This is a genomic window from Rhizobium sp. N621 (genome assembly GCF_001664325.1).
In the GTDB taxonomy this organism is placed as follows: Bacteria; Pseudomonadota; Alphaproteobacteria; order Rhizobiales; family Rhizobiaceae; genus Rhizobium; species Rhizobium esperanzae.
In genome coordinates this window covers 283,295-396,923 of the sequence record NZ_CP013498.1, presented here as the reverse complement: position 1 = coordinate 396,923, position 113,629 = coordinate 283,295, and the positions used below count along the sequence as shown (strand labels likewise).

109 protein-coding genes, 3 pseudogenes and 1 riboswitch (1 of these 113 only partly in view) are annotated in these 113,629 nt (G+C 61.8%); of the genes and pseudogenes, 55 read left to right on the top strand and 57 right to left on the bottom strand.

From position 1 onward, the window contains the following. Nucleotides 1-233: 233 nt before the first annotated feature. Complete coding sequence (locus AMK00_RS26520; protein WP_064812242.1) at nt 234-1,163, top strand: TauD/TfdA dioxygenase family protein; 930 nt, start codon at nt 234-236, stop codon at nt 1,161-1,163. Nucleotides 1,164-1,245: 82 nt separating this feature from the next. On the opposite strand, the gene aspA is transcribed toward AMK00_RS26520, so the two are convergent. The 4 genes from aspA to AMK00_RS26500 form a co-directional block, all read right to left on the bottom strand. After that, nucleotides 1,246-2,673, bottom strand: a complete 1,428-nt coding sequence (gene aspA / locus AMK00_RS26515; RefSeq protein WP_064812241.1) for an aspartate ammonia-lyase — start codon at nt 2,671-2,673, stop codon at nt 1,246-1,248. Between the two features lie 100 nt (nt 2,674-2,773). Further along, a complete protein-coding gene (locus tag AMK00_RS26510; RefSeq protein WP_064812240.1) occupies nt 2,774-3,877 on the bottom strand; it encodes an asparaginase in 1,104 nt (367 codons plus the stop codon). Between the two features lie 65 nt (nt 3,878-3,942). Then, nucleotides 3,943-5,415, bottom strand: a complete 1,473-nt coding sequence (locus tag AMK00_RS26505; protein ID WP_064812239.1) for an amino acid permease — start codon at nt 5,413-5,415, stop codon at nt 3,943-3,945. Nucleotides 5,416-5,649: 234 nt separating this feature from the next. Continuing rightward, nucleotides 5,650-6,570: an AraC family transcriptional regulator gene (locus AMK00_RS26500; RefSeq protein ID WP_123876255.1), complete on the bottom strand. Its 921-nt coding sequence runs from the start codon at nt 6,568-6,570 to the stop codon at nt 5,650-5,652. 63 nt (nt 6,571-6,633) lie between these two features. On the opposite strand from AMK00_RS26500, the gene AMK00_RS26495 reads away from it, so the two are divergent. Further along, nucleotides 6,634-7,368: an SDR family oxidoreductase gene (locus AMK00_RS26495; protein ID WP_064812238.1), complete on the top strand. Its 735-nt coding sequence runs from the start codon at nt 6,634-6,636 to the stop codon at nt 7,366-7,368. 39 nt (nt 7,369-7,407) lie between these two features. Here AMK00_RS26495 and AMK00_RS26490 read toward each other — a convergent pair whose 3' ends face one another. The 9 genes from AMK00_RS26490 to AMK00_RS26450 form a co-directional block, all read right to left on the bottom strand. Then, a complete protein-coding gene (locus tag AMK00_RS26490) occupies nt 7,408-8,115 on the bottom strand; it encodes a FadR/GntR family transcriptional regulator (RefSeq protein WP_064808645.1) in 708 nt (235 codons plus the stop codon). A gap of 66 nt (nt 8,116-8,181) precedes the next feature. Further along, complete coding sequence (locus tag AMK00_RS26485; RefSeq protein WP_064808644.1) at nt 8,182-8,883, bottom strand: FadR/GntR family transcriptional regulator; 702 nt, start codon at nt 8,881-8,883, stop codon at nt 8,182-8,184. Between the two features lie 96 nt (nt 8,884-8,979). Beyond that, nucleotides 8,980-9,801 carry a bifunctional allantoicase/(S)-ureidoglycine aminohydrolase gene (locus tag AMK00_RS26480; protein WP_064808642.1) on the bottom strand — a complete coding sequence of 274 codons (822 nt, stop codon included), beginning with the start codon at nt 9,799-9,801 and terminating at the stop codon, nt 8,980-8,982. Between the two features lie 55 nt (nt 9,802-9,856). Then, the gene (locus AMK00_RS26475) at nt 9,857-11,713 is read right to left on the bottom strand and encodes an ABC transporter ATP-binding protein (RefSeq protein ID WP_064812237.1); all 1,857 of its coding nucleotides are present in this window, start codon (nt 11,711-11,713) and stop codon (nt 9,857-9,859) included. 34 nt (nt 11,714-11,747) lie between these two features. After that, entirely contained in the window at nt 11,748-12,944 is a 1,197-nt protein-coding gene (locus tag AMK00_RS26470; RefSeq protein ID WP_064812236.1) for an aminotransferase class V-fold PLP-dependent enzyme, read from the bottom strand. A gap of 135 nt (nt 12,945-13,079) precedes the next feature. Further along, nucleotides 13,080-13,592, bottom strand: coding sequence for a RidA family protein (locus tag AMK00_RS26465; RefSeq protein WP_064812235.1), 513 nt, complete (start codon nt 13,590-13,592; stop codon nt 13,080-13,082). Nucleotides 13,593-13,641: 49 nt separating this feature from the next. Continuing rightward, nucleotides 13,642-14,511 (bottom strand): ABC transporter permease, encoded by an 870-nt coding sequence (locus AMK00_RS26460; RefSeq protein ID WP_064812234.1) that lies wholly within the window; start codon nt 14,509-14,511, stop codon nt 13,642-13,644. Further along, nucleotides 14,511-15,452: an ABC transporter permease gene (locus tag AMK00_RS26455; protein WP_064812233.1), complete on the bottom strand. Its 942-nt coding sequence runs from the start codon at nt 15,450-15,452 to the stop codon at nt 14,511-14,513. The genes AMK00_RS26460 and AMK00_RS26455 overlap by 1 nt, the downstream gene beginning before the upstream one ends. Before the next feature lie 83 nt (nt 15,453-15,535). Further along, nucleotides 15,536-17,062, bottom strand: a complete 1,527-nt coding sequence (locus AMK00_RS26450) for an ABC transporter substrate-binding protein (protein ID WP_064812232.1) — start codon at nt 17,060-17,062, stop codon at nt 15,536-15,538. Nucleotides 17,063-17,292: 230 nt separating this feature from the next. On the opposite strand from AMK00_RS26450, the gene AMK00_RS26445 reads away from it, so the two are divergent. From AMK00_RS26445 to AMK00_RS26390, 12 genes are all read left to right on the top strand, one after another. Further along, complete coding sequence (locus tag AMK00_RS26445; RefSeq protein ID WP_064812231.1) at nt 17,293-17,877, top strand: DUF1349 domain-containing protein; 585 nt, start codon at nt 17,293-17,295, stop codon at nt 17,875-17,877. A gap of 95 nt (nt 17,878-17,972) precedes the next feature. Then, nucleotides 17,973-18,069: riboswitch (TPP riboswitch) on the top strand. A gap of 41 nt (nt 18,070-18,110) precedes the next feature. After that, entirely contained in the window at nt 18,111-18,914 is an 804-nt protein-coding gene (gene thiM, locus AMK00_RS26440; RefSeq protein WP_064812230.1) for a hydroxyethylthiazole kinase, read from the top strand. Then, complete coding sequence (thiE, locus tag AMK00_RS26435) at nt 18,911-19,546, top strand: thiamine phosphate synthase (RefSeq protein ID WP_064812229.1); 636 nt, start codon at nt 18,911-18,913, stop codon at nt 19,544-19,546. Before thiM ends, thiE begins: the two co-directional genes overlap by 4 nt. Then, the gene (gene thiD, locus AMK00_RS26430; protein WP_016736701.1) at nt 19,543-20,376 is read left to right on the top strand and encodes a bifunctional hydroxymethylpyrimidine kinase/phosphomethylpyrimidine kinase; all 834 of its coding nucleotides are present in this window, start codon (nt 19,543-19,545) and stop codon (nt 20,374-20,376) included. The genes thiE and thiD overlap by 4 nt, the downstream gene beginning before the upstream one ends. Before the next feature lie 214 nt (nt 20,377-20,590). Beyond that, the gene (locus AMK00_RS26425) at nt 20,591-21,070 is read left to right on the top strand and encodes a GNAT family N-acetyltransferase (protein ID WP_064812228.1); all 480 of its coding nucleotides are present in this window, start codon (nt 20,591-20,593) and stop codon (nt 21,068-21,070) included. 24 nt (nt 21,071-21,094) lie between these two features. Further along, nucleotides 21,095-22,117 carry a glycoside hydrolase family 3 N-terminal domain-containing protein gene (locus tag AMK00_RS26420; protein WP_064812227.1) on the top strand — a complete coding sequence of 341 codons (1,023 nt, stop codon included), beginning with the start codon at nt 21,095-21,097 and terminating at the stop codon, nt 22,115-22,117. Between the two features lie 42 nt (nt 22,118-22,159). Next, nucleotides 22,160-23,806: an ABC transporter substrate-binding protein gene (locus tag AMK00_RS26415; RefSeq protein ID WP_064812226.1), complete on the top strand. Its 1,647-nt coding sequence runs from the start codon at nt 22,160-22,162 to the stop codon at nt 23,804-23,806. A gap of 108 nt (nt 23,807-23,914) precedes the next feature. Continuing rightward, nucleotides 23,915-24,892 (top strand): ABC transporter permease, encoded by a 978-nt coding sequence (locus AMK00_RS26410; RefSeq protein WP_064812225.1) that lies wholly within the window; start codon nt 23,915-23,917, stop codon nt 24,890-24,892. A 1-nt stretch (nt 24,893) separates the two neighbouring features. Next, on the top strand, nt 24,894-25,772 hold the full coding sequence (locus tag AMK00_RS26405) for an ABC transporter permease (protein ID WP_064812224.1): 879 nt from the start codon (nt 24,894-24,896) through the stop codon (nt 25,770-25,772). Further along, nucleotides 25,769-26,572, top strand: coding sequence for an ABC transporter ATP-binding protein (locus AMK00_RS26400; protein ID WP_064812223.1), 804 nt, complete (start codon nt 25,769-25,771; stop codon nt 26,570-26,572). The genes AMK00_RS26405 and AMK00_RS26400 overlap by 4 nt, the downstream gene beginning before the upstream one ends. Further along, nucleotides 26,569-27,468, top strand: coding sequence for an ABC transporter ATP-binding protein (locus AMK00_RS26395; protein ID WP_064812222.1), 900 nt, complete (start codon nt 26,569-26,571; stop codon nt 27,466-27,468). Before AMK00_RS26400 ends, AMK00_RS26395 begins: the two co-directional genes overlap by 4 nt. A gap of 69 nt (nt 27,469-27,537) precedes the next feature. Then, entirely contained in the window at nt 27,538-28,215 is a 678-nt protein-coding gene (locus tag AMK00_RS26390) for a spermidine synthase (RefSeq protein ID WP_064812221.1), read from the top strand. A gap of 6 nt (nt 28,216-28,221) precedes the next feature. Here the strand turns inward: AMK00_RS26390 and AMK00_RS26385 are convergent, their stop codons facing one another. The 3 genes from AMK00_RS26385 to AMK00_RS26375 all read right to left on the bottom strand — a co-directional run bounded on the left by AMK00_RS26385 (nt 28,222) and on the right by AMK00_RS26375 (nt 30,276). Continuing rightward, nucleotides 28,222-29,016 (bottom strand): HpcH/HpaI aldolase family protein, encoded by a 795-nt coding sequence (locus tag AMK00_RS26385; RefSeq protein WP_064812220.1) that lies wholly within the window; start codon nt 29,014-29,016, stop codon nt 28,222-28,224. Between the two features lie 62 nt (nt 29,017-29,078). After that, a complete protein-coding gene (locus AMK00_RS26380; RefSeq protein ID WP_020923173.1) occupies nt 29,079-29,279 on the bottom strand; it encodes a hypothetical protein in 201 nt (66 codons plus the stop codon). 88 nt (nt 29,280-29,367) lie between these two features. Beyond that, nucleotides 29,368-30,276, bottom strand: coding sequence for a choline sulfate utilization transcriptional regulator (locus AMK00_RS26375; RefSeq protein WP_064812219.1), 909 nt, complete (start codon nt 30,274-30,276; stop codon nt 29,368-29,370). Nucleotides 30,277-30,371: 95 nt separating this feature from the next. Between AMK00_RS26375 and betC the strand changes: the two genes are divergently transcribed. Beyond that, nucleotides 30,372-31,886, top strand: a complete 1,515-nt coding sequence (betC, locus tag AMK00_RS26370) for a choline-sulfatase (RefSeq protein WP_064812218.1) — start codon at nt 30,372-30,374, stop codon at nt 31,884-31,886. Nucleotides 31,887-31,890: 4 nt separating this feature from the next. Here the strand turns inward: betC and AMK00_RS26365 are convergent, their stop codons facing one another. Then, nucleotides 31,891-32,751 (bottom strand): sugar phosphate isomerase/epimerase family protein, encoded by an 861-nt coding sequence (locus tag AMK00_RS26365; RefSeq protein ID WP_064812217.1) that lies wholly within the window; start codon nt 32,749-32,751, stop codon nt 31,891-31,893. A 66-nt stretch (nt 32,752-32,817) separates the two neighbouring features. Beyond that, nucleotides 32,818-34,188 (bottom strand): amidase, encoded by a 1,371-nt coding sequence (locus AMK00_RS26360; RefSeq protein WP_064812216.1) that lies wholly within the window; start codon nt 34,186-34,188, stop codon nt 32,818-32,820. Nucleotides 34,189-34,451: 263 nt separating this feature from the next. Between AMK00_RS26360 and AMK00_RS26355 the strand changes: the two genes are divergently transcribed. Together AMK00_RS26355 and AMK00_RS26350 are read left to right on the top strand one after the other, a co-directional pair. Further along, a complete protein-coding gene (locus AMK00_RS26355; RefSeq protein ID WP_189637649.1) occupies nt 34,452-34,727 on the top strand; it encodes a hypothetical protein in 276 nt (91 codons plus the stop codon). Nucleotides 34,728-34,840: 113 nt separating this feature from the next. Continuing rightward, a pseudogene (locus AMK00_RS26350) lies at nt 34,841-35,276 on the top strand (DUF1810 domain-containing protein). 36 nt (nt 35,277-35,312) lie between these two features. Here AMK00_RS26350 and AMK00_RS26345 read toward each other — a convergent pair. Beyond that, nucleotides 35,313-35,819, bottom strand: a complete 507-nt coding sequence (locus AMK00_RS26345; RefSeq protein WP_064812214.1) for a hypothetical protein — start codon at nt 35,817-35,819, stop codon at nt 35,313-35,315. A gap of 257 nt (nt 35,820-36,076) precedes the next feature. Between AMK00_RS26345 and AMK00_RS26340 the strand changes: the two genes are divergently transcribed. After that, nucleotides 36,077-36,595, top strand: a complete 519-nt coding sequence (locus AMK00_RS26340) for a tetratricopeptide repeat protein (protein WP_011428172.1) — start codon at nt 36,077-36,079, stop codon at nt 36,593-36,595. A 117-nt stretch (nt 36,596-36,712) separates the two neighbouring features. Here AMK00_RS26340 and AMK00_RS26335 read toward each other — a convergent pair whose 3' ends face one another. From AMK00_RS26335 to AMK00_RS26270, 14 genes are all read right to left on the bottom strand, one after another. Next, entirely contained in the window at nt 36,713-37,282 is a 570-nt protein-coding gene (locus AMK00_RS26335; RefSeq protein ID WP_064812213.1) for a hypothetical protein, read from the bottom strand. A 67-nt stretch (nt 37,283-37,349) separates the two neighbouring features. Then, complete coding sequence (locus AMK00_RS26330; RefSeq protein WP_064812212.1) at nt 37,350-38,654, bottom strand: hypothetical protein; 1,305 nt, start codon at nt 38,652-38,654, stop codon at nt 37,350-37,352. Nucleotides 38,655-38,669: 15 nt separating this feature from the next. Next, nucleotides 38,670-39,614: a type II secretion system F family protein gene (locus AMK00_RS26325; RefSeq protein WP_064812211.1), complete on the bottom strand. Its 945-nt coding sequence runs from the start codon at nt 39,612-39,614 to the stop codon at nt 38,670-38,672. 7 nt (nt 39,615-39,621) lie between these two features. Beyond that, nucleotides 39,622-40,575, bottom strand: a complete 954-nt coding sequence (locus AMK00_RS26320) for a type II secretion system F family protein (protein ID WP_064808582.1) — start codon at nt 40,573-40,575, stop codon at nt 39,622-39,624. Continuing rightward, the gene (locus tag AMK00_RS26315; protein ID WP_064808580.1) at nt 40,572-42,020 is read right to left on the bottom strand and encodes a CpaF family protein; all 1,449 of its coding nucleotides are present in this window, start codon (nt 42,018-42,020) and stop codon (nt 40,572-40,574) included. The genes AMK00_RS26320 and AMK00_RS26315 overlap by 4 nt, the downstream gene beginning before the upstream one ends. A gap of 15 nt (nt 42,021-42,035) precedes the next feature. Continuing rightward, entirely contained in the window at nt 42,036-42,608 is a 573-nt protein-coding gene (locus AMK00_RS26310) for a L,D-transpeptidase (RefSeq protein WP_064808578.1), read from the bottom strand. Beyond that, nucleotides 42,605-43,747, bottom strand: a complete 1,143-nt coding sequence (locus AMK00_RS26305; RefSeq protein WP_064808576.1) for a response regulator/pilus assembly protein — start codon at nt 43,745-43,747, stop codon at nt 42,605-42,607. The genes AMK00_RS26310 and AMK00_RS26305 overlap by 4 nt, the downstream gene beginning before the upstream one ends. 28 nt (nt 43,748-43,775) lie before the next feature. Then, complete coding sequence (locus AMK00_RS26300) at nt 43,776-44,399, bottom strand: TadE/TadG family type IV pilus assembly protein (RefSeq protein WP_064808575.1); 624 nt, start codon at nt 44,397-44,399, stop codon at nt 43,776-43,778. Beyond that, the gene (locus AMK00_RS26295; RefSeq protein ID WP_064808573.1) at nt 44,393-44,872 is read right to left on the bottom strand and encodes a TadE/TadG family type IV pilus assembly protein; all 480 of its coding nucleotides are present in this window, start codon (nt 44,870-44,872) and stop codon (nt 44,393-44,395) included. The genes AMK00_RS26300 and AMK00_RS26295 overlap by 7 nt, the downstream gene beginning before the upstream one ends. Beyond that, the gene (locus AMK00_RS26290; RefSeq protein ID WP_064808571.1) at nt 44,869-46,473 is read right to left on the bottom strand and encodes a TadE/TadG family type IV pilus assembly protein; all 1,605 of its coding nucleotides are present in this window, start codon (nt 46,471-46,473) and stop codon (nt 44,869-44,871) included. The genes AMK00_RS26295 and AMK00_RS26290 overlap by 4 nt, the downstream gene beginning before the upstream one ends. A 91-nt stretch (nt 46,474-46,564) precedes the next feature. Next, nucleotides 46,565-46,870: a hypothetical protein gene (locus AMK00_RS33320; protein ID WP_064808569.1), complete on the bottom strand. Its 306-nt coding sequence runs from the start codon at nt 46,868-46,870 to the stop codon at nt 46,565-46,567. Beyond that, nucleotides 46,854-48,344, bottom strand: a complete 1,491-nt coding sequence (locus AMK00_RS26280; protein WP_064808567.1) for a type II and III secretion system protein family protein — start codon at nt 48,342-48,344, stop codon at nt 46,854-46,856. The genes AMK00_RS33320 and AMK00_RS26280 overlap by 17 nt, the downstream gene beginning before the upstream one ends. A 55-nt stretch (nt 48,345-48,399) precedes the next feature. Then, complete coding sequence (gene cpaB / locus AMK00_RS26275) at nt 48,400-49,314, bottom strand: Flp pilus assembly protein CpaB (RefSeq protein ID WP_064808564.1); 915 nt, start codon at nt 49,312-49,314, stop codon at nt 48,400-48,402. Nucleotides 49,315-49,413: 99 nt separating this feature from the next. After that, nucleotides 49,414-49,608 carry a Flp family type IVb pilin gene (locus tag AMK00_RS26270; protein WP_064808562.1) on the bottom strand — a complete coding sequence of 65 codons (195 nt, stop codon included), beginning with the start codon at nt 49,606-49,608 and terminating at the stop codon, nt 49,414-49,416. A gap of 261 nt (nt 49,609-49,869) precedes the next feature. Between AMK00_RS26270 and AMK00_RS26265 the strand changes: the two genes are divergently transcribed. Next, nucleotides 49,870-50,400 carry an A24 family peptidase gene (locus AMK00_RS26265; protein ID WP_064812210.1) on the top strand — a complete coding sequence of 177 codons (531 nt, stop codon included), beginning with the start codon at nt 49,870-49,872 and terminating at the stop codon, nt 50,398-50,400. A 36-nt stretch (nt 50,401-50,436) separates the two neighbouring features. On the opposite strand, the gene AMK00_RS26260 is transcribed toward AMK00_RS26265, so the two are convergent. Further along, nucleotides 50,437-50,637, bottom strand: coding sequence for a hypothetical protein (locus tag AMK00_RS26260; RefSeq protein ID WP_064808559.1), 201 nt, complete (start codon nt 50,635-50,637; stop codon nt 50,437-50,439). 63 nt (nt 50,638-50,700) lie between these two features. Further along, entirely contained in the window at nt 50,701-51,324 is a 624-nt protein-coding gene (locus tag AMK00_RS26255) for a TetR/AcrR family transcriptional regulator (RefSeq protein ID WP_064812209.1), read from the bottom strand. Between the two features lie 125 nt (nt 51,325-51,449). Here AMK00_RS26255 and AMK00_RS26250 point away from each other — a divergent pair, with 125 nt between their 5' ends. Next, on the top strand, nt 51,450-51,665 hold the full coding sequence (locus tag AMK00_RS26250) for a hypothetical protein (protein WP_064812208.1): 216 nt from the start codon (nt 51,450-51,452) through the stop codon (nt 51,663-51,665). Nucleotides 51,666-51,718: 53 nt separating this feature from the next. On the opposite strand, the gene AMK00_RS26245 is transcribed toward AMK00_RS26250, so the two are convergent. After that, nucleotides 51,719-52,246: a winged helix DNA-binding protein gene (locus AMK00_RS26245; RefSeq protein ID WP_064812207.1), complete on the bottom strand. Its 528-nt coding sequence runs from the start codon at nt 52,244-52,246 to the stop codon at nt 51,719-51,721. Between the two features lie 85 nt (nt 52,247-52,331). On the opposite strand from AMK00_RS26245, the gene AMK00_RS26240 reads away from it, so the two are divergent. After that, nucleotides 52,332-55,940, top strand: a complete 3,609-nt coding sequence (locus AMK00_RS26240) for a hydantoinase B/oxoprolinase family protein (RefSeq protein ID WP_064812206.1) — start codon at nt 52,332-52,334, stop codon at nt 55,938-55,940. Between the two features lie 96 nt (nt 55,941-56,036). Here the strand turns inward: AMK00_RS26240 and AMK00_RS26235 are convergent, their stop codons facing one another. After that, nucleotides 56,037-56,894, bottom strand: coding sequence for an SDR family oxidoreductase (locus tag AMK00_RS26235; RefSeq protein ID WP_064812205.1), 858 nt, complete (start codon nt 56,892-56,894; stop codon nt 56,037-56,039). Nucleotides 56,895-57,009: 115 nt separating this feature from the next. Here AMK00_RS26235 and AMK00_RS26230 point away from each other — a divergent pair, with 115 nt between their 5' ends. The 5 genes and pseudogenes from AMK00_RS26230 to AMK00_RS26210 all read left to right on the top strand — a co-directional run bounded on the left by AMK00_RS26230 (nt 57,010) and on the right by AMK00_RS26210 (nt 59,286). Beyond that, entirely contained in the window at nt 57,010-57,258 is a 249-nt protein-coding gene (locus AMK00_RS26230; protein WP_064812204.1) for a type II toxin-antitoxin system Phd/YefM family antitoxin, read from the top strand. After that, nucleotides 57,258-57,680 (top strand): type II toxin-antitoxin system VapC family toxin, encoded by a 423-nt coding sequence (locus tag AMK00_RS26225; protein ID WP_064812203.1) that lies wholly within the window; start codon nt 57,258-57,260, stop codon nt 57,678-57,680. Before AMK00_RS26230 ends, AMK00_RS26225 begins: the two co-directional genes overlap by 1 nt. A gap of 153 nt (nt 57,681-57,833) precedes the next feature. Next, nucleotides 57,834-58,673 carry an IclR family transcriptional regulator gene (locus AMK00_RS26220; protein WP_064808530.1) on the top strand — a complete coding sequence of 280 codons (840 nt, stop codon included), beginning with the start codon at nt 57,834-57,836 and terminating at the stop codon, nt 58,671-58,673. Nucleotides 58,674-58,700: 27 nt separating this feature from the next. After that, a pseudogene (locus tag AMK00_RS32280) lies at nt 58,701-58,844 on the top strand (FitA-like ribbon-helix-helix domain-containing protein); the annotation flags it as partial. Then, a pseudogene (locus AMK00_RS26210) lies at nt 58,841-59,286 on the top strand (type II toxin-antitoxin system VapC family toxin). The pseudogenes AMK00_RS32280 and AMK00_RS26210, both read left to right, overlap by 4 nt. 23 nt (nt 59,287-59,309) lie before the next feature. Here the strand turns inward: AMK00_RS26210 and AMK00_RS26205 are convergent. After that, a complete protein-coding gene (locus tag AMK00_RS26205) occupies nt 59,310-60,518 on the bottom strand; it encodes an amidohydrolase/deacetylase family metallohydrolase (RefSeq protein ID WP_064812327.1) in 1,209 nt (402 codons plus the stop codon). Nucleotides 60,519-60,689: 171 nt separating this feature from the next. Beyond that, nucleotides 60,690-61,559 (bottom strand): sigma-70 family RNA polymerase sigma factor, encoded by an 870-nt coding sequence (locus AMK00_RS26200; protein WP_064812201.1) that lies wholly within the window; start codon nt 61,557-61,559, stop codon nt 60,690-60,692. Nucleotides 61,560-61,667: 108 nt separating this feature from the next. On the opposite strand from AMK00_RS26200, the gene AMK00_RS26195 reads away from it, so the two are divergent. Then, the gene (locus tag AMK00_RS26195; RefSeq protein WP_064812200.1) at nt 61,668-62,126 is read left to right on the top strand and encodes a carboxymuconolactone decarboxylase family protein; all 459 of its coding nucleotides are present in this window, start codon (nt 61,668-61,670) and stop codon (nt 62,124-62,126) included. 67 nt (nt 62,127-62,193) lie between these two features. On the opposite strand, the gene rhaI is transcribed toward AMK00_RS26195, so the two are convergent. Both rhaI and AMK00_RS26185 read right to left on the bottom strand, forming a co-directional pair. Then, nucleotides 62,194-63,486 carry an L-rhamnose catabolism isomerase gene (gene rhaI / locus AMK00_RS26190; RefSeq protein ID WP_064812199.1) on the bottom strand — a complete coding sequence of 431 codons (1,293 nt, stop codon included), beginning with the start codon at nt 63,484-63,486 and terminating at the stop codon, nt 62,194-62,196. 171 nt (nt 63,487-63,657) lie between these two features. Continuing rightward, nucleotides 63,658-65,754, bottom strand: coding sequence for a bifunctional rhamnulose-1-phosphate aldolase/short-chain dehydrogenase (locus AMK00_RS26185; RefSeq protein ID WP_064812198.1), 2,097 nt, complete (start codon nt 65,752-65,754; stop codon nt 63,658-63,660). Nucleotides 65,755-65,952: 198 nt separating this feature from the next. Between AMK00_RS26185 and AMK00_RS26180 the strand changes: the two genes are divergently transcribed. From AMK00_RS26180 to AMK00_RS26140, 9 genes are all read left to right on the top strand, one after another. Next, nucleotides 65,953-66,765, top strand: a complete 813-nt coding sequence (locus tag AMK00_RS26180; protein ID WP_064812197.1) for a DeoR/GlpR family DNA-binding transcription regulator — start codon at nt 65,953-65,955, stop codon at nt 66,763-66,765. 47 nt (nt 66,766-66,812) lie between these two features. Next, complete coding sequence (rhaS, locus tag AMK00_RS26175; RefSeq protein WP_064808509.1) at nt 66,813-67,808, top strand: rhamnose ABC transporter substrate-binding protein; 996 nt, start codon at nt 66,813-66,815, stop codon at nt 67,806-67,808. Between the two features lie 72 nt (nt 67,809-67,880). Continuing rightward, entirely contained in the window at nt 67,881-69,416 is a 1,536-nt protein-coding gene (locus AMK00_RS26170) for a sugar ABC transporter ATP-binding protein (protein WP_064812196.1), read from the top strand. A gap of 9 nt (nt 69,417-69,425) precedes the next feature. Next, nucleotides 69,426-70,427: an ABC transporter permease gene (locus tag AMK00_RS26165; RefSeq protein WP_064812195.1), complete on the top strand. Its 1,002-nt coding sequence runs from the start codon at nt 69,426-69,428 to the stop codon at nt 70,425-70,427. Next, the gene (locus AMK00_RS26160) at nt 70,424-71,431 is read left to right on the top strand and encodes an ABC transporter permease (RefSeq protein WP_064812194.1); all 1,008 of its coding nucleotides are present in this window, start codon (nt 70,424-70,426) and stop codon (nt 71,429-71,431) included. Before AMK00_RS26165 ends, AMK00_RS26160 begins: the two co-directional genes overlap by 4 nt. Further along, a complete protein-coding gene (rhaM, locus tag AMK00_RS26155) occupies nt 71,428-71,748 on the top strand; it encodes an L-rhamnose mutarotase (protein ID WP_064812193.1) in 321 nt (106 codons plus the stop codon). Before AMK00_RS26160 ends, rhaM begins: the two co-directional genes overlap by 4 nt. Then, nucleotides 71,745-73,124 (top strand): FGGY-family carbohydrate kinase, encoded by a 1,380-nt coding sequence (locus AMK00_RS26150; protein WP_064812192.1) that lies wholly within the window; start codon nt 71,745-71,747, stop codon nt 73,122-73,124. The genes rhaM and AMK00_RS26150 overlap by 4 nt, the downstream gene beginning before the upstream one ends. Before the next feature lie 86 nt (nt 73,125-73,210). Beyond that, nucleotides 73,211-73,963, top strand: a complete 753-nt coding sequence (locus AMK00_RS26145) for a fumarylacetoacetate hydrolase family protein (RefSeq protein ID WP_064812191.1) — start codon at nt 73,211-73,213, stop codon at nt 73,961-73,963. A gap of 244 nt (nt 73,964-74,207) precedes the next feature. Then, entirely contained in the window at nt 74,208-74,987 is a 780-nt protein-coding gene (locus tag AMK00_RS26140) for an ABC transporter ATP-binding protein (protein ID WP_064812190.1), read from the top strand. Nucleotides 74,988-74,993: 6 nt separating this feature from the next. Here the strand turns inward: AMK00_RS26140 and mmsB are convergent, their stop codons facing one another. From mmsB to AMK00_RS26100, 8 genes are all read right to left on the bottom strand, one after another. Then, nucleotides 74,994-75,875: a 3-hydroxyisobutyrate dehydrogenase gene (gene mmsB / locus AMK00_RS26135; protein ID WP_064812189.1), complete on the bottom strand. Its 882-nt coding sequence runs from the start codon at nt 75,873-75,875 to the stop codon at nt 74,994-74,996. Between the two features lie 9 nt (nt 75,876-75,884). Further along, nucleotides 75,885-77,480 (bottom strand): GMC family oxidoreductase, encoded by a 1,596-nt coding sequence (locus AMK00_RS26130; RefSeq protein ID WP_064808490.1) that lies wholly within the window; start codon nt 77,478-77,480, stop codon nt 75,885-75,887. Nucleotides 77,481-77,557: 77 nt separating this feature from the next. Beyond that, nucleotides 77,558-78,547, bottom strand: coding sequence for a branched-chain amino acid ABC transporter permease (locus AMK00_RS26125; protein WP_064812188.1), 990 nt, complete (start codon nt 78,545-78,547; stop codon nt 77,558-77,560). A 1-nt stretch (nt 78,548) separates the two neighbouring features. Further along, a complete protein-coding gene (locus AMK00_RS26120) occupies nt 78,549-79,436 on the bottom strand; it encodes a branched-chain amino acid ABC transporter permease (RefSeq protein ID WP_064808485.1) in 888 nt (295 codons plus the stop codon). A 4-nt stretch (nt 79,437-79,440) separates the two neighbouring features. Next, complete coding sequence (locus AMK00_RS26115) at nt 79,441-80,142, bottom strand: ABC transporter ATP-binding protein (RefSeq protein WP_064812187.1); 702 nt, start codon at nt 80,140-80,142, stop codon at nt 79,441-79,443. Continuing rightward, complete coding sequence (locus tag AMK00_RS26110) at nt 80,142-80,924, bottom strand: ABC transporter ATP-binding protein (RefSeq protein ID WP_064808481.1); 783 nt, start codon at nt 80,922-80,924, stop codon at nt 80,142-80,144. The genes AMK00_RS26115 and AMK00_RS26110 overlap by 1 nt, the downstream gene beginning before the upstream one ends. A gap of 5 nt (nt 80,925-80,929) precedes the next feature. Further along, nucleotides 80,930-82,135, bottom strand: coding sequence for an ABC transporter substrate-binding protein (locus AMK00_RS26105; protein ID WP_064812186.1), 1,206 nt, complete (start codon nt 82,133-82,135; stop codon nt 80,930-80,932). A 334-nt stretch (nt 82,136-82,469) separates the two neighbouring features. Continuing rightward, nucleotides 82,470-82,709, bottom strand: a complete 240-nt coding sequence (locus AMK00_RS26100) for a hypothetical protein (protein WP_064808478.1) — start codon at nt 82,707-82,709, stop codon at nt 82,470-82,472. A 230-nt stretch (nt 82,710-82,939) separates the two neighbouring features. Between AMK00_RS26100 and AMK00_RS26095 the strand changes: the two genes are divergently transcribed. Next, nucleotides 82,940-83,893 (top strand): LysR family transcriptional regulator, encoded by a 954-nt coding sequence (locus tag AMK00_RS26095; RefSeq protein WP_064812326.1) that lies wholly within the window; start codon nt 82,940-82,942, stop codon nt 83,891-83,893. On the opposite strand, the gene AMK00_RS26090 is transcribed toward AMK00_RS26095, so the two are convergent. Continuing rightward, nucleotides 83,894-84,232, bottom strand: a complete 339-nt coding sequence (locus AMK00_RS26090; RefSeq protein ID WP_064808476.1) for a cupin domain-containing protein — start codon at nt 84,230-84,232, stop codon at nt 83,894-83,896. Nucleotides 84,233-84,400: 168 nt separating this feature from the next. Here AMK00_RS26090 and AMK00_RS26085 point away from each other — a divergent pair, with 168 nt between their 5' ends. The 4 genes from AMK00_RS26085 to AMK00_RS26070 all read left to right on the top strand — a co-directional run bounded on the left by AMK00_RS26085 (nt 84,401) and on the right by AMK00_RS26070 (nt 88,108). Continuing rightward, entirely contained in the window at nt 84,401-85,588 is a 1,188-nt protein-coding gene (locus tag AMK00_RS26085) for an acyl-CoA dehydrogenase (protein ID WP_064808474.1), read from the top strand. Nucleotides 85,589-85,686: 98 nt separating this feature from the next. Next, entirely contained in the window at nt 85,687-86,148 is a 462-nt protein-coding gene (locus tag AMK00_RS26080) for a DUF4126 family protein (protein WP_064808472.1), read from the top strand. Then, nucleotides 86,145-87,506, top strand: coding sequence for an FAD-containing oxidoreductase (locus tag AMK00_RS26075; protein ID WP_064812185.1), 1,362 nt, complete (start codon nt 86,145-86,147; stop codon nt 87,504-87,506). The genes AMK00_RS26080 and AMK00_RS26075 overlap by 4 nt, the downstream gene beginning before the upstream one ends. A gap of 35 nt (nt 87,507-87,541) precedes the next feature. Then, nucleotides 87,542-88,108: a DedA family protein gene (locus AMK00_RS26070; RefSeq protein ID WP_064812184.1), complete on the top strand. Its 567-nt coding sequence runs from the start codon at nt 87,542-87,544 to the stop codon at nt 88,106-88,108. Between the two features lie 14 nt (nt 88,109-88,122). Here the strand turns inward: AMK00_RS26070 and AMK00_RS26065 are convergent, their stop codons facing one another. Then, nucleotides 88,123-89,166, bottom strand: a complete 1,044-nt coding sequence (locus tag AMK00_RS26065) for an NAD(P)-dependent alcohol dehydrogenase (protein ID WP_064812183.1) — start codon at nt 89,164-89,166, stop codon at nt 88,123-88,125. Between the two features lie 495 nt (nt 89,167-89,661). Between AMK00_RS26065 and AMK00_RS26055 the strand changes: the two genes are divergently transcribed. The 8 genes from AMK00_RS26055 (at nt 89,662) to AMK00_RS26020 (ending at nt 99,028) form a co-directional block, all read left to right on the top strand. Next, nucleotides 89,662-90,024 (top strand): copper resistance CopC family protein, encoded by a 363-nt coding sequence (locus AMK00_RS26055; RefSeq protein ID WP_064808466.1) that lies wholly within the window; start codon nt 89,662-89,664, stop codon nt 90,022-90,024. A gap of 327 nt (nt 90,025-90,351) precedes the next feature. Further along, the gene (locus tag AMK00_RS26050; RefSeq protein WP_003547774.1) at nt 90,352-90,441 is read left to right on the top strand and encodes a K(+)-transporting ATPase subunit F; all 90 of its coding nucleotides are present in this window, start codon (nt 90,352-90,354) and stop codon (nt 90,439-90,441) included. 67 nt (nt 90,442-90,508) lie between these two features. Next, nucleotides 90,509-92,212 carry a potassium-transporting ATPase subunit KdpA gene (gene kdpA, locus AMK00_RS26045; protein WP_064812181.1) on the top strand — a complete coding sequence of 568 codons (1,704 nt, stop codon included), beginning with the start codon at nt 90,509-90,511 and terminating at the stop codon, nt 92,210-92,212. A gap of 64 nt (nt 92,213-92,276) precedes the next feature. Continuing rightward, nucleotides 92,277-94,337: a potassium-transporting ATPase subunit KdpB gene (gene kdpB / locus AMK00_RS26040; RefSeq protein WP_064812180.1), complete on the top strand. Its 2,061-nt coding sequence runs from the start codon at nt 92,277-92,279 to the stop codon at nt 94,335-94,337. Between the two features lie 21 nt (nt 94,338-94,358). After that, a complete protein-coding gene (gene kdpC / locus AMK00_RS26035) occupies nt 94,359-94,928 on the top strand; it encodes a potassium-transporting ATPase subunit KdpC (RefSeq protein ID WP_064812179.1) in 570 nt (189 codons plus the stop codon). A gap of 205 nt (nt 94,929-95,133) precedes the next feature. Further along, nucleotides 95,134-97,842 (top strand): sensor histidine kinase, encoded by a 2,709-nt coding sequence (locus tag AMK00_RS26030; protein ID WP_064812178.1) that lies wholly within the window; start codon nt 95,134-95,136, stop codon nt 97,840-97,842. Next, the gene (locus AMK00_RS26025) at nt 97,839-98,531 is read left to right on the top strand and encodes a response regulator transcription factor (RefSeq protein ID WP_064808457.1); all 693 of its coding nucleotides are present in this window, start codon (nt 97,839-97,841) and stop codon (nt 98,529-98,531) included. The genes AMK00_RS26030 and AMK00_RS26025 overlap by 4 nt, the downstream gene beginning before the upstream one ends. Before the next feature lie 41 nt (nt 98,532-98,572). Then, nucleotides 98,573-99,028 (top strand): PTS sugar transporter subunit IIA, encoded by a 456-nt coding sequence (locus tag AMK00_RS26020; RefSeq protein ID WP_064808455.1) that lies wholly within the window; start codon nt 98,573-98,575, stop codon nt 99,026-99,028. 45 nt (nt 99,029-99,073) lie between these two features. Here AMK00_RS26020 and AMK00_RS26015 read toward each other — a convergent pair whose 3' ends face one another. Beyond that, the gene (locus AMK00_RS26015) at nt 99,074-100,090 is read right to left on the bottom strand and encodes a porin (protein ID WP_064808453.1); all 1,017 of its coding nucleotides are present in this window, start codon (nt 100,088-100,090) and stop codon (nt 99,074-99,076) included. A gap of 360 nt (nt 100,091-100,450) precedes the next feature. On the opposite strand from AMK00_RS26015, the gene AMK00_RS26005 reads away from it, so the two are divergent. The 5 genes from AMK00_RS26005 (at nt 100,451) to AMK00_RS25985 (ending at nt 105,319) form a co-directional block, all read left to right on the top strand. Continuing rightward, nucleotides 100,451-101,476, top strand: a complete 1,026-nt coding sequence (locus tag AMK00_RS26005) for a sulfate ABC transporter substrate-binding protein (protein ID WP_064812176.1) — start codon at nt 100,451-100,453, stop codon at nt 101,474-101,476. Nucleotides 101,477-101,484: 8 nt separating this feature from the next. After that, the gene (cysT, locus tag AMK00_RS26000; protein ID WP_064808447.1) at nt 101,485-102,342 is read left to right on the top strand and encodes a sulfate ABC transporter permease subunit CysT; all 858 of its coding nucleotides are present in this window, start codon (nt 101,485-101,487) and stop codon (nt 102,340-102,342) included. Beyond that, the gene (gene cysW, locus AMK00_RS25995; protein WP_064808445.1) at nt 102,332-103,204 is read left to right on the top strand and encodes a sulfate ABC transporter permease subunit CysW; all 873 of its coding nucleotides are present in this window, start codon (nt 102,332-102,334) and stop codon (nt 103,202-103,204) included. The genes cysT and cysW overlap by 11 nt, the downstream gene beginning before the upstream one ends. A 10-nt stretch (nt 103,205-103,214) precedes the next feature. Next, entirely contained in the window at nt 103,215-104,255 is a 1,041-nt protein-coding gene (locus AMK00_RS25990) for a sulfate/molybdate ABC transporter ATP-binding protein (protein WP_064808443.1), read from the top strand. 245 nt (nt 104,256-104,500) lie between these two features. Then, nucleotides 104,501-105,319 carry a cell wall hydrolase gene (locus AMK00_RS25985; protein WP_064808441.1) on the top strand — a complete coding sequence of 273 codons (819 nt, stop codon included), beginning with the start codon at nt 104,501-104,503 and terminating at the stop codon, nt 105,317-105,319. Between the two features lie 31 nt (nt 105,320-105,350). Here the strand turns inward: AMK00_RS25985 and pepT are convergent, their stop codons facing one another. Together pepT and AMK00_RS25975 are read right to left on the bottom strand one after the other, a co-directional pair. After that, nucleotides 105,351-106,583 (bottom strand): peptidase T, encoded by a 1,233-nt coding sequence (gene pepT / locus AMK00_RS25980; protein ID WP_064812175.1) that lies wholly within the window; start codon nt 106,581-106,583, stop codon nt 105,351-105,353. A 306-nt stretch (nt 106,584-106,889) separates the two neighbouring features. After that, the gene (locus tag AMK00_RS25975) at nt 106,890-108,221 is read right to left on the bottom strand and encodes an epoxide hydrolase family protein (protein WP_064808438.1); all 1,332 of its coding nucleotides are present in this window, start codon (nt 108,219-108,221) and stop codon (nt 106,890-106,892) included. Between the two features lie 227 nt (nt 108,222-108,448). On the opposite strand from AMK00_RS25975, the gene ligD (AMK00_RS25970) reads away from it, so the two are divergent. Continuing rightward, complete coding sequence (gene ligD, locus AMK00_RS25970) at nt 108,449-111,097, top strand: DNA ligase D (RefSeq protein WP_064808437.1); 2,649 nt, start codon at nt 108,449-108,451, stop codon at nt 111,095-111,097. A 35-nt stretch (nt 111,098-111,132) separates the two neighbouring features. On the opposite strand, the gene ligD (AMK00_RS25965) is transcribed toward ligD (AMK00_RS25970), so the two are convergent. The 3 genes in view from ligD (AMK00_RS25965) to ku (AMK00_RS25955) are tightly spaced (at most 12 nt apart) and all read right to left on the bottom strand, a layout consistent with a single transcriptional unit that may run on beyond the window. Then, nucleotides 111,133-112,197: a non-homologous end-joining DNA ligase gene (ligD, locus tag AMK00_RS25965; RefSeq protein ID WP_064808435.1), complete on the bottom strand. Its 1,065-nt coding sequence runs from the start codon at nt 112,195-112,197 to the stop codon at nt 111,133-111,135. A 3-nt stretch (nt 112,198-112,200) separates the two neighbouring features. After that, nucleotides 112,201-113,019, bottom strand: coding sequence for a non-homologous end joining protein Ku (gene ku, locus AMK00_RS25960; protein WP_064808434.1), 819 nt, complete (start codon nt 113,017-113,019; stop codon nt 112,201-112,203). 12 nt (nt 113,020-113,031) lie between these two features. Then, nucleotides 113,032-113,629 carry the 3' portion of a non-homologous end joining protein Ku gene (gene ku, locus AMK00_RS25955; protein ID WP_064808432.1) on the bottom strand. Its footprint extends 302 nt past the window's final position, so the window shows 598 of its 900 coding nt (coding positions 303-900); its start codon lies beyond the right edge, outside the window — the gene reads right to left on this strand; it ends in the stop codon at nt 113,032-113,034.

Sequence of the window (113,629 nt, the reverse complement as noted above, 5' to 3'; positions counted from 1 at the left end):
CGGCGGAACATACGAAGAAATGACAACGGCTGCCAGCCTCCCTGCCGGTGAAGATATCGAAGATGGCTGTTTCAGGAAAACAGGCAAAATTAGAAATTATTGTCTACAGATTTAATAGATTATACGGTTCCATAGCCCTGTCGACTTCAGCACTGAGATTTCGAACGCCCAAAGGATGCGTCCTTGGGCGCATATGACCTGCCGACTTCTTCCAATATCAACAGGAGATTTCCATGAGCAATCCGGTTCTCGTCAATCAGATCATTTCCGAGTCCGATGTCGTCCCGCTAACCGGCCGTGTCGGAGCCGAAATCAAGGGTATCCGCCTTGGCGGCGATCTTTCGGATGCAACGGTGGCAGCCATCAACCAGCTTCTGCTGAAACACAAGGTCATCTTCTTCCGCGATCAGGGACATCTTGACGATTCCGAACAGGAAGTCTTCGCACGCAGACTCGGGGATCTTGTGCCTCATCCAACCCAGGGACCGGTCGCCGGCACGGCTTCCATCCTCAATCTCGATTCCAGCCGCGGCGGCGGCAGAGCGGACCAGTGGCACACCGACGTCACCTTCGTCGACGCCTATCCGAAATTCTCCGTCCTTCGCGGCGTCGTCATCCCGGCGGCCGGCGGCGACACGATCTGGTCCAACACCCATGCCGCCTATGAAAGCCTGCCGGCGCCGCTCAAATTGCTGGCGGACAATCTGTGGGCCATTCACAGCAACGCCTATGACTATGCTGCCGTGCGCCCTCGCGCCACCGCCGAAGAGAAGAAGCATTTCGAGGAGGTCTTCACCTCGACCATTTACGAGACCGAGCACCCGGTCGTGCGTGTCCATCCGGAAACCGGCGAAAGATCGCTGCTGCTCGGCAACTTCGTTCAGCGCCTGGTCGGCCTGTCGAAGAGCGACTCCGTAAAACTCTACGAGGTCTTCCAGTCCTACGTCACCGCCCCGGAAAATACCGTGCGCTGGCGCTGGAGAGCGGGGGATGTGGCGATCTGGGACAATCGCGCCACCCAGCACTATGCCGTCAACGATTATGGCGACCAGCACCGCGTCGTGCGCCGCGCCACGGTGGACGGCGATGTCCCCGTCAGCATCGACGGCCGCCGCAGTATTACGCACGTTAAGTCCGCCAAGCCGCAAGCTAAGGCTGCGTGATCGCGCACGTCAGTGTTGCCCGCCCATGAAGCGACAAGAGCTTCATGGGCCGGCCTTCGCAAGGGCAAACGAGCCGCATGCCTTACGAGAAGGAAAGCTTCTCGCTCGGCCGGGTCAGCGTTTCCGGGCGCAGGACCGCATCGAGATGCTCCTTCTGCATCAGACCGCGCTCGAGAAGGATTTCGTAAACCCCCCGCCCCGAATGATGCGCTTCCAGCGCAACTTCCGTGGCATTGCGATAGCCGATATAGGGGTTCAGCGCCGTCACGATGCCGATCGACTGCTCGACCGTCTGGCGCAGCCGATCACGGTTCGCAGTAATGTCCTGGATACAATTGGCTTCGAGCGTCAGGCATGCATTGGTCAGGTGGCTGAGGCTGCGGTAGAGACTGTAGAAAATCACGGGCTCGAAAGCATTCAACTGAAGCTGGCCGGCCTCGGCGGCCATGGTGATCGTCACGTCGTTGCCGATCACCTCGAAAGCGACCTGATTGACGACTTCGGGGATGACCGGGTTGACCTTGCCCGGCATGATCGAGGAACCGGCCTGCCGCGCCGGCAGGTTGATCTCGTTCAATCCGGCGCGCGGCCCCGAAGACAAAAGCCGCAGGTCGTTGCAGGTTTTGGACAGCTTGACCGCTACACGCTTGAGCACGCCCGAAAGCTGCACGAAGGATCCGCAATCCTGCGTCGCCTCCACCAGATCGGGCGACGTCACCAGATCGACGCCGACGATCTCAGACAGGCGCTCGCGCACCAGTGCGGCATAGTGGGGATGGGCGGTGATGCCGGTGCCGATAGCCGTGGCGCCGAGGTTGATCTCACGGATCAGCGAGACGGCTTCGGAGAGTCGCGCCTCGTCTTCCGCAAGCATCAGCGCATAGGTTCCGAATTCCTGCCCGAGCGTCATCGGCACGGCGTCCTGCAATTGGGTGCGGCCCATCTTGAGGACGTCGGCAAACTCGATCGCCTTGGCCTCGAACGCCCGGCGCAGGACGGCCATGGCGTCGACCAGTCGGTGAACGCCGATCCAGGCGGCAAGCTTCAGCGCCGTCGGATAGACGTCATTGGTGGACTGCGAGAGATTGACGTGCTCGTTCGGATGCAGGTGCCGGTAATCGCCCCGGTTATATCCCATGATTTCGAGCGCCCGGTTCGCAATCACCTCATTGGCGTTCATGTTGGTCGAGGTGCCGGCGCCGCCCTGGATCAGATCGACGACGAAGTGGTCGTGCAGCGCACCGTCGCGGATCTCGACACAGGCCGCGATGATGGCGTCGGCGCGTGTCCGATCGAGAAGGCCGAGGCTTGCATTGGCCTGAGCCGCCGCCTGCTTGATCGCAGCGAGCGACGCGATCAGGTCCGCCGATTCACGCAGGGTCTGACCGGTGATGGGAAAATTTTCGACCGCGCGCAGCGTATGCACGCCGTAATAGGCCGAGGCCGGCACGTCGCGGTCGCCGATCAGGTCATGCTCGACGCGGATTTTCGCAATATCGGAGATAGTCATTGCTGAACTTTCGAGAGACGGCGCTGCGGGCCTGAACTGCGGCGGCAGGCCGTAGAGATCATGGGTTAAGACGCGGCGGAAATTGCCGCATCCGAATGTGTCATCGGGTCAAAGCCGCAGGACTGGAATTCTCTCCGTCCGGCTTCGATCCGCGCAGCTTGAACGGAAAGGATACGCCGCCCGTCGTGACACCCATCGTGTTCACGCGCCTGGGATGATGAAACTCCGCAAGCGGATTGCGGCGTTCCGGCGAACCGATGCCAAGCTGCTCGAGGATTTCCGTCACGACGGCGTAGAGGATTTCGATGTTGCCATCCTCGATCTTGACCGAGATGCCGAGCGCTCCATCCGCCCCCAATCGCCTGGTATCATCCGAGGCGCGCAGACCGATTGCGTAGCTGGCGTCGGCGCCGAGCTTGCCGATGATCGCGCCGTCGAATACGCGCATCAAAACCGTGCAGTAACGCCCCTCGCCCGCGACCAGTTCAGGATGGCGCGCCATCGCTTGGAAAATGCGAGCCAACGCTGCGTCTCGCGTCGACAAATCCTCGCGCCCCTCGCCTCCGTCGGCTGCCGAAGCAAGCTTGGCGTAGAGGCGCGCCAGGCGATCCAACGGAAAAGCGGGCGTCGGCAGATTGCACCCGTCGATCCCCCATTCGACGTCCTGCGGGTCCAGATCGCAGAGCTCTGCGACCGTCCGCTTCACGACCAGCTGCATTGGATGACCCGGCAGGTGATAGTCGTCGGCGCCCGCTCCGATGGCCCGGGCACCGGCAATCATTCCGACGTGTTTTCCCGAACAGTTGCTGCAGACCGCCGTCGGCGTATAGTCCTGCTTGATCCAGGTGCGATTCACGCTTTCCGACAAGGACGGATGGCCGCCGCAACGAAGGTCGGCCTCCTCGGCCTGGATCTTCGACAGCATGGTCCGCGTCCGCGCGATATGGCGCTCTTCGCTGCTGTGGGAAGCGCACATCAGCGCGAGATCCGCATCATCGAAGCCGTAGCGCTCGAACCCATTCGTCTCGAGGATGGCAAGCGCCTGAGCCGGCTTCGCGGCAGACCGGGCAAGCGTCAGGCGCGTCGGGTTTCCCAGCGCGTAAAGCAGCCTGCCCCTTCCATCGACGACCGCCGCATGGACGAGGTGACGGTTCTCGACGATGCCGCCACGATCGGTGACGACGAAATCCTCATTCGGGATCATTTCTCTCTCCATTGATGCGGTGCCCCGGCGCCTTCGGCGCGCCGGAGTAAGCCCTGCTGCGTCGGTCAGGCCAGATCGAGACCGCCGCGGTCGTCGCCCTGTTCGGCCGCGATCATGTGGATGCGCTCCCGCATCAGAAGCCAGCCGACCACCAGCGCCGGAATGATCAGCAGCAGAGAAGCGACCGTATAGGTGCCGACAGGATAATCGAGGGCCATCAGGATCACGACGACCGCCAGGAAGCCCAGCGTCAGCACGCCGGTGTAAGGCGCGCCGAACATCCGGAATTCAGGCCGCGCCAGCTTGCCCTGACGTGACAGGTGCCACAGCTTGAGCTGGCAGAGGACAATGACGCCCCATGCAGCGATGATGCCGAGCGCGGCGACATTCAAGCCGATCTCGAAAGCTTCTGCCGGAACGACGGCGTTCAGCACGACGCCGAAAGCTGTCACGACAGCCGTCACCGCAATGCCGCCATAGGGCACGCCAGAGCTGTTCATCTTCGCCAGCGCGGCCGGCGCCGAGCCCGAAATCGCCATGGAATGCAGGATGCGGCCGGTCGAATAGAGACCCGCATTGAGCGACGACAGCACCGCGGTCAGCACGACGAGGTTCATGACGACGTCGGCGCCCTGGACTCCGATCTTGCCGAAGAAGGTAACGAAGGGGCTCTCGCCGCCCTTATAGGCGGTATAGGGCAGCAGCAGCGACAGCAGCAGAACGGAGCCGACATAGAAGACCACCAGGCGCAGCACGACCGTCCGGATCGCGCGGGGCATGACCTTGCGCGCATTTTCGGTTTCGCCTGCGGCGGCGCCGATCAGTTCGATCGAGGCATAGGCGAAAACCACGCCTTGTATCACCACCAGCGCCGGCAGGATCCCGCTCGGAAACATGCCGCCGAAGTCGGTGATCGTATTCAGCCCCGGAACGTGGCCGTCGATCGGCGTGCCGGAGACGACGAAGTAAACTCCGACGATCAGGAAGACGACGAGAGCGAGAACCTTGACGAGGCTGAACCAGAATTCCAGCTCGCCGAAGACCTTCACCGACAGAAGGTTCATGGCGAGAACGAGAACCAGCGCCGTCAGCGCAAATACCCACTGATCGATCATGGCGATCCATGGGACATAGGCCTTGAAGAAATTCATATAGAGAGCCACCGCGGTGACATCGGCGACCGCCGTCATCGCCCAGGTCAGCCAGTACAGCCAGCCGACGGCAAAGGCGAGCTTTTCGCCGTAAAATTCACGGGCATAGGAGACGAACGAGCCCGAAGTCGGGCGATGCACGATCAGTTCGCCGAGAGCTCTCAGAACGAGGAAGGCGAAAAAGCCGCACAAAGCATAGACGAGCACGAGCGCCGGACCGGCCGCGGCAAGCCGACCGCCCGCGCCCAGAAACAGGCCCGTTCCGATGGCTCCGCCGATGGCGATCATTTGGATCTGCCGCGGCTTCAGCGCCTTTTTGTAACCGAGTTCCTCCTCGGCGAAGACCTGGCCGTCGGCCTCGGTTCTGGTGGATTCCATGACTGTCATTTCTCCTCCCTATCCTGGGTTTGGCAACCTCCCGGCCACTCCTCCGCGCAGTCGCGTCAAAGATGTCAATCTGCTATGCGGTCTGACAGGTTTGGATTAAATGAAGAGACGCCGGTCGGTCAAGGGCTTTCGTTCGATGTTGTGCATATAGGGACGCCGGTTGATCCAAAGGCAGCTGGGAGATGCCGGGGTTGATCCGGTACCCCGATCTCGCGGTATGAAAGAACCCGTTGGTCAGCGACCTTGTGACCGGGGAGTGTGACCAAAGGTCCGTTTGAAGGCGTGTCCGAAAGCGCTCTGAGAGAGATACCCGACTTCACTTGCAATGCGTGCGATGTCAGCCTCGGGCTCGCTCAGCCATTGCCTCGCCAAAAGCATTCTCCAATAGGTGAGATACTCTAGCGGCGGTCTGCCCACGCGGCGCGCGAAACGGGCCGAGAACGCCGATCGAGACATGCCAACCCTCGCCGCCAAGGTTGCGACAGTCCACGGGCGCTTTGTTTCACCGTGGATGACACGCAACGCTTCTCCAATCTGACGATCCGCCAGCGCACCGATCCAGCCAACGCAGGCGTCGCCCTGCTCGGCGACATAGGCACGGATTGCCTCGACGAACAGAACCTCCGCCAGCCTTGTCGTGACCAGTGAACCGCCGATGCGGTTCCGTCCGACCTCGCCATCGAGAAGCTCCAATGTCCGGGAAACTGCCGTCGCCGCGCCAGACGCGCCTCCGATAAGCAAGAAACGCGGAAGCGCGTCGAGAACAAAGTTGGCCTCGGCACTTGCGAACGTGATGCTACCGCCCATCAGAACCGTCTCATCACCGCCAAGACGGACGACGTCACGGCCGGATTCCGAGTACAAGGCTGCGCCGTCGATCGGCGTCAACTCCGGGTCGCTCGCCACGACATGGGCTGCGCTGCCGATCAGGAACACGTCGCCTTCGGTCAAATGCTGCGGAGGGTGGTCAGGCAAGAGAATCCAACATTTCCCCCGCAGGACGGCCACGAGCTTCAATCTTTCCTTCTCCGGGAAAGACAGGCTCCAGTCGCCGCTGGCTTCCAGACGGGTTCTTCCCCCGCTGCGTGCACCGAGAGCGGTGAGCACATCAGAAAGCGGATCTGAGCGATTCATGGACGATCGCGACATACTCATGGCCTATCGAGCATAGATCATCCAAGCCAGATTGACTACATCCAATTCAAAAGGAGACCAGCCATGACTATCGAAAACAAAGTTGTCGTCATAACCGGCGCGGGCAGCGGAATGGGACGCGCCACCGCCCTCCACTTGGCCGAACGGGGCGCTCGTGTCGTGTTGGGTGGACGAAGGGAAGATCGGATCGCGTCGGTGGCCGCGGATATCAAGGCCATTGGCGGCGATAGCGCATATCGCAGCACGGATGTCACCAAGCGAGAGGACCTCACCGCGCTCGTTGACCTGGCTTGCAGTGAATTCGGCCGGCTCGACGTCATCGTGAACAACGCCGGCATTGGCCCGTTATCGCGTTTCGATGCCCTGCAGGTAAATGAATGGGAAGAGACGATCGATATCAACGTGAAGGGGGTCCTTTATGGGATCGCCGCGGCGCTGCCGGTGTTCGGCAAGCAGCAGAGCGGCCATGTCATCACTGTCGTTTCGACCGCAGGGCTCCGGGTCCTGCCCAAGATGGGCGTCTATGCTGCCAGCAAGAATGCGGTACGCACGATCATGGAAGCGCTGCGGCAGGAGTCTGGACCAAATATCCGGGTGACGGAGATCTCACCGGGTGCGATCCAGACGGAATTCCTGAAAACGGTGGGGGACGAGGCCGAACAGGCGCGCCTTAGAGCATGGTCGGACAGAATTGCAATTCCTGCCGATTCCATTGCGCGCGCAATCGCCTTCGCCATCGACCAGCCTGATGACGTCGAAATCGGAAGCATCGTGGTTCGGCCAACCGCTCAGGACTAACAGTTGGGATTCAAGCCGTGATCTCTCGACAGACAGGATCTAGCGCGGTTCGCTGCCGATGAGACGGCTGACGGCCGTCTCCACCTTTTTAAGGTGGATTTCCATCGCGGCCCGGGCGTCGACCTCCGAGCCTGCGCGGATGGCTTCGACGATTGCGCGATGCTCATCGTTCGACTCCTGACGCCGCGGCCCGAGGACCGTCAGCAGCCCGGATTGCTGCGCCATGGCCTCGCGAACCTCGTCGACGATATCGCGGAAGACGGCGTTCTTCGACGCCGCCGCGATCAGCCCATGAAACTCCGAATCCAGCCGCACCCAGGCCTCGGTATTTTCTTCCTGCTCCATCTGGTCGCAAAGTCCGAGCAACCGGGATAGTTCGTCACCGCTTCGACGCATCGCCGCCCAGCCGGCGGCCGATACTTCGACGTAAGGCCGCGCCTCCATCAGATCACGCGCCGAATAATCGCCGTAACTAATATTTCCGTCGCCGGCAGCCGCGAGCACATATGTGCCGCTGCCCGTTCGTGTCTCCGTCAGCCCTAAAATCTGCAGCGAGCGCAGCGCTTCTCGGACAATCGGGCGGCTGACGCCGTATTTTGCCGCCAGCTTTGATTCTGACGGCAGCTTCGAACCGGCTGCAAAACGGCCGGAAAGGATGAGGCTGCGCAATTCCTCGAACACAAGTTCCGAGGCGCTTTTGCGACTGAGGGTCGCGGGATCGGACAGCCAGTTTTCTAGATCGTTCATCGCGTGTATTCGATCGGTCGCGCGCGATATCCTGGCGCAAATTTGAAATCATGCCTTCTCGGCCGCTCATCTGTCATCGGCAATCCCGATGATGGAGCGCTTGACCTCCAGCAGGTGCTCCGCCATGGCTGCGCGCGCATGCTGCTCGCTGCCCGCGGCAACCGCCTCCAGGATTCGGCGATGCTCCGCGTTGGACGCTTTGCGCCGGCCGCGAACATGCTCGACCAGTTCGGATTGCGTCGAGAGCGCGCCGCGAACATCAGCGACGACTTTCCGGAAGATCGCATTGCCTGAAGCCTCCGCGATTTCTCCATGAAAGACTGCATCCATCCGCACCCATTTCTGGACATCTTCCTCCTCGTCCATCCGGTCGCACAAGGATGTCAGCCGGGTCAGCTGCTCGTCCGAGCGCCGCAATGCCGCCCAACCGGCAGCCGGAATTTCGATGCAAGGGCGCGCTTCCATCAGATCGCGGGCGGAATAGGCGCCGCCGCCGAGTTGTCGTGCGGGGCTTTCCGAAACGACGAAGGTGCCGCGGCCGGTCCTGGTCTGCGTGAACCCCAGCGTCTGCAGCGAACGCAACGCTTCACGCACGATCGCCCGGCTGATGCCGTAACGTTCGGCGAGCTGCACCTCCGAGGGCAGACGGATCCCGAGCGCCAGTTTCCGATCGACGATGGCCGTGCGGATATCTTCGAAGACCGCTTCGGCAGCGTTTCTTCGGCCTATCTCTTTCTTCTCCGAGAGCCATGAATCCATATCCCGCATCGAAGGACGATGCGGGCAATCCCGAGAGCTGTCAAGCAACCGAACAGGCTGATCGGGAGCGGGCCGCCCGCGTGCGGCACGCGTCGCGGAAAGCGACTACCAGAGCTTCATATGGCGGTTGACGTCCTTGTAGAGCAGGTAGCGGAACCGGCCGGGACCGCCGGCGTAGCAGGCCTGCGGGCAGAAGGCGCGCAGCCACATGAAGTCGCCGGCCTCGACCTCGACCCAATCCTGGTTCAGGCGATAGACCGCCTTGCCCTCCAGCACATAGAGACCATGCTCCATGACATGGGTTTCCATGAAGGGGATCACCGCACCCGGCTCCAGCGTCACGATATTGACGTGCATGTCATAGCGCACATCGGCCGGGTCAATGAAGCGTGTCGTGCCCCAGCGCCCGTCGGTGTCGGGCATGGCGCGGATCGGATGGTCGTCCTCATGCGTGACAATCGCCGGCGGCGGCTCCAGTCCCTCGACTTCCTGAAACGCCTTTCGGACCCAGTGGAAGATGGCAGGGGCCGAACCATCGTTTCTGAGGCGCCAGGCCGAACCCGCCGGAATGTAAACAAAGGAGCCGGCGCGCAGCGCATGACTGACGCCTTCGAGCTCGACCGTCATGCCGCCTTCAACGACAAACAGCACCGCTTCGGCCCGCTTGTCGGGTTCCGGCCGATCGCTTCCGCCGCCCGGCTGAACTTCCATGACATATTGCGAGAAGGTCTCGGAGAAGCCCGAAAGCGGCCGGGAGAGAACCCATGCCCGCGTTCCCGTCCAATGCGGAAGGAGGCTCGTGACAATATCGCTCATGACACCGCGGGGGATGACCGCGTAAGCCGTGGTGAAAACGGCCCGGCCCGAAAGCAGCTGACTCTGCGGCGGCAGACCGCCGAGCGTGGAAAAATACTCTGTCTTGTTCATCGGTGCGGCTTTCCAAGCATTTGTCTCTGCATCTGCTTTATGCGCCGCTGATCCGTTAGGCAACTCCCAGCCCGGAGGAGCGATCGGCCATAACCAGATGGCCCGGCCCGACCTCGCGATAGGAGGCTTTCGGAGGGGCATAGTCGATCGGGCGCATCGGGCTCTTGATCTCGTCGTTCGCCACCATGCGCTTTTCGTGGCGGCGGTCGGGATCGGGCACCGGCACGGCGGCGATGAGTTTCTTCGTATAAGGGTGCTGCGGATTTTCGAAGATGGCGGCGCGCGGGCCGATCTCGACGATCTCGCCGAGATACATCACCGCCACGCGGTGGCTGACACGCTCGACCACCGCCATGTCATGGGAGATGAACAGGAAGGCGAGGTTGAGGCTCTGCTGCAGGTCGAGCATCAGGTTGATGACCTGCGCCTTGATCGAGACGTCGAGCGCCGAAACGCTTTCGTCGGCAACGATGACCTTCGGTTGCAGGGCGAGCGCCCGGGCGATGCAGATGCGCTGGCGCTGGCCGCCGGAAAATTCATGCGGGTAACGCGAAGCCATGTCGGGGGAGAGGCCGACCTTGACAAGCAAGTCCGCCACGACATCCCTCGCCTGTTTCGCATTGCCCATACGGTGCTCGAGATAGGGCTCGGCGATCGCAGCGCCAATCGTCATGCGCGGATTGAGGCTTGCGAAGGGATCCTGGAAGATCATCTGCACGGATTTGCGCATCTCGCGCAGATCCTTCCTGTCGAGGCCGAGCACCTCCCTGCGCTCGACGAGAACGGAGCCGGCCTGCGGCTCGATGAGACGCATGATGGCGCGCCCGGTCGTCGACTTGCCGCAGCCGGATTCACCGACGAGCGACAGGGTTTCTCCGGCATGCAGATCGAAGGAGACGTTTTCGACAGCATGCACGCGGCTGGTCAGCCGGCCGAACAGGCCGGAATGAATGTCGAATCGCTTGGTGAGGTTCCTCACCTGCAAGACCGGCGTTGCGGCGACGGTATCGGCAGCCTCGGCCGGTATGTTCGATTCGCCCGTCGCGGTATTGACCACCGGAAAACGCAGCGGCCGCCGCCGGCCCTGCATCGAGCCGAGTACCGGCACGGCCGAGAGCAGCGCCCTGGTATATGGATGTTTGCCGCGATGGAAGATATCGGCGGTGGGCCCGCTCTCGACCTGTTCGCCGCGATACATCACCACCGTCCTGTCTGCGATCTCGGCGACGACGCCCATGTCATGGGTGATGAAGAGCACCGAGGTCCCCTCCTCTTCCTGCAGCATCTTGATGAGATCGAGGATCTGGCCCTGGATCGTCACGTCGAGCGCCGTTGTCGGCTCGTCGGCGATCAGCAGTTTCGGCCGGCTGGCGAGCGCCATGGCGATCATCACGCGCTGGCGCATACCGCCGGAAAAACGATGCGGATATTCGTCGAAGCGCGAGGCGGCCGAGGGGATGCGGACTTTCTCCAGGAGCCTGATCGTTTCGGCCCTGGCGTCGGCCCGGCTCATATCGGAATGGCAGAGCAGCGCTTCGGAGATCTGATCACCGATGGTGAAGAGCGGATTGAGCGAGGTCATCGGCTCCTGGAAGATCATCGCCACTTCGTTGCCGCGCACCTGCCGCATGGCATGCTCCGGCAGGGAGAGCAGATCGCGGCCGCCGAGCATGACGCGGCCCTCGATGCGGCTCGTCTCCGCCTGCAACAGCCGCATGATCGACAGCGACGTCACGCTCTTGCCGGAGCCGGATTCGCCGACGATCGCCACGGTCTCACCGGGCGCGACGGTGAAGGAGACATCGCGCACGACCGGTTTCCAGGCGCCGTCGACCAGGAAGGACGTGGTCAGCCGGTCGACGGAAAGAACAGGGTTCAATGTCTCGATCGGCTGGGCTTGGGCGTTGGCCATGTCGGCTCCTCTTGCAGCGAATGAGAACGGCGGATCAATCCGGCCAGCGCAGCAATCCGTCGAAGCGGTGCCTGCTGCGGTTTTCGATCGGGGTTGCGATGATCTCGTTGGAGGCACGCGCCTTGTCGAACTCCTCAGCAAGACGGTTTGCGACGATCACCTCCTGGCCCGGATGCAGGTTGCACGGATCGAGATAGAAATAGCGGTGCTCCACTTCGTGGTCGCGCACGATGATCGGCGGATTGCCTCTCGCCAGCGCATCGGCCAGATCCCAGGCGGTGATGTGGGCCTCCTCCGCATCGACGATCAGGCGCAGCCGGTCGAGCGGATTGTTGGTCGGGTCGGGCTCGATCAGCGCAGTGACGCCGGGACGGCCGTCGAGGGTGTTCTTCCAGAGATTGAGATAGCCGGTCTCGCGTTCGCGGATGCCGGCATGGTCGCGGCTTTCCCAGGCTTCCAGCGCCGCCATGACCCCGAAGATACTCTCCTTGCCGACCTTCATGCCGCGGCCGATGCCCATATTCTGCAGGAAGGCATGGCGCACCAGTTCCTTGCTGCCGGCAACGATGCCCGAGGTCGGGCCGCCGAGAAATTTGTGGCCGGAGTAAAGCGCGATGTCGGCCCCCTGCTCCAGGAAAATCCTGAGGTCGTATTCCGAGGCCGCGTCGACGATGACGGGCACGCCCCTGGCATGGGCGATCTCGACGAATTCCTTGAGGTTCAGCAAACCGTAATCGACGACATGATGGGAAACGACATAGACGGCAGCCGCGGTCTTGTCGGTGATGGCGTTTTCCATATGGAAGCGATGAGTCGAAGTCGCCTGTCCCACAAGCACGACCTTGCCGCCGGCAAGTCTGATCGCCTGGTCGACGGGCGCACCGTAGCTCACGACATGGCCCATCTGCACCAGCACTTCGTTCTTCTCGGACACGGCATCCGGCAGTTTCTCGATCGCAAGCAGGTTATCGCCGGTGATTGCTCCGGCGACGGCGAGCGAAATGCCGGCCGAGCAGGAGGCGGTGACGAAGCCCGCCTCGCCACCGGTCAGCCGGGCGATGACGCTGCTCGCCTTGCGCTGCAGGTCGTTGATCTCAACGAAGTGCGGCAGGATCGATGCCATCGCCTCGATCGCCTCCGGCACGACGATCGATGCGCCGAGGCTGGTCATCGTGCCGGACACGTTGATGACGGGGCGAAGGCCGAGCGAAGGTCTGATATCATTGGGCATGAAGATCTCCGGAAGTCTGGGGCGAAGGGCAGAACATGGTGCGATCATCCGGCAGTGTCGAGCCGCCGGAGAATGGCCGCGGGTTAAAATAGAAAAAGCTCATCCGAAGACCACTCCAAAGATGAAAACATCTCGTCAGCCATGCAAGGCGACGATTGCCTCGATCTCGACGGTGATGTTGCCGGGCAGTGAGCCGAAGCCGACAGCCGAGCGGGCATGTTCGCCAGCCGCGCCGAAGACCGCGATCAACAGATCCGAGCAGCCGTTGATGACGCTCGGATGATCCTCGAACTCAGGCACGGCATTGACCATGCCGAGCAGCTTGACCACTCGCTTGACGCGGGAGAGATCGCCGAGCGCATCATGCATGACGGCAAGCAGGTTGATGCCGGTCAGCCGCGCGTGCCGGTAGGCATCCCCGACATTGACGCCGCCGCCGACCTTGCCGGCATGCAGGAAGCCATCGGACTCGCGCGGCCCCTGGCCGGAAAGATAGAGCATGTTGCCTTCCACCACATGGGTGACGAAGTTGGCGATCGGCGGCGGTGGCGGCGGCAGCGTAATGCCGAGGGCGGCTAACCGTTGGTAAGGCGAATTCTCGACCTTGCCGGCGGCGGTTGGAAACTGATTCACGCGAACTCCTGTCATGCGAATTTTCGATTGGCGGATTTGGATTGGCCGGCCGCTGGTCGACGGATTAAAGGTCCTTGCGAAGTCTCGGGTCGAGCATGTCCCTCAGGCCGTCGCCGACCATCTGCAGCGACAGCACCGACAGCACGATCGCCACGCCGGGAAACAGCGTCATCCAGTCGGCCTGGCCGATATATTGCCGGCCGGCGGCGATCATCGTGCCCCAGGTCGGGATTTCCGGGCTGACGCCGAGGCCGAGGAAGGAGAGGCCGGCTTCGGCAAGCATCGCACTGGCAAAGAGGAAGGTGGCCTGCACCAGGATCGGCGACAGCAGATTGCGCAGCACGTGCCGCGTCATGATGTGGAAAGTGGAAATACCGAGCGCCCTCGCCGCCTCGACATAGGGCAGCTCGCGAATGACAAGAGTCGAGGCGCGGACGATACGGGCAAGACGCGGCGCATAGACGATCGACAGCGCGATGATGACGGTCGTCAGCGACGGGCCGAGAGCGGCGACGAGGGCGATCGCCAGCAGAATATCGGGAAAGGCCATCATCGCATCGATCAGCCGGGCGATCGGCGTATCGAGCTTCTGGAAGAAGCCGGCGAGCAGGCCAAGCGTGACGCCGATAGCGGCCGACAGGGCGACGACCGCGGCACCGACCAGCAGCGACAGGCGGCCGGCGAAAATCGTGCGCGAGAAGACGTCGCGGCCGAACTCGTCGGTGCCGAAGAAGAACGTGCCGCTCGGCGGCTTCAGCCGGTTGACGATCGAAAGCTTCGACGGCGAATAGGGCGCGACCACAGGCGCGAAGACCGCCAGCAGCACGAAGACCGTGAGGATCAGCAGGCCGAAGGCCACCGTCTTGCGCTTCAGCAGGCGGCGGAGGAATTTGCTGCCCTCGCTCTCGGCGGGCTTGATTGCGATATCGGCCATCAGTAGCGCACCCTCGGATCGACCAGCAGATAGAGCATGTCGATCGCAAAATTGATCAGCACGTAGAGGGCGTTGATGACGAGCAGCGCCCCCTGGATGACGGGATAGTCGCGGCGCAGCACCGCCGAGACGACGAGATTGCCGACACCCGGCAGGCCGAAGACGGTCTCGGTGACGACGGCGCCCGATATCAGCACCGCCGCCGTCAGGCCGAGGACCGTCAGGATCGGAATCAGCGCATTCTTCAGCGCGTGTTTGAGGATCACCTTGCGCTCGATCAGCCCCTTGGCGCGGGCCGTGCGGATGTAATCATCGCCGAGCACGTCGAGCATCGAGGCGCGGGTGAAACGCAGGATCAGCGCCGAGGAGACGATGCCGAGCGCAAAGGCCGGCAGCGTCAGGTGATACATACGCTCGAGAAAACTCGAGCCGGGGCCGCCATAGCCCGAAACCGGGAAGAGATTGAGCCTGACGGCGAAGAACTGCATCAGGATGAGACCGAGCCAGAAGCTCGGAATGCTGGCGGCGAACATGGCGAGCGTCGTTGCCGCCTGGTCGACGAAGGAGCCGCGCCGATAGGCGGCGTAGATGCCGATCGGCAGCGCGATGACGCTGGCGATGGCAAGCGAAAACAGCGTCAGGAAGAAGGTCGGCTCGGCGCGGTCGATGAGCGCTGACGTCACAGGCATGTTGAGGAAGATCGACTGGCCGAGATCGCCCCGCAGCAGCTGGCCGATATAATAGACATATTGCAGGCCGAGCGACTGATCGAGGCCGAGCTTGGTTCTGAGATCGGCAATATCCTGCGGCGTCGCATCCGGCCCGAGCATGACGGCGGCCGGATCTCCCGGCGTCACGCGCACGATGACGAAGACGATCGTCACGACGAGAAACATCACGACGATCATGCCGAACAGGCGCTGGAGGATGTAGCGGATCATGAATGCTGGCCTTCAAGCCTTTGCGGATACGGCAGAAAGGAAGACCGGCACCGGCCGCAAAGGGCCGGCGCCGGCGGTGATGGTTACTTCTTGATCGAGGCATTCCAGAAATACGGCCACGGAGCCGGATCGACGCCCTCGAGCTTGACCGATTTCGCCGAGACGGCGTTGAAATCGCCGATCTTCATGAAGGGCGCATCGGCATAGACGGCCTTCTGGACATCGGCCCAGAGTGCCACACGCTTCTTCGGATCGACTTCGGAGGTGAAGGCATCGACGGCGGCCTTGCGGGCCGGCGTATCCCACCAGCCGGGCGAGCTGGTCGAGAGCGAGCCGATCAGCGCCGGCTCCGGCAGGAAGGGGCTGTGGGTGATGTAGATATCCCAGAGTTTCGGATCGGTGCGGCGCTGCGTCAGCGTCGCCCAGTCCACCACCTGCATATCGACGGTGAAGCCGGCAAGCTTCAGATATTCGGCGGCGACCTGCGCCATCTTGTAATGGAACTCGTATTGGCGGCTGGTCAGGATGCGGATCGGCTCGCCATTGTAACCCGCTTTCTTGGCGGCAGCCGCCGCCCCTTCCGGATCGGCGACATTATAGGCGCCCTCGACGCCGGCATCCGTCGACCAGGCAAAGCTCTTGGGGTAGATGGCGCCGTCGAGTGCATAAAAATCCTTGCTGCCGAAAGCGGCGGCCAGCATGTCTTCCATGCTGAGCGCCTGGCGGATCGCCTTGCGAACCTCGACATTCCCGGCGACACCTTCCTTCGTGTTGAAGACGAAAACAGGATAGCCGAAGGGCTTCAGCATGACCGGCTGCGAGGCCGTCGAGCCCTTCAGCTTGTCGTAGGATTCGACCGGGATCGAATCGACATAATCATACTGGCCGGAAACGGCGGCCTCGACGCGGGTGTTCGGATCCGGCACCGGCACGAAGCGGATTTCGTCGAGATATTGATGGCGGGCGCCGCCATAACCATTGCTGTCGCCTTCGCGCGACTTGTATCCGTCGAAGCGGACGAGCTGGATATATTGATCGGCCTTGCGCTCCTTCAGCATATAGGGGCCGGTGCCGATGAACTCCTTCATCGGTTCGTCCTGCTTTTCCGACGGGATGATGATCGCCGCCGAATTGTTGAAGGCGAGCAGCGAGGTCAGCGGCGCATAGGGTTGCTTCAGCGTGATGGTCACGGTCGCGGGATCGGCGGCAGCGATCTTGTCGATGAATCCGGCCACCTGCTTGCCGCGCGAGGCGATCTTCATCCAGCGGTTCAGCGAGGCGACGACATCATCCGAGGTCATATCGCTATTGTCGTGGAACTTGATGCCGGTCCGGAGCTTGATCGTATAGGTTTTGCCGTCGGCGCTAATCTCGGGCAGGCTTTCGGCCAGAAGCGGCGTGACGTTCCAGCTCTTGTCGAAGGTGTAGAGCGTTTCGAAAATATGCTGGGTGACGATGCCGACGAGATCGGCCGTCGACGACATCGGATCGAGCGTCGGCGGCTCGCCGATCGTCGCGACATTGATGACGCCGCCCTTTTCCGCAGCAAGCAGGGTCGAAGGCAGGGCGACGAGCGCAGTGCCGAGCAGGAATGCGACAAGCGTTTTCATGTGAGGGCTCCCGAGTTAAGTTCCACAATTATGTAATTCATCTTTTTGTAACAGAATAAGAGATGAAGTAATCGTGTCAAGCGGAAGCCCACGGATTATGTCGTGAGACGAGGGTCGCGACGGCCAACACCGCCGAACCGCGGGTGCGGCTGGCCGCCTTCGCGAAGCTCGCGCATTATGGGGGCGCTAAGAATCGGCTGCGCCCGCGGCTTCAATAAAGCGAGGATGGAATGGACATCGATTTCAACAACGGAAAATGGCTGAACGAACCGACAAGCTGGCACGCCGACGCAACCGGTCTGACGCTGACGACAGGCGAGAAGACCGATTTCTGGCGGGAGACCTATTACGGCTTCACCCGCGACAGCGGCCACTTCCTCGCCTTCCCCACCGCCGATAGCTTCACCGCCCAGATCCGCGTGCAAGGCGAGTTCCGCACCCTCTACGACCAGGCCGGCTTGATGGTGCGCCTCGACGAAAAACGCTGGGTCAAGACGGGCGTCGAATTCACCGACGGCGAAGCCTTCCTCAGTACCGTCGTCACCGACGGCAAGTCCGACTGGTCCGTTTCGCAGCCCTTCAAGGAACTTGAGGATTTCCACATCCGCGTTACCGTCGCAGCCGGCGCGCTACGCATTCAGGCCTCCAGCGACGGCAGCCGCTGGCCGCTGCTGCGGTTAGCGCCCCTCCCGATTGCCGACAGATACGAGGTCGGGCCGACCGCCTGCACGCCGGAACGCAGCGGATTGACAGTGCAGTTTTCGGAGTTTTCGATCGGGGCAGCGATTACGACGGATCTGCATGATTTAAGTTGAGGAACGCTGTGATCCCTTCAACCAGCTTTGTCGGAAGGCAGGCGAAACGTCATTTTCGGGATGACAGCCGCGTGCTTCTCTGCGAAAAAGAGCGCGATGAGAGACAGGGGCGTTCGTCGACAGACGGGCTGAGAAGAACCCTTCGAACCTGAACCGGATAATGCCGGCGGAGGGAGTCGCTCGGGGATCGCCGTAGACGCCGCCCCGCGCCTGCCCCGCCTGAAAGGGGCGCCATGCAGAGCAAGACCACCTCGGGAGCCATGCTGGAGGCGATGCGCGAAAAGCCGCCGCTCGTCCACTGCATCACCAATTACGTCGCCATGAACATCGCGGCCAATGTCCTGCTGGCATCCGGCGCTTCGCCGGCCATGGTGCATGCGGCTGAGGAAGCTGGCGAATTCGCCGGCATCGCGAGCGCGCTGACTGTCAATATCGGCACGCTGTCGACGCAATGGCTCGACGGCATGCGGGCGGCGGCCAAGGCGGCTGCCTCATCCGGCAAACCTTGGGTGCTCGATCCGGTGGCGCATTATGCGACGGCCTTTCGCCGCCAGGCGGTTGCCGATCTGCTGGCGCTCAAGCCCACGATCATCCGCGGCAATGCCTCCGAGATCATCGCGCTTGCTGGCGGGGAGAGCCGCGGTCAGGGCGTCGACAGCCGCGATCCGGTCGAGCAGGCGGAGGATTCGGCCCGTCGGCTCGCGGAGCGGCAGCAGGCAATCGTCGCCGTCACCGGCGCCGTCGATTTCGTGACCGATGGCGCGAGGGCGGTGCGCATCAAGGGCGGATCGGTGCTGATGCCGCAGGTCACCGCACTCGGCTGCTCGCTCACCTGCCTGGTCGGCGCTTTCGCCGCCACCGCGCCGGAGGATCTGTTCGGCACGACGGTCGCAGCGCTCGCAACCTTTGCCGTCGCCGGCGAAGATGCCGCGCTCGGCGCGGCCGGCCCCGGCTCGTTCGCTTGGCGCTTCCTCGATGCGCTGGCCGCGCTCGACGGCGAAGCGCTGGATGCGAGAGCCAGGGTATCGATCGCATGAAGGCTTTCGACCTTTCGCTCTATCTCGTCCTCGATCCGGATCTCTGCGCCCGGATCGGCATGGTCGAGACCGCCCGGCTTGCCGTTGCCGGCGGCGCGACGATGGTGCAGCTGCGCGACAAACAGGCGGGGACAGCACGCATGATCGAGACCGGCCGCGCCTTGAAACAGGCGCTCGGCGGCACCGGCGCCCACCTCATCGTCAACGACGACGTCGAGGCGGCGATCGCCATCGGCGCCGATGGCCTGCATATCGGCCAGGAGGACATGGATGCGCGCACGGCTCGGGGGATGATCGGCCCCGACATGATCCTCGGCCTCTCGGTCGAGACCGAGGCGCTCGCGGCTGCCGTCGATCGCGATCTCGTCGATTATACCGGCGTCGGCCCGGTGTTTGCGACGCCGACCAAGGCCGACCACAAGCAGCCGATCGGCCTTGACGGTCTTGCCAGGCTGGTGCAGGTCTCGCCGGTGCCGTCGGTCGCCATCGGCGGGTTGAAAGCGGAGCATGTGGCCGAAGTCTTTGCCGCCGGCGCCAAGGGGCTTGCCGTCGTCTCCGCCGTGTGCGGCACGCCGGATCCGGCGGCGGCCACCCGCCGCATCGCCGCAGAAATTCGAAAGGTCCCGGCATGATCCGCAACGTCCTCTCCATCGCCGGCTCCGATCCGTCCGGCGGCGCCGGCATCCAGGCCGACCTCAAGGCCTTTTCGGCCCGCGGCGTCTATGGCATGGCGGTGCTGACCGCGCTGACGGCGCAGAACACGCAAGGGGTCACCGGCGTGCATCTGGTGCCGCCGCAATTCGTTGCCGACCAGATCGATGCCGTCTTTGCCGATGTGCGCGTCGATGCCGTGAAGATCGGCATGATTGCCAATGCCGGCATCGCCGAAGCCGTCGCCGCCGCCCTTTCCGCAGCTCTGGCCGCAGCAACCGCCAAAGGACGCAGCATTCCCGTCGTCCTCGATCCGGTGATGATCGCCAAAGGCGGTGCCGCCCTGCTCGCGCCCGAAGCGGTCGACGTGCTGACGCTGCGGCTGCTGCCGCTCGCCACGATGCTGACCCCGAACCTGCCGGAGGCCGCCGCGCTGCTGCACCAGCCGGTCGCGACGAACCGGGTAGAGATGGCAGCGCAGGCCGAACGGCTGCGCGCCCTCGGCCCGGCCGCCGTGCTGGTCAAAGGCGGTCATCTCGACAGCGACGACAGCCCCGACGTGCTCGCCGCCGCCGACGGGCTGCATTGGTTCGAAGCCCAGCGGGTGCCGACGAAGAACACCCACGGCACCGGCTGCACACTCTCCAGCGCGCTGGCGGCCGAGCTTGCCAAGGGCGCTTCGGCGCGGCAGGCAGTCGCCATCGCCAAGGATTATCTTGCCGGCGCGGTCGCGGCGGCCGGACGCCTCACCGTCGGCTCAGGCCATGGCCCGGTGCAGCACTTTCATGCGCTCTGGAAAGACGGCGCATAAGTACTGAAATCGACGAACAGTCTCCATCGAACGGCCTGGTCTCCCCGGGCCGTTTTCGCCTGTGCCGGCCGCCCTGCGTAGCGAGCGCAGCCAGCGCGGCTGAATCACTGGCGCCGATTGAAAAACCCTGTTGACAAGCCCGGCGAGATGGCCAAGTCTATAACATAAGAGGGGTATATATTCCGCAACAACGGAATAGCAGGAGGAATGTCGGGTGCCGGACCTGCTTGTGAGCCTTTACTCCACGCAGCTCGCCGAGCTGAAACAGAGAGCCGACAGCGTCGGCGCCTCCATCCGCCCGGCCCTCCCCCCGGAACTGCATCTCGTCGTCACCTGGGTTCGCGAACGGTTCAGCGAGAACTGGGCAAGCGAGGTCTTGGTCGCTTTCTCCCGCCAGCCAGTCGCCTGCCTGATCGCCATCGAAGGCCGTGAGCTGCTCGGCTTTGCCTGCTACGACACGACGGCGCGCGGCTTCTTCGGGCCGACCGGCGTTGACCCGCAAGTGCGCGGCAAGGGCGTCGGCCTCGCTTTATTTTCCGCCTGCCTTCAGACGATGAAGACGCTCGGCCATGCCTATGCCTTTATCGGCGATGCCGGCCCCGTCGATTTTTACGGCCGAACCGCAGGCGCCATCACCATCCCCGCCCCCGACAAGGGCATTTACGAAGGCATGCTGAGAAGCATGCCGAAATGACCATCTGATACCGGAGCACTAGACTTGTCCTCGACCCCGCTCGCCCTTTTTGTCGGCCTTCCCAATCCCGTACTTTCGGATGACGAATTTGCGTTGTTTCGTGAGACCAATCCGCTCGGCCTCTTCGTCGGCCGGCGCAATCAGCGCGAGCCGGAGCAGACGAAACGGCTGATCGAGCGCTTTCGCGAAGCCGTCGGCCGCGACGACGCCCCCGTCTTCACCGACCAGGAGGGCGGGCGCGTCCAGCACCTAGATGCCGGCCCCTGGCCGCTCTTCCGCAGCTTCGGGCAGTTTGCCGAGCTGGCGCGCCGCGATGTCGAGCTCGGCAAAAAAGCATTGCGTCTTTCCTCCCAGGCCATGGGCGCGATGATGACCGAACTCGGCCTTTCGAGCGGCTGCTCGCCCGTTCTCGACCTCGTCTTCGAGACGACGAGCGCGGTCATCGGCGCCCGCTCCTTCGGCTCCGATCCCGATGTCATCGCCGCCCTCGGCCGCGAGGTGGTCGACGGCCTGCTCGAGACCGGCAACATGCCCGTGATGAAGCATATTCCCGGCCATGGCCGCGCAACGCTCGATTCCCACAAGGAGCGCCCGGTGGTCGATGCCAGCCGCGCGACGCTCGCTGCCACCGATTTCAAGCCGTTCGTCGCGCTGAGGGATACACCCTGGGCCATGGTCGCCCACGTCGTCTACTCGGCCTACGACAGGGAATTGCCCGCCTCCGTTTCGCCAATCATGCACGACGTCATCCGCAACGATCTCGGTTATGACGGCGTGCTGATCTCCGACTGCATCTTCATGGAATCGCTCTCCGGCACCCTGCCGGAACGCGTCAAACAGGTGCTCGACGCCGGCTTCGACATCGCCCTCCACAGCCACGGCGACATTCGGCAAAGCGAAGCAGCCGCCAAGGCGGCGCGCCCGTTGACCGCCGCCGCACTGCAGCGGATCGCCGCCGGCAAGGCCCGCCTCGGCAATCTCAAGATCGACTATCGGGCCGCCCACGCTGAAGTCGAAGACATATTTGCAAGCGCGCTGGTCTCCTGACCGGCGCACCATCTCTCACTTATAAAAGAAGGGGAATAAAACATGAAAAAATATCTTCTTGCCGCCGCCACACTGACACTGCTTTCGGGCTCCGCCGTGGCGCAGACGGTCCTGACGGCCAATATCGAACCGGCGACGACCTGGGTGCGCAACTTCAATCCGTTCAATCAGACATCGGCGCGCCAGTCGACGCTCGATTTCATCTATGAGCCGCTTGTTATTTTCAATCGCTTCGACAGCAACAAGCCGGTCTACCGTCTGGCCGAAAGCTTCAAGCTTTCCGACGACCTGAAGAACATCGATTTCAAGCTGCGCCCCGACCTGAAATGGTCCGACGGCAAACCGCTGACCTCAGCCGACGTCACCTTCACCTATGCCTATCTGAAGAAATTCCCGGCGCTCGATTTCGTCAGCATCTGGAGCTTCGTCACCGATGTCAAAGCTGTCGATGCCCAGACGGTGCGCTTCACGCTCGCCAATCCGAGTTCTCTCGCCGCCGAGCAGATCTCGCAGCTGCCGATCGTTCCGGAACATGTCTGGAAGGACGTCGCCGATCCCGTCACTTTCGCCAACGAGAACCCGGTCGGCAGCGGACCGCTGACCGAGGTCCCGCGTTTCACAGGCCAGACCTACGACCAATGCCGCAACCCGAACTATTGGGACAATGCGCATCTGAAGGTCGATTGCATGCGCTTCCCGCAGCTGGCCGACAACAATCAGATGCTGACGGCAACGGCCGACGGCACGCTCGATTGGGGCGTCTCCTTCATTCCCGACATCGACAATGTCTATGTTTCGAAGGACCCGGCGCATTTCCACTACTGGTATTCGCCGAGCAGCATGGTCGCCTTCCTGTTCAACCTGGAAACAGCGAACGAAAACAACAGGAAGGCCTTCAACGACGTAAAATTCCGCCGCGCCGTCTCGATGGCGCTCGACCGCAAGACGATGATCGACGTCGCCGGCTACGGCTATCCGACGCTGAACGAAGATCCCGGCCTGATGGGCGAGCTTTACAAGAGCTGGTCGGATCCGTCGGTCAAAGCCGACTTCGGCAAGTTCGCGACCTATGACGCCGCCGCCGCCAAGGCGCTGCTCGACGAGGCTGGCTACAAGGACAAGGACGGCGACGGCTTCCGCGACAATCCGGACGGCAGCAAGATCGCCTTCTCGATCATCGTGCCGAATTCCTGGACGGACTGGATCGACACCGTCAACATCGCGGTCGAAGGCATGCAGGCGGTCGGCATCGACGCCAAGATCGAGACGCCTGAGGAGGCCGTCTGGACCGGCAACCTCATCAACGGCAGCTTCGATGCGGCAATCAACAGCCTGCCGGCCTCGGCTTCGCCCTATTATCCCTACAAGCGCGCCTTCAGCTCCTCGGACAAGGGCAAGACCCGCTTCACCGCGCAGCGCTGGTTCAACCCCGATGTCGAGAAGCTCGTTACCGAGTTCACCCAGACCGCCGACCTCGCCACGCAGAAAGAGGTGATGAACAAGGCGCAGCGCATCGTCGCCGAAAACATGCCTGTGATTCCGGTGTTCAACAATCCGAACTGGTATCAGTACAACACCAAGCGCTTCACCGGCTGGTCGACCAAGGAAAATCCCTTCGTCAATCCGTCGATCTCGCGCACCAATCCGGCACGCCTCTTGAACCTGCTCGCGCTCGAGCCGGTCAAGTAAGCGTCATTTCCCGGGAGCGGCGTCAGAGCCTGATGCCGAAAAGCGTAAGCGGTTTCGGGTGAGATCATCCTCATCCGGAAGCGCCGCTCCCGTCACGACGGAGTTCCCATGGCTTTCCTGCTTCGCCGCCTCGTCTTCTACATGGCAGCCTTCATCGCCGCAGCGACGATCAATTTCTTCCTGCCGCGGCTGATGCCGGGCGATCCCGTGCAGATCATGTTTTCGAGCGCCGGCACCGAATTGCCGCCCGAAAGCCTGCAGGCGCTGAAGCTGACCTTCGGCTTCGTCGACGGCCCGCTCTGGCAGCAATATCTCACCTATCTCGGCAGCATCTTCACCGGCGATCTCGGCCGCTCGATCAAATATTTCCCGCTGCCGGTCACCTCGGTGCTCGGCCATGCCCTCGTCTGGACGGTCGCGCTGATGGGAACGGCGACGATCGTCAGCTTCGCGCTCGGCACCTTCCTCGGCATCCTCGCTGCCTGGCGCCGCGGCAGCCGGTTCGATGTCATCGTTTCCGTCGGCGCGATCTTCGCGACCTCGGTGCCCGCCGTCGTCACCTCGCTGATCGTGCTCTTCATCTTCGGCTTCACGCTCGGCTGGTTCCCGAACGGCTATGCCGCCGATCCCTCGCTCGATCCGGCCTTCAGCCTGCAATATATCGGCAGCGTCGCCTATCACGGCATCCTGCCGATGGTCACCCTCTGCACCGTGCTAATCGGCGGCTTTACCGTCACCATGCGCAACAACATGATCAACCTGCTCGGCGAGGATTATATCGTCATGGCCCGCGCCAAGGGCCTGTCCGACCGGCATGTGATGCTCTGGTATGCGGCGCGCAACGCCGTGCTGCCCACCGTTTCCAGCCTTGCCATCGCCATCGGCACCATTCTCGGCGGCTCGCTGGTGACCGAGGCCGTCTATAACTATCCCGGCCTCGGCAACATTCTCTACCAGGCGATCCTCGCCCGCGATTATCCCGTCATCCAGGGCCAGTTGCTCATCATGACCGCGACCATGCTGATCGCCAATTTCATCGTCGACGTCAGCTATGTCCTGCTCGACCCGCGGCTGAAGGGAGCGTGAGATGAAGAGCCTGCTGCGAAACCGCAAGGCGCTCACCGGCCTCGCCATCATCGCCTTCATCGTCTTTGTTGCGGTCGCAGCGCCGCTGCTGACGCAATACGACCCCGCCGCCCGCACCGGGCGGCCGCATCAGCCGCCGTCGCTCGACCATATTCTCGGCACCACCCGCATCGGCCAGGACGTCTTCGCCCGGCTGATCTACGGCGCCCGCACCTCGCTTGCTGTCGGCTTCGGCGCCGGCCTGCTGATCACGCTCGCCGGCACCGCGCTCGGCATCATCGCCGGCTATCGCGGCGGCAAGACCGACGAGGTCATCAGCTTCTTCACCAACATGGTGCTGGTCGTTCCCAACCTGCCGCTGCTGCTGGTGCTCGCCGCCTTCATCGGCCAGGCAAGCCCCGTCGTTATCGCGCTGATCCTCGGCGCCACCTCCTGGGCCTGGGGCGCCCGCGTCACCCGCGCCGAGACTCTTTCCGTCAAGCACAAGGATTTCGTCAAATCGGCCGAGATGATGGGCGAGCCGCAATGGCGAATCATGACCTTCGAGATCTTTCCCAATGTGGTCTCCATCGTCGGCATCAATTTCATCGGCAGCGTCATCTTCGCGATCATCACCGAGGCGACGCTGGAATTTCTCGGCCTCGGGGATCCCCGCGCGATCTCCTGGGGCACGATGCTCTACAACGCGCAGAAGGCCTCGGCCCTCTCGGTCGGCGCCTGGTGGGACATCCTCACCCCCTGCTTCGCGCTCGCCTTCCTCGGCATCGGCATGTCGCTGCTGAATTTCGCCGTCGACGAGATCGCCAATCCGCGGCTGCGCACCGGCAATCATCTGAAGCGCTGGTCGCTGCTCGTTCGTTCCCGGGAGGGCCGCCTGTGACCCAGCCGCTGCTTTCGGTGAGGAACCTTTCGATCGACTATATCGGCGAGGAGAAGGATTTCCGCGCCGTCGACGATGTCAGTTTCGATGTCGCGCCCGGCGAGGTCTTCGGCCTTGCCGGCGAATCCGGCTGCGGCAAGAGCACCATCGCCTTCGCCGTCAGCCGCCTGCACAGGCCGCCGGCGCTGATCCGCAAGGAGAGCCGCATCCTGCTCGACGGCCGCGACGTGCTCGGCCTCGACCAGCAGGCACTTGCCGCCTTCCGTTGGCGCCAGGTCGCCATGGTCTTCCAGAGCGCCATGAATTCGCTGAACCCGGTGCTGCGGATCGAGGCGCAATTCTCAGACGTGTTGCGGACCCACAAGAAGATGAACCGCGCCGAAGCTCGCGAGCGCACCGCCGAGATGCTGCAACTCGTCGACATCGCGCCGGATCGCATGCGCGACTATCCGCACCAGTTTTCCGGCGGCATGCGCCAGCGCATCGTCATCGCCATCTGCATGGCGCTCGACCCGAAACTCGTCATCATGGACGAGCCGACGACGGCGCTTGACGTCGTCGTTCAGCGCGAGATCCTGCAGCGCATCAACGAGCTGCGCCGCCGCTTCGGCTTCTCCGTGCTGTTCATCACCCATGATCTCGGCCTGATGGTGCAGTTCTGCGACCGCATCGGCATCATGCTGTCCGGCAGGCTGGTGGAGCAAAATACCGCCGAAGCGATCTACCGGACGCCGCGGCACAATTATACGAAGAAGCTCTGGGCCTCCTTCCCCTCGCTGCATGGAGGCGTGCTGCTGTGACTGATGCCATTCTCGCACTCGACACGGTGACGAAGACCTTCGGTCATGGCGCGTCCGCCGTTCATGCCGCCCGCTCGATCTCCTTTTCGCTGCACGCTGGCCGAGCGCTGGCGCTGGTCGGCGAATCCGGCAGCGGCAAGACCACCTGCGCCCGCATGGCGATGCGCGAATATCTGCCGACATCGGGCCACATTCTCTACAAAGGCCGGCCGGTCGAGACGGCGAATTCGGCCGAGATCGCCCGCTACCGCCGATCGGTGCAGATGATCTTCCAGGATCCCTTCGCCTCGCTGAACCCCGCCCATACCATCGCGCACCATCTCCGCCGGCCACTGAAATTGCATCGCCCTGACATCAAAGGGGCGGAGATCGACGTTACCATCCGCGAATTGCTGCAGCGCGTCCGGCTCGATCCCGATCTCGTCGCGCCGAAATATCCGCATGAACTCTCCGGCGGCCAGCGCCAGCGCGTCAACATCGCCCGCGCCCTTGCCGTCAAACCGGAGGTGATCGTCGCCGACGAGCCGACCTCGATGCTCGACGTCTCGGTGCGCCTCGGGGTGCTCAACCTGCTGAACGATATGAAGCAGGAGCTGAATCTCGGCCTGCTCTACATCACTCATGATATCGCCACCGCCCGTTATGTCGCCGAGGACATCGCCGTGATGTATGCCGGCCAGATCGTCGAATGGGGCAGCACCGCTAGGGTGATCGACAATCCGCTGCATCCCTATACCAGGCTGCTGCTCTCGGCCGTGCCGGATCCCGACGTCCGTTTCGACGATCCGAAGGCGCGGCTGAGGCCCGACGAGGTCGAGGGTATTCGCCGACGTTCGGCCGCGGCCCAGGACGATGTCGTCGAAGCGGAGCCGGAGCATTTCATGCGGATGATCTGACGCTGGTTTGCTGGTTTCGCTCGCCTGCCTGTGCTAGGTGACGCTTTCTTCAGATGAGGCGAAACTGTCATGCTGCCCTGGATTCAACTCGATTCCGCGACCATTCCCGGCGAAGGCGGCGAACTCAGGCTGAAGCAGCGCGGCAGCGAGTTCTCGATCATGCTCGGCGCCAACGAGCTGATGAACAGCCGCCTCAGCGGCTCGGAGGAAGCGCTCGCCACGCTTTCCTGGGAGCGGATCAACGCGCATCCAAAGCCGAGAATCCTTATCGGCGGCCTCGGCATGGGCTTTACGCTACGCGCCGCTCTCGCCGTCCTTCCCGAAGATGCCGGCGTCACCGTGGCCGAACTCGTGCCCGCCGTCGTCGCCTGGGCGCGCGGGCCGATGGCCGGGGTCTTCAAGGGCTGTCTCGACGATCCCCGCGTCGGCATCCATCAGGGGGACGTCGGCGAGGCGATCCGCGCCGGCAAGAGCGCCTATGACGCGATCCTGCTCGATGTCGACAATGGACCGGATGGGCTGACCCGCAAATCCAACGACCGGCTCTATGATTTCGCCGGCCTGCGCTCCGCGCGCGAGGCGCTTCGCCCCGGCGGCGTGCTCGCCGTCTGGTCATCCGGCCCCGATCCGGATTTCACACGGCGGCTCAAGGACAGCGGCTTTGCCGTCGATGCCGTCAATACCCGCGCCGGTCGCAAACGCGGCGTCCGCCACGTCATCTGGCTTGCGCTTAAACCGACCCGCTGACGAAGATCAGCTGCCGGAAGCGATCCTGCGGGCGGCATTGATGGCGCGGCGGGCGCCGGCGCGCAGCTGTATGGTCTCGGCACCGGCGATGACCAGATCAAAGCCGAACTTCAGCAGCTCGCCGGCCCGCTCTCCATCGCCGGCATAGGCGCAGGCGAATTTGCCGTGGGCGCGGCAGCGCGCAACGGCGTGCTGCATGGCGCTGTCGATCTCGGCCGCATTCGGCGCCACCTGGTCGCCGTTCGACAGCGCAATCGAAAGGTCGGCGGGGCCGACGAAGATGCCGTCGATGCCGGTCACGCCGAGAATGCCGTCGATCGCGTCGAGAGCGGCGCGGGTTTCGACCATGGCAATGGCGACGGTGAGTTCGTTGGCGTTCTTGAGATAGACGTCAGCCGACAGACCGGTATGGTTCAGCGCCAATGACGGTCCCCAGCTGCGCTCGCCGAGGGGCGGATATTTTGTGGTCCTGACCAGAGCGCGCGCGTCCTCGGCCGAATTGATCATCGGTGCGATGATCCCCGAGGCGCCGGCATCGAGCAGCCGCGAAGCGGAGGCGAAATCGCCGACGGGAATGCGCGCGATGGCCGGCTTGCCGGCAAGACGCGTCTGAGCGACGGCGTTTGCCGCCGACTGCATGTCCCACATGCCGTGCTGCATATCCAGCACGACGGCATCGAAAGCTTCCTGCGCCAGATGGTTGACGAGCATGGCGTCGGGGATGCCGACCCAGGCGGAGATCATGCCGCCCTTGTGCTTCCTGATCCGGTCCGCAAAGCTATCGATTTCAGCTGCGCTCATGCCATTCTCCTCATTTCGACAGGCCGTCAACGGCCGGATTGCCGCCAAACGGCAGCAGCAACTTATCCTCTGCGACGCCGCCGCGAGATGATGACGACCACAACGATGCCCGCCGCCGCCAGAATGGCGCCCCAGAGCATCCAGATCGGTTGGGCGATCATGAAACTGGATGCCGGATAGGGAAAATAGCCGCTTCCCTGCCCGATCCAGATCAGGCCAAGCAAGACCATAAGCAGTCCGATGACATATCCGATCATTCGCATCCTTCAGTCACCTTCTTCTTGGATTCGCTCCCACAATGTCGATCGCCATCGCCGATGACAAGGCTTCTCCCGAGGAGAAATACAACCGCTACTCACCATTTCTCGTCACCTCATCCGACAGCCAGGCGCTGAGCCTTTCGCTGTGGACATTTGGAGATCGAGGCGGCACGAGCCAATAACCGCGGTCGGACGCCTCGAGCGGCGGGCCGGCTTCGACAAGCATGTGTGCCGAAAGAAGGGTATCGACGAGCCCCATCCAGCCGATCGCCACACCCTGCTCAGTGAGAGCGGCCTGGATGACCAGCGAATAGGTATTGAAAGTGATATCGCCGCGCCCGGCATCGGTATCGCGCGGAACGGAGAACTCGGCAAGATATGTGCGCCAGTCGAACCAGGGCGATGGCAGCGGCGCGTCGAGATGGATCAGCCTTGCCTTGGCAAGCTGTCTCGGATCATCGAAGGGGCCGTTGCGATCGAGGAACCCGCGCGTGCAAACGGGCACGATGCTCTCCGGCAGCAGAAGTGTACCGACGGCGCCGAATTCGTCGCGCGTACCGAAAACCACCGCGACATCTGCCTCGTCGCGAAATCCGGCTGCAAGCCGCTGCGTCGCGACAATCTGCATATCCGTTTCCGGGTGCAGACGGCGAAAGCCATCCATGCGTGGGATCAGCCAAAGTGCCGAAAAGGCATAATCGGTCCTCAGCCTCACGACTGGTCGTTGGGCCTCGACCCGGAAACTGCGGGCGAGTGCGTCGATGTCGCCGACTGCTTTTGCCGTCACCTCAAGAAGCCGCTCGCCCTCGACAGTCAGTTCGACCCCCCGCTGCCGGCGGCGCAACAGACTGACGCCGAACTGCTCTTCCAGCCGGCGGATCTGATAGCTGACGGCTGGCTGGGTTAGCCGGAGATGTGCTGCAGCCGCAGAAAAGCTCCCAAGCCGCGCCACCTCCAGGAAGAGGCGCATCCATCCGAGCTCAGGCGGTCGTTCTGACATAAAAATCCTTTTTCTCAGCTATCAGAAAAAGCTGTCTTTACAGGCACGATATTAGACGCTTCAATAAAATCTTCAAATAGCAAAAGGCAATTCACATGGCGCGCCCGAACATCCTCATCCTGATGGTGGATCAGCTGAACGGAACCTTCTTTCCCGATGGTCCCGCGGATTTTCTTCACGCGCCCCACCTCAAATCGCTCGCCGAGCGCTCGGTGCGTTTCGCCAATACCTATACGGCGAGCCCGCTCTGTGCGCCGGCGCGGGCCTCCTTCATGTCCGGGCAATTGCCGAGCCGGACGCGCGTCTATGACAACGCAGCCGAATTTGCCTCCGATATCCCGACCTATGCCCACCATCTGCGCGCGGCCGGATACCAGACGGCACTCTCAGGCAAGATGCATTTCGTCGGCCCCGACCAGCTGCACGGCTTCGAGGAACGCCTGACGACGGATATCTATCCGGCCGATTTCGGCTGGACACCCGACTACACCAAGCCCGGCGAGCGCATCGACTGGTGGTACCACAATCTCGGCTCGGTCACCGGCGCCGGCGTGGCCGAAATCACCAACCAGATGGAATATGACGACGAGGTCGCCTATCACGCCACGCGGAAACTCTACGACCTCTCGCGTGGCCATGACGAGCGCCCCTGGTGCCTGACCGTCAGCTTCACCCATCCGCACGACCCCTATGTCGCGCGCCGCAAATTCTGGGATCTCTATGAGGACTGCCCTGCCCTCGACCCGGCGGTTGCGCCGATCGCCTATGAACAGCAGGATCCGCATTCGCAGCGTCTGATGAAAGCCTGCGACCAAGATGCTTTCGACATCAGCGGCGAACATGTCAGGCGGGCAAGACGCGGCTATTTCGCCAATATCTCCTATGTCGACGAGAAGATCGGCGAGATTCTCGATGTGCTGGAACGCAGCCGTATGGCCGATAACACGATCATCCTCTTCGTCTCCGACCATGGCGACATGCTCGGCGATCGCGGCCTCTGGTTCAAGATGAACTTCTTCGAAGGTTCGGCCCGCGTTCCGCTGATGATTGCGGCGCCGGGCTGGAAGCCGAAGCGCATCGACCAGCCCGTCTCCACTCTCGACGTGACACCGACGCTCGCCGGCCTCATCGGGATCGATATCGCCTCGTTGAGGCCATGGACCGAAGGCTGGGATCTCGCAGCGCTTGCCGAGGGCAGCGGCAGCCGTGGTCCCGTGCCGATGGAATATGCCGCGGAAGGGTCCGAGGCGCCGCTCGTCTGCCTCAGGGACGGGCGCTACAAGCTCTCGCTCTGCGAGAAGGACCCGCCGATGCTGTTCGATCTCGAGGCCGATCCGCAAGAACTCGAGAATTTGGCGGTCGACCCGGCGCATGCCGACACTTTGGCGCGGCTGGTCGAACAGACCAGCCGGCGCTGGAATCTTGGCGATTTCGACGCGGCCGTGCGTGAAAGCCAGGCGCGCCGCTGGGTGGTCTACGCCGCGCTGCGCAACGGCGCCTATTATCCCTGGGATTATCAACCGCTGCAGAAAGCCTCTGAGCGCTACATGCGCAACCACATGGATCTGAACGTGCTGGAGGAGAGCCAGAGGTTCCCGCGCCAGGAATAGGCTTTTAAGCCGACCTGCGCGCCGGCGCCTCACGCAGGAAATCCTCGATGAACGCCATTTGCAGCAGAATGCCATCCCATTCGTCGGGGAAGAACGGCGAGTCGTAAATCAGCGTGAAAGGACCGGCGTAACCGGCCGTCTCGCACATCTCCAGGCATTTGCGGTAATCCTCGGCATCGAGACCCACAGCGTTATAGTCCGCCTTGGCGTGGCAGATTTCCGCCCGGCGCATGATATCGGCAAGGCCCGGATATTTTTCCGGCGCCGCCCAGTTGCCAAGATCGCCGTTGAGCCCGACCTTGCCGTCCAGCCGGTCCAGCAGCCAGTTCATCTCGACCGGTGACGGCAGCAGGTCGAACCAGTTCTCGACGACGACACGCACGCCGCTGCCTTCCGCCTTTTCGGCCAGCCAGCCAAGATGGCGGGCGGCACGGGCAAGGTTTTCCTCCGTCGGCTTCTGTTTGCCGGCGATGACGCGCATTCTTTGCGCCCCGAGCGCCGCCGCGATATCGATCCACTCTGCCATCCATCTGACATCGCGTTCGGCCGTTTCGGGATGGCTTGGATCGCCGTCCTCGACGAGCAGCGTCTGGAACAGCACGTTCGAGGCCGCCATCGCGTCGCTGAGTTCAGTTAGATAAGCGGCATCAAGGCTCGGCAGATGGAAGGAACAGACCTCCAGCCGGTAGATGCCGCGCACAGCGAGCGCCGCCGGCATGTCGATCAGCGCCGCACCGCCGGGGCCGTAGGGCTCTTTCGGCGCCGCACTCTTGCCGGGATCGGGGCTATAGCCATAAACGGCGCCGAGCAGCCGATGCAGCGACCAGGTCGAAACCGCGAAGCGTCCGTTCTGCAAAACTTGCACGTGCTTTCCTCCAGGATCTCCTCGTCCATCAATGGCAATAAACACCGGGCGGTTCAATTGCGAATTTCAGACGAAATCGCCGCGGACCGCCGCCTCGGCGGCAAGGGCCGCCCCCAGCAGCGCCCCGTCGCGACTTGCGGTCGCCGAAAGCAGCAGACCGACCGGCATGCCTGCTGCGCCCGTGCCGCAGGGGATGGAAACGCCGCACCAGTCGAGGAAATTGCCGAGCGCGGTGTTGCGCAACGTCTTGTTATTCGCAGCGAAGAAGAGTTCGTCATCCTCTTCCAGCGGCGCGATCGGCGGAGCGACGTGGGCGACGGTGGGAAAGGCCAGCAGACGATTGCCAATGAGACGGTCGGCATCGGCAATCAGGCGGCTGCGCGCCTGCAGCATCGCGATGTAATCGGGCGCCGTCGTCCTGCTTCCCAAGCGGGTGCGCATGACGACGCGATGGTCCATACGGTCTGCGTCCGGTCCCGCCAATCGCTCCTGGTGAAGGGCGAAAGCCTCCGCCGTCACCAGTGGACCATACCTCGTCATCAGATCGAAGATTTGGCTGAAGGCTGGAATGACGGTGCGGGTAACAGAGGCGCCGGCGCTTTGAAGGCGTTCCAAAGCTGCCTGGAACGCGACAGTCACGCCCGGTTCCACGGCATCGAAAACGACATTTTCGGGCACGAGCAATTCCAGCCCCCGCAGCGGACGCTCGACGACATCGGGCGCGGTCAGGCCGCGCATCGCCGCATCGATCCACACCGCATCCCTGACGCTGCGGCAGAGCGGCCCCAGCGAATCCAGGCTCTTTGCCAGCGGATAGACGCCGTCCATCGCATGACGGCCTGATGTCGCCTTGTAGCCGACGATCCCGTTGAAGGCGGCGGGAATGCGCACCGACCCGCCGGTATCCGTGCCCATAGCGACCGGCACCAGCCCGGCTGCGACGGCAACACCGGCGCCGGAGGAGGAGCCGCCGGGGATGCGAGGGAGATCGGTACCGCGCGGATTGACCGGCGTGCCGTAATGCGGATTGATGCCAAGGCCGGAAAAGGCAAATTCGCTCATATTGGTGCGGCCTATGGCGACCATGCCCGCCTGCCTGAGGAGACCGACAACCGCCGCATCGCGAGTGGCGGGCGGATCGGCGGCCAGGACAACGGACCCTGCCGTCGTTGGCAGACCCTCAATGTCGAAAAGATCCTTCCAGGCGATCGGAATGCCATCCAGCAAACCGAGCGAGCGCCCTTCCCGCAAACGTTTGGAGGAGGCGTGCGCCTCCTCCATCGCCCGACCTTCGAGCAGTGTGGTGAAGACCGCCTTGTCGGCATAATTTGCGATGGATTCGAATACCGTTTCGGCCACATCGACCGGATCGGCAGCGCCGCCTTGGATGAGGACGGAAAGTTGGGCGACAGACATCGCACCGAAGGATTTGCTCATGGGACGGTCCTGATGAGAGATGCCGCCAAGGACTAACCCGGATCATTCGAGCGGGCCAGAGCCTCACGATCTTTTGCATTTATTGGTACGAATTTTTGAACACTGAGTTTGCATATTGCCCCTTCAATTACCACGATTGAAGACACACATGCATGCACGCATGGCGAGCCGGCACGAGGGTGAGAGTTACTCTTCGACCGGCCGCATGTGTTGCAGGAGTAATTAAAATGACAGATTGTGAAACTTTAAGCCGTCGCCAGGATATGGTGACCCTCCACGTGAAAGAGGACGAAACTGCCGGTCCGGGCGAGCGCGACTATGTGGAACATGTCAGCGCCCAGAAACTTTCCGGTTTCGAGCGCATCGTCGTGGTCGCAGCGTTGGTTGTCTTGAGCTTTGTCGGTTTTGCCGCATATTCTACCAGCGAGACGGATCCGGTGACGACATCGGCCATTGCCGCCACCCCTGGTGATACGCCGCATCATCAGCCTTATGGCCATTGCCGCGACAGCAGCCCTTACGCTGAACGGGTCTGCTGACAGCAAGCCAACGACCCCGGGCGACATTGTTGTTCGCCCAGGGGAGAAGTTGCTTCGCCAGGCATGGAGACCTCTGGCTTAAGGCTGCGTTGACAGCAAAAGGGGAAAGAACCATGGCCGGCAAGATCGATTACAATCTCGAACGTTTCGTCAATGCCCAAAACGGCGTCTACGAGCAGGCGCTTTCCGAGCTGAAGGCCGGACGGAAAACCTCTCATTGGATGTGGTTCATCTTCCCACAGATCGCTGGTCTCGGCACCTCTGCAATGGCGGAAAAATATGCCATACGCTCGGCCGGGGAAGCCGCCGCCTACCTCGCTGATCCCACTCTCTCAAGCCGGCTGCTGCGCTGCGTCGAGGCGATTTTATCGATCGACGGCCGATCGGCCCATGACATCCTCGGCTCGCCTGATGATCTCAAGCTGCGCTCATCGATGACCTTGTTTGCGGCGATCAGCGATCACGGCTCGCCCTTTCACGGCGATCGAACGTTTTTATCAGGGAAAGTTCGACGAGCGGACGATCGAGATCCTCAGCGCCAAGGACTAAGCGGAGTTGATGAAGGACATGCGCCGCTAGGTTTTTCTACCGGAACGACATTGTACGCTTGATGATTGTTACATGGCAGCAAACGCAAGCCAAAAACACGGATATAAAAAGGACAGTCCCTAGCGGCGAGTAGGATAGCGGCAGGAACGACCAGTCGCCTCGCTGAAGCTGTGGCATCGCAAAGGCGGATAGGTCGGCTTGCGCGACTGCTGCCCGTCCCATGGTCAGACCGGTCGCGATCAGCGCGATATGGGCATGGATGAACCCCGATCGGTAGTGTCTTTGCGGCTGCAGGGCCACTCGAATCCCAAAGATTGAGGCAAGCATCAACAGGACCGTAGCGCTCCAAATTCCGATGCCGGGTACCGCCAAAAGCAGATAAATCGGCTCGCGCATGACAGGAAGAATTGTCATATGCAGCCACCAGACGGAGGCGCTCGAGGGGTAGCTTTCCAAGAGCAGCATGCTGAGGATGAACATCGATGCTATCGCGTAAGCCAGTGATGGCCCAAGTCGCATCAGTGTGAAAATAGCGATCCGCATAGGGCGTCCCATCCTTTGACCTGAGAGCAGGGTAGGCGACGTTGATTAATTTTCTACTCTGAGAATCACCGAACGCATGATACCAACTTCGAATGGTTGGCACTTATCATGCTGACGCGTTAGGGCGTAGACCGCCTCTGTCGCTTTTTTGTGACTAATTGCTCAAATTCTTGAGTTGTTAGCTTTTTTTTACGATGATTTCCGGTGAGCGCATCCGGATCTTTGGTAAGAACGTCTGATGGGGGATCAAATTGCCAATGTTGCAGATCAGAGCTGGAACCAAATGCATCGCGTTTTTGATAGCGGCTGGAGCGATTTTAGCTGGTTGCCAGTCATCCAGCGACGGCCTCGCTGCTTATGGCGATAGTGCAAAGACCCTCGAGGATGACTCGGCCGTCGCCTTCTATAAGAACGACGAGTTGATAACCAACGGGAAATTGCAGTTCCAGGAAAAGAACTACGGAAAATCCTATGCCATCTACAAGCGAGCGGTTGATGTGTTTCCGCAAGATCCGGCCGCCTGGCTCGGTCTCGCGGCCTCGGCCGATATGGTTGCCCGCTTCGACACGTCGGACCGCGCCTACCAGCAGCTCTCCCGAATGATCGGCAACACCCCGGTCTATTACAACAATATCGGATATTCTCACCTGTTACGCGGTGACTTGCGTACTGCCAGGCGGTACTTCCTGAAAGCCTATGAGCTCGATCCCGGGAACGAAGTCACTGCCCGTAATCTCGAATTGATGAAGAACAGCGTGAAGTATGCTCAGCGCTGATAGGCCCCTCAGCGCTCGGCAATCCTGTGTCGAGATGAGAGCGCCCTAGAATGAGCGCGGGACGTCGTCCCTGGCCGCGTCCACCGATTGCCTTGGATTTTTCGGCGAAGTCGGTGTTTACCGTGCCTTTCGAAGGATGAGCTGACCTTGCGGTGAGAGCGTTCGTTCGTAACGCGGCAGGTTATTGACTGGAATGCCGCCGGCTTCGATAGACGCAAGAGTGCTATCCAGCATTTGAGTTTCCGCTGCCATGGTGCGAGGTGCGAAAAACTGCGCCGGCTCCTTGCCGGGCGCGCTCAGGACCAAAGCTGAGCCCATGCGTGCACCGCTTATGTCGTTGCGCATCCCCTCGTTCATCGACAAAATGGACTTTTGCAGGCTATCCATCTCTTGACGGATAAGTGCGAGTTCGTCGGCCTTGGCGTTGCTCGCGATCTTGTCCGACTGCTTTTCCATTTGTCCTCTCAAGCCCTCAATGGACCTTTTAAGCGCTGCGATGCTCTCGCGGCTCTCGCGAACATCCGCTGAGTTTTTGGCAGTATAGATGAGAACGCCAGCATTCAGGGGCAAGAGTATAAGGAGCAGACCGACGATGAGTGGGTTTCTTGAGGCTCTCGGCTCAATCACTCGCATGTTGCTTGGTCTCGCGCCGCCTGCTTCGCCGTCGATGCTCGGGATGCTGGTCATTCGTTTACTCCCCGTAAGTCGTTAACTGGATTGAATCAGGACGCCGCGCGCGGCGCAAGGTCCGCGATCATTCCGACGTGAATACACCTTCCCAGGCGCGGTCCAGCATATCGAGTGACGCGATTCTCTCTATGCCATTGAACTCGCAGTAAGAACCGACAAAATCCAAAAGATATTTCGGATGATAACAAGACGCTAGCACATCGTCGTTGTACTTGCGATCGTAGAACAGGTGCAGGTCTGGATCACGGACGGCCAATCCGGCACCGCTGGCATAGGATTTGAAAATTCTGATGTATTCGTCACGCGAAGGCGTGTTCACATAGATCTTGTATTTGAGGCGCCGCAAGCCCGCCTCGTCGGAGAGGTCCTTCGGTGCGATATTCGTCGAAAAGACGACCAGCTCGTCAAAGGGAACCTTGAACTTCTTGCCGGTGTGCAGCGTCAGGAAGTCGTATCCGCGCTCGAGCGGCACAATCCAGCGATTGATGAGCGCCTGCGGCGCCACTTGCTGACGCCCGAAGTCGTCGATGATGAAAACGCCGCCGGACGCCTTTAAGTGGATGGGCGCCTCATAGACATTTGGTCCCGCGTTGAAGGTGAGATCGAGTTGATCGAGGGTCAATTCCCCGCCCGTCTTGATCACCGGACGGCGGCATTCGATCCATCGTTGATCTGCTTTCGGATGGGATTCCGCGTCAGCCTCCGATACCGGGTGATGCACTGCTTCATCATAGAAACTGATGACATGGCCGCCGACCTCGATGGCATAGGGCACCCAGATGGTTTGGCGAAACAGTTGCGACGTCCGCTCGGCGATGCTCGTCTTTCCGTTGCCGGGCGGTCCGTAAAGCAGGATGGAGCGACCGGAGTTCAGGGCCGGACCGAGCTTTTCGACCAGGGTGTGTGAGAGCACCAGCCCCTCAAGGCTCTCGGTTAGCCGCTCGGGGGTCACGCGCTCGTGATGGATGGACTGCAAAGAGATTTGCCGGCAGAACGCATCCAGCGACACCGGCGCCGGCCCGACATATTGGCTTTGACGCGACGCCGCGTGGGCATATTCGAACCCCTTCATTGACAGCGCATAGCGAATATCAGATCGCACATCCTCACCAGCCAGGCCGCGAGCCTCGAGATAGGCGAGTTTCACGAGTTCCTTGATCAGGATATTGACGATCACTTTCGGCAATTTCATTCGATCGGCCAGATGAGATGCCGTGATTGTATCCTGCTCGGCCGCACATTTTGACGCCAGCCGAAGCAGGAACGACGAATCCAGTCCCGCTTGTTCTATGCTCGCGGGTGCCATCGGCATACGCGGATCGAGGGAAACGATGACCTCGTTACGATTCTGTTCGAGCGAATACTGCATACGACCTCGCTTAGCTCAACCGCCGGGTTTGATGCCGATGAGAAGAGTGATGACACGGATAACAATGGGAACGAGAACGATGATGAGGCTTACCGGAAAAAGGAACGCCCCGAGCGGCAGCAGCATCTTGACCGGCAGGGCGTTTGCCTTTTCCTCTGCGCGAACAATGCGCAGATCGCGCATTTCCTTGCTGTAGACCCGCAGCGTCTGCGTGACGCTGGTCCCGAGCTCCTCCGATTGGCGGAACAGAACGGAAAGGGCCCGGGCCTCGTCGATTCTCAGGCGCGTGGCAAGGTTAGCGAGCGCCTCGCGCAATCGCCGGCCGCCCCGCACTTCCAGCATCATGATCGACAGATGCAGCCCGAAGTCCTGCTGCTTGTCGACGAATTCCCGGGCAACACGGTTCGCCGCTGCCTCGATGCTCATCCCCGCATCGAGGCAGACGATCAGCATATCCATGAAATCGGGAAAGAGGCGGCGGTATTCCCGCTCTTTGGCGGCGCCACGCCGGTCGATATAGATATTGACCAGAATGAAGGTTACGCCCGCAGCAAACATGGCAACGATCAGGGTCGCCATCTGCGACATGTTCGGCGCGAGGCGGTTTAAGGCCCAAACCGCCGCGACGAGCACGCTGATACAGACCACCGCGCGAACCACTTGGAAGGTGGTCACGGCGCCGGCCGCGAAATACCCCGCCCGAATCAGCCGGTTCTGGGTGGAGTTCAAATTCGTGTCACGTCGCGTAATCTCGAAATAACGACGAATCAGGCGGTTTTCCGCCTCGCCGAGATCGGCAATCGTCGTGTCGCCAAGGTGGAACTCGTCGCCGGCCCCTGCCGAGCTCTTCGACACCCGAACCGAGACTTCGCGCTGTCGAAAAAACAGTTCCGAGGCTGCCGCAGTAAAGATCAGCACTGCAAAGAAGACGATGAGGTAGATTCCATACTCACTCGACATGACCGCCTCAGTACTCGAAGTTCACCATCTTGTAGAGAATGACATTCCCGATCGCCATGACGGTGAGCAGCACGCTCACCACGGCGGTTCCGTGGCCACTGTCCCAGACGGGATCGAAGTAGGTCGGCGACAACGCCTTGATCATCGCGTAGAGCAAAAAGGGATAGACCGACATGAAGATCGCGGTGATGCGTCCTTCCGAGGAAATTGCCCTGACCTTTGCCCTGAGCATCGACCGGTCTCGCAACGTCTTCGAAAGGTTCTGCAAGATCTCCACCAGATTTCCGCCGGTTCCTGCCTGCACGCTCAGCGATATCGCAAGCAGGTTCAGATCCTCGACGCCGACCCGGTCGGCCAAATTGACAAGGGCATCGTCCAGCGTCACACCGTAGGTGAGTTCATCCGAGAGAAGGCCGAACTCGGTGCCGATCGGATCAGGCATCTCGCGTGCCACCAAAGCAATCGCCGCCGGCAGCGGGTGACCGGCGGCCAAGCTGCGATTGGCGACATCGAGCGCTTCAGGAAGCTTCAGTTCGAATGTCTTCATGCGGCGCGCGCGGGCGCGCCAGACGACGAGTGCGGGGATGAGGAGGCAGATCACGAGAAAGATCGGCACCCTAAACAAAGTGCTCGGTACGAGGAACTGAACGACCAGCCACGTCAAGAGTGCGCCCGCGATTGCGAAGAGCGCAAATCGCATGGCAGCGAACTTGATTCCCGACTGGGCGTAGAACTGCATCAGCCGCTGCATCACAGGGGTTTGCTGCCAACTGCCGGCAACGCCGCGCTCCTTGAGCATGTCGCCATAGGTCTTGCGATGATCATCGCTGACCTCGAGCAATCTCAGCCGATGGTTCACGGCGCGGTGGCGTTCGGATGTCTTGAAGTAGCCGCGCATGATCGCTTCGACGGCAACAAGAGCCGCGGTGAAAACGGCCGCGTAAAGAAGAATCAGGTTCATTGAACTGGTCCCGTTTGCAGCGGTTTACCCGGATCAAAGATCGCCACCGGGATCTCGATCCCGAGTTCGGCAAACTCCTCGACGAACCGCGGCCGAATACCGGTGGCGCGGAATTCGCCATGGATCCGCCCACCTTCATCGGTACCGAGCTTCTTGAATTTCATGATCTCCTGCATCTGAACGACTTCGCCCTCCATGCCGGTGATCTCGGAAATCGAGACGACCTTGCGGCTGCCGTCGCTCAGGCGCTGGACCTGCACGATGATGGTGATGGCGGACGAGATCTGCGAGCGAATGCTCAACTGCGACATTGGCATCCCGGCCATGCCGACCATCTGCTCAAGCCGACCGACGGCGTCGCGGGGCGTGTTGGCGTGAATCGTCGTCATCGATCCCTCGTGACCGGTATTCATCGCCTGCAGCATGTCGAACGCCTCGTCGCCGCGGACTTCGCCGACGATGATGCGGTCGGGTCGCATGCGCAGGGCGTTTTTCAAAAGCTCGCGTTGCCGGATCTCGTTGCGTCCGTCGAGCGTCGGCGGTCGGGTTTCCAAACGCCCGACATGTGGCTGCTGCAGCTGAAGCTCGGCCGCATCCTCGATGGTGATCAGGCGTTCCTTTGGAGAAATCTGCGACGAGAGAGCATTGAGCAAGGTGGTCTTGCCAGAACCGGTGCCACCTGAAATCACCATGGACACCTTACCCTTGACGGCGGCGCTGAGAAGGATGCGCATCGCATCGGCCATGGCGCCATACTGCACGAGGCGCTCCAATGTCAGCGGTTTGCGGGTGAATTTGCGAATGGATACGAGCGGTCCATCGACCGAGATCGGCCTGATGGCGACGTTGACACGTGAGCCATCCTTGAGGCGGGCGTCAACCATCGGCGTCGATTCGTCGACGCGGCGGCCGACTGCCGAGACGATCTTGTTGATCACCCGAAGGAGATGGTCCTCGTCTTTGAACCGCACGGCAGTGCTCTCGAGCTTGCCGCTCCGCTCGACATAGACGCTGTTATAGCCGTTGATGAGAATATCCGCGATGGTATCGTCGGCCAGCAGCGGCTCGACCGGTCCCAAGCCGAGCATCTCGTCGGTGATATCGCGGATCAGATCATTGATTTCCTTGGCGTTCAGCGGAAAGTTGTTACTGCGGATATAGTCCTTGACCAACGGCCGGATTTCGGTGGCGATCTCCTCGTTGTCGAGTGTGTCGAGGATTCCGAGGTTAATGCGATCGAGCAGGTAGCGGTGCAGATTGACTCGCTCGGAAACCATGTCCGCCCCGACCGAAGCCTCGTCGCCACTCGCCGTGGCGCTGTCAGGGACCGGCTGGGCAGGTATGTTCTGAACAGTGCCGACGAGGGACACCTCGGCCGCCTCCGGATGTTCCCGGCTTTCAGGCTCCTGCCGCTTATAGAAACGCCCCATGATGCCGTTCGCCATGCTTCCACCCCTGAACTATTTTACAATGACCGTGGAACCGACTTTCACTCGCTCATAGAGATCGATGACGTCGGCATTGCTCATGCGAAAACAGCCCGATGACGCGAAACCGCCGACCGTAGACTGCTCGTTCGTTCCATGAATGCGGTACAGCGTGTCGGTTCTGTCCTTGTAGAGATAGATCCCGCGAGCGCCCAATGGATTGAGCGGCCCGGCGGGCACCAGGTCCGGAAGTCCGGCCGCGCGCGCCTTCATCTCGGCAGGCGGGCGCCAGTCAGGCCACTCAGCCTTGCGTCCAACCTTGACGGTGCCGCTCCAGCGGAAGCCGTCTCGTCCGACGCCGATCTTGTAGCGGATCGCGCGTCCTTGGGAGATGACGAGATCCAGCGTGCGGTTCGCGGTGACGATGACGATTGTTCCGGGCGCGTAGTTCTTTTCGATCGCCACCATGGCGCTTGTCGTCGGCCCGAGGCTTCGCGGCACAAGCCCGGCTGCTGTGGCATCCCCGGCGGCGGCCAGAATTGCCAAAACCACAAGGCTGATCTGGGCGGCGCGGGACCTTATTCGCCCGCTGTCGATCGCCTTCATCGCACCAGTGCTCCGAGTTTGCCGACCGCTGCACAGAAGCGCGCCCGGGAATTCACTTGAAATGGCAGCACGCCGCGGTTGGCCGCCTCGCTCAAGGTGTCCCAGTCATCCCCGATGACATGCGTCGGGATGTCCTTGAATATCTTCTCCGTTTGTTGCCGGCGCACGCCGAGGCCGAAAAGCTTGGCACGGTATTTGTTGATGACGATGAATATCTGATCCGAACTGCCTCGCAGCCGTACGAGGTTGGCGAACAAATCCTTGGCTTGAGAGAGCGCGGGAACCGTCATTTCAGTGACGATGCAGATGCTGTTGACCGAAGTGAGCACATCGTATTTCCACGGCGTGTCATAATAGGGAATGTCGATGATCGTGTGATCGCTCTCGAAGGCGGCCACGTCGAGCATACGCAGAACGAGTTCACCACCCTTCGGCGCCAGAAGGACGGATGGCTGCTTGAAGGACAGCAGTGAAAAGCCCCCCGAATGACGCTTTTTCACCAGATCGATGAATTCCAGGTCGACCCGGGAAGGATTGGCGATGACTGGTTTCAAGTCATAGTCGTTGACGAGATTGAGATAATAGCCAAGCGTCCCGGCGCAGAAATCCGTGTCGAACAGGTCAACCCGCGGCTTGGAATTCTTGGTCGGTTGGGCCAGCACATGCGCCAGCGATGAGGCGATCATGCTGGCGCCGGCGCCACCGACGGCCGAGACCACGGCATGCACGCGGCTGTCGCTGGCCCCAGTGCCTGGCGCATGGGTCGAAATCATGTCTATCAGGGCGCGGCGCTCGAGCGGCTTCTTCAGCCAGTCATTGCCGTTCAGGCGGAAGAGCAGCCTCAGCATGTCGTCCGGGAGATCTTCGGAAACGACGATGAGGGGGATATCCCGGTAGCTGGTGCGAAACGCGAAGAGCTCCGGACGCTGCAGCAATTCGCCCCTGTCGACGTCGAGAACGATCAGGTCGAACTGCGTCGGATCGAACTTGCCCTTTTCCCCGAGCGCTTTCAGTGCCAGATGGCGCACATCGTAACGCGAAAGCGACCCGAACGTATCGAGCATGAAGCTCGCTGCCGCCGCGTCGTCGGAGAGAACCAGGATCTTGGTGGATGCGGCAATGTTCATGTGCGCTGTCATTTCGCTTTCCTACGCGTGATAAAAGGAATCAGCAGGTTGAGCAGGTCTTTAGATCTTCTGTCGTGATCGTCACTGGATGGGCCGGGATGGTGATGTCGTTCAGTCCCAACAGTCCGCCGAGGATCGGCAGATCCAAGGGGATGTCGCGCACCTCCAGCCGCATTGTCAGCACGGGCCCGTCCGGCCGGCCCCAATAGCCGAGCCCTGATCGCTGGTAGGTGACCATCAGCTTATCCGGCGTGATGCGCCCGTCGAGGTCGCAAATGCCGGGGTGAGGATCGGTTCCTGCTTGGCAAACGCCGTCGCTTCCCCGGACAATCCGGTTCAATGCCGCCGTACAGTTCGCCAGATACGGTCCACAGGTCGAGGATATCGTCGCATCGTTCGGCGTCGCTTTGCCGTTATTGAGTGGGTCGGCAGCTTCGATCGGGAAAACGGCATTGAAATTCGTCGTCAACGGATCGGATACTGCTGCCAAACGGGCACCATATTGCAGTGCCTTGACGGTCTGATTCCACTGCGACATGGCATAGCCGAACTCGATGAAGGTTGCGAATACCAGCATGACGATCGGAAAGGTCAGCAAGGCTTCGACAAGGCTGACACCACTGCTATCCTGCCAGAATGTCTTGATTGCCCTAGAGGTCACCATCCGATGTATCTCTCTTCATGTGAGGAACTGATCGTGATGGCATCGATTCCGAGAAAGCCGAACACCGGCGAGCTCTTGTAGAGATGAGCAGTCGAAAGGGTGATGTTGCCGTCCGCATCGGGCGCCGTGATGGTGATGTCGGCAGGGTCCTTCCAGTCGGGGACGCGGGGTTCGGCGTCTGCCGCAGGTGTTTGCGTTCCGTAAAAGGCGATCGTCTTCGCAGTCGCCTGATCACATGTCGGCACATAGGTTCCCGACAGTGGTCGGCATCGCGAGAGGTAACGCCCGGCATCGCGCAAGCCTGCGTCGATCTGCATGCGCTGCCAGAAGATGCTGCCGAACTCCAGTATCCCCGCCGCAAAGAGCGTGACAAAGGGGATCGCGAGCAGCGCTTCTGCAAGCACTGCGCCTTCCTCCCGCCGCCAGAAGCCGAGGCAAAGCCGATGCCGGATGAAATTGCGGAGTGCCATCATCTGACCAGTTCCGCTTCTTCCCGCAGGAATTCGTCCAGCGTACCGCGACCACCCTTGCCTGATATGTCGATCATCTCCAGGGACAGGTATCGTTCGCCGGAGTCCTTTATCGCTGGCTTGGTCAGGAACATGCGGGCGAAGGCCACGGCGCGCGTCGCCTTATGACCGTTCAGATGGCCGACCGAGGCTTCATAGCCGCAATTGACAATGGCTGAGAAGATCTCGCGGCGATCACCATATTCGGCCGCCGTATAGTTCGAAAGGTCCGGGCCGGTATAACACTGGCCACCCGTTGCCGGTGTTCCGGTCTCACCATTCGCCGAGGCATGGCTGATGAGAGATGGGTTAGCGAGCTCGTAACGATAAACATCGTAAGCGGAGGGCTGGGTCGGTGTTCCCGTCGCCTGCGGGGGATAGCTGGAGTAGTTGCTGAGGACCGTGCTCACCGAGGGCACAGCCGTTCCCTGCGCGACGTTCCAATAGGTCGAGTAATTCCAATTGTTGCCGCTGCTGATCTTCCCGCCGGCAAGCGAAGTCATACCCGCTCCGTAGCCGAGCGGCAAAGCCTTGGTCGCATCGCCGACAACATCTCCGACCATGACTGGATTATAGGCATCGCAGCCCTTCTTTCCCGTGCCGCTGGTTGACTGAGCGGAGCGCACATTTTGGGCAGGTCGGTAACGATAATCTCCGTTCGCCTTGTTGAACGATGAGGAGTAAAAACCGAAGCGCGTATTCACGCCGTCCTCGACAGGCCCCGCCTTCGCGCCGGTCTCGGTATCGAGGCTGTCCTGTGTATAGCAGGTACCGGGATTGCCGGTGGCAAGAGCCTCCGCCAGCACGGACGCACCATTGCCCAAGGGCGTTCGGAGAAACCCGAAATTGCCGGGACCGGGATTGGACGCCGCGGTGCTGTGAAGTTCGATCTGTCGCCCGTAGAGATTGCCGGCCGCAAAATTGGTGTGCAATGCCGTCGCCGCATCTTCGCTGGCGCTTTCGCTCGTGTTCCCCACCGGCTCGAACGGATTGCAGATAAAGATCGGCGTCACGTCGCAGGCACTGGCGTGGTAGACTGCGACGGCGTCGGCAGCGATGTTGATGGTATCGCGGGTGAAGCCAACCGGGATCGGAAAGATCGTCTGCATCGCCTGCGGCTTAGCGATGACCCAGGCATAGGAGGCTTCGCTGGCCACTGTCGTCTCCATTGACGACGGGATGGCCGTATCGTCACTGGCCGGGATGCTCTTCAGAAAAAGCACTGTGACCGTGCTCCCGGCATCGTTTCCAGCGTCATAGGTCACTGATAAATGCGAGCCGAGCGACATGCCGGTCCCGCCCCCTGAGAAAGCCGCGCTGTTGGCGAGTTTTTCGATCGCCGTCTGCGCCCGGGTAATGGCATCGTCACGGCCATCGAGTTCACGGGCCCCGGCCAGCGCCATCGCATCGACCGCGTTCTGGAGATCCGTATGCAGGTTGCTGCTACGGCCGACATCGATGACCAACAGCGAAAAGCCGAGAAGCATTGGCATGGCGATGAGCGTCAAGGCGATGACATAGCCGCGATGATCGTTCCAGAAGCGTCTGACAACCCTGCTGAGCATTGGCGTCCCCCCATCACGGCGTTATCGCCGTGATGACCCCTTTTCGTGCATTTTCCCCTCCGGCGCTGCCGCCGTTCATGCCTTTCGCCAGCTACTGGCTGGCGGTCGCCCCGTTGGAGGCCCCATTCGCCCCCATGGCCGGCGACGGCTGAACAACGCCCAGCCCGCCGTTCTGATATTGAGTGACCACCCTCCGGATCACCTTCCCGTCGCTTGCGATTTGAGTTCGCTGGGCTTCCGGCGGGAACGGGTCTTGGATATGGATGGCCTTGTTTGCTTCTACGGCGTTCCCGACCCCGAAGGTGATCGTGTCGCGATGGTTCAAGTAGTCGGCGCAGCCGGTAGCGAGGCCGGCGGCTGCAAGGACGAGAAGGACGCGCTTAGCGTTTTGTAGCAACGGCTTGGACTCCCTGGTTCAGGTCGAGACGATGACCGTAAGGCCCGGTCACGCCTACGCCATTGCGAAAGCGTCGGAGCATGTCCTTGTCGACTTCCAGGACACCGAGCGCGAAAAGCTCAACGTCGTTGGACGAACGCGTCTGGTCAAGCGGACTATAGAGGTCCTCACCCGGGCGGGCTGGGCGCACAATGTGTGGCGTCACAACGATGACGAGGTCGGATTCCTTCTTCTGGAAACTCGTCGAACGGAACAGTGCGCCGAGGACCGGTATCTGCCCGAGTCCCGGCAATTGCTGGATGTCTTTGGCATTGATCGACTGCAGCAGGCCGGCCAGCGCAAAGCTCTGGCCGTCGCGGAGCGCGACCGTGGTGCTGGCAGCCCGCGAGATGAACCCCGGATTGCCGTTGACGTTGATCGACGGATCAATCTCGGAAACCTCAGGCTCGATCTCCAGGTTGATGAGGCCATCATCAAGAACCACCGGCTTGAAGGTCAGCCGCACACCGAAGGGGCGATAGTCCGTCTCGGTGGCGACAGTCGTGCCGTTGTTCGTCGTCTTCAGGATCGGCACTTCACCGCCGGCATGGAAGCTGGCGGTCGAGCCGCTCATGGCGATGAGGTTCGGCTGAGCAAGGCGACGCACCAATCCCTTCTGCTCGAGGGCGTTGATGACCACGTCGATGTGGCCGCCCGAGATTTCCAGCACCTTGGCGATCAACTGGCCGAAGGGCAGCGCACCCGTTGCCGCACCCTTGGGGTCAAGGAGGGTACGGGCCAGGTTGCCGCTGTCGTCCACGGTGATCCCCTGGCTGGCCGTGGCCTTGCCGATGCGGTTATTGTTGCCGTATCCGGACCAACCGATCCCGAGGTCACGACCCGTCTGGCGCGAGGCTTCGATGACACGGACCTCCAGCATTACCTGCTGGCTGTCACTGACGCGCAACTGGTTCAGCACCGGCTGGTCGGAATAGGATTGGGCGATTTCCATCACCCGCTGCAGTTCGATGCCGTCACGGACGTAGCCTGTCAGGCGAATGCGATCGTTGGAGTTGATTACCCTGACCCGAGCCGAGGGCGCGGCAGAGCGAATGGCGGAGGCGACTTCGCTGAAATCGCTGGCGACGCGGATGTCAATGACGCCGAGAAGCGACTTGTCTTCGCCATAGACTGAAATATTGGTGGCGCCGGTCTTCTTGCCGCGGATGAACAGCGACTTGTCGGAAAGCGGCACCACGTCGATCATATCGGCACTGCCGATGACGAGATCCCCGAAGGGTTGGCCGGTATTGAGCGTCAGCGTCTCGTTCGGAGGCAAGGTCACATGCTGAACCGATTCGCCGAGCGTGACGGACTTTTCCTGTGCGCTGGCTGAGCCGACAAATCCGGGCCCTAAACACACACAGGCCGAAAACACTGCCGCTAATGCCGCAAGGCTTTTCGTCCTTGCGATTCTTCTCTTGCCGTTCGCCATGCCTGCTTTAGCCCTCTCCTTCGGCCGGCCGCACCTGCGGCATGCCGCATAAACATCACTGGACCAGGCCGACTCGGTGCTCCTCGCGCTTCGTCGTGTTCCAGACACCCACTGTCACCCACTTCGGCTCAACCGGCAACACCGGTTCAACCTTTTGCTCCACAATCTGCACTTGTTTGTCGGGTTCTGGCAACTTCTTTTCCAAATCCTTGCCCAGTTCTGTCGCCATCGCGCCGCCACCGAGGTCGGCGACGGTGATCGGCCGCGTCTGTTCGACAGAGGAAGAAGCAACATTGCGAAGCGCCAGCGAGAGCGTGCCGATACTGGAGCCGAGGGTAAGGCGCTGCGCCTCATCGGTCGTGACCTCAAAGGTCACGGTTTTCACGACGGATGGCTCGTCCTTGCGCTCGTCTGCCGTCTGGTCCACAGCCAGCACCTTCACGCCTTGAAGCAGCACGTCGACGAAGGTCTGGTCATTGCCTGCTGGCCCACGCACGACCCGCGTCAACAGCACGTCGACGCGATCGGAAGGCCTTACGAAGCCGGCAACACCGAGCACGTCGTTGACGCGGATTGAAACCGCCTTCATGCCCTGGTCGAGCGCCGCCGACAGTGTCGCGCGTTCGCCGGTACCGGTGATTTTCGAAGAGAGCACCGGCTCGCCAGGGTCAATTGCCGCCATGGCATAACGCGGCTGGGCATCGTTGCCGACGACCGTCTCGATGCTGACGAAGGAGCCTGCGGGTGTTTCATTGGAGGGCCACGGAATGGCCCTAAGATTTTCGGATCGAATCCGGTCGCCGAAGCGCATTGGCTTGGCGGCGACGACAAGTGTCCGTTCCTCGGTCTTGATGCCGTTCATCGCCAGCAGCCGGGCCTTCTGATCGGACAGATACTCCCGCATCCCGAAAACTGCTGCTGCGGCGAGCACAAATGCAATAACAAGGCTTAAAATTGTTGAAGAACGCATCGCGGTTACTCGCTACACTGGACGGAGCGCATCCATTCATTGATGCTAATTTAGAAGAGAGGGGTTAACAAAAACCCCTCGCTTCTTCGCACGCCGATATCAGGCTGGGACGGCCAGCTCGGTCTTGAACCACCCTGCCCATGCGTTCCAAACCTCAGCCAGATTGTCGCCGGCCAATGTCACCGCCGTGATCACGCCGCCAACCAGCAAGGCAAGCAGAATGAGGTATTCCGTGAGTGCGACGCCATCTTCTTCCCGCGCGAAAGCGCGTACGCTATTTACAAATGCTTTCATCGAGAATTACCTCCCAGGTAAGTTGTGCGCCGTAATTCCCCCGGCACGCTTTGTCGTTGAGACCGCCCCTTCGACTGGAAATATTAATAGTCTGTTAATTCTAATTTAGTCAATTGTTTTATACCCGCTCGAATTGAGAACTATACTTATGGTTAAGACGAAAACCCGAGGACTGGTCATAAAAACCCGAAAAAATATGCCGGCACTGAGTAAAAAACGGACCTACGTGGTAGATTGCCATAGCCCAAAAGGTTGAATCCGATGATTGGAATGATAGTTGTTGTTAATTCGCTTTCGGTATTACTTTTTCTCTATGCCGCCTGGACCGATTTCCGCACGTGGAAGATCCCCAACGCGGTCGTGCTTGCGCTCGTGGCACTTTATGCATTGCGCGCGGTGGCCGCGATGCTTGGCTCCGAGGACGTCGGCGCTGCGCTGTTTGCTTCAAGCGGAATTGGCGGCGACCTCGGAGCTGGCCTGCTGATGTTCATGCTTGGGGTGGCGCTCTGGGCGTTCCGGCTGTTTGGCGCAGGAGACGCCAAGCTTTTCCTGCCGATCGGCCTTTTTGTCGGATGGCACGGAATGCTGCCGTTTGCGGTGTTGCTGCTTGTCCTCGGCATCGTGACGCTGCTGGTCCTGCGGCTGCCGGTGCCGCTGCCCGTCGCGCATCTCGCCTTTTTCATGCGCATCGAGGAAATTCGGGCGAGCCGGAAGATACCTTATGGCGTCATCATGGTTTTCGCGACGCTCCTCACGCTGGCTTTGCCCATGATCCGACAGCAACTGCAGTGAGCTGAATCGTGCAGACGCACTGACAGAAGCTGCAACCTAAGCCGAAAAGGCTCTGGCCGACCTGTTCTCGAGCGCGGCGATCTCCTCGGAGACCTCGCTCAATTGCTGACGCAGGTCGCTGTCGGTGCCGTCATCGACCTCCTCCTCGCCAAAACAATAGCGTGCCTCGTGGAGCTCGAGCTTGGCTTCGAGCTCGGTGCGTCTGGCATAGAGCCGCTTGAGATAGACGTGGTTCATCTCCCGGTCTCCACATCGTCCGGTCATGGAAAAACGGTGTGGAGACGGTAAGGTTCCGGTCTATCAGGTGAAAGAAGCGATCGCTGCTCTGCAGGCCTTGGCGAAATGGCCGCAACAGCCGGCGGCGCCCATCGCCTGGCGACTGACGCGCGCGCCTTCGAGCAGCAGCGTCAGCGTATCGGCAAGAAGCTGAGGTTCGCGCGCACCGGCTGCCGAACAGAGCGCGGCCAGGCGATCGCGCTGCTCGGCCTTGTGCCGTTCGATCATTTCATGGGCGGGATGGCCCTCCCCCTTGAGCTCGATGGCGGCGTTGGCGAGATCGCAGCCGGCCGGCTCGCCGTTCAGACACTGCGCCCGCATCTCCACCCAGGCGTCGAGCTGGGCGCGGGAATCGCCGGGATGAGCGGCCTCCAGATCGCGCCAGATGGCATCGGCCTTTTCCGAGGCGCGCCGCAGCGTCTCGCAGACGAGTTCGTCCTTCGAGCCGAAATGGCGGTAGAGCGTCATCTTGTTGGTCAGGGCAGCATCGGCGATGGCATCGACGCCGATGCCGCGGATGCCGCGCTCGCGGAAAAGCTCCACGGCCGTCGAGACGATGCGCTCCCGCGGCGGGATGCGATCTTCTGGAACGGTTGCGGAGATTCCATTCGAAGTTTCTGATTTTTTTGCGGACGAAGTCCTTGACATCAATGTGACCGATCGGTAACAACAGCACTGTTACTTACCGGTAACACCACAGGCCGCGAAAGTCAACGCAGAGGGTTGGCGGCGGATGTGGAACACGGGCGACCGCCCACGAAAGGAGGACAGCCATGAGAAAGACCAGAGACGACCTGACGATATCCGAAGCGCTTCGCGACCCCCTGATCGCCATGGTATTGCGCGCCGACGGCGTGAAGCTTGAGGACTTCAAGCAACTCCTGGAGACGGCCGCCGACAAACGTCAACCGCGCCCGACGCCGGTGGGCAAGATGATCGGAGCGCTTGCGAGCCGCGCCAATCTGCCGGCCATGCCCTGCTTCGGCTGAAAAAGCCGCCTGAACACCGGGGGATCTCTCCCTGCCCCCGACAAGGGCTGTCGTCACAAAGAGGCGGCGGCCCTTGCTGCTTGATCGTAATGGCCGGAAAGCGCCCTGAGTGTCGCCGCCACTGCCGATGTCGCCGCGGCGTCGAGCCCGAGTCCCTTCATCGATTCCACCAGCAGCGCCTCCCGCACCGTCCTGTATTTCAAACAGATTTCAAAACCCTTGTTGGTGGCAGCGATCAGTTTTTCCTTGCCTGCCCGCGTGCTTTTCACGAGACCGCGCTTTTCCAGCTTCTTGATCGCATAAATCACCAGATGCGTGTCCTCGACGCCGAGCACGCTGCAGAGGTCGCCGAGCCGCTTCGGTCGCTGCCGGTGCGCCACCGAATGCAGCACCAGCACGTCGATCGCCGCGCAGCCGGGTTCGCCCGCCGCCGTCATGCAGCGCACCATCCAGCGGTCGAAGGCATTGCCGGCGAGGATGAGACCGAATTCCAGTTCCGAAAGAACGGGAAGCGCGCCATCGGCGAGATGCGAGGAGGAGACAATCGGCCCGATTTCCGGCTGCCCGCGCTCACCTGCCATTCCATCCCTCCACGATCAACAGCTCAACGTTGACATTTTATCGATAAATCGTCAATAAATTTTCAGTTCAACAGGAGGTCGGACGATGAGCGGGCAGTGGGATTTCTGGATCGATCGCGGCGGCACTTTCACCGATATCGTCGCCCGCCGTCCCGACGGTTCGCTCGTCGCCCACAAGCTGCTTTCGGAAAATCCGGAAGCCTATCGTGACCCGGCGGTGCATGGCATCCGCGAATTGCTCGGCCTCAAGCCCGGCCAGCCCATCCCTTCCGAGCTCATCGGCGCCGTAAAGATGGGAACGACGGTCGCCACCAACGCGCTTCTGGAACGCAAAGGCGACCCGACCCTGCTGGTGGCGACAAAAGGCTTCCGCGATGCACTGGAGATCGGCTACCAGGCGCGCGCCGATATCTTCGCCAAGAAAATTATCAAACCGGAACTGCTTTACGCCGATGTGATCGAAGCCGATGAGCGCGTACTGGCGGACGGCACGGTGGAACGCCCCCTCGGCGAAAATGATCTGCGGCATGCGCTGCAAGCCGCCTATGCGCAGGGACTGCGCGCCGTCGCCATCGTTTTCATGCATGCCTACCGCTATCCCGAGCACGAACAACAGGCCGCCGCCATCGCGCGCGCCATCGGCTTCACGCAGATCTCGCCCTCGCACGTCGTCTCACCGCTGATCAAGCTCGTCGGCCGCGGCGACACCGCTGTCGTCGACGCCTATCTGTCTCCGGTTCTCCGGCGCTATGTCGATCAGGTCGCCGTCGAGCTCGGCGCCGTCGAAGGAAAGGGCCCGAAGCTGATGTTCATGCAGTCCTCGGGCGGACTGACCGACGCGCATCTCTTCCAGGGAAAGGATGCGATCCTCTCCGGCCCCGCGGGCGGGGTGGTCGGCGCGGTCGAGATCTCGCGCATCGCCGGTTTCGACAGGATGATCGGCTTCGACATGGGCGGCACCTCGACGGACGTTTCGCATTATGAGGGAGAACTGGAACGCGCTTTCGAGACCGAGGTCGCCGGTGTGCGCATGCGCGCGCCGATGATGAAGATCCACACCGTCGCAGCCGGCGGCGGCTCGATCCTGAGCTATGACGGTTCACGCTTCCGCGTCGGCCCGGAATCGGCGGGTGCCACGCCCGGCCCGAAATCCTATCGCCGCGGCGGGCCGTTGGCGGTCACCGACGCGAACATCATGACCGGCAAACTGCTGCCGGAATTCTTCCCCACAATCTTCGGGCCGGAGCAGGACCAGCCGCTCGATGCCGAGGCGGTACGCGCCGCCTTTGCCGAAATGGCGCAGGATATCGGCGGCGGCCGGACGGCGGAAGAGGTCGCCGACGGCTTTCTCGCCATCGCTGTCGAGAATATGGCCAATGCCATCAAGAAGATCTCTGTCCAGCGCGGTTATGACGTTTCGAATTACGCGCTAACCTGCTTCGGCGGCGCCGGCGGCCAGCATGCCTGCCTGGTCGCAGACAGCCTCGGCATGAAGACGGTGCTGATCCACCCCTTCTCCGGCATTCTTTCGGCCTATGGCATGGGGCTCGCCGATATCCGCGCCACGCGGCAGCGCGCGGTGCTGACCGAACTCGGAGCCGCCCTGCCGACCATCGGCGGTATCCGGGCCGAACTGGAGAAAGAGGTGCGCAGAGAACTGATGCTGCAGGGCGTCGAAGCCGGCGACATGGAAGTCATCACCCGGCTGCACCTGCAATATAAGGGCACCGATACCGCCCTGCCGGTCGCCTTCGGGCCGCAGGAGGAGATGACGCAAGCCTTTGCCGCCGCCCACAAGAAGCAGTTCGGTTTCATCTTCGAAGACCGGCCTGTCGTCGTCGACTCCATCGAAGTCGAAGGCATCGGCGGCGGCGCCGATGTCGAGGAGACGGACGTGCAGGCGGGGAGCTTCGCACCGCGAGCGCTGCGCACGACCCGCTTCTATTCCGGCGGAACCTGGCACGAGGCCGGTATTTTCAGGCGTGATGTGCTGAAGCCAGGCGCGGCCGTCAAGGGACCGGCCCTCATCATCGAAGCGCATCAGACGATCGTCGTCGAGGCCGGCTGGCAGGCGCGCCTGACCGGCCACGACCATATCGTTCTCACCCGCGAGATCGCACTTTCCCGCAATGCCGCGATCGGCACCAGCGCCGATCCCGTCATGCTCGAAGTCTTCAACAATCTGTTCATGGCGATCGCCGAGCAGATGGGCGTGACGTTGCAGAACACTGCTCACTCGGTCAATATCAAGGAGCGGCTCGATTTCTCCTGCGCCGTCTTCGACCGCACCGGCGCACTCGTCGCCAATGCGCCGCACATGCCGGTGCATCTGGGATCGATGGACCGCTCCGTCGAAACGATCATCCGCCTCAACGAAGGCTGCATTCGCCCGGGCGATGTCTTCGCGCTCAATGCGCCCTACAACGGCGGCACGCATCTGCCCGACATCACCGTCGTCACGCCGGTGTTCGACGACGCCGGCGAGACCATCCTGTTTTACGTCGCCTCACGCGGCCATCATGCCGATATCGGTGGCAAGGCCCCGGGTTCGATGACGCCGCGGGCGACCAAGGTCGATGAAGAAGGCGTGCTGATCGATAATTTCCTGCTGGTCGACAAAGGCCGTTTCCGGGAAGCCGAATTTGCCGCAATGCTGCGGGACCATCCCTATCCCGCCCGCAACCCGGCGCAGAACCTCGCCGACGTGAAGGCGCAGATCGCCGCCAACGAAAAGGGCGTGCAGGAGTTACGCAAGATGGTCGCTCATTTCGGGCTCGACGTCGTCGAAGCCTATATGGGCCACGTCCAGGACAATGCCGAGGAGAGCGTTCGCCGCGTGATCGCCCGCCTCAGCGACAGCGAATTCACCTACCCCACCGATCAGGGCGCCGTCATCAAGGTGAAGATCACCGTCGACAGGAAGGCGCGCGAGGCGACGGTCGATTTCACCGGCACGAGTGCGCAGCAACCGACCAATTTCAATGCGCCGGAACCGGTGACGCGCGCCGCCGTGCTCTATGTCTTCCGCGTCATGGTCGAGCAGCCGATTCCGATGAATGCCGGCTGTCTGCGGCCGATCCGGATCATCGTGCCCGATGGTTCGATGCTGCGTCCGGCCTATCCGGCCGCCGTCGTCGCCGGCAATGTCGAGACCAGCCAACATGTGACGAATGCGCTATTCGGGGCGCTCGGGACGCTCGCGGCCGCCCAGGGCTCGATGAACAACCTGACCTTCGGCAACACCACCTACCAATATTACGAGACGATCTGCTCCGGCGGCCCCGCCGGCCTGCTCAACGACGGCACCGGCTTCAGCGGCGCCGACGGCGTGCACACCCATATGACCAATTCGCGGCTGACCGATCCCGAGGTACTGGAATTCCGCTTTCCCGTCGTGCTGGAGGATTTCCACATCCGCCGCGGTTCCGGCGGCAAGGGACAATACAGTTCCGGCGGCGGTACCGAGCGCACCATCCGCTTTCTGGAAACGATGGATTGCAGCATTCTCTCCTCGCACCGAACGATCCGGCCTTTCGGCCTGTTCGGCGGGGAAGACGGGCAATTGGGAAAAACCGAGATTCGTCGCTCAAACGGCAGGGTCGAAAGGCTGGAAGGCTGCGACCAGGCAATGCTCGCCGCCGGCGACGCCGTGATCGTCACGGCGCCGACCGGCGGCGGCTACGGCAAGCCGTGACTGAAGCGCGCATCCTACCAGATCGTGATTAGGCGCTTCAGCTCCTTGTTTTCATGCATGCCTTGATCCGGAACCGCCAATTCCGGCCAACATGCATCAAAGGATCGGTTTGCCGCCTGTAACCGCGATTGTCGTGCCGGAGACATAGCTCGACAAGGGATCGGCCAGCATGACATAGGCGGTGGCCAGTTCGGCCGGCTGGCCTGGCCGTTTCATCGGCACCTGCTTGCCGAAATTGCTGACGCTGTCTTCCGGAAGCGTCGATGGAATGAGCGGCGTCCAGATCGGCCCCGGCGCCACGGCATTGGCGCGAATGCCCTTCTCGGCCAGGAGCTGGGCCAAGCCGGCGGTGAAATTCTGGATTGCGCCCTTGGTCGTGGCATAGGCCAGCAGCGTCGGGTTCGGATTGTCCGAATTGATCGAAGCCGTATTGATGATGGCGCTGCCGGGCTTCATATGGGCGACTGCCGCCTTGGTCAGGTAGAACATCGCGTGGATGTTGACCTTGAAGGTCAGCTCCCACTCCTCGTCGCTGATCTCGTCAATGCTCTTGAAGCTTGCCTGGTGCGCGGCATTGTTGACGAGAATGTCGATACCGCCAAGCTCCTTAATCGCCGTCTCGACGATCTGCCGGCAATGGGCCGGGTCCTGAATATCGCCGCTGACGAGCACGGCCTTGCGCCCGGCCTGTTCGACGAGCCGCTTCGTCTCGTCGGCATCCTCGTCCTCGTCGAGGTAGGAGATCAACAGATCGGCGCCTTCCCGGGCATAAGCGATGGCCACCGCCCGGCCGATGCCGCTATCGCCGCCGGTTATGATTGCCCGCTTGCCCTTGAGCCGTTCGGATCCGCGGTAGGTTTTTTCCCCATGATCGGGCACCGGATCCATCTGGGCCGTGAAACCCGGCATCGGCTGTTTCTGGGATGGGAAAGGGGGTGTTGGATAATGCGTCATTATAGCCTCCTGAGTTGAGGGACAAACTCAGGCTGCGGCCGGTTGTTCCAACGGCGTTGCGGCCAGATCGCTTTCCGAATAAAATGACTAGAAAATTGGTCACGAGGACAATGTGATGACACGTGTCAACCTGGCGGAAGCGAAGGCCCACCTGAGCGAGTTGCTCAATAGGGTGGAGGCCGGCGAAACCGTCGAGATATTGCGGCATGGCAAGCCGGTGGCGCAGCTCGTGCCGGTGAAGATGCCGAAACAACCGATCGATGTCGAACGGCTGAAAGCACTGACGGCCTCGATGAAGCCCCCGGCCGAGCCGGTCGATTCCGCGACCTTCATTCGCGATCTGCGCGATACCGATCGTTTTTGATGCTTTATATCGACACATCAGCCCTCGTCGCCGCCTGGACGGTCGAAACCCGCACGGACGACGTGCAGCAATGGCTGGCGGAGCGTCGATCCGAGGAGATCGCCGTCAGCAGCTGGACGATAACCGAATTTTCAAGCGCCATCGCGCTCAAGGCGCGAAACGGACAGATCGATCCGGCCGATCGCAGCAAAGCTTTGGCCCTGTTCAAGGAACTATGTTCGACAACCTTCGAGTGCCTGCCGATATCACGGACGCACTTCATCGAAGCGGCGCGAATGATCGAACAGTTCAATATCGGTCTTCATGCCGGTGATGCACTGCATCTCGCCATCGCAATCGATAGCGACGCCACGCTCGTCACGCTGGACAAAGGGCTGGCAAAAGCCTGCAGCCTCATCGGAGCGCGTCACCGCTTGTTATGAGGTCGGCGGTATCGGCGGATGCGGAAATCACGCAGTCTCCTGGTTCCACCGCCGCCACATTCGCACCGACGATCAACCTACAAAATGTTGCGATTTGCCACAGCGACCGCTGTGCCATAGTAATGTAATATGGTTGCAGTGTTCATGAGGTGCATGGAATTGGACGGAAAGACATCGCCCGCAGTTTACTCCGAAGATGAGAGCCTTGCCGGCGAAGCCGGCGGCAAGGGCGCGCGCCGCGCCCGCGTCAGTGGCATCGACCGCGCTCTTCAGGTGATTGATCATCTCTATGAGACAGGATCGCCGGCCGGCGTCTATGCCATCGCCAAGGCGGTGAAGGCGCCGCTATCGACCGTCTACGTCATCGTCGACGACCTCGTCGAGAAGAACATGCTGACACGCCAGGCGGACGGCTCGATCTGGCTCGGTGCGCGGCTTTATCATTATGGTCTCGCCTACGCGCGATCACTGGATTTCATGAGCATCGCCACCCACGAAATGCACGATCTCTGTCGCCAGGCCGGCGAAACCGTGCAGGTCTGCGGCCGTGACGGCGATTACATGCTGGTGCTTGCCATGGCGGACGGCCCAAGCCACTTCCAGGTGGCGTCTCGCGTCGGCACCCGGGTGCCTCTCAACTGGACGGCATCGGGCCGCCTGCTCGTCGGCCATCTGCCCGAAGAGGAACGCATCGAGCTTTTCAAGCGTTGCGCCCGCTCGTCACCGACCGGCCGCGCCGAGATCGATCCGCGCACGCTATCGGAAGCGGCCGGCAAAGCCTTCGAGTCGCGCCTGTCGATCCAGGCCGGTGAATCCGATTATGCGGTCGCCTGCATCGCCTCGCCGATCTGCGATCGCGATGGCCAGTGCGTCGCCACCATTTCGATCGTGCTGCCGGAGCAGAAGGCCTTTTCCGATGAGAACCATTATACGGCGCATGTGCGCAATTCGGCGGAGCGGATCGAAAAACTGATGGGTTGGCGCAACCGCTGAAGCGCTTCTCAACCATCCGAGCAGCTTGCGGCGGTGAAGCCGGAGCAACGCATTCGTATGGGGGATGCCTTGGCGGCGCTCAGTCGGCAGCAGGGGCTGACCGATGATGATTTCGCAGTGTTCGATCAGGTACGCGACAGCGCGCCGGCGGAGCCGTTGAAGTTTGAATGATCGTCCTGGATGCGAATGTCCTTTGCGAGGCGATGAAACCGGCTCCCAATCCAGCAGTGCGTTCGTGGCTGAACGAGCAGGTCGCTGAAACCTTGTATCTATCGAGTGTGACCGTGGCTGAACTGCTGTTTGGCATCGGTAGTTGCCGGACGGTCGGCGCAAAGCGGCTCTGAGCGAAACGCTCGGCGGCGTGCTCGACCTGTTTGGCGATCGGATATTGCCGTTCGACGTCGGAGCGGCCCGGCATTATGCCGACCTTGCCGTCAGAGCGCGAACGGACGGCAAAGGCTTCCCAACTCCCGATGGATATGTCGCCGCCATTGCCGCTTCGAAGGGCTTTATGATCGCAACGCGCGACGTGAACCCGTTTGAGGCGGCAGGACTGATTGTCATAAATCCCTGGAACCACCGATCATCTGAGGCCTCTCAGGAGGATTCATGATCCAATCCCGCCTCGCAGCGGATCTACCTGTAGGAATAACCGTGGCTGTGACGCACGAGCCTGCGCGCCCGCGGCACGTACCGGCTGGCGGTGACGGCCTCGGCGCCCATCACCGCGTAGCGCGGCTCGAACAGTCTGTTCAGGACCGAGACATCGCCATTGGAATCCGTTGTTTCGAGCTCGGAGTCGACGAGGTCGAAAATGGTGAATTCGGCTGGCGCGCCAACGGAAAGCCGGTCTTCCATCGGCAGTTTGATGACCGAGGCCGGCGCATGGGTGACGGCTTCCACCACTTTGTCGAGGGGCATGCCGACGCTCAGCAGTTTCGACATCGTCGTCGCCAGGTCCCAGACTGGAAAGTTCATCGAATGGCCGTGCAGGTCGGTCGAGATCGAGAACGGCAGAAGCCCGCGCGCGATCGCCGCTTCGGCAACCTTGAAGGAGAAGGAGGCGCCGCCATGGCCGATGTCGAGGCGGATGCCTTCGGAGGCGCAGCGCTCGGCGAGATTGAAGAGATCCTCGTCCTCCATGATGCTCGAACCGGCCTTGCCGTTGAAGCAATGGGTGACGACGTCGCCGGGGCCGAGGATTTCGAGCACTTCGTCGTAAAGCGCTGGCGGTTCGCCGACATGGACCATCATCGGCACTTTCAGGATCTTGGCGATCTTCTTGCCGAGCTTGACGGGAGTGACGCCCCAGGAGCCAGTGATGACATGGCTGGCGCGCACCTTGATGCCGACGATGTGCTCGCTGTTTGCGGCGTAGACTTCGAGGATGCGGTCGAGATCGATATCCCTGATATCCCTGAGTTCGGCGACACGGTTGCAGGCGACGAGGCCGATCGAGCCGAGGTTCAGGAAGGCCTTGATGCGCTCACGTGAGGGCTCGATGATATACTCGCGGAAGCCATGGAAATTCGCCTCGCCGGCCGAACCGGCGTCGACCAGGGTGGTGACGCCGCGCTCGAGACCGCATTCGGAGGGGCGGATGGAGATATCGGTGCCGCCATGCCAGATGTGCACGTGCAGATCGATCCAGCCCGGCGAAATGAAGGCACCCTTGGCGTCGATGTGTCTCACATCTTCAGAGGCCGGAAGCGACGGACCGATCCCGGCGATGCGGCCCTCGGCATTGACGAGAATATCGATCACCCCCTCGGATGCGCCCGCACCGAAGGCCATCGGCCTGACATTGGTGAGGAGAAGCGGCTTCTTCGCCTGGTCGCCCGACATGATCATATTTCAAATTCCATAGTTATGTTATGTAAATCCTTATAATAGAATAAAGCCGAAGAGACTGCTGTCAAGGGAAATGAAGCGCAGCCGGCCGCACGACAACGGCGGTCGCGCGCTGGCTGTAAACCGCGCTCGCCGTCAAAGAAGCGGCAAATTTTCTCAGCGATTTCAATCCCGCAGGATTGAGTAGTCAAGCCGCTCGAAGTGGTCGGGATCGGCGATGGCGTCGATTGCCGCAATCCTGTCGTCGGCGATAGTAAACGCCACCACGACGCGGATCCGATCCGCGATGCGCACGATGAAGCCAAGCTCGCCGTCGACGATGGCGATTTCTGCCGCCTGCGCCCGGCCCTTGAACAATTCTGCCACTTCGGATGCGCCGCGCCTTTCGCCGAAGGCGCCGAAACGCGCCGCCGTCGCATCCAGCCGAAACACGACATCGGGGGCGAGCACGGCAATCAGCGCCTGCAGATCGCCGTTGCGCGACGCCGTCAGAAAGGCTTCCGCAATCGTTCGCTTGCGGTCGAGATCGACATCCGGCGTCTCGTCCACGCCTTGCACCCGGCGGCGGGCACGGCTCGCGAGCTGACGGGCGGCGGCGGACGACCGGCCGATAATCGGCGCAATTTCGTCGAACGGAAGATCGAACATGTCGTGCAGTACGAAGGCAATCCGTTCGGCAGGCGCCAGCGTCTGCAATACGACGAGCAGCGCCACGCCCACGGAATCGGCGAAGGCGGCGTCGCGTTCCGGATCCTTGGCCGGATCGGCGATCGCTGCATGGACCGATGTCTCCAGCGGCTCCTCGCGCCGGGTCTTGCGGGCACGCAGCATATCGAGGCAGATGCGCGCCACCACCGTCGTCAGCCAGCCGCCGAGATTGCCGACGTCAGTCCTATCCGCGCGGGTGAGCCGCAGCCAGGCCTCTTGAACGGCGTCTTCGGCCTCGCTGCGCGAGCCGAGCATGCGATAGGCCGCGGCCTTCAGATGCGCCCGGTTCGCCTCGAATTGATCGGCCAGCCAATTATTCTCATTCATCCGTCACATTCCTTCGCTGCGTTCCGTCACATCAATGACGAATGAAACCGGGCCGGTGTGACAGCGCCGGCGGATCGTCGCACCCTAAACGCATCAAGGAGACATATCATGCAGGAGAGAATGGGAAATCCCGCCCTCGTGCTTCCAGAAGCCATGCAGGCGCTCAATGCACTCAGCACGGTGCCGACCGAAACAGGCCTTTCGCCGAAGCTGCTTGAACTCGTCAATCTGCGCGCCAGCCAGATCAACGGCTGCAGCGTCTGCATCGATGGTCATTGGCGCATTGCCCGCAAGCACGGCGAAACGGACGAGCGGCTCTTTGCCGTCGCCTGCTGGCGCGACGCCCCGTATTACAGCGAGGCTGAACGCGCCGCCCTCGCCTTGACCGAGGCCGTGACCCGCACCAGCGACCGCGCCGACCCAGTGCCCGACGATATCTGGGACGAGGCAACCCGGCATTATGACGGCCGGAGCCTTGCCGCGCTTGTCATCGCCATCGCCAATATCAATGTCTGGAACCGGCTGAACATCGCCACCCGTCAGATCGCCGGCGCCTGGAAACCCTGAGCGCCGATTGCCGGCCGCGTTTCACCCCGCGCTGCCGGCGATCCACACTTTTATTCAGCCCGGCAGCTCAGATGATGCCGCCGCCGCCGGCAACGGAAGCCGGACGCTCGGCCGCCACCTTTTTGCGGTAGCCGCTGGCGCGGTAGGCGGCAATCGGGTCGATCGCGCCGCCGGCCCGGCGGCGAGCCTCGGCAAGGATCGGCTCGACATCGGCGCGATAGGCGCGCTTCAGCGTTTCCGACGCCATCAGCGCATCATTATCCTGCTGATAGCCGTCGAGCGCCTTGCGGTCGACGAGGAGCGCCTGCGCATAGGCGCGGCGGATTTCGTTGGCGCTGTTGATCAGGCTTTCGATCGGATCGGTGACATTGTGCGACTGGTCGATCATATGGGCCGGATTGAAGTCGTTGACGCCGCGCTGCTCGGCATCAACCAGCTCGTTGAAAACCAGGAACAGCCGGTAGGGATCGATGACGCCGGCATCGAGATCGTCGTCACCATATTTCGAATCGTTGAAGTGGAATCCGCCGAGCTTGCCGAACTGGATCAGGCGGGCGACGATCATCTCGATATTGGTGTTCGGCGCATGGTGACCGAGATCGACGAGGCAATGGGCCTTGGGCCCGAGCGTCTGGGCGATCAGATAATTGGTGCCCCAATCCTGCACGATCGTCGAATAGAAGGCCGGCTCGTACATCTTGTGCTCGGAGAACAGCTTCCAGTCGTCGGGCAACGCTTTGTAAATGTCAGCCATCGAGGCGAGGTAACGCTCGAAGGCCTTGGTGAAATTGCTCTGGCCGGGGAAGTTCGAACCGTCGCCGATCCAAACTGTCAGCGCCTTGGAGCCGATCGCCTTGCCGATCTCGATACATTCGAGATTGTGCTCGACCGCCTGGGCGCGTGTTGCCGCGTCGGTGTGGCTGAGCGAGCCGTATTTGTAGGAATGAGCCTGGCCGGGCGCATCGGAAAAGGTGTTCGAATTCATCGCGTCGAAACCGAGGCCGAGCGCATCGCCCTTGGCCTTCAATTCCTTCGCATCCGCCTTGTCCCAGGGAATATGCAGCGAGACGTTCGGCGTCGCCTGCGTCAGCTGATTGATGACGGCGCAATCGTCGAGCTTGTCGAAGATGCCGCGCGGCTCACCGGCGCCCGGAAAACGGGCAAAGCGCGTGCCGCCGGTGCCGACACCCCAGGAGGGAACGGCGACGAAAAATTCGGAGACCTTACGGGTGATTGCTTCGATATCGACGCCGCGGCGGTCAAGGTGCGCACCCAGCGCCTCGTAATCGGCTTTCAAGGCCGCAGCCCGCTTGTCGTTTTCTGTCGCGATAAGATCCTGCGCGATTCTGAACTCGGCCATTTATTCCTCCCACTGATGCAATTTCTACATTGGGACCGCCGTGGAGCCGCCCCTCATCCGCCTGCCGGCACCTTCTCCGTCCCACTCCAACTTTTCGCTGGGCAAGTCCCCTCTCCCCGTCATGACGGGGAGAGGGTTAGGGTGAGGGGCAGACGCATCCACTCGTCAAAATCACCGCGTAAAGCTCTGCACGTTGCCGGCATCGACGTTGATGATGTTGCCGGTCGATTTTGCCGAAAGGTCAGATGCCAGGAAATAGATCGCCTCGGCGATATCCTCCGGAAACACGTTGAGTTTCAGCATCGAGCGCTTGCGATAATGTTCCTCGAGATCATCGACCTCGATCTTCGAGGACGCGGCGCGCTGCTCGCGCCATTCGCCGCTCCAGATCTTCGAACCGCGCAGCACCGCATCCGGGTTGACCGTGTTGACGCGGATGCCGGCATCGGCGCCTTCCAGCGCCAGGCAGCGGGCAAGATGAATTTCGGCGGCCTTCGCCGTGCAATAGGCAGACGCGTTCGGCGAAGCGGCAAGACCGTTCTTCGAGGCGACGAAGACGATGTTGCCGCCGAGCGCCTGGCGGCGGAACAGGCGGAAGGCCTCCCGCGAGACGAGGAAATAGCCGGTCGCGAGGATATCGATATTGCGGTTCCAGGTCGAAAGCTCGGTGGCTTCAATCGGCGCGGAGGAGGCAATGCCGGCATTCGAGACGAGGATATCGACGCCGCCGAATTCGACCGAAGCTTCGGCGAAGGAGGCGATCACCGCATCTTCCTTGGTGACGTCGAGCCGAACGCTGCGCACAGCGTCAGCGCCGTATTTCTTGACGAAATCGGCCTCTGTGCTTTCGAGTGCTGCCTGATCGATATCGGCAAGCACCACACAGGCGCCCTCGCCGACGAGGCGCGCGGCCGTCGCCCGGCCGATGCCGCCGGCGCCGCCGGTGACGAAGGCGACCTTGCCGGCAAGGCTCTTCGGCTTCGGCATGCGTTGCAGCTTGGCCTCTTCGAGCAGCCAGTATTCGATATCGAAGGCTTCCTGCTCAGGCAAGCCCTGATATTCCGAAACCGTCGAGGCCCCGCGCATGACGTTGATGGCGTTGACGTAGAATTCGCTGGCGATGCGGGCCGTCGCCTTGTCGCGGGCAAAGGACAACATGCCGACGCCGGGAACGAGGAAGATGACAGGATTGGAATCGCGCATGGCGGGCGAATTGTCATGCTTGCAGTCGTTATAATAGCGGGCGTAATCGGCGCGGTAATCTTCCAGCGCCTTGTCGAGACCGGCGACGATCGCATCGACATCGGGCTTGGCGGGGTCGAAATCGACAATCAGCGGCCGGATCTTGGTGCGCAGGAAGTGGTCCGGGCAGCTGGTGCCGAGCGCGCCGAGCGGGCGCAGGTTCTTCGAGTTGACGAATTCCAGAACCGCGTCCTGATCGTCGAAATGGCCGAGCTTGCGCTCCTGCTTGCCGATGCGGCCGCGAATTTCGGGCATCAGGCGGGCGGCGATTGCGCGGCGCTCGGTGACGGGCAGGCTCTGCGTCAGCGCACCGCCGAAAATCGTCTTGCCTTCGGTCTTTTCGGCAAACCAGACGATCGCCTTGTTGATGATGTCGAGCGTCAGTTCATAGCAGGCCTTGGCATCGTTTGCCCAAGTGAAGAGACCATGGCTTTCGAGCACGACGCCCTTGGCGTTCGGGTTCGCCTTGACGAAGGCTTCGAGATCGAGGCCGAGCTGGAAGCCCGGACGGCGCCAGGGCAGCCAGCCGATCTCGTCACCGAAGATCTGCTTGGTCAATTCTCTGGAGTTCTTCGAGGCGGCAATGGCGATGATCGCGTCGGGATGCATGTGGTCGACATGGGTGAACGGCACGAAGCCGTGTAGCGGCGTGTCGATCGAAGCAGCGCGACCGTTCAGGTTGAAGGTGCAGTGCGGCAAGAAACCGACCATGCGGTCTTCGTCCTCGACACCCCTATAGATGCCCTTCAGCGATTCCAGCTTGTCCTGGTAGAGCGTCGCGAAGCCGTCGAGCTTGATGGTGCCGACATCGCCGCCCGAGCCCTTGACCCAGAGCACCTTGACCTTGCCGCCATCAAGCGGATCGGTTTCCATCACCTTCGCCGAGGTGTTGCCGCCGCCGTAATTGGTGATGCGCTTGTCGGCGCCGAGCAGATTGGAGCGATAGAGCAGCTTGCCGGGTTCGTCGAGGCCTGCCGCGTAACCATCATCCCACCGGTTTTCCAGAAGCCGGACGTTCGCCGCCATGTCATCCTCCCATAATAGGCTTGCAAGGCGCCGCAATCCCAGCGCCCTTTCGCTCACGGTATCGCGCATCAAAAGTACGCTTGTCAATCGAAAACGATCAAATTCGATTATTGTGCAGCGCAATATGAAAATTTATGATCGTTTGTGATTGACAGCCTTTAACGGATACGAAATAAATATGACAAGAGGAGGAGCCCAATGCACGAACGCGAACGCCATCGCATCATCTTAAGCGCCGTTCAGGAAAAGTCCGTCGTGACGATCCAGGACATTTCCGAGTTGACGGAAGCTTCTGAAGCGACGATCCGGCGCGATATTGCGGCCCTTCATGTGCAGGGCAAGATCCGCCGTGTCCGCGGCGGCGCCGAAGCAGTGCATCCGCCGCAGCTCGGCAATCTCGCCGGCCGGCCCTTCCGGGTTTCAGAATCAGTCAACATCGATAAAAAGCGCGCAATTGCGCGCGCAGCCGTCGATCTCTGCGAGGCCGGCGACGCCATCATCATCAATGGCGGCACGACGACGTTCCAGATGGTGCATTACATGGCTGGCCACCGCATGCAGGTGATGACCAATTCTTTTGCCATCGCCGAACATCTGGTGAAGCATTCCAAGAACACGGTGACGGTGCCGGGCGGCGCGATCTATCGCGAACAGAGCCTCATCCTGTCGCCTTTCGACAATGATGCGATCCGCAATTTTTATGCGCGGCGCATGTTCATCGGTGCGCAGGGCGTCGGCCCGCTCGGCATCATGGAGGCGGACGCCCTCATCATCCAGAGCGAGCAGAAGCTGATGCACCAGGCCGACGAACTCGTCGTCATGGTCGATTCAAGCAAGTTCAATCGCCGGTCGAGCCTCATTCTTTGCGCGCTCGACCGTGTTTCTGCGATCATCACCGATGACGGGATTTCGGAAGAGGCAGCTCGCATGGTCGAGAATGCCGGCATCCGGCTCGTCGTCGCCAGCCCGGTGGCGCAGCTTACGAAGGAGAATTCCTCGTCGGTCGCGTGAGGCGCCGCCGAGGTGTGGAAGTCTAATCTTAATGGGAGGAAAGTGACATGAAATTCGCAAAGACACTGGCGCTCGGCGCAGCGCTCGCCATCGCCATGATGGCCGGCACTGCCAGCGCCAAGGACATCAAGATCGGCCTCGTGGTGAAGTCGCTCGGCAATGGTTTCTTCGACGCCGCCAACAAGGGCGCCCAGGAAGCCGCCAAGGAACTCGGCGGCGTGGAAGTGATCTACACCGGTCCGACGTCGACGACGGCCGAAGGCCAGATCGAAGTGATCAACTCGCTGATCGCTCAAGGCGTCGATGCCATCGCCGTTTCGGCCAACGATCCCGACGCGCTCGTTCCGGCGCTGAAGAAGGCAACCCAGCGCGGCATCAAGGTGATCTCCTGGGATTCCGGTGTTGCACCCGAAGGCCGCATCCTGCAGCTCAACCCGTCCTCCAACGAACTGATCGGCAAGATGTGCCTGACGCTCGCCAAGGATCATCTGGAAGGCGGCAAGGGTGACTTCGCCATCCTGTCGGCAACAACCACCTCGACCAACCAGAACATCTGGATCGACCAGATGAAGAAGCAGCTCAAGGATTTCCCGGGCCTCAACCTCGTCACCACGGTCTATGGCGACGACCTCTCGGACAAGTCCTATCGTGAAGCCGAAGGCCTCTTGAAGTCGAACCCGAACGTCAAGGTCATCGTCGCTCCGACGACGGTCGGCGTTCTCGCCGCTTCCAAGGTCGTCGAAGACAAGGGCCTCGTCGGCAAGGTCTACGTCACCGGTCTCGGCCTTCCGTCCGAAATGGCCGGCGCGATCAAGTCGGGCGCCACGAAGGAATTCGCCATCTGGAATCCGATCGACCTCGGCTACTCCGCCACCCAGATCGCCTATCGCCTCGTCAAGGGCGAGACCGACGGCAAGCCGGGCAGCGAAATTAACGCCGGCCGCATGGGCAAGATCAAGGTCGGCGACAACGGCGAAGCCGCCATGGCCGATCCCTTCGTCTACAATGCTTCGAACATCGACCAGTTCTCCAAGGTCTTCTGATCCGGAGCGACGTTTAAGAGCCCGGCGGCCGATGGCCGCCGGGATTTCCCATTCGACACTGGTAGAAATCTGATGAACGCCGCCTTTCAACAACCCGTCACGGACAGCAAAACCGGCGATGCGCCCGCCATTCTGGAAATGCGCGGCATCTCCCAGATCTTTCCGGGCGTGAAAGCGCTCGACAATGTCAGCATCGCGCTCCATCCCGGTACGGTCACCGCGTTGATCGGCGAAAACGGCGCCGGCAAGTCGACGCTCGTCAAGATCCTGACCGGCATCTACAGGCCGAACGAAGGCGAGATCCTGGTCGACGGCCGGACAGTGACCTTCGCCAGCGCCCAGGCCGCGATCGATGCCGGCGTCACCGCTATCCACCAGGAAACCGTGCTGTTCGACGAGCTGACGGTTGCCGAAAACATCTTCCTCGGCCATGCGCCGCGCACGCGCTTCCGCACCATCGACTGGCAGGTGATGAACAGCCGCTCGAAGACGCTGCTGACGGCGCTCGAAAGCAATATCGATCCGACGATCCGGCTGAAGGACCTCTCGATTGCGCAGCGCCACTTGGTGGCGATCGCCCGCGCTTTGTCGATCGAAGCCCGCATCGTCATCATGGACGAGCCGACGGCCGCCCTCTCCCGCAAGGAGATCGACGATCTCTTCCGCATCATCAAGGGCCTGAAGGAACAGGGCAAGGCGATCCTGTTCATCAGCCACAAGTTCGACGAGCTTTACGAGATCGCCGACGACTTCGTCGTCTTCCGCGACGGCCGCGCCGTCGGCCGGGGCCGGCTCAAGGAAACGCCGCAGGACGAGATCGTCCGCATGATGGTCGGCCGCGACGTCGAAAACGTCTTTCCGAAGATCGACGTGGCGATCGGCGCTCCGGTGCTCGAGGTGGAAAAATACAGCCACCGCACCGAATTCCGCGATATTTCGCTGACCCTGCGCAAGGGTGAGATTCTCGGCATTTACGGCCTGATCGGCGCCGGGCGGTCGGAACTCGCACAGTCGCTCTTCGGCATCACCCGGCCGCTCTCCGGCCGGCTGACGCTGGAAGGCCGGGAAATTTCGATCAACTCGCCGCATGATGCCATCAAGGCCGGCATCGTCTATGTGCCGGAAGAGCGCGGCCGCCACGGCCTGGCGCTGCCGATGCCGATCTACCAGAACATGACGCTGCCGTCGCTGACGCGGACCTCGCGCAAGGGTTTCCTGCAGGCGGCGGAGGAATTCGCGCTCGCCCGCAAATATGCCGAGCGGCTGGATCTGCGCGCTGCCGCCCTCTCCGTGCCGGTCGGCACCCTGTCGGGCGGCAACCAGCAGAAGGTCGTCATCGGCAAGTGGCTCGCCACCATGCCCAAGGTCATCATCCTCGATGAGCCGACCAAGGGCATTGACATCGGTTCGAAGGCTGCCGTCCACGGCTTCATCAGCGAGCTTGCCGCTGAAGGCCTTTCCATCATCATGATCTCTTCCGAACTGCCCGAGATCATCGGCATGTCGGACCGTGTGCTGGTCATGAAGGAAGGTCTGTCGGCCGGGTTCTTCGAGCGCGATCAGCTTTCGCCGGAAGCGCTGGTGCGCGCGGCAACCGGAAATGCATGAGGTGACGGCATGGCCAAACTGATCAAAAAACGCGAAACCCTGCTCTTTGCCATCATCGTCGTGATGATCGTCGTCTTCTCGACGCGGGCCGCCGATTTCGCCACACCGGATAATCTCGCCGGTATCTTCAATGACACCGCGATCCTCATCATCCTGGCGCTTGCCCAGATGACTGTTATTCTGACGAAATCGATCGATCTTTCGGTTGCCGCCAACCTCGCCTTTACCGGCATGGCGATCGCGATGATGAACGCCGCCTTTCCCGGCCTGCCGTTGATCGTGCTGATCCTTGCCGCGGTGGCGATCGGCGCAGCCCTCGGCACCATCAACGGCTTCCTCGTCTGGCGCCTCGAAATCCCGCCGATCGTCGTCACCCTCGGCACCCTCACCATCTATCGCGGCATGGCCTTCGTGCTCTCGGGCGGCGCCTGGGTAAACGCACACCAGATGACGCCGACCTTCCTCGCCGTTCCCCGCACGCCGATCCTCGGCCTGCCGGTGCTGAGCTGGGTCGCGATCATCATCGTCGCGCTGATGTATATGCTGCTGCGCTACAGCCCGTTCGGCCGCTCGGCCTATGCGACCGGCGGCAATCCGACGGCTGCCGTCTATGCCGGCATCGATACCGGCCGGACGAAATTCCTCGCCTTCGTGCTGTCGGGCGCGCTCGCCGGCCTTTCCAGCTATCTCTGGGTATCGCGTTACGCCGTCGCCTATGTCGATATCGCCAACGGCTTCGAGCTCGACAGCGTTGCGGCCTGCGTCATCGGCGGCATCTCGATTGCCGGTGGCGTCGGATCGGTCGCCGGCACCGTCCTCGGGGCGCTCTTCCTCGGCGTCATCAAGAACGCCCTGCCGGTCATCGGCATTTCGCCCTTCACGCAGATGGCGATCTCCGGAACCGTCATCATTCTCGCCGTTGCCTTCAACGCCCGGCGTGAGCGCAACCGGGGCCGCATCATCCTGCGCGATCGCGCCGCAGCCGAAATCAGAACGGAGGCCGCAGCATGAGCACCGTATCCATCCACGAAAAGCGCGTCATCCCCGACCGCCTCGGCACGCCCTTCCGCCGCATCGTCGCAAGCTGGGAAGTGCTGCTCTTCGGTGTCGCCGTCCTGATCTTCATCTTCAACTCCCTGGCCTCGCCCTACTTCCTCGATGCCTGGAACCTCTCGGACGCCACCTTCAACTTCACCGAAAAGGCGATGATCGCCTTCGCCATGGCGCTGCTGGTCATCTCAGGCGAGATCGACCTCTCGGTGGCCGCCATCATCGCGCTCGCCTCGACGGCGATGGGGGCGGCGGCCCAGCTTGGCATCGGCACACCGGGCCTGGTTCTGATCGGCCTCGGCACCGGCCTAACCTGCGGCATCTTCAACGGCGTGCTGGTCTCGGTGCTGAAGCTGCCGTCGATCGTCGTCACCATCGGCACGATGAGCCTGTTCCGCGGCATTTCCTATATCGTGCTCGGCGACCAGGCTTACGGCAAATATCCGGCCGATTTCGCGTATTTTGGTCAGGGTTATGTCGTCTGGGTGTTCTCGTTCGAATTCGTGCTGTTCATCGTGCTGGCGATCCTTTTCGCCATCCTGCTGCATGCGACGAATTTCGGCCGTCAGGTCTATGCGATCGGCAACAATGATTTCGCCGCCCGCTTCTCCGGCATTCCGGTCGAACGCGTCAAATTCATTCTCTTCCTGCTGACCGGCATCATGAGCGGCATTGCCGCCGTCTGCCTGACCTCGCGCCTCGGCTCGACCCGGCCCTCGATCGCTCAGGGCTGGGAACTCGAAGTCGTCACCATGGTCGTGCTCGGCGGTATCTCGATCCTCGGCGGCTCCGGCACGATCGGCGGCGTCGTCATCGCCGCCTTCGTCATGGGCCTCGTCACCTTCGGCCTCGGTCTCTTGAACGTGCCGGGCATCGTCATGTCGATCTTCATCGGCCTGCTTCTCATCATCACCATCGCGATCCCGATCGTCGCCCGCCGCATCAAGCTCATGAGCTCCCGATGACCTTGGAAAAACACGCTTTCAAGATGCAGCTTAATCCCGGCATGGAAGCCGAATACCGCAAGCGGCATGACGAGATCTGGCCGGAACTGGTCGATCTCCTGCACCAGTCGGGCGCCAGCGACTATTCCATCCATCTGGACCGCGACACCAACACACTGTTCGGCGTGCTGACGCGGCCGAAGGACCATACGATGGCAAGCCTGCCGGAGCATCCCGTCATGAAGAAATGGTGGGCGCATATGGCGGATATCATGGCGACGAACCCGGATAATTCGCCCGTTCAAAGCGACCTCGTCACCCTCTTTCATATCCCATGAACGCTCCTTCCTATCGCCGCATCGCCGTTCTCGACATCGGCAAGACCAATGCCAAGGTGGTGGTGCTCGACGCTGGGACAGGCGCCGAGATCGCCGTCCTGAAACGGCCGAACGTTACGATCAAAACCGGTCCCTACCCGCATTACGACATAGAGGCCCTCTGGTCCTTCGCGCTCGATGCGCTGAAACGCCTTGCGCAGGCGCCTGGTTTCGACGCCATTTCGATCACCACCCACGGGGCCGCAGCCGCACTGCTCGATCGGGACGGCGCGCTCGCGATGCCGGTGATCGACTACGAACACGAATATCCGCAAGAAATTCGCGATGCCTATACGGCCTTGCGCCCCTCCTTCGACGAAACCTTTTCGCCGCGCCTGGCGATGGGCCTCAATGTCGGCGCGCAGCTGCACTATCAGAAGAGCGCCTTTCCCGCGGAATTCGGCAAGGTCGCGACCATTCTCACCTATGCGCAATATTGGACGGCGCGGCTGACGGGTGTCGCCGCCAACGAGCTGACCTCGCTCGGCTGCCATACCGACCTCTGGAACCCGAAGACCGGCAACTATTCCTCGCTGATCGACAGGCTCGGCATTCGCGGCCTGATGGCGCCGGTCCGCTCCGCCTTCGATGCGCTCGGCCCTGTTCTGCCTGAAATCGCCGCAGAGCTCGGCCTGGCCGCGCGCGTGCCGGTCTATTGCGGCATTCACGATTCCAACGCCTCGCTGCTGCCGCATCTGGTCAACCGGACGGCCCCCTTCGCCGTGGTCTCCACCGGCACCTGGGTCATCAATTTCGGTGTCGGCGGCGATCTCGACCATCTCGATGCCAAACGCGATGCGCTCGCCAATGTCGATGCCTACGGCCGGGCCGTCCCCTCCTCGCGTTTCATGGGTGGGCGGGAATTCGAGATCCTGTCGGCCGAAATCGGCCCGGTCGATGAAAAGGCCGCCCAGGCGGCGATTGGCGCCGTCGTCGACAAGGGCATGATGCTGCTGCCCAACATCGCCCCCGGTTCGGGCCCCTTTCCCGGAAAAGCGAGCCGCCGGATCGACGCCGACGAGGCGAGCCGCGAGGAACGTCACGCCGTCGCCTGCCTCTATCTCGCTTTGATGACCGACGCCTGCCTCGGACTGATCGGCGCCAAAGGCCCCATCATCGTCGAAGGGCCCTTTGCGCTCAACGAAACCTATCTGAAGCTGCTTGCCGCCCTTGCCGACCGCGAGGTCGTGGCCCTTCCCGGCTCGACCGGCACCAGCCAGGGGGCAGCCCTTCTCACCGGCATCCGGCCGGTATCGGGCGCCGAAACGCATGTTCCACCGGCCGAGATCGCGGGGCTCGCCGCTTATCGAGATCGCTGGTACGCGGCGATGGAATAAGCATTTCCGACTACGGTCGAAGAACGGGCTTGCTCGCCCCTGCCCTGCGGTTAGTGTGCCCTCGAAAACCAAGTCGAGGAGACAGCATGACAGAGGCATTCGATCCACGTGCCCTTGCAGCCGGACTGCACCGCCTGCGCCAGGCCGGAAGACAGGAAGAAACCGGGAATTTCACCCTGCCGGCCGATCTGCATCAGGCGATGGAGGCGCAGAATTTCCTCGCTGCCGCGGAGAATATTTCCAGCAACGCCTGGAAGGTGACGGTCTCGCCGGAGGGTCAGGCGGTCACGGGTCCCCTGCATCCCTATGCCGAAGCCGCCTCGGGCGCGAACATTCCCTGGTTCCCGGGCATGAAATTCGAGACCGAGATCGCCGTGCGCCTCGGCAAGGATCTGCCGATCCGCACCGGCGCTCCCTACAGCCGCGCCGAAGTGGTCGAAGCGATCTCCGCCGTCCATCTCGGGGCCGAGCTGCTGGTCAGCGCCGTGAGGGAAAGCGGCAGCATCTCCTTTCTGCTGTTTACCTCAGACCGCCTCGGCAATAGCGGCTATGTGCTCGGCCCGAAGCTCGACAAAAGCGTCGTCGATACCGCCGGCGGCATGCCGCTCAAGGTCACCCATGCCGGCCGCACGATCTATGACGGCCCGGCCCAGCATCCGAAGGGCGACGTTCTCACCTGGCTTGTCGATTACGCCAATGACGGCTTGCGTCCCGATGCGTCGCTGAAGACAGGTGCGCTCATCACGACAGGCACGTTGAGTGGCGCTGTGGTGCTGACCGAACCGGGCGAGACCGACATCCTGTTCGGGGACGCCAGGCTGAATTTCTCACTGTCCTAGAGCATGATGTCGAAAAGTATGAGCGGTTTTGCGATAAAGACATGCGTAAAAACAAAGACCTAAAGCGTGATAAGCGAATCTGCAGGATCTTGACACGCTTTAGGTTGATAGAAGGCAGGTCCCACCGGCCGATTTCAACCTGTCCGAATGCAAAGCGTAAGTTGACAATCGCAGTTTAGTTTTGCAGGGAAAGGGAGGGCTCGCCCTCCCGAGCCCGTTCGCAGCGCCGAACCTGGAGCAGATCATGCTTTCGCCTTTCCTTGCCCTGTCGGGAATTCATTATGCCATCGGACCGAAACCGATCCTGCACGGCATCGACCTGACGCTCCAGCAGGGCCGCATCTACGGTCTGGTGGGACCGAACGGCTCCGGCAAGAGTACGCTTCTGAAGATCATCGCCCGTCAGCTCGCGCCGAAATCCGGCACCATTGCCTTCGACGGCAAACCGGCGGCGGACTGGGGTGCCAGGGAATTTGCCCGGCACATCGCCTATATGCCGCAATTTACGCCAGCGACCGATGGGATGAGCGTGCGCGAACTTGTGGCGCTCGGCCGTTTTCCCTGGCACGGCACGCTCGGCCGCTTCAAAGCAACCGATCGCAACATGGTCGAGGAAGCGATCGCCCGCACCGAGCTCGGGGATTTTGCCGACCGTCCCGTCGCCAACATGTCCGGCGGCGAGCGTCAGCGCGCCTGGATCGCCATGATGCTCGCCCAGAACGCCCGCTGCCTGCTGCTCGACGAACCGACATCAGCACTCGACCTCGCCCATCAGGCAAGTGTCCTCTCGCTGGTCAAGGAGCTCAGCCACGAACGCGGGCTGACCGTCATCATCGTGCTGCACGATATCAACCTCGCCGCACGCTATTGCGACGCGATCATCGCGCTCAACCGTGGCCGGATCACCGCCGAAGGCACGCCCGCCGAGATCATGCAGGCCGACAAGCTGCAGTCGATTTTCGGCGTCGGCATGGGCGTCTTTCCCCATCCGGTGCGAAACGAGCCGGTCAGCTATCTCTTATAGTGTCGCCTACGCCTTTTCCCGGAACATCTCGATGATGGCGGAAAAATCCCTGCCGCCATTGCCCTGCTTTTCAAAGAGCGCATAAAGCTGCGCAGCCTCCGCCCCCATCGGCGTTGAGGCGCCGCTTGCCAGCGCCGCCTCCTGCGAGAGCCTCAGGTCCTTCAGCATGAGGGCAGCGGCGAAACCGGGTTTGTAGCCGTTATTGGCGGGCGAGGTCGGGACCGGCCCAGGCACCGGGCAATAGGTATTGATCGACCAGCACTGGCCGGACGAGGTCGAGGCGACGTCGAACAGCGCCTGATGCGAAAGGCCGAGTTTTTCGGCGAGCACGAAGGCCTCGCAGACGCCGACCATCGAGATGCCGAGGATCATGTTGTTGCAGATCTTCGCCGCCTGACCGGCGCCGGCTTCGCCGCAATGAACGATCTTCTTGCCCATCGCCTCCAGGATCGGTTTCGCCCCGGCGAAGGCTTCATCCGAGCCGCCGGCCATGAAGGTCAGCGTTCCCGCCGTCGCGCCGCCCGTGCCGCCGGAGACGGGCGCGTCGAGCGACAGGCAGCCTGCGGCCTTGGCCATCTCATGCGCCTTGCGGCTGCTCTCGACATCGATTGTCGAGCAATCGATGACAAGCGTTCCCTGCGCGGCGGTCTGCCGGATATCGGTCCAGGCCGTCAGCACATGCCGGCCCTGCGGCAGCATCGTGATGACGATTTCGGCGTCCTTCACCGCCTGGCTGGCATGACTGGCTGCCTTGACGCCGCTCGCTTCAGCCGCCTTCAGCACCGAGGCCGCGAGATCGAAGCCAAGGACCTCGTGGCCTGCTTTGACGAGATTGGCCGCCATCGGCCCGCCCATGTTGCCGAGGCCGATGAATGCGATCCTTGCCATGGTCTTCTCCTATCGATTGTCTTCGAGGATCATCGCCGCCGCCTTTTCGGCGATCATGATCGTCGGCGAATTGGTGTTGCCCGAGGTGATTGACGGCATCACCGAGGCATCGGCGATCCTGAGCTTGCCGAGCGCCCGGAGTTTCAGCCGGGGATCGACGACGCTGTCCCTGTCGGCGCCCATGCGGCAAGTGCCGACCGGATGGAATATCGTCGTGCCGATATCGCCCGCCGCCCGCTCCAGATCGGCCTCCGTCTGATAGCTCGGCCCCGGCTTGAATTCCTCCGGCCGAAACCTCGCGAACGAAGGCTGCGCGACGATCCTCCGCGTCAACCGTATGGAACGGACAGCTATGTCACGATCGCGTTGCGTCGAGAGGTATTTCGGGCTGATGGTCGGCTGGGCGGCAAAATCCGGGCTCGACAGATGCACCGAACCGCGACTTTCCGGCCTCAGATTGCAGACGCTGGCGGTGATCGCCGGGAAAGGATGAACCGGATCGCCGAACTTCTCCAGCGAGACCGGCTGCACGTGATATTGCAGATCAGGCGTTTCCCGGTCCGGGCCCGAGCGGGTGAAGATGCCGAGCTGGCTCGGTGCCATCGCCATCGGCCCGGAACGGCGGACGAGATATTCGAGCCCGATCGCCGCCTTGCCGATCAACTTCGTCGCCTTCTCGTTCAGCGTCGGAACCCCGGTTACCTTGTAAGCCAGACGCAATTGCAGATGGTCCTGCAGGTTCTCGCCGACGCCCTTCGCCTCGCTGACGACATCGATGCCCGCCTGCCGGAGAACCTCGCCCCTGCCGATGCCCGACAATTCGAGGATATGCGGCGAACCGATCGAACCGGCCGAAAGCACCGTTTCTTTAGCCGCATAGGCGCGCTTCACAGCGCCCCGGTGCTGGAATTCGACGCCGACAACTGCTCCCTCCTCCACCAGCAGCCGCCGGACCTGCGCCTTGGTCAGCACCGTCAGGTTGGAGCGCCGCATCGCCGGTCGCAGGAAGGCCTTCGAGGTGTTCCAGCGAATGCCGGAGCGCTGGTTGACGTCGAAATAGCCGGAACCTTCGTTGTTGCCGCGGTTGAAATCCGCCGTCTCCGGAATGCCGGCTTCCCTCGCCGCCTGCTGGAAGGCGTCGAGCACGGCCCAGCGCACCCGCGCCTTCTCGATGCGCCATTCGCCGCCGGCCCCGTGCATGTCGTCGGCGCCGCGATAGAAATCCTCGGACTTGCGGAAGAAGGGCAGGATGTCATCCCAGCCCCAGCCGCTGCAGCCCATCTGCCGCCAGAGGTCGTAGTCTCGCGCCTGGCCGCGCATATAGATCATGCCGTTGATCGATGAGCAGCCGCCGAGCACCTTGCCGCGCGGATAACTCAGCGCCCGGCCGTTCAGCCCCGCTTCCGGCGCCGTGGTGAAGCACCAGTCGGTACGCGGATTGTTGATGCAATAGAGATAACCGACCGGAATATGAATCCAATGGTAATTGTCGCTGCCGCCGGCTTCGAGCAGCAGCACCCGGCTCCTGCCGTCGGCGGATAGACGATTGGCGAGTACGCAGCCGGCGCTGCCTGCCCCGATGATGATGTAGTCGTAACGATCCATGTGCGCCCTGCACGAAAATCCAGATGCTTGGCCACCCGCCTCTTCCCGCGCTGCGGAAAGAGGGAGACGGCCGCCCATTAGCGGCGATAGACGAAGCCCAGCTTCCGCCCGAGCCGCGAAGCGTAGAACTCGCCGATGATGCCGCGGCGGAAGATCAGCACGCAGACCATAAAGACGATGCCGGTGATGATCGTCACCGGAAATTCCGAAGTGGCGAGGTAGTTTTCCAGCGCCACCACCAGCCCCGCGCCGAAGAGCGGACCGATCAGCGTGCCGATGCCGCCGAGCAGCGTCATCAGGATCACCTCGCCCGACATCTGCCAGGCGACGTCGGTGAGCGTCGCGAACTGGAAAACGATCGATTTCACCGCGCCCGCCAGACCGGCCAGCGCCGCCGACATAACGAAGGCACCGAGCTTGTAGCGCGCCACGGAATAGCCGAGCGAGATCGCCCGTTGCTCGTTTTCGCGGATCGATTTCAGGATCATGCCGAAGGGCGAATTGATGAAACGCCAGATGATCAGCACGCCGATCAGGAAGACGGCCAGCACGAAATAATACATGTTGGTCGAGCTGTTCAGATCGATGAAGCCGAAGAGGTGGCCGCGCGGCACCGATTGGATGCCGTCCTCGCCTTCGGTAAACTTCGCCTGCAGGCAGAAGAAGAAGAACATCTGCGACAGCGCCAGCGTGATCATTGCGAAATAGATGCCCTGACGGCGGATCGCGAAGAAACCCATGACCAAGCCGAGAAAGGCCGCACCCGCCACGCCGATCAGGATGCCGAGTTCCGGCGGCAGGCCCCATGCCTTCACCGTATAGGCGGTGAAATAGGCCGCCCCGCCGAAGAAAGTGGCATGGCCGAAGGAAAGCAGGCCGGTATAGCCGAGCAGCAGGTTGAAGGCGCAGGCAAACAGCGCGAAGCAGAGCAGCTTCATCAGGAAGATCGGATAGAAGAAGAACGGCGCCAGCAGCAGAAGCAGCAGTCCCACAAGCAGGAAGCCCGCCTGCACCGAAAGGGCGGTTCGGCTTTTTTCCGTTCGGATGGTTTCGGTGATATCAGCCATGTCAAGCATCCCGGCCGAAGAGGCCCGCGGGCCTGATGAGGAGCACGATCGCCATGATGACGAAGATCACGATGTTGGAAGCCTCGGGATAGAAGACCTTGGTCAGGCCCTCGGCGATGCCGAGCACATAGCCGGTGATGATCGCGCCCATGATCGACCCCATACCGCCGACCACGACCACGGCGAAGACGACGATGATCATGTTCGAGCCCATCAGCGGCGAAACCTGGTAGATCGGCGCCGCCAGCACGCCGGCAAAGGCGGCAAGGCCGGCGCCGAGCGCGTAGGTGAGCGTCAGCAGTACCGGCACGTTGACGCCGAAGACCTGCACCAGCACGGCGTTTTCGGTCGCAGCCCTGAGATAGGCCCCGAGTTTGGTCTTCTCGATCAGTAGCCATGTGCCGAGACAGACGACGAGCGAGACGACAACCACCCAGCCGCGATAGATCGGCAGGAACATGAAACCGAGATTGGCCCCGCCGGCAAGCGCCGCCGGCGTCGCATAGGGCTGGCCGGACGAGCCGTAGAGATAGCGGAAGGTGCCCTCGACGGCGAGCGCCAGCCCGAAGGTGAAGAGCAGGCCATAAAGCGGATCGAGATCGTAGAGCCGGCGCAGGAACAGCCGCTCGATGACGGCGCCGGCAACCCCGACGATAACAGGCGCCAGGATCAGCGACGGCCAGTAGCCGATGCCGGCATAGGTCAACAGCAGATAGGCGACGAAGGCGCCGAGCATATATTGGGCGCCGTGGGCGAAGTTAATCACCCGGAGCAGGCCGAAAATGATGGCGAGGCCGAGGCTCAGCAGCGCATAGAACGAGCCGTTGATCAGGCCGATCAGCAGCTGGCCGAGCAGCGCCTGCAGGGGAATGCCGAAGATCATCGTCATCTGGTCACACTCCCAGAACCTTGTGCAGCGTATCCATGCGCTGCGGCAGTTCGCCGACCGGGAATTCCGACACCATCTGCCCATGATCCATCAGATAGAAGCGATCGGCAATACGGCTGGCGAAGCGGAAATTCTGCTCGACGAGCAGGATCGTCATGCCGCGCTCCTTGAGCTTCTTCAGTACCTCGCCGATGCGCTGGACGATGACGGGAGCAAGCCCCTCCGTCGGTTCGTCGAGAATGAGCAGCCGCACACCGGTGCGGAGAATCCGGGCGATCGCCAGCATCTGCTGCTCGCCGCCGGAGAGTTTGGTGCCCGGGCTGCCGCGGCGCTCATAGAGATTGGGAAAGAGCTCGTAAATTTCGTCGAGCGTCATGCCGCCCTTCGCCACGATAGGCGGCAGCAGCAGGTTCTCCGAGACGGTGAGCGTTGAAAAGATCCCGCGCTCCTCCGGCACGAAGCCGATGCCGCGGTGCGCCGTCTTGTGCAGCGGCACCTGCATCATGTCGCTGCCGGCAAAGCTGATCCGGCCCTTGCGGGCCCGCACGATGCCGGTGATGGTGCGCAGCGTCGTCGTCTTGCCGACGCCGTTGCGGCCGAGAATAGTGATCGTCTCGCCTTCGGCCACCCGCATGTCGACGCCGTGCAGGATGTGGCTTTCGCCGTACCAGGCGTTCAGTCCCTGGACTTCGAGGAGATCGGCCATCAATGCTCCTCCGTGCCCATATAGGCCACGCGCACGCGCTCGTCCTGGCTGACAGTGGCGTAGTCGCCTTCGGCAAGGATCTCGCCGCGCTGCAAGACGGTGACATGCTGGCAAATATTGGCGACGACGGAGAGATTGTGTTCGACCATCAGCACCGCCCGGTCGCGGGCGACGTCGCGGATGATCGCCGAGACGACGGCGACATCCTCAAGCCCCATGCCGGCCATCGGCTCGTCGAGCAGCAGCACCTTCGGATCCAGCGCCAGCGTCGTGGCGATCTCCAGCACCCGCTTGCGGCCATAGGAAAGATCGGCGGCGATATGATCGCGTTCCTTGGAAAGGCCGACGCTGGCAAGCAGCTGCTCGGCGCGCTCGTTCAGCCGGTCGAGCGCCGAGAGCGGCCGCCAGAATTGGGTGGAAAGATTGTTCGGCCGCTGCAGCGCCACCCTCACATTGTCGAGAACGGAGAGATGCGGGAAGACCGCCGAGATCTGGAAGGAGCGCACCAACCCCATGCGCGCCACCTTGTCCGGCGGCGTGTACGTAATATCGGTACCCATCAGCGTGATGCTGCCCGCCGTCGGCTGCAGGAACTTTGTCAGCAGGTTGAAGACCGTCGTCTTGCCGGCGCCGTTCGGGCCGATCAGCGCATGCACGCTGGCGTCATGGACGTCGAGATCGACGTCCTTGACGGCCGTGAAGCCGCCGAAATCGCGGCGAAGGCCGCGGGCGGACAATACCACCCGCGGCTTTGCCTGCGTTTCAATTGCGGAAACCGCCATCGCGCTTACTTCACCAGCTCGCAGCCGCTCTTGGCGGGATCGATATAGGCGTCCTTGCCGGGAATGGTGGCGAGAACGTTGAAGTAATCCCACGGCTCCTTGCTTTCGGCCGGCTTCTTGACCTGCAGCAGGTACATGTCGTGGATCATGCGGCCGTTGACGCCGACGGTGCCGCCGCGGCCGAAGACGTCGTCGACGGGCATTTCATGCAGCTCTTTGGCCACAGCCTCCGTCTCGTCGGTGCCGGCCTTCTGCACCGCCTTCAGATATTGCGTCACCGCCGAATAGGTGCCGGTGTGGATCATGTTCGGCATCTTACCGGTGCGGGCGAAGAACTTCTTGGCGAAAACGCGGCTTTCGTCGTCGCGGTTCCAATAATAGCCCTCGGTCAGCGTCAGGCCTTGTGCCGCCTCGAGGCCGAGGCCGTGCACTTCGGCGAGCGTGAAGAGCAGCGCCGCCAGATGCTGGCCGCCCTGGGTAATGCCGAATTCGGCCGCCTGCTTGATGGCGTTCGAGGTATCGAGGCCGGCATTGGCAAGGCCGATCACCTTGGCGCCGGACGATTGCGCCTGCAGCAGGAAGGAGGAGAAGTCCTGGGTCGACAGCGGATGGCGGACGGTGCCGACGACCGTCCCGCCGCTCGCCTTGACATATTCACTGGTCTGCTGCTCCAGCGAATAACCGAAGGCATAGTCGGCGGTCAGGAAGAACCAGCTGTCGCCGCCCTGCTTGACGAGCGCGCCGCCAGTGCCGACAGCGAGAGCGTGCGTGTCGTAGGCCCAATGGAAGCCATAAGGCGAGCAGGCCTTGCCGGTGAGATCCGTCGTCGCAGCACCGGTGACGATGTCGATCTTCTTCTTCTCCTTGGCGATCGCCTGCACGGCGAGCGCTACGGAGGAGGTCGTCAATTCCATGATCGCATCCACCTGCTCGGTGTCGTACCATTGCCGGGCGATGTTGGAGGCGATATCGGGCTTGTTCTGGTGGTCGGCATCGACGATCTCGACCGGCACACCCAGCACCTTGCCGCCGAAATCCTCGACCGCCATTTTGGCGGCCTCGACGGAAGACTTGCCGCCGAAGTCGGCATAAACGCCCGACTGGTCGTTCAGGATGCCGATCTTGACCTTGCCGTCGGTCGCGCTCTGCGCGAGCACGGCAGTGCTGCTCGCAAGCAGAAATGCAACTGATGCAATGAGATTCTTACGCATATTCTCTCCTCCCAGAGATGAGCCAGATTGCGGGTCTGTTCAGATTTGGCCGGTCGCACTCCTCAGAACGACCGCCCCTCGTCCTACGATCATGGAAATTCTTGCCTGAAGCAACGGGTGGTTTACAACTAATTCCAAACAGTATCTGTTCATTTTTGAACAGAAAGAGAGCTGCACAATTTCCATCCCAACCTCAGGAAGCGCCAGGAGTCAGCGCTCAGCGCTAGAACTAGGGCAGTTTCTGCGGTTGTGCAGGCATGCGCTGCTAGACGAACGAACAATCCTCCTTTGTCCGTTCGTCTCACAGGCGCATTTCGGCACGTTCAGGCTGCTGTTACTTCCACTGCGTCCCGTTGTCGGCAGCGCAGCCATAGGGAGGCAAGGCGCCGCTAAAGGTTTCCTTCAATTTTGCACAGCCCCAGGCATTGATCGGGCCTGGCATGGCCGTGTTGAGCGTGATGCCGACTTCATCATAGGGACTGTCGGTGTTGGAGATGTAGCGATACCAACGAAAACCGATGACCACGACGAATGCGAGAGCGACCGTCAGCAGCAGGCGAACCAATTTTTTCATCCATAATTACCTCAAAAAGCACAACGCTGCCGTGTAACATTCCTGCATGGAGGCCGAAAGCGCTGTCGCGGGGCATCAACGCATTTATTGCGGGCGCCTTCCGGTACTCCCCGGATTCATCAGCCGCAGACCGCCCATCCGTGTGGGAACAAAAGGTAAGTAAAAACAAAGAATTGTTTAAATCTCCAATCATGATATTCGTTGCGGGGTTGTTGATGAAGGCAATGGCGATGAGCAATCCACCGCAGTTTACCTGGGACGATCTGCAGTTTTTTCTCGCCGTCGCCCGCACGGGCCAGCTTTCGACGGCGGCCCGCCAACTGCGCTCCAGCCATGCCACCGTCTCGCGCCGAATCGACCGGCTGGAATTTGCCCTGAAGGTCAAGCTGTTCGAGCGCAATCCGCGCGGCTACGTGCTGACCGCCATGGGCACGCGCTTCGTGGAGACGGCCGAGCGGATGGAGCAGGAGACCGAGCGGCTGCGCGCCGATCTCGCCGACGGTTCGATGGCGCAGCGCGGCCTGGTGCGCCTCAGCGCGCCGGAGGGTTTTGCCAATTTCTTTTTCGCTCCCGTGCTGCCGCGGTTCGCGGCCCGGCATCCGAATCTCTCGCTCGAACTGGTGACGATCCAGCAGATCATGTCGCTGTCGCGCAAGGAGGCCGACATTTCCGTTGTGCTCGACGAGCCGAAGGGAGGACCTTATTTCGCGGAGAAGCTGACCGACTATCATCTGCAGATCTACGGCTCTCGCGACTACCTGTCAAAGGCGCCTGCGATCACCTGCCGCGACGACCTGCTTGAGCATCCCTTCGTCAGCTACATCGAGGAGATGATTTTCGCGCCGGGCCTGGATTATCTCAGCGATGTGCATCCGCGCATCAAGCCGCAGTTCCAGAGCTCCAGCATCTTCGCGCAGCTCACCGCCACCCGAAACGGCCTCGGCCTCTGCATCCTGCCCTATTTCTTCGCCAGCCGTTATCCCGAGCTCGTGCGTGTGCTGCCCGAGGAGATCGACCTCAAGCGCCACTACTGGATCACCTGCCATCGCGACCTCAAACAGGCGCCGCGCGTGCGCGCCGTCATCGACTTCCTGCGCGAGGCCGTTCGCGGTGAAGATGCGCGCTTCGTGCCGCCCTATATCATCGCCGCCAGTTCCCCGCGCCGGTCGGAAGCCGAAAGCTGATTACTTGAGAAACTCGGCCCGGTGCGGCGTGAAGCTATCGATCAGCCGGCCCTTTTCCAGTGCCTTGACGCCATGGACGAGATTGGGCGGCACGATGAAGCTGCCGCCCTGCCGCAACACTTCGGTGCGGCCATCGATCGTTACCTCGAAGCTACCTTCGGCGACGTAGCTTGCCTGGATGTGCGGATGCGAATGGGCAGCGCCCACGGCGCCGCTTTCAAACGCCACCTCTACCATCATCATCTCGGGCAGATAGGTCATGATGCGCCTGGTGACGCCGGGTTCCGGATTGACCCATTCGGCGCCTTCGGCCGATATGAACAGATCGCTTGACGACATTTCCGCCTCCTCATTCCAGAATCGAACGCGGGCAAAGTGGATCATGGCGTACCGTTTGAAAAGATGGCCGCCCCTGTCTTTTCGATAGGGCCGCCTTGTTGTTGACGCGCTCGGCTGGCGGGTCTATGCGACCTTGAGCGAGGCAAGCCTGAATGAGGAGACGCTGCCATGCAGCATACGCGCGAAGTTTTCGACTGGTCCGATCCATTCCGCCTGGTGGAGCAGCTGACCAACGAGGAGCGCATGGTGCAGGATACCGCCCATGCCTATGCGCAGCAAAAGCTCGCTCCCCGTGTACTCGACGCCTTTCGCAATGAAAAGACCGATCCCGCCATCTTCCGCGAAATGGGCGAACTCGGCCTGCTCGGCCCGACGATTTCGCCCGATTATGGCGGCGCCGGCCTCGGTTATGTCGCCTACGGGCTGATCGCTCGCGAGGTCGAACGGATCGACAGCGGTTACCGCTCGATGATGAGCGTGCAGTCCTCGCTTGTCATGGTGCCGATCGAAACCTTCGGGTCGCAGGCGCAGAAGCTGAAATACCTGCCGAAGCTGGCGACCGGCGAATGGATCGGCTGCTTCGGCCTCACCGAGCCCGATCATGGCTCCGACCCCGGCTCGATGGCGACGCGCGCCAGGAAGGTCGACGGCGGCTACAGCCTCACCGGCTCGAAGACCTGGATCTCGAATGCGCCGATTGCCGATGTCTTCGTCGTCTGGGCAAAGACCGAGGATGGGCTCATCCGCGGCTTCATCCTCGAAAAGGGCTGGAAGGGGCTTTCGGCGCCTGCCATCCACGGCAAAGTGGGCTTACGCGCCTCGATCACGGGCGAAGTGGTGATGGACGCGGTCTTCGTGCCCGAGGAAAACCTGCTGCCCGGCGTCACCGGCCTCAAAGGGCCGTTCACCTGTCTCAACTCGGCCCGCTTCGGCATTGCCTGGGGCGCACTTGGTGCGGCTGAAGATTGTTATGCGAGAGCCCGGCAATATACGCTGGAGCGCAAGCAGTTCGGCCGGCCGCTCGCCGCCAACCAGCTGATTCAAAAGAAGCTCGCCGACATGGCGGCGGAGATCGCGCTCGGCCTTCAGGGCTGCCTGCGGCTCGGCCGCATGAAGGAGGAAGGCCATCCACCGGTGGAGCTGACCTCGATTCTCAAGCGCAACAGCTGCGGCAAGGCGCTTGAAATCGCGCGCGCTTCCCGCGACATGCTCGGCGGCAACGGCATCTCCGACGAATTCGGCATCGCCCGCCATCTCGTCAACCTCGAAGTGGTCAACACCTATGAAGGCACGCACGACATCCACGCACTGATTATCGGCCGGGCAATCACCGGCATCGCCGCCTTTGCAAATTGAGTTGCAGAGCCCGGCCAGACCTGGCGAATTGCCACGCGCTTGACAATGTGCGACCTTCCCTGGCTGCGGCATAAGGCCGGCAATGATGGGGATCGCGCATGTTTCTGCTTCTTGCATTGCTGATCGGTGTCATCTCGGGCCTCCGCGCCATGACCGCGCCGGCTGCCGTCGCCTGGGGTGCGGCGCTCGGCTGGTTCGACGTGTCGCAGACGCCGCTTGCCTTTATGGGCTACCGATGGACGCCGTGGATCTTCACCCTTCTCGCCGTCGTTGAACTCGTCACCGACCAGCTGCCGTCGACGCCGTCGCGCAAGGTGCCGGTGCAGTTCGCCGCCCGCATCGTCACGGGAGCACTTGCCGGCGCCACGATCGGCGCGGCGAGCAGCCTGCTTTTCGGCGGGCTGATCGCCGGCGTGATCGGCGCCGTCATCGGCACCTATGGCGGCGCCGCGCTGCGCGCCAGGCTTGCCGCCGCCTTCGGCAAGGATCTGCCGGCCGCCCTCGTCGAGGATGCCGTTGCCGTTGTCGGCGCCCTATTGATCGTAGGAGCCGTGTCATGAAGAGCTTCGACGCCATCGTTATCGGCGCCGGCCAGGCCGGCCCGTTCCTCGCCGCCCGCATGGTCGAAAACGGCATGAAGGTGGCGCTCGTCGAGCGCAAGTTCCTCGGCGGCACCTGCGTCAATGCCGGCTGCATGCCGACCAAGACTCTCGTCGCCAGCGCCCGCGCCGCCCATGTCGCAAGAAGCGGCGCCGCCTACGGGGTCAATATTCCCGGCGAAATCGCCATCGACATGAAGGTGGTGAGAGCCCGGGCGGAAACGGTGACGATGAACGCCCGCAATGGCCTGATCGGCTGGTTTGACAGCATGGACGACATGAGCGTGATCTACGGGCATGCCCGTTTCGAGGATGCGAAGGCCGTCCGCGTGAATGGCGAGACGCTGACGGCGCCGCGCATTTTTCTCAATGTCGGGGCGCGGCCCGTCATCCCCGAACTGCCAGGCATCGACGATATCGCTTACCTCACCAGCACCTCCATCATTCATCTCGATACCCTGCCGCGGCACCTGGCGGTGATCGGCGGCAGCTATATCGGATTGGAATTCGCCCAGATGTATCGCCGCTTCGGCGCCGAAGTCAGCGTCATCGAGCACGGCCCGAAGCTCGCTTCACGCGAAGACGAGGATATATCGGACGCGATCGCCGATATACTGCGGGCCGAAGGCATCACAGTCCACACCGACGCCGGCAACATCGCTTTCGCGCGAAATGGCAGCGGAATTGGCGTTACCGTCGGCGCGGCGAAGATCGATGCGAGCCATGTGCTGATCGCCACCGGCCGCAAACCGAATACCGACGACCTCGGCCTCGAGGCCGCCGGCGTGGCAACCGACAAGCGCGGCTATATCACCGTCGACGACAAGCTTGCCACCAATGTCGAGGGCATCTTCGCGCTCGGCGACTGCAACGGCCGCGGCGCCTTCACCCATACCTCCTACAATGATTTCGAGATCGCCGCCGCCAACCTGCTCGACGGCGACGACCGCAAGGTCTCGAGCCGCATCCCGGCCTATGCGCTCTACATCGACCCGCCGCTCGGCCGCGTCGGCATGACGGAGAAGCAGGCGCGTGCCTCCGGCCGCAGGATCATGGTCTCGATCCGGCCGATGAGCCGCGTCGGCCGGGCCACTGAACGCGGCGAGACCAAGGGCTTCATGAAGGTGATCGCCGATGCCGAGACCAAGGAGATCCTCGGCGCGGCGATCCTTGGCATCGAAGGCGACGAGGTGATCCATGGCCTGATCGATGCGATGAATGCGGGAACCACCTATTCCGCGCTGAAATGGTCGGTGCCGATCCATCCGACGGTGTCGGAGCTGATTCCGACGCTGCTTGGGGATTTGAAGCCGGTTTAGCCGTGACCTGACCTCGGGAAGAGCTGGAGGCGGGCATGTCTATCGAAGCGCTGATCGAAAACTACGGCCTGCTGGCGATTTTCCTCGGTGCAGCTTTCGAAGGCGAGACGGCCGCCTTCCTCGGCGGCGTGATTGCCCATCGCGAACTGCTCTCCTATTGGTCAGCGTCGCTCGCGGCCGTCGCAGGCTCCTTCGCCGGCGATCAGTTCTGGTTCTTCGCCGGCCGCTATGCCGGGCAATGGGCTCCCGTCCGACGGCTGATGGAAAGACCCGCGCTTGCCCGCGCGACCCGGCTGCTGGAGAAATATCAAACCGGCTTCATCCTGGCGTTCCGTTTTCTCGTCGGCTTGCGGACGATCAGCCCGATCGTCATCGGCACGACGCGGATAGCGACCGGCAAATTCGTCGTCCTGAATGCGGTAGCCGCGCTGGTGTGGGGGCAGCTTTTCACCGCGCTCGGTTATCTGTTCGGCCACGCCATCCAGCAGACGCTGGGCCACCTTCCCCTTCACCGCCATCTGTTGATCGCAGTTGCAGCCGCCGCTGTCGTCGCAGCCGCTGCTCTACTCTTTCGGATGAAACCAAGCGGCAGGCATCAGTAAAAGCGCTGCGGCGCCTATTCCATCACGATCTGCAGCTTCACGTCGCTCGGCCGGGCCTCGACGGCGCGGTCGAACGCCTTGATCGAATCCTCGAACGTGAACGTCTCCGATATCAGCGGCTTCAGGTCGACACGGCCTGATGCCAAGAGGGCAATCGAACGCTCATACTGGTGGGCATAGCGGAACACGGTTTCGATGCGGATTTCCTTGGTGGATGCCGTCGAGACGTCGAAGCCGATCGGGTTCACAGGCAGGCCGACCGCAACGATGACGCCGCCCGGGCGCGGCAGCGCCATGATCGTCTCCCAGGCCTTCGGCGAACCGGAGCATTCGAAGACCACATCCGCACCCCAGCCGTCGGTCAGCCGGCCGACCTCTTCGATCAGGTTCTTCTCGCGGATATTGACCGTGATGACGCCCTGATATTGCGCGGCGATGTCGAGCTTCGGCTGGGCGAGATCGGCGACAATCGCGCGGGCGCAGCCGCCGGCAAGGGCGGCAATCGCCACCATCGTGCCGATCGGCCCGGCGCCGAGCACGATAGCGGTATCGCCGGGCGTGATCTTCGCCTTGGCGGCCGCCTGCATGCCGACCGCGAAGGGCTCGACCATCGCTCCTTCGGCGAAACTGACATTGTCGGGCAGCTTGAACGTATAATTGGCCGGATGCACCACCTCGGGCGTCAGCACGCCATGGATTGGGGGCGTCGCCCAGAAGCTGACGGCAGGATCGATATTGTACATGCCGAGCCGGCTCGCCTTGGAGTTCGGATCGGGGATGCCCGGCTCCATGCAGACGCGGTCGCCGACTTTCAGATGTGTGACACCGGCCCCCACCTTGATCACCGTGCCGGCCGCCTCGTGGCCGAGCACCATCGGCGCGTTGACGACGAAGGGGCCGATCTTGCCGTGGGTGTAATAATGAACGTCCGAACCGCAGACGCCGACGGTATGAATCTTGATCTTCACCTGCCCTGGCCCTGTCTCCAGCGGCAGATCGATATCGCGCAACGCAAGCTCATGCTGGCGCTCCAGCACCAGCGCACGGACTTTGGTCATTCTCGGTTTCCTTCCCTATGGCCCGGCGATTCAGAGGGTGCCGTTGAGCCGACTATAAGACCGCAAGGCGCTTCAATTCAACCGTCGACGTAAGCTTTTGCTCATCCCGTGACGAAATGCTCATATGCGTAGCCCGAAAGATAACCGCTGATAAACCTCCGTATGATTCCGGAAGAGAGCACCGGAGAGTACAGTCTTCATCATCAGCCACGACACAGTGGGAGGCGGCAAAAGAGATGAAGCATGATAATGACAATATCCGCGGGAACGGGCTTTCCTCGAGGATCTTCCGACGGTTCCGAAAGTTCTGGCGCAGATTGGTGGCCGATTGGAACGCGGCCCTTCAGAGGGACAACCCGGGGCAGCCAATGCGCGTCATTCTGCGGACTTGGGATCGAAATCGCCCCCGGCAGCGTTAATAGCTGCAGCCCGCATGGCGTGGCGGAAGCGTGATGGCTTCCGGCGCCAGTGGCTCGGCAATACAGGAAGGCCATCATGAAGCCGGTCGTGTCATTCTGCCTGTTCGCATCCCTTCTCTTCGCTGCCAACCAGGCGACTGCTGCCCTGGAACAAGCGTCGCTGCCCCCGCAGCAGCAGGAAGAAGAGCTCGTACCGGCCAATGTCGAGCTTACCTTCAGCGGTCCCGTCGATCTTGCCCGCTCGACCGCCATCTTGCTCGATGCTAAAGGCAGGGCGCTTCCCCTGGGCAAGCCGTTCCTCTCCGGCCCCGAAGGATCCATATTCAAGATCCCGCTCGATCCCGCAATGGCGCCCGGCCTCTATACCCTCGACTGGCACGTCCTCTCGATGGACGGCCGCAGCGCCGAAGGCCGCTACCAGTTCCGGGTCGATCCTTGAATTTCAAGATCGCGCCGGGTTCTCGTTTCCGCTGTAGCCGCCTGAAAGCATTTATAAGATTTTTATATTGATGCCGTTTCGGCCGTCTCGAACCTTTATGCGCTCCGGCTCCATATTGGTGCCCGAGAGATCCAAGGATCATCTCCACGCCAGAAAGCATGAAAGGCAGTCGCCAACGGCGGCGGCCCTTTGTCTTGTCTGACTCCAACAAGAACAACAGGAGTCACGATCATGATGGATACCATTCTGCTCGGCACCGCGATTCTATTCTTCGCGCTGTGCTTTGCCTATGTCGGAGCCTGCGACAGGCTCTAAGGAGAAACGACGATGACCCTCGATTATGTCCTGAGCGGCGCCGTAACTGTGTTTCTCACCGTTTACCTCACCTATGCTCTCTTGCGCCCAGAACGCTTCTGAAAAAACCGACGATTCCGAAGCCGCGCCTGCGCGACCGGAAACCAGCCGGGTATTGAAAGTTAGCTCCATGACCCTCAACGGATGGCTTCAGATCCTGCTCTATTGCGGGATCGTCCTCTTGCTCGTCAAACCGCTCGGCGGCTACATGACGCGCGTCTATAACGGCGAACGAACATTCCTCTCGCCCGTCCTCGTTCCGATCGAACGCGGACTTTACCGCATGGCCGGCACCGGCGAAGGCGAGGAGCAGCATTGGACCTCCTATGCCTTCGCGATGCTGATGTTCAACCTTCTCGGCGTCCTCCTCCTCTACGCGCTGATGCGCCTGCAGGGCTTTCTGCCCTACAATCCGGCCGGCATGGCTGCCGTCCCGCCGGAGCTTTCCTTCAACACCGCCGTCAGTTTTCCCACAAACACCAACTGGCAGAACTACAGCGGCGAAAGCACCATGTCCTATCTCACGCAGATGGCCGGCCTGACGGTGCAGAATTTCCTTTCCGCCGCAACCGGCATGGCCATCGCAGTCGCCTTCATCCGCGCCTTCGCACGGGCGTCCGGCAAGGCGATCGGCAATTTCTGGGTCGATATGATCCGCGGCACGCTCTACATCCTGCTGCCGGTCTGCATCGTGCTGACGCTCGTCTTCGTTTATCTCGGCGTGCCGCAGACGCTCGGCCCCTATGTCGATGCGACGACGCTCGAAGGCGCCAGGCAGACGATTGCGGTCGGCCCGGTCGCCTCGCAGCTCGCGATCAAGATGCTCGGCACCAATGGCGGCGGTTTCTTCAACACCAATTCCGCCCATCCGTTCGAAAATCCCGATGCGATCTCCAATCTCCTCCAGATGGTCTCGATCTTCGCGATCGGTGCGGGTCTCACCAACGTCTTCGGCCGCATGGTCGGCAATCAGCGCCAGGGCTGGGCAATTCTGGCCGCGATGGGCGCGCTGTTCGTCGTCGGCGTCGGCATCACCTATTGGGCGGAAGCGGCCGGCAATCCGCTGATGCATGCCTTCGGCCTCACCGGCGGCAATATGGAGGGGAAAGAAGTCCGCTTCGGCGTCGCCCTGTCCTCGCTCTTCGCCGTCATCACCACCGCCGCTTCCTGCGGCGCGGTCAACGCCATGCATGGTTCGTTCACCGCTCTCGGCGGCCTGATCCCGCTGATCAACATGCAGCTCGGCGAAATCATTGTCGGCGGTGTGGGTGCCGGCTTCTACGGCATCCTGCTGTTCATCATCGTCGCCGTCTTCGTCGCCGGCCTGATGGTCGGCCGGACGCCGGAATATCTCGGCAAGAAGATTGAGGCGAAGGAAATGAAGATGGCCATTCTTGCCATCCTTTGCCTGCCGCTCGCCATGCTGGTTTTCACCGCAATCGCAAGCGTGCTGCCTTCCGCCGTCGCTTCGGTCGGCACCGCCGGTCCGCATGGCTTCTCCGAGATCCTCTATGCCTATACCTCGGCTGCAGCCAATAATGGCTCGGCCTTCGGCGGCCTGACGGGCAATACCCCCTGGTACAATGTGACGCTCGGCATCGGTATGCTCGCCGGCCGGTTCCTGGTCATCATCCCGGCCCTTGCAATCGCCGGCTCGCTGATCGCCAAGAAAACGGTTCCGGCCTCGGCTGGCACCTTCCCGACCGACGGCCCGCTCTTCGTCGGCCTGCTGATCGGCACGATCCTGATCGTCGGCGGCCTGACCTTCTTCCCGGCGCTGGCCCTCGGTCCGATTGTCGAACACCTGGTCACGATCGCCGGCCAGACCTTCTGAGGCGATGCCGTAATCCGCATCCCAGGGTTCCTTCGCCGTCCTCGTTTCAAAGCTGGAGTCTCTTATGAGCCAGGCAAAATCCGCGAGCATCATCGATTCTCGCATCCTCGTTCCCGCCGTCGGTGCCGCCTTCCGGAAGCTCGATCCACGCGCCCTTGCCAGAAATCCGGTCATGTTCGTCGTGGCCACGGTTTCGGTGCTGACCACCGTCCTCTTCCTGCGCGACCTCGTGGCGGGCAACGGCAATCTCGGCTTCTCGTTCCAGATCAATCTCTGGCTCTGGTTCACCGTGCTCTTTGCCAATTTCGCCGAGGCCGTCGCCGAAGGCCGCGGCAAGGCGCAGGCGGATTCGCTGCGCAAGGCGCGCACCGAAACCCAGGCCAAGCTGCTGACCGCCAACAATAGCAGCGACTACCGCATGGTGCCCGGCACCAGCCTCAAGGTCGGCGATATCGTGCTGGTCGAAGCCGGCGACATCATCCCCTCGGACGGCGAAGTCATCGAAGGTGTCGCCTCCGTCAACGAAGCGGCGATCACAGGCGAATCCGCTCCTGTCATCCGCGAATCCGGCGGCGACCGCTCGGCGGTGACAGGCGGCACCCAGGTGCTCTCCGACTGGATCCGCGTGCGCATCACCGCGGCGGCCGGCTCCACCTTCCTCGACCGGATGATCTCGCTGGTCGAAGGCGCGCAGCGCCAGAAGACGCCGAACGAGATTGCGCTCAACATCCTGCTCGCCGGCATGACGCTGATCTTCGTGCTCGCCACTGCGACGATCCCGAGCTTTGCCATCTATGCCGGCGGCTCGATCCCGATCATCGTGCTCGTCGCCCTCTTCGTCACCCTGATCCCGACAACGATCGGCGCGCTCTTGTCGGCGATCGGCATTGCCGGCATGGACCGCCTCGTCCGCTTCAACGTGCTTGCCATGTCCGGCCGCGCCGTCGAAGCGGCCGGCGACGTCGACACGCTGCTGCTCGACAAGACAGGCACGATCACGCTCGGCAACCGTCAGGCGACGGCCTTCCGCCCGGTTCGCGGCGTTTCCGAGCAGGAGCTCGCCGATGCCGCCCAGCTCGCCTCGCTTGCCGACGAAACTCCGGAAGGCCGTTCGATCGTCGTGCTCGCCAAGGAGAAATATGCGATCCGCGGCCGCGACATGGCGAGCCTCAAGGCCAGCTTCGTGCCTTTCACCGCGCAGACCCGCATGAGCGGCGTCGATCTCGAAGGTGCCTCGATCCGCAAAGGTGCGGTCGATACTGTGCTCGCCTATGTCAACGGCGACGCCCCCTCGAAGAACGGCAACGAGGTTATGCGCGAGCTGCAGTCGATATCAGATGAGGTCGCCAAATCGGGCGGAACGCCGCTCGCGGTCGCCCGCGACAGCAGGTTGCTCGGCATCGTCCAGCTGAAGGACATCGTCAAGGGCGGCATCCGCGAACGCTTCACGGAACTGCGCCGCATGGGCATCCGCACGGTGATGATCACGGGCGACAACCCGCTGACGGCGGCGGCCATCGCCGCAGAAGCCGGTGTCGACGACTTCCTCGCCCAGGCGACGCCGGAGATGAAGCTGGCGCTGATGCGCGAGGAACAGGCCAAGGGCAAGCTCGTCGCCATGTGCGGCGACGGCACCAATGACGCGCCCGCGCTCGCCCAGGCCGATGTCGGCGTCGCCATGAACACCGGCACGGTCGCCGCCCGCGAGGCCGGCAACATGGTCGATCTCGACAGCGATCCAACGAAGCTCATCGAGATCGTCGAGATCGGCAAGCAGCTCCTGATGACACGCGGCGCGCTGACGACCTTCTCGATCGCCAACGACATCGCCAAGTACTTTGCCATCATCCCGGCGATGTTCCTGACCTTCTACCCGCAGCTCGGCATCCTCAACATCATGGGGCTGTCGACGCCGCAGAGTGCCATCCTCTCGGCGATCATCTTCAACGCGCTCATTATCATCGCGCTGATCCCGCTGTCGCTGAAGGGTGTCCGTTACCGGCCGATCGGCGCCGGTGCGCTTCTGTCGCGCAACCTGCTGATCTACGGCCTCGGCGGCATCGTCGTTCCCTTCATCGGCATCAAGGCGATCGACATGGCCGTCGCGGCCCTCGGTCTCGCCTGACATCTCCAGGAGCTAAGAACAATGTTTAGAGAATTTCGCCCGGCCGTCGTTATGATCGTTGCCACCACGGCCATCACGGGCCTGCTTTATCCGCTCGCGATGACGGGTGCGGCCCAGGCGCTCTTCCCAACCCAGGCGAATGGCAGCCTGATCGAGAAGAATGGTCAGGTGATCGGCTCGAGGCTGATCGGCCAGGCCTTCACCGGCGACAAGTATTTCCACGGCCGTCCGTCGGCCGCCGGCGATGGCTACAATGCCGCCGCCTCCGGCGGCTCGAACCTCGGCCCGACCAGCCAGAAACTGATCGACCGCGTGAAGGGCGACTACGAAAGCGCCAAGGCGGCAAACCCGAACGCCGAGGTGCCGGCCGACCTCGTCACCGCGTCCGGGAGCGGCCTCGATCCCGATATTTCGCCCGAGGCCGCCTACTTCCAGGTGGCGCGCGTCGCCAAGGCGCGTGGCATGGATGAAGCCAAGGTCAAGGCGCTGGTCGCCGGCGCCGTCCACGACCGCGAGCTCGGCATTCTCGGCGAACCCACCGTCAATGTTCTGGCGTTGAACCAGAGCCTTGATGCTTCTATGACTGAGTGAAGGTTGGCGCCAACGGCAGCCCCTCACCCTAACCCTCTCCCCGTTCTGACGGGGAGAGGGGACGTGCCAGGTGAGAGCTCGGCGGGGAACGGAGACGTCGCGGCATGTCCCCTTCGCCCCGTTTACGGGGAGAAGGTGGCGGCAGCCGGATGAGGGGCTGGTCTCGCCGATCTCAGGTACAGCCATTCGCAGAAAGACCACACGCATGCCAGACGACAACCGCGACCAGGCCGGCAGGCCCTCGCCCGATGCGCTGCTCGAAAAAGCCCGGGCGGAGATGCGCGGCCGTCTGAAGATCTTTCTGGGCGCCGCTCCAGGTGTCGGCAAGACTTACGAAATGCTGGTCTCCGGCCGTGCCAAGATCGCCGACGGCCTCGACGTCGTCATCGGCGTTGTCGAGACTCACGGCCGCAAGGAGACCGAGGCGCTGCTCGTCGGTTTCGAGATCATTCCTCGCGTCAAGATCGACTATAAGGGCCGTCCGCTCGAGGAAATGGACCTCGACGGCATCCTCGCCCGCAGGCCCGATCTCGTGCTGGTCGATGAACTCGCCCATACCAATGCCGAGGGCAGCCGGCACCCGAAGCGCTACCTCGACGTCAAGGAATTGCTCGATCGCGGCATCGACGTCTATACGACGCTCAACATCCAGCATGTCGAGAGCCTGAACGACGTCGTCTCGCAGATCACCCGCATCCGCGTGCGCGAGACGGTGCCGGATTCGATCATCGACCTTGCCGACGACGTCGAGATCATCGATCTGACGCCGGACGATCTGATCAAGCGCCTGCATGACGGCAAGGTCTATGTGCCCCGCACCGCCGAGCGGGCGCTGACCAACTATTTCACCCCGGGCAACCTGACGGCGCTGAGAGAACTTGCGCTGCGCAAAACCGCGCAGCGCGTCGACGATCAGTTGCTCACCCATATGCAGGCTCACGCGATCTCCGGCCCCTGGGCGGCGGGCGAACGTGTCCTCGTCTCGATCGACCATCATCCGCGCTCCGCCTCGCTGGTGCGATATGCAGCCCGTATGGCCTCGCGCCTGCGCGCGCCCTGGGCCGCCGTCTATGTCGAGACCAACCGTTCGGTCAATCTGACCGAAGCCGAGCGCGATACCGTTGCCGCAACGCTGCGTCTTGCCGAACAGCTCGGCGGCGAGGCGATCACCATACCCGGCCGCGAGGTCGCCGAAGAGCTCGTCCGTCACGCCACCGCCAACAACGTCACCCACATCGTCATCGGCGCCCCCAAGGCGGCGACGTGGCGTGACTGGTGGAGCCGTTCGATCACTGACGAACTGATCCGCAAGACCGGCGAGATCAGCGTCCATGTCATTTCAGGCAACGAGAAGGACGGCACCACCGCGCGCGGCGTCCGGGCGGCGGTCACAGCCCCCCAATTCGATTTCAGAGCCTATCTGCTGGCGACCGTCTATGTCGCCATCGCGCTTGGCGTCAGCATCGTGCTCGATCAGGTGCTCGACGTGCGCAACCTCGCCCTCGTCTTCCTGATGGCGGTGCTGACCTCCGCCGTCCTGCATGGTTTACGGCCGGCGCTCTACAGCTGTATTCTCGGCGCGCTGTCCTTCAACTTCTTCTTCCTGCCGCCGCGCTACACGCTGACGATCAGCGATCCGGAAAGCGTGCTTGCCTTCTTCTTCTTCCTCGGCGTCGCCATCATCGCCAGCAATCTGACCGCCACAGTGCAGCGCCAGGCCGCCGCCGCCCGGCAGCGGGCCCGCACGACGGAAGATCTCTATCTCTTCTCGAAAAAGCTCGCCGGCACCGGCACGCTCGATGACGTGCTCTGGGCGACCGCCTTCCAGCTCGCCTCGATGCTGAAGGTCCGCGTCGTGCTGCTGCTGCCCGAAGAAGGCAGCATCGCCGTCAAGGCCGGTTATCCGCCCGACGATACGCTCGACGATGCCGATATCGCCGCCGCCCGCTGGGCCTGGGAGCACAATCACGCCGCCGGCCGCGGCGCCGATACCCTGCCCGGCGCCAAGCGGCTCTATGTGCCGCTCAGAACCGGGCGCACCGCCGTCGGCGTCATCGGCCTCGACAGCGACCGCCGCGACGGGCCGCTGCTGACGCCGGAGCAGCAGCGGCTGCTCGACGCGCTGGCCGATCAGGCGGCCCTTGCGATCGAACGCGTCCAGCTCGTCGCCGATGTCGACCGGGCAAGGCTCGCGGCCGAAGCCGACCGGTTGCGGTCGGCCCTGCTCACCTCGATTTCGCATGACCTGAAAACACCGCTGGCGGCCATCCTCGGCGCCGCCGGCACGCTGCGCGACTATTTTGCATCGATGCCGGAGGAGGACCGCAGCGACCTGCTCTCGACCGTCGTTGACGAATCCGAGCGCCTCAACCGCTTCATCGCCAACCTGCTCGACATGACCAAGATCGAATCCGGTGCGATGGAGCCGAATTTTGCGTTGCATTATGCCGGCGATATCGTCGGCAGCGCGCTGCGTCGCGCCGCAAAGATCCTCGAGCGCCACAAGACCGAGACGAGCATTCCCGCCGACCTGCCGATGGTGCGCGTCGATCCTGTCCTGTTCGAGCAGGTGATCTTCAACCTGCTCGACAATGCCGCGAAATATGCGCCCGAGGGATCGGTGGTCCATATCGAGGGCTGGGCCGATGCCGATAACGTCGTCCTGCAGGTCTCGGACGAAGGTCCGGGCATTCCACCCGCCGATCTCACCCGCGTCTTCGACACCTTCTATCGTGTCCGCAAGGGCGATCAGGTGCGCGCCGGCACCGGCCTCGGCCTTTCCATCTGCCGCGGTTTCATCGAGGCGATGGGCGGCACGATCACCGCCGCCAACCGAAAGGGCCGCCGGGGCGCCGTCTTCGCCATTCACCTGCCGAAGCCCAACGACATACCGAAACTGGACGAACTCAGATGACCGGTTCAGCCGTCAAGATCCTCGTCGTCGACGACGAGCCCCCGATCCGCAAGCTGCTTCGCGTCGGCCTGACCGCGCAGGGCTACGAGGTGCAGGAGGCGCCGAATGCCGTCAGCGCCCGCCGATTGGTCGCCGACGACAAGCCCGATCTCATCGTGCTCGATCTCGGCCTGCCCGACACGCCGGGCCATGACTTGCTTCAGGAGTGGCGCGACGAAGGCCTGTCCATACCCGTCGTCATCCTCTCCAGCCGCACCGACGAGGCCGGCATCGTCAAGGCGCTGGAAAGCGGCGCCGACGATTACGTCACCAAGCCCTTCGGCATCAACGAACTTGGCGCCCGCATCCGCGTGGCGCTGCGCCATCGCCTGCAGCAGCAGGGCGAAAAGGCGATCTTCCAGACCGGCGGGCTGTCGGTCGACCTCGTCAAGCGCATCGTCAAGGTCGACAGCGAGGAAATAAAATTGTCGCCGAAGGAATATGACATCCTGCGCGTGCTCGCCCAGCATGCCGGCAAGGTGCTGACACATCAGTTCCTTTTGAAGCAGGTATGGGGGCCGGCGGCCGATGTGCAATATCTGCGCGTCTACATCAGGCAGCTCAGACAGAAGATCGAGCAGAGCCCCGACCAGCCGCACTATATCACCACCGAGACCGGAGTCGGCTATCGTCTCAGGGAGCCGGACTGACCTGCTCTCTCACCCGCCGCCTGAACTGTATCGAGAATGACATGTATCTTCCCAACATCATACGGCCGGAACACACCTTCATCGGCGTGTCGGCACCGACAAAATGGCGCGCGCTGCATATCATAGCGGACAAGGCAGCCAAGGCCTTTTCCGTCGACAGCCAGACCATTCTGAAGGCGCTCGAAGCGCGTGAGAAGCTCGGTTCCACCGGGATCGGCAATGGCATTGCCATTCCGCATGCCGCGATCGACGGCATGACCAGTCCGCGCGGCCTTCTCATCCGCTTCGCGCAGCCGCTGGATTTCGAAGCGATCGACGATGTCCCGACCGACATCGCCTTTGTGCTCATCTTTGGGGAGAACAATCGCGGCGAATATCTGAACGTCCTGTCGGCCATCGCCCGGCGGCTGCAATCGGATGGCGTGCTTGCCGCTATGCGCAAGGCAAGGACAGCGGACGAATTCTATTCCGATTTCATCGCTGATTCCCGCGCATAAAGCGCGGCCCGAAGGCCGCGCCCGCTTGTCTGCAATCAGACCAACTTAGAAGTCGCGCTGGAAGCGCAGGAAGCCGAAGACTTCGTCGTCGCCTTCGTCCTCGTCGTGGTACTGCACGCTGAGCTTCGTTCTGAGGTCGTCGACGATCCGGTAGTCGATCGTCACACCGGTCGTGTAGGCGCTGCCGCCGGTGAAGCCATTGCCGTCAGCCTCCAGGGCGATGTTTTCGAAGTACTGGAAGCCCGGGGTGACCGTCCACTTGTCGTTGATCTTCAAGGCGTATTCTGCTGCGATCGTCCATTCGGACTCTTCGTAGTAGTAGTTGGCGCCGCTTGCCCAGATGCCGGCGATGCCGAGCGTGCCCGGACCGATGTCGGCATAGACGATGCCGCGGACGGCGACTTCGCTGGTGTCGGTGTCATAACCGGCAAGCAGGTAAGCGCTGATGGCGCCGGCCTTGTAGGAAACCTGGCCTGCGACACCGAAGTTGTTCGGGCCTTCGCCCGGCTTGGTGGCGTAATCTTCTTCCAGCTCATCGACCGAGAGGCCGGCGGCGAAAGCGCCATTCTCGTACTGATAACGGATCGAGTTGTGGGTCGTCTCGTTGCTGGCGAGCGTATCGGTCTCGCCGCTCATGTCGTCGTCCCACCAGCTATAGAGCTTACCGACGCGGAAACCGGCGATGTCGATATAGCCTTCATCCAGCAGCGCTTCCTGATCGGAGGCGTTGTCGGCATTATAACGCAGCGTCATGACGCCGGTCAGCGTGCCGTACTCGGTGTCGTTCTTGGCCTGGAAGGTCACCTGACCGCGAGTCCAGAAGTTTACGTCGGAATCGCCGGCAATGTTGTCACCGAAGCGCACTTCGGTACGGATGTAGCCGCCGATCGAAAGGCATGTTTCCGTTCCCGGAATATAAAAATAGCCGGTACCGTAGGCGTCGCAAACGCGAACATATTCCACGGGCTCGGGTTCCGCCGCCACGATGGCGTCGGCTGCGCGTGCTCCGGATGCCGCGACAAGGGCGGCAACGGAGGCAAAAAGGATAGTTCTGATATTCATTTTGAATGGCCCTAACAGGTTTGGATTGCGAGGCGCATTTCAAGGGATGCCCCCACGTAGCGGCCGGCAAATACGACCGCACCGCCGCCATATAGGAATCCGCAAGTGTCATCGCGGCAAAATCCGGGCAAAAATCAGCTTTACCAAGGTCGCTTGCGGAGGAACTGTGGCAGAAAAAACACGGTTCTGGGGCAGGACGGGGGCGAACTCACGATTGGCCGCGGCCAACTTCGGCAGGTCCATTTCAAAATCACCCCTCAAATGGAATGACATTCTAATAGATACGGCGAAACTGAAAGACATTTCGTTTCATTATACGACTGACTTGATAGAGTTAAGACCGTCATCAGGAGGGTCCCAATGCAGACACAAAGGTTCACCCGGCTCCTCGCAGCCGCGGTCATGGCAGGCAGCTTTGCGATCGGAAGCGTCGCTCCTGTTTTCGCGGATCAGGCGCTTCTCAATGTTTCCTATGATCCGACCCGCGAATTGTACAAGGATTTCAATGCCGCCTTTGCCGCCAAGTGGCAGAAGGATACGGGTGAAACCGTCACGATCAAAGCTTCGCACGGCGGCTCCGGCGCCCAGGCGCGCTCGGTCATCGACGGTCTCGACGCCGACGTCGTGACGCTTGCCCTCGAAGGTGATATCGACGCCATTGCCAAGGCGACGGGGAAGATTCCGGCAGATTGGAAGAGCAAGCTCCCGAACAATTCGACCCCCTACACCTCGACGATCGTCTTCCTCGTGCGCAAAGGCAACCCGAAGGGCATCAAGGATTGGGGCGATCTGATCAAGGATGACGTGCAGGTCATCACGCCGAACCCGAAGACCTCGGGCGGCGCCCGCTGGAACTTCCTGGCGGCCTGGGCTTGGGCCAAACAGGCCAATGGCGGCGACGACGCCAAGGCACAGGATTACGTGACGAAACTGCTGCAGCATGTTCCGGTGCTCGATACCGGCGCCCGTGGCGCGACCACGACTTTCGTCCAGCGCGGCCTCGGCGACGTGCTCCTTGCCTGGGAGAACGAAGCCTATCTCTCGCTCGAAGAACTCGGGCCCGACCAGTTCGAGATCGTGACGCCGTCGTTCTCCATCCGCGCCGACCCGCCGGTCGCCGTTGTCGACGGCAACGTCGACAAGAAGGGGACACGCAAGGTCGCCGAAGCCTATCTCAACTACCTTTATTCGGACGAGGGCCAGAAGATCGCCGCCAAGCACTACTACCGGCCGATCAAGCCCGAAGCCGCCGATCCGGCCGACGTCGCCCGCTTCCCGAAGCTGACTCTTGCCACGATCGAAGACTTCGGCGGCTGGAAAGAAGCGCAGCCGAAATTCTTCGGCGACGGCGGCGTATTTGACCAAATCTACAAGCCGGCCCAATAATAGATTTCATGAGTGCACATAGCCCCACGCGGTGGCGGTTCAGGCGGCCGAGCGTCATTCCGGGTTTCGGAATGGCGCTCGGCCTTACCTTGACCTGGCTCACCCTTCTGATCCTCATTCCGCTCTCCGGCCTTGCCGTCCGGTCGAGCGCGCTCGGCTGGGAGAAATTCTGGTCGATCGCGCTCGATCCGCGTACGCTGAATGCACTGCGCATCAGCTTCGGCACCGCCTTCATCGCCGCGATCGTCAACGCTGTTTTCGGCATCATTCTCGCCTGGGTGCTGGTGCGTTATCGCTTCCCCGGCAAGCGCGTCATCGATGCAATGGTCGATCTGCCTTTCGCGCTGCCGACCGCGGTTGCCGGCATCGCATTGACGACACTTTATGCGCCGAACGGCTGGGTCGGCCAATTCCTGACCCCGCTCGGGATCAAGATCGCCTTCACGCCGGCCGGCATTGTCATAGCGCTGATCTTTGTCGGCCTGCCCTTCGTGGTGCGCACCGTGCAGCCGGTCATGGAGGAAATCGACAAGGAAGTGGAAGAGGCTGCGGCAACGCTCGGCGCCAACCGCTTGCAGACGATTTTCCGCGTGCTGCTGCCGGGGCTGGCGCCTGCCGTTCTCACCGGCTTCGCGCTCGCCTTTGCCCGCGGCGTCGGTGAATATGGTTCGGTCATCTTCATCGCCGGCAACCTGCCGTTCAAATCGGAGATCGCACCGCTGCTGATCGTCATCAAGCTCGAGGAATATAACTACGCTGCGGCGACCGGCATTGCCGCAATCATGCTGATTCTCTCCTTCGGCATGCTGCTCGTCATCAACCTCATCCAGAGCTGGAGCAGGCGGAGGTACGGCTATGGCGCTTGATACGACCACTCAACCCGGCAAATTGCGCTCGGTGACAACAGAACACCGGATCGCCCGCTACAGCCTGATTATCCTTTCGCTCGTCTTCCTGCTGCTGATCTTGCTGCTGCCGCTCGCCGCCGTTTTTGTCGAGGCCTTCCGCAAGGGCGCCAGCCCCTTTCTCGAAGCGCTGCAGGATGTCGAAACCTTCTCGGCGATCCGGCTGACGCTGATCGTCGCCGGCATCAGCGTGCCGCTCAATCTCGCCTTCGGGGTTACCGCTGCCTGGGCGATCGCCAAGTTCGAGTTCAAGGGCAAGGCATTTCTGACGACGCTGATCGACCTGCCCTTTTCCGTTTCGCCGGTCATATCGGGCCTGGTCTTCGTGCTTCTGTTCGGCGCCAATACCTGGCTCGGCCATTGGCTCAGCGCCAATGACATCAAGATCCTGTTCGCCGTTCCGGGGCTTGTCCTGGCGACTATGTTCGTCACCTTTCCCTTCGTCGCCCGCGAACTGATTCCGCTGATGCAGGAACAGGGAACGGCCGACGAAGAGGCGGCCCTGTCGCTCGGCGCTAGCGGCTGGCAAACCTTCTGGTACGTGACGCTGCCGAACATCAAGTGGGGTCTGCTCTACGGCGTGCTGCTCTGCAACGCCCGCGCCATGGGCGAATTCGGGGCCGTGTCGGTCGTCTCCGGCCACATTCGCGGCCAGACGAATACCATGCCGCTGCAGGTGGAAATTCTCTACAACGAATATAATTTCACCGGCGCTTTCGCCGTCGCCACACTTTTGGCGCTGCTCGCGCTCGTGACTCTTGTTTTGAAGACACTGCTGGAAATGCGCTACAGCGCCGAAATATCCGCCAGCCGGCGGCACTGAAGGATTTGAAATGGAAGTACGCGTTCAAAACATTCGCAAGGAATTCGAGCGTTTTCCGGCGCTGCACGACGTCTCGCTCGATATCCGCTCCGGCGAACTGATCGCACTGCTCGGCCCTTCGGGTTCCGGCAAGACGACATTGCTGCGGCTGATCGCCGGATTGGAAAGCCCGACCGAGGGACAGATCTTCTTCGGCGACGAGGATGCCTCGAAGAAATCGGTACAGCAGCGCAATATCGGCTTCGTCTTCCAGCACTACGCGCTCTTCCGCTACATGACGGTGCTCGACAACGTCTCGTTCGGCCTGAGGGTTAGAAAGGGTGCCCGGCGTCCCGCGAAAGCCGACATCCGCAGGCGGGCGCTGGAACTGCTCGACCTCGTGCAGCTTTCCGGTCTCGAAAAACGCTATCCCGCCCAGCTTTCCGGCGGACAGCGCCAGCGTGTGGCACTCGCCCGCGCCATGGCGGTCGAGCCGAACGTGTTGCTGCTCGACGAACCTTTCGGAGCGCTCGATGCCCAGGTGCGCAAGGACCTGCGCAAATGGCTGCGCGAAATCCACGACCGCACCGGCCACACCACCGTCTTCGTCACCCACGACCAGGATGAGGCGCTGGAGCTTGCCGACCGCGTCGTCGTCATGAGCCAGGGTGCGATCGAGCAGGTCGGGACGCCCGACGAAGTCTATGATTATCCGAACTCGCCCTTCGTCTTCGGCTTCATCGGCCAGTCGAATTGCCTGCAGGTCGAAATCGCAGACGGCGACATCCGCTTCGAAGGCCGCTCGCTCGGCCTCAATGCCGAGGGTGAGCCCGACGGACCGGCGCAGCTCTACTTCCGCCCGCATGATGTCAGGCTCTGCGAATCAGCCGAAAACTGCATTGCCGGCCAGCCGGTCTCCAGCCGCCGCGTCGCCGGCACCCGTCATATCGAGCTCGATATCGGCAGTGAGCGCCCGCACGTCGAAATCGAACTGCCGCCGAGCGAGGCCGACAGGCTCGACCGGCACCGGGTGGCATTCAAGCCGACTCGCTGGAAGCTGTTTCGCAGCTGATTCGAATTTCAGCGTCTTTTCCGACGGGCAGCAGGCTCTCTAACAGCTTGAGTTGGTGCATAATTCCTTAATTTTTGGGGATTATGCAGCAGACGGCCGCAGGCTAATCGCCGGAATCGCACCCGGCGAGAGTCTCTAAAGCCTTTTGTGATCTCTGGTTGTTTGTATTTCAGTCATATGACGAGTAAAAGATTTTTCGCGTTAATCATAAAGGGCTGGACTAATCCCATAGGAGGCACCTGGCGTTGAGGGCGGAGATTTCCTTTGGAAAATCCCTGATCGGGATTTTATTCGTAGGACTGGCGGCCGCAGGCTGCACCACAACACCAAAGCCGGCGACGACGCCGGCAAAGACAAAACAGGCTCAAGCGGCGAAAGTCACTTTCAATTATACCGCCAAGGATCGCGACTGCCTGAAGCGCGCGATGTATTTCGAATCGCAGCATTCCGACGAGGATGGTTATCTGGCCGTCGGCACCGTCGTCATGAACAGGCTGACGTCGGGCGCCTATCCACCGTCGATCTGCGGTGTTGTCGCCCAGGAGAAGCAGTTTGCGCCTGGAGTCATGACGCGGGAAGTCAAGCCGCAGGCCGAACCGGAACTCGCCACCGCGGCCGATGCGATCCTGCTGAAGGGTGCGCGCCATCCCCAGGTGAAGGACGCGATGTTCTTCCACACCGACGGTCTGAAATTCCCTTACGACAACATGCATTACGTGACGGTCGCCGGCGGCAATGCCTTCTACGAGAAGCGCGATTCCAACGGCATGCTGGAAACGCCGCCGCCGCTGCCGTCCTATGAGGTAGCGATGAATTATGTGCCTGGCGAAAGCATGCTGCCGCCGCAGTTCGAGGCGCTGATACCCTCCGCCGTTCCCGTTCCTCTGCCGGCCCCCGATCCGATGCCGACGGCGAGCACGGCGCCGATGCAGATAACGGCCCCGGTGACCCAACCGGAAACCGCGCCTGCGCCCGAGCCGGCAATGCGGATCGCGATCCCGACGCCCCGTCCCGCCTATGACAGCGTGATGCTGCGCGGCGAGATCCCGGTAAACGGCGGATAAACCTGTATTTCGTTCAAGTGGGAAGAGCGCCTTAGGCGCGCTCCTCCCAGATCTTCGCAAGCTCCACGATCGTTGCGACGGCTTTTTCCATGTCCTGGCGGCTCACCCATTCGAGCGGCGAGTGGAAGGCATGGCCGCCGGCAAAAATGTTCGGGCACGGCAGCCCCATGAAGGAGAGCCGCGAGCCGTCCGTGCCGCCGCGAATGCTGCCGCGCACCGGCGTCATGCCGGCACGACGCACGGCCTCAAGCGCGTTCTCGACAATCTCCGGATGGCGGTCGAGCACCGTCTTCATGTTGCGGTATTGTTCCGTCACCTGGAAATGGTAGGTCGAGCCGGGATAGGCCGACATCACCTGCTTGACGATGGTTTCGAGCATCGCCTCCTTTTGCGCGAGCCCCTCGTCGGTAAAGTCGCGAACGATGAAGCTCAACGACGCCTTTTCCATCGAGCCGGTCACGCCGACCGGATGGATGAAGCCCTGCTTGCCTTCCGTCGTCTCCGGCGCCACGTCCTTCGGCAACCGGTCGATGATGGCGCCGGCGATCTTGATGGCGTTCTCCATGCGGTCCTTGGCGAAACCCGGATGTATCGCCACGCCCGATATGCTGATCTCGACGCCGTCGGCCGAAAAGGTTTCGTCCTCGACGTGGCCCACCGTCTCGCCGTCCATCGTATAGGCGAAGTCCGCTCCGAGTTTATCCAGATCGACCTTGTTGACGCCGCGTCCGACTTCCTCGTCGGGCGTGAACAGGATCTTGATCGTTCCGTGCCGGATATCGGGATTGTCGACGAGAACCCGGGCCGCGGTCATGATTTCTGCCAGTCCCGCCTTGTCATCGGCGCCGAGCAAGGTCGTGCCATCAGTCGTGACGATGTCGTTGCCGATCTGGTTGCTGAGCTCGGGATGCTCGGCGACACGGATCACCCGGCTAGAATCGCCGACAAGCCTGATATCGCCGCCCGCATAATTCCTGACGATCTGCGGCTTGACGTCGGTGCCGCTGAAATCGGGCGCCGTGTCCATATGCGAGCAGAAACAGATGACCGGCACCGGCTTGTCGCTATTTCCAGGAATGGTCCCATAGACATAACCGTGTTCGTCCAGATGCGCGTCCGCAAGGCCGATCTCCAGCAGCTCGTCGACCAGAAGCCGGCCGAGATCCTTCTGCTTTTCGGTGGTCGGCTGCGTCGATGAAGAGGGATCGGATTGGGTGTCGATAACGACATAGCGGAGAAAGCGGTCGAGAACAGTGTCGGTCATGGCAATCCAGTTCAGTGAGATCTCCCGAGGATATAGCCCTCGCGAGCGATCCGGCAAAAGATTTTTCTGCTGGATAAATGGTTCTATCCCGACGGCAGCTTTATCAAGGGAGGATGGGATGGACTGGACCCGCGTGCGTGCGAAGCCGTCATTCACGGCTCCCTGGCGGGTGCAGGCCACCAGCCGTCCGGCGCGACCCAGGCGTGCCGCTGCACCTTACCAAAGGCCGAGCCCCGGAGGTCACGTCGGACTTGGAAATAGCTGTCGCGCGGCACCAGGGAGGAGCCGCGCCAGCTCGAAGCGCAGTCAGCGAACTGATTTGAAGGCAGCCCGCAGTTCTTGCGCAAACAGCTGGGGCTGCTCCCAAGCAGCAAAGTGTCCGCCTCGCTCCACCTGATGGTAGTAAACGAGAGAAGGATAAGCCTGTCGACTCCAGCTCTCCGGCGCCTTATAGATCTCCTTCTGAAAAACCGTGATGCCGACAGGGATCTTGATATCCTTTGTCTTCTGCGCCTCGGAGCTGAAGTTATTGTTGTTGTTTTCCCAGTAGAACCGCGAGGACGACGCGCCGGTATTGGTCAACCAGTAGAGCGTAATATCGTTCAGCATTTCGTCTCTGGTCAGAACGCGTTCGGGAACGCCGTCACTGTCGCTCCATTGGACAAACTTTTCATAAATCCATGACGCCAATCCGGACGGGGAATCTGACAGCGAGTAACCGATTGTCTGGGGCCGCGTTACCATCATGGCGCCATAGGCGGCATTGCGGCCAAAAAAGGCGCTCAGAGAGTCGTAGGCCCCTTTTTCCGCTGGGGACAGTCCGGCAGGGGCCGCGTCGCCATTGTTGATCGCCCGCATGAGATCGCCCGGTACAGTCGCCGGCATGTTCAAATGGATTGCCAGCAAGCCTTTCGGTGCTTGCCGTGCCAAGGCGTCGGATATCACCGAGCCGTGATCGCCACCCTGCGAAACGTAATGCGTGTAACCCAGGCGCTTCACCAGGACGTCCCAGGCGCGGGCAACGCGGTCAGGTCCCCATCCCTGATCTGTCGGTCGGCCGGAAAAGCCGTAGCCGGGAATCGAAGGAATAATCACGTCGAACGCATCTTCCGGCTTGCCACCATAGGCCGTGGGATCGGTGAGAGGTCCGATCGTCTTGATGAACTCGAAGATCGATCCCGGCCAGCCATGAGTCAAGATGACCGGGAGAGCATTCGGATAACGGGAGCGGACGTGAATGAACTGAATGTCGACGCCGTCGATCGTCGTGATGAACTGCGGCAGGGCGTTCAGCTGGTCTTCGGCTTTGCGCCAGTCGTAGTCGGTCCCCCAATAGCGGACAAGGTCCTGAACGCGCGCCAGCTGGATGCCCTGCGAGATATCTCCGACCGTCTCCTTATCCGGCCAACGTGTCTCTGCTATACGTCGTTTGAGATCATCAAGCTGGCTCTGATCGACATGAATGCGGAAAGGGCGGATACTCTCATCCAACGCCGGTCTTGCTTGGACGGTCGTTACGCCGGCTTCTTCTGCGCGTGCGGACTGCAGGTAAGACATCGTTGCCAACGATCCGACGGCGATGGCGATCGCCCGCCCGAGCAGCGGGCTCGACTTGGAAAACTTTGCAATAGTGGTCATGGGATAGCCTCCTTCGCTTGGCGTTCTGCGACTTTCTCGCGATTGGAGTGCTAGACGGTCGATGTATCACTTATGTTTCCGGCTGATGCTTGTTCTGTTGCAGAATGTAGCGTCGCGGTCGTCAGATACGCGATCTAACAAATGGGTGCGGGGACAGTCGAACGCGCCGGCGGCTGGAACAACGATCACCGCTAGTTCGTTTGAGGACCGAATATCCGGAAACAGCCATGGCCAGCGACAAGCTATCAAGCTACCGATCAAAACGCGATTTTCAGAAGACCGCTGAGCCCAGCGGCGAGCGGTCCCTCAAACAGAGCAACCGCCGTCGCTTTGTCATCCAGAAGCACGATGCGACACGGCTGCACTACGACCTGCGGCTCGAGCTCGATGGCGTGTTCAAGAGCTGGGCCGTCACCAAAGGCCCATCGCTCGATCCGCACGACAAGCGGCTGGCGGTCGAGGTCGAGGATCATCCCCTCGATTATGGCGACTTCGAAGGCACTATTCCGAAAGGCCAGTATGGCGGTGGCACGGTCATGCTGTGGGATCGCGGCTATTGGGAGCCGGAGGGCAGGAAGAGCCCGGAGCAGGCGCTTTCCAAGGGTGATTTCAAGTTCACGCTCGAAGGCGAGCGCCTGCACGGGAGCTTCGTGCTGGTGCGCATGCGCAACGATCGCGAGCGCAGCAAGCGTACCAACTGGCTGTTGATCAAGCATCATGACGAGTTCTCCGTGGACGAGAACGGTGCTTCCATCCTCGAAGAAAACGTCACCTCGGTGGCCTCAGGCCGCAGCATGGAAATGATCGCAGCCGGCAAGGGGCGCAAGCCGAAACCCTTCATGGTGGAGGGCGGCAAGGTCCAGGCGGACGCCGTCTGGGACAGCAATCACGGATTGGCCGCCGAGGAGCGGCAGTCGGAGGCGAGTGCGGGAAAGCGCGCCGGTACTGCGACGGCGGTTGATCTTCCGGATTTCATCGCGCCGCAACTCTGCGAGAAGGTCGAGCGACCGCCTGGCGGGGACGGTTGGATCCATGAGATCAAGTTCGATGGATATCGCATTCAGATGCGCGTGCTCGATGGCGAAGTCACCTTGAAGACCAGGAAAGGCCTCGACTGGACGACCAAGTACCCCGAAATCGCCGAGGCGGCGTCTGGGCTTCCGGATTGTATCCTCGATGGCGAGATTTGCGCTCTCGACGAGCAAGGTGCGCCTAACTTCGCGGCACTCCAGGCGGCGCTATCGGAGGGCAAGACCGCCAGCCTCGTCTACTTCGCCTTCGACCTGCTCTATGACGGCGGCGAGGATCTCCGGTCGAAGCCCCTGATCGAGCGAAAGAGGCGATTGCAGGAGCTCCTCACCGAGGCCGGCAACGATCCTCGGATCCGCTACGTCGAACATTTCGAGACCGGCGGTGACGCCGTCCTCAGATCGGCATGCAAGCTCTCGCTGGAAGGCATCATCTCAAAACAGACAGATGCCCCCTATCAATCCGGACGAACGGAAAGCTGGGCAAAGTCAAAATGCCGGGCGGGGCACGAGGTGGTGATCGGCGCCTACGCCAAAACCAACGGCAGGTTTCGTTCCCTTCTCGCCGGTGTTTTTCGCGGCGATCATTTTGTCTATGTCGGCCGTGTCGGAACCGGCTACGGCGCCAAGAAAGTCGAAACGTTGCTTCCGAAATTGAAGGCGCTGGAGACGGCGAGATCGCCCTTCACGGGTATCGGTGCTCCGAAGAAGCAGGCCGAGGTCGTCTGGGTAAAGCCCGAGCTTGTCGCCGAAATCGAATTCGAGGGGTGGACAGCGGACGGTCTCGTCCGCCAAGCAGCCTTCAAAGGATTGCGCGAAGATAAGCCTGCTCGGGAAGTCGAGGCGGAGCCACCGGTAAGACCCTCCAAAGCGGACATCGCGGAGCCGGTTCCGAGAGCCAGGCAAACACCGGCGCGCCGCAAGGGTGCGAAGGCTGATGTCATGGGAGTGCTCATCTCAAACCCGGACAAACCATTGTGGCCGGATGCCAACGGCAGCGAACCGGTCACGAAGGAAGAATTGGCGGGCTATTACGAGGCAGTCGGCGACTGGATGATCCACCACATCAAGGGCAGGCCCTGCTCTATCATCCGCGCCCCGGATGGAGTTGGCGGCGAGCAGTTCTTTCAGCGCCATGCGATGCCGGGACAATCGAACCTGCTCGACCTGGTCAAGGTGTTCGGGGACAAAAAGCCATACCTGCAGATCGATCGCATCGAAGGCCTTGCCGCGGTCGCCCAGATCGCAGCGGTCGAACTCCATCCGTGGAATTGCGAACCCGGTCAACCGGAAGTTCCTGGTCGTCTGGTGTTCGACCTCGATCCCGGGCCTGACGTTCCCTTTGCCACGGTCGTTGCCGCTGCCCGCGAAATGCGCGATCGGCTGGAAAACCTCGGACTGATCAGCTTTTGCAAGACGACGGGCGGCAAGGGCCTGCATGTCGTGACCCCGCTTGCGGTCAATAAGCGCAAGCCGCTGTCATGGCCCGAGGCAAAGGCTTTCGCGCATGACGTCTGCCAGCAGATGGCCCGGAACAACCCCGATCTCTACCTTATCAAGATGACGAAGAGCCTGAGGGGCGGTCGCATTTTCCTCGATTACCTGCGCAATGATCGCATGGCGACGGCCGTAGCGCCGCTTTCTCCTCGAGCCCGCCCCGGTGCGACGGTATCAATGCCTCTGACGTGGACGCAGGTGAAATCAGATCTCGACCCTAAAAGGTTCACGATCCGAACCGTACCTGCCTTGCTATCGAAGTCGTCCGCCTGGAAGGATTATTGTGAGGGGCAGCGTCCCTTGGAGCAGGCGATCAAGAGGCTCGGCCGTGCCGGCAAGCATGCCGCGTGACCAGGAGCGGGCGCAGCTCGCGGCCCTGAATGACTTCATCTGATCGCAGCCGGGCCATCAGCCATATCGAAGACGGCAGCATTATCCTGGATCTCGCGGAGCCCCTTATATGAGGGGTGGCGTAGGCTGCCCTCACGCGTCCAGCCGCGAAACTCGATTTCGGCGATGAGGGTCGGTTGCGAAAAAACAAGCCGCTTCCCTTTCAGCGGCACGACGGGTTTTTTCGTTTGGAGACAGTTCAGCGTCTTGCGCAAATATTCCGCCTCGGTTCGATTGAACCCCGTGCCGACGGACCCGACATAGATCCAGTCGTGACCCTTTCGACCCGCAAGCAACAGACTGCCGAGCCCGCCGCGGGTGCTGGCCGATTCCTCGTAACCCACGATCATGAAGCTGTCGCTGTGAACACATTTGATCTTCTGCCAATCCCCGAGGCGGCCACTCCGGTAAGAACTGTCCCTGCGTTTTGCGATGATGCCTTCCAGGCCCAGACGGCATGCGTGCTCGAGCAGTTCCTCGCCACCCAAATCCAGTTCTTGCGAGAACCGAATGGCGCCACCGTCGGTCTCGGGGATCAGATCTTCCAGTAAATGACGGCGCACCGACAGTTCCGTGCGCGTCAGGTCGTGACCGTCGAGATACAACAGATCGAAGGCGTAGAATATGGATTCGGTCGATATCCGCTTGCCACCCCTGCCGCCGAGCGAGCGCTGCAACGCTCCGAAATCCGAGCGACCCTCTTCATCGAGGACGACGGCTTCTCCGTCGAGAATGCAGCTCGACACACCGAGTTTTCTTGCCCCCGCGGCGATCGTCGGAAATCGATGGGTCCAGTCATGGCCGCCACGAGTGAGAATGCGAATACCCTTTGGCTCGATGTGGAGCGCCAATCGGTAGCCGTCCCACTTCACCTCATAAAGCCAATCCGGCCCTTGCGGCACCGTCTGCTTCAGCAGCGCCAGGCAGGGCTCCACTCTGGACGGCATTGCATCGAACGGCAGGTTTGGCTGGTCCGGATCACGCCGACGGACAGGCCGCGATTGTATCGAAGAACCGGAGTCGCGAAGGAGAGGAGCGGAGAGGCCGCGTGATCTGGTCATCACTCAATGCCTGCCGGATCGGTTCTCGGCATCGACGGATTTGCGCAGCGCCTCCATGATATTGATGACGTTGCTGGGAGCCGGCTCTGCCTTCTCCCTGCCCTTAGATTTCGCTTTAACAGGCTTTTTCATCTGTTTCTTCTTGGCCTCGATGAGGTCGAGCAGCCGATCCTGCACGGGGTCGGAGGCCATCTTCGGGTTCCAATGCTGCGTCTGCTTCTTGATGAGTTGCTGAACCAGCGGCATCATTTGGCTGTCCGCCGGTTGATCGTCGACCCGTTCGAAATAGCTCTCCGCGTCGCGCACTTCATCACCGTATCGCAGGGTCCAAAGGACGATGCCCTTGCCGCGTGGCTCCAGCATGACGGCACGCTCGCGGCGTGCAATCACCAGCCGCGAGATGCCGACCATGTCTTCTGCCGCCATCGCATCGCGGATCACCGAGAACGCCTCCTGGCCGACCGGATCGTCGGGTGAAAGATAGTAGGGCGTGTCGAGCCAGATCCATTCGACGCTGTTGCGGGGCGTAAACACTCCGATATCGATCGTCTTGGTGCTTTCAAGCGCAACGTTCTCCAACTCCTCGTCTTCGAGCAAGACGTATTCGTTCTCACCGCGCTGATAGGCTTTCACCTCATCTTCATCTTTCACGTCCTTGCCGGTGACCGCATCGACATAGTGGCTGATGACGCGGTTTTGAGTCGCGCGATTGAGCGTGTGAAAGCGCACCTTCTCGTTTTCTGAGGTGGCCGGCATCATCTGCACCGGGCAGGTGACGAGCGATAGCTTCAGATAGCCTTTCCAGTATGGCCGGATCGCCATGGCAACCTCCGATCACCCGGTGCGGCGCTGATGAGCGCCGCCGGGGCTGCGGGATTTCGGCGTCGATGCGCGTGCGGCCTTCTGCCTGCTCTTGCCGGCATTGGCATTTGCGGCGGTGCGCTTCGTCTTTGCTGGAGCCGTCATGCCGGCGCTTTCGCGTAGCGCCTGCAACAGGTCGTTCGGTTTCACAGCGGGGGGAGCTTTTTTCTTCGGCAGGGTGCGGCCTTCGATCTTGGCCTTCACCAGTTCGGCGACTGCCGCTTCGTAACGATCGTTGAATTCCTTCGGATCGAACTCGCCCTTCTTGGTGTTGATGATATGCTTGGCAAGCTCCAGCATCTCGCCTTCGATCTTGAGATCCGGCATCTCCTCGAAAGCCTTCTCGGAGGAGCGGACTTCATAGTCGAAGTTCAAAGTGGAGCCCACCAGCCCTTTGCCGAGGGGGCGGATGAGAAGCGTCCGCAGGCGCCGGAACAGCACCGTCCGGGCGATGGCCGCGACCTTGGCCTTCTTCATACCATCCCTCAGCAGCTTGAATGCGTCGCTGCCCATCGTGTCGGGGGCCAGATAATAAGGCTTGTCGAAATAGACGTCGTCGACCTCGTCACAA

Coding starts and splice junctions, on each gene's coding strand:
- AMK00_RS26080 (WP_064808472.1), top strand. CDS start 85,687: ATGTTTCTGCTTCTTGCATTGCTGATCGGTGTCATCTCGGGCCTCCGC.
- AMK00_RS26385 (WP_064812220.1), bottom strand. CDS start 29,016: ATGAGCGCAGCTGAAATCGATAGCTTTGCGGACCGGATCAGGAAGCAC.
- rhaM (WP_064812193.1), top strand. CDS start 71,428: ATGACCTTGGAAAAACACGCTTTCAAGATGCAGCTTAATCCCGGCATG.
- AMK00_RS26405 (WP_064812224.1), top strand. CDS start 24,894: ATGAAGAGCCTGCTGCGAAACCGCAAGGCGCTCACCGGCCTCGCCATC.
- AMK00_RS26335 (WP_064812213.1), bottom strand. CDS start 37,282: ATGACCAGCATCCCGAGCATCGACGGCGAAGCAGGCGGCGCGAGACCA.
- AMK00_RS26115 (WP_064812187.1), bottom strand. CDS start 80,142: ATGGCCGATCTCCTCGAAGTCCAGGGACTGAACGCCTGGTACGGCGAA.
- cysW (WP_064808445.1), top strand. CDS start 102,332: ATGGCGCTTGATACGACCACTCAACCCGGCAAATTGCGCTCGGTGACA.
- AMK00_RS26050 (WP_003547774.1), top strand. CDS start 90,352: ATGACCCTCGATTATGTCCTGAGCGGCGCCGTAACTGTGTTTCTCACC.
- AMK00_RS26230 (WP_064812204.1), top strand. CDS start 57,010: ATGACACGTGTCAACCTGGCGGAAGCGAAGGCCCACCTGAGCGAGTTG.
- AMK00_RS26505 (WP_064812239.1), bottom strand. CDS start 5,415: ATGACAGTCATGGAATCCACCAGAACCGAGGCCGACGGCCAGGTCTTC.
- AMK00_RS26085 (WP_064808474.1), top strand. CDS start 84,401: ATGCAGCATACGCGCGAAGTTTTCGACTGGTCCGATCCATTCCGCCTG.
- AMK00_RS26055 (WP_064808466.1), top strand. CDS start 89,662: ATGAAGCCGGTCGTGTCATTCTGCCTGTTCGCATCCCTTCTCTTCGCT.
- aspA (WP_064812241.1), bottom strand. CDS start 2,673: ATGACTATCTCCGATATTGCGAAAATCCGCGTCGAGCATGACCTGATC.
- AMK00_RS25975 (WP_064808438.1), bottom strand. CDS start 108,221: ATGACCACTATTGCAAAGTTTTCCAAGTCGAGCCCGCTGCTCGGGCGG.
- AMK00_RS26125 (WP_064812188.1), bottom strand. CDS start 78,547: ATGGCTGATATCACCGAAACCATCCGAACGGAAAAAAGCCGAACCGCC.
- AMK00_RS26195 (WP_064812200.1), top strand. CDS start 61,668: ATGCAGGAGAGAATGGGAAATCCCGCCCTCGTGCTTCCAGAAGCCATG.
- AMK00_RS26490 (WP_064808645.1), bottom strand. CDS start 8,115: ATGAACGATCTAGAAAACTGGCTGTCCGATCCCGCGACCCTCAGTCGC.
- AMK00_RS26105 (WP_064812186.1), bottom strand. CDS start 82,135: ATGCGTAAGAATCTCATTGCATCAGTTGCATTTCTGCTTGCGAGCAGC.
- AMK00_RS26465 (WP_064812235.1), bottom strand. CDS start 13,592: ATGACAGGAGTTCGCGTGAATCAGTTTCCAACCGCCGCCGGCAAGGTC.
- rhaI (WP_064812199.1), bottom strand. CDS start 63,486: ATGGCCGAGTTCAGAATCGCGCAGGATCTTATCGCGACAGAAAACGAC.
- AMK00_RS26500 (WP_123876255.1), bottom strand. CDS start 6,570: ATGAGTATGTCGCGATCGTCCATGAATCGCTCAGATCCGCTTTCTGAT.
- AMK00_RS26245 (WP_064812207.1), bottom strand. CDS start 52,246: ATGGCAGGTGAGCGCGGGCAGCCGGAAATCGGGCCGATTGTCTCCTCC.
- thiD (WP_016736701.1), top strand. CDS start 19,543: ATGATCCGCAACGTCCTCTCCATCGCCGGCTCCGATCCGTCCGGCGGC.
- AMK00_RS26325 (WP_064812211.1), bottom strand. CDS start 39,614: ATGTCGAGTGAGTATGGAATCTACCTCATCGTCTTCTTTGCAGTGCTG.
- AMK00_RS26120 (WP_064808485.1), bottom strand. CDS start 79,436: ATGACGATGATCTTCGGCATTCCCCTGCAGGCGCTGCTCGGCCAGCTG.
- AMK00_RS26315 (WP_064808580.1), bottom strand. CDS start 42,020: ATGGCGAACGGCATCATGGGGCGTTTCTATAAGCGGCAGGAGCCTGAA.
- rhaS (WP_064808509.1), top strand. CDS start 66,813: ATGAAATTCGCAAAGACACTGGCGCTCGGCGCAGCGCTCGCCATCGCC.
- AMK00_RS26095 (WP_064812326.1), top strand. CDS start 82,940: ATGAGCAATCCACCGCAGTTTACCTGGGACGATCTGCAGTTTTTTCTC.
- AMK00_RS26070 (WP_064812184.1), top strand. CDS start 87,542: ATGTCTATCGAAGCGCTGATCGAAAACTACGGCCTGCTGGCGATTTTC.
- AMK00_RS26470 (WP_064812236.1), bottom strand. CDS start 12,944: ATGCCCAATGATATCAGACCTTCGCTCGGCCTTCGCCCCGTCATCAAC.
- AMK00_RS26030 (WP_064812178.1), top strand. CDS start 95,134: ATGCCAGACGACAACCGCGACCAGGCCGGCAGGCCCTCGCCCGATGCG.
- kdpA (WP_064812181.1), top strand. CDS start 90,509: ATGACCCTCAACGGATGGCTTCAGATCCTGCTCTATTGCGGGATCGTC.
- thiE (WP_064812229.1), top strand. CDS start 18,911: ATGAAGGCTTTCGACCTTTCGCTCTATCTCGTCCTCGATCCGGATCTC.
- AMK00_RS26140 (WP_064812190.1), top strand. CDS start 74,208: ATGCTTTCGCCTTTCCTTGCCCTGTCGGGAATTCATTATGCCATCGGA.
- ligD (WP_064808435.1), bottom strand. CDS start 112,197: ATGACCAGATCACGCGGCCTCTCCGCTCCTCTCCTTCGCGACTCCGGT.
- AMK00_RS26090 (WP_064808476.1), bottom strand. CDS start 84,232: ATGTCGTCAAGCGATCTGTTCATATCGGCCGAAGGCGCCGAATGGGTC.
- AMK00_RS26110 (WP_064808481.1), bottom strand. CDS start 80,924: ATGGCGGTTTCCGCAATTGAAACGCAGGCAAAGCCGCGGGTGGTATTG.
- AMK00_RS26065 (WP_064812183.1), bottom strand. CDS start 89,166: ATGACCAAAGTCCGTGCGCTGGTGCTGGAGCGCCAGCATGAGCTTGCG.
- cysT (WP_064808447.1), top strand. CDS start 101,485: ATGAGTGCACATAGCCCCACGCGGTGGCGGTTCAGGCGGCCGAGCGTC.
- AMK00_RS26495 (WP_064812238.1), top strand. CDS start 6,634: ATGACTATCGAAAACAAAGTTGTCGTCATAACCGGCGCGGGCAGCGGA.
- AMK00_RS26510 (WP_064812240.1), bottom strand. CDS start 3,877: ATGATCCCGAATGAGGATTTCGTCGTCACCGATCGTGGCGGCATCGTC.
- AMK00_RS26005 (WP_064812176.1), top strand. CDS start 100,451: ATGCAGACACAAAGGTTCACCCGGCTCCTCGCAGCCGCGGTCATGGCA.
- AMK00_RS26260 (WP_064808559.1), bottom strand. CDS start 50,637: ATGAACCACGTCTATCTCAAGCGGCTCTATGCCAGACGCACCGAGCTC.
- AMK00_RS26100 (WP_064808478.1), bottom strand. CDS start 82,709: ATGAAAAAATTGGTTCGCCTGCTGCTGACGGTCGCTCTCGCATTCGTC.
- AMK00_RS26225 (WP_064812203.1), top strand. CDS start 57,258: ATGCTTTATATCGACACATCAGCCCTCGTCGCCGCCTGGACGGTCGAA.
- AMK00_RS26390 (WP_064812221.1), top strand. CDS start 27,538: ATGCTGCCCTGGATTCAACTCGATTCCGCGACCATTCCCGGCGAAGGC.
- AMK00_RS26020 (WP_064808455.1), top strand. CDS start 98,573: ATGTATCTTCCCAACATCATACGGCCGGAACACACCTTCATCGGCGTG.
- AMK00_RS26340 (WP_011428172.1), top strand. CDS start 36,077: ATGTTGCAGATCAGAGCTGGAACCAAATGCATCGCGTTTTTGATAGCG.
- AMK00_RS26200 (WP_064812201.1), bottom strand. CDS start 61,559: ATGAATGAGAATAATTGGCTGGCCGATCAATTCGAGGCGAACCGGGCG.
- AMK00_RS26265 (WP_064812210.1), top strand. CDS start 49,870: ATGATTGGAATGATAGTTGTTGTTAATTCGCTTTCGGTATTACTTTTT.
- AMK00_RS26280 (WP_064808567.1), bottom strand. CDS start 48,344: ATGGCGAACGGCAAGAGAAGAATCGCAAGGACGAAAAGCCTTGCGGCA.
- AMK00_RS26250 (WP_064812208.1), top strand. CDS start 51,450: ATGAGAAAGACCAGAGACGACCTGACGATATCCGAAGCGCTTCGCGAC.
- AMK00_RS26300 (WP_064808575.1), bottom strand. CDS start 44,399: ATGGTGACCTCTAGGGCAATCAAGACATTCTGGCAGGATAGCAGTGGT.
- AMK00_RS26475 (WP_064812237.1), bottom strand. CDS start 11,713: ATGGCCAACGCCCAAGCCCAGCCGATCGAGACATTGAACCCTGTTCTT.
- AMK00_RS26150 (WP_064812192.1), top strand. CDS start 71,745: ATGAACGCTCCTTCCTATCGCCGCATCGCCGTTCTCGACATCGGCAAG.
- AMK00_RS26410 (WP_064812225.1), top strand. CDS start 23,915: ATGGCTTTCCTGCTTCGCCGCCTCGTCTTCTACATGGCAGCCTTCATC.
- AMK00_RS26375 (WP_064812219.1), bottom strand. CDS start 30,276: ATGTCAGAACGACCGCCTGAGCTCGGATGGATGCGCCTCTTCCTGGAG.
- pepT (WP_064812175.1), bottom strand. CDS start 106,583: ATGACCGACACTGTTCTCGACCGCTTTCTCCGCTATGTCGTTATCGAC.
- kdpB (WP_064812180.1), top strand. CDS start 92,277: ATGAGCCAGGCAAAATCCGCGAGCATCATCGATTCTCGCATCCTCGTT.
- AMK00_RS26415 (WP_064812226.1), top strand. CDS start 22,160: ATGAAAAAATATCTTCTTGCCGCCGCCACACTGACACTGCTTTCGGGC.
- mmsB (WP_064812189.1), bottom strand. CDS start 75,875: ATGGCAAGGATCGCATTCATCGGCCTCGGCAACATGGGCGGGCCGATG.
- AMK00_RS26205 (WP_064812327.1), bottom strand. CDS start 60,518: ATGTCGGGCGACCAGGCGAAGAAGCCGCTTCTCCTCACCAATGTCAGG.
- betC (WP_064812218.1), top strand. CDS start 30,372: ATGGCGCGCCCGAACATCCTCATCCTGATGGTGGATCAGCTGAACGGA.
- AMK00_RS26170 (WP_064812196.1), top strand. CDS start 67,881: ATGAACGCCGCCTTTCAACAACCCGTCACGGACAGCAAAACCGGCGAT.
- AMK00_RS26360 (WP_064812216.1), bottom strand. CDS start 34,188: ATGAGCAAATCCTTCGGTGCGATGTCTGTCGCCCAACTTTCCGTCCTC.
- AMK00_RS26235 (WP_064812205.1), bottom strand. CDS start 56,894: ATGACGCATTATCCAACACCCCCTTTCCCATCCCAGAAACAGCCGATG.
- AMK00_RS26330 (WP_064812212.1), bottom strand. CDS start 38,654: ATGCAGTATTCGCTCGAACAGAATCGTAACGAGGTCATCGTTTCCCTC.
- AMK00_RS26220 (WP_064808530.1), top strand. CDS start 57,834: ATGGAATTGGACGGAAAGACATCGCCCGCAGTTTACTCCGAAGATGAG.
- AMK00_RS26485 (WP_064808644.1), bottom strand. CDS start 8,883: ATGCGGGATATGGATTCATGGCTCTCGGAGAAGAAAGAGATAGGCCGA.
- AMK00_RS26145 (WP_064812191.1), top strand. CDS start 73,211: ATGACAGAGGCATTCGATCCACGTGCCCTTGCAGCCGGACTGCACCGC.
- AMK00_RS26345 (WP_064812214.1), bottom strand. CDS start 35,819: ATGCGGATCGCTATTTTCACACTGATGCGACTTGGGCCATCACTGGCT.
- AMK00_RS26520 (WP_064812242.1), top strand. CDS start 234: ATGAGCAATCCGGTTCTCGTCAATCAGATCATTTCCGAGTCCGATGTC.
- AMK00_RS26130 (WP_064808490.1), bottom strand. CDS start 77,480: ATGGATCGTTACGACTACATCATCATCGGGGCAGGCAGCGCCGGCTGC.
- AMK00_RS26025 (WP_064808457.1), top strand. CDS start 97,839: ATGACCGGTTCAGCCGTCAAGATCCTCGTCGTCGACGACGAGCCCCCG.
- AMK00_RS26240 (WP_064812206.1), top strand. CDS start 52,332: ATGAGCGGGCAGTGGGATTTCTGGATCGATCGCGGCGGCACTTTCACC.
- AMK00_RS26015 (WP_064808453.1), bottom strand. CDS start 100,090: ATGAATATCAGAACTATCCTTTTTGCCTCCGTTGCCGCCCTTGTCGCG.
- thiM (WP_064812230.1), top strand. CDS start 18,111: ATGCAGAGCAAGACCACCTCGGGAGCCATGCTGGAGGCGATGCGCGAA.
- AMK00_RS26295 (WP_064808573.1), bottom strand. CDS start 44,872: ATGATGGCACTCCGCAATTTCATCCGGCATCGGCTTTGCCTCGGCTTC.
- ku (WP_064808434.1), bottom strand. CDS start 113,019: ATGGCGATCCGGCCATACTGGAAAGGCTATCTGAAGCTATCGCTCGTC.
- AMK00_RS26305 (WP_064808576.1), bottom strand. CDS start 43,747: ATGACAGCGCACATGAACATTGCCGCATCCACCAAGATCCTGGTTCTC.
- AMK00_RS25990 (WP_064808443.1), top strand. CDS start 103,215: ATGGAAGTACGCGTTCAAAACATTCGCAAGGAATTCGAGCGTTTTCCG.
- cpaB (WP_064808564.1), bottom strand. CDS start 49,314: ATGCGTTCTTCAACAATTTTAAGCCTTGTTATTGCATTTGTGCTCGCC.
- AMK00_RS26270 (WP_064808562.1), bottom strand. CDS start 49,608: ATGAAAGCATTTGTAAATAGCGTACGCGCTTTCGCGCGGGAAGAAGAT.
- AMK00_RS26455 (WP_064812233.1), bottom strand. CDS start 15,452: ATGATCCGCTACATCCTCCAGCGCCTGTTCGGCATGATCGTCGTGATG.
- AMK00_RS26320 (WP_064808582.1), bottom strand. CDS start 40,575: ATGAACCTGATTCTTCTTTACGCGGCCGTTTTCACCGCGGCTCTTGTT.
- AMK00_RS26180 (WP_064812197.1), top strand. CDS start 65,953: ATGCACGAACGCGAACGCCATCGCATCATCTTAAGCGCCGTTCAGGAA.
- ligD (WP_064808437.1), top strand. CDS start 108,449: ATGGCCAGCGACAAGCTATCAAGCTACCGATCAAAACGCGATTTTCAG.
- kdpC (WP_064812179.1), top strand. CDS start 94,359: ATGTTTAGAGAATTTCGCCCGGCCGTCGTTATGATCGTTGCCACCACG.
- AMK00_RS26290 (WP_064808571.1), bottom strand. CDS start 46,473: ATGCTCAGCAGGGTTGTCAGACGCTTCTGGAACGATCATCGCGGCTAT.
- AMK00_RS26380 (WP_020923173.1), bottom strand. CDS start 29,279: ATGCGAATGATCGGATATGTCATCGGACTGCTTATGGTCTTGCTTGGC.
- AMK00_RS26445 (WP_064812231.1), top strand. CDS start 17,293: ATGGACATCGATTTCAACAACGGAAAATGGCTGAACGAACCGACAAGC.
- AMK00_RS26480 (WP_064808642.1), bottom strand. CDS start 9,801: ATGAACAAGACAGAGTATTTTTCCACGCTCGGCGGTCTGCCGCCGCAG.
- AMK00_RS26310 (WP_064808578.1), bottom strand. CDS start 42,608: ATGAAGGCGATCGACAGCGGGCGAATAAGGTCCCGCGCCGCCCAGATC.
- AMK00_RS26355 (WP_189637649.1), top strand. CDS start 34,452: ATGGTGACCCTCCACGTGAAAGAGGACGAAACTGCCGGTCCGGGCGAG.
- AMK00_RS26165 (WP_064812195.1), top strand. CDS start 69,426: ATGGCCAAACTGATCAAAAAACGCGAAACCCTGCTCTTTGCCATCATC.
- AMK00_RS26075 (WP_064812185.1), top strand. CDS start 86,145: ATGAAGAGCTTCGACGCCATCGTTATCGGCGCCGGCCAGGCCGGCCCG.
- AMK00_RS26255 (WP_064812209.1), bottom strand. CDS start 51,324: ATGTCAAGGACTTCGTCCGCAAAAAAATCAGAAACTTCGAATGGAATC.
- AMK00_RS26460 (WP_064812234.1), bottom strand. CDS start 14,511: ATGGCCGATATCGCAATCAAGCCCGCCGAGAGCGAGGGCAGCAAATTC.
- AMK00_RS26185 (WP_064812198.1), bottom strand. CDS start 65,754: ATGGCGGCGAACGTCCGGCTTCTGGAAAACCGGTGGGATGATGGTTAC.
- AMK00_RS26160 (WP_064812194.1), top strand. CDS start 70,424: ATGAGCACCGTATCCATCCACGAAAAGCGCGTCATCCCCGACCGCCTC.
- AMK00_RS26450 (WP_064812232.1), bottom strand. CDS start 17,062: ATGAAAACGCTTGTCGCATTCCTGCTCGGCACTGCGCTCGTCGCCCTG.